The 111,483-nt window shown below is 65.8% G+C and carries 118 protein-coding genes and 1 tRNA gene (1 of these 119 only partly in view); 29 read left to right on the forward strand and 90 right to left on the reverse strand.

Annotation, left to right across the window (positions count from 1 at the left end):
- Nucleotides 1-50 precede the first annotated feature (50 nt).
- The 11 genes from N799_RS01420 to N799_RS15055 form a co-directional block, all read right to left on the reverse strand.
- Entirely contained in the window at nt 51-551 is a 501-nt protein-coding gene (locus N799_RS01420) for a hypothetical protein (protein WP_152597761.1), read from the reverse strand.
- 124 nt (nt 552-675) lie between these two features.
- Nucleotides 676-987 (reverse strand): hypothetical protein, encoded by a 312-nt coding sequence (locus N799_RS01425; protein WP_152597762.1) that lies wholly within the window; start codon nt 985-987, stop codon nt 676-678.
- 665 nt (nt 988-1,652) lie between these two features.
- Nucleotides 1,653-2,033 carry a hypothetical protein gene (locus N799_RS15040; protein WP_152597763.1) on the reverse strand — a complete coding sequence of 127 codons (381 nt, stop codon included), beginning with the start codon at nt 2,031-2,033 and terminating at the stop codon, nt 1,653-1,655.
- Nucleotides 2,030-2,371 carry a hypothetical protein gene (locus N799_RS01430; protein ID WP_036206863.1) on the reverse strand — a complete coding sequence of 114 codons (342 nt, stop codon included), beginning with the start codon at nt 2,369-2,371 and terminating at the stop codon, nt 2,030-2,032. Before N799_RS01430 ends, N799_RS15040 begins: the two co-directional genes overlap by 4 nt.
- Nucleotides 2,368-3,150, reverse strand: coding sequence for a hypothetical protein (locus N799_RS15045; protein ID WP_152597764.1), 783 nt, complete (start codon nt 3,148-3,150; stop codon nt 2,368-2,370). The genes N799_RS01430 and N799_RS15045 overlap by 4 nt, the downstream gene beginning before the upstream one ends.
- A 202-nt stretch (nt 3,151-3,352) precedes the next feature.
- Complete coding sequence (locus tag N799_RS01435; RefSeq protein ID WP_036206865.1) at nt 3,353-4,135, reverse strand: hypothetical protein; 783 nt, start codon at nt 4,133-4,135, stop codon at nt 3,353-3,355.
- A 193-nt stretch (nt 4,136-4,328) separates the two neighbouring features.
- Nucleotides 4,329-4,589, reverse strand: a complete 261-nt coding sequence (locus N799_RS01440; protein WP_036206867.1) for a hypothetical protein — start codon at nt 4,587-4,589, stop codon at nt 4,329-4,331.
- Nucleotides 4,586-4,813, reverse strand: a complete 228-nt coding sequence (locus tag N799_RS01445; protein WP_036206869.1) for a hypothetical protein — start codon at nt 4,811-4,813, stop codon at nt 4,586-4,588. Before N799_RS01445 ends, N799_RS01440 begins: the two co-directional genes overlap by 4 nt.
- Complete coding sequence (locus N799_RS15050; protein WP_152597765.1) at nt 4,810-5,040, reverse strand: hypothetical protein; 231 nt, start codon at nt 5,038-5,040, stop codon at nt 4,810-4,812. Before N799_RS15050 ends, N799_RS01445 begins: the two co-directional genes overlap by 4 nt.
- Nucleotides 5,034-5,357 (reverse strand): hypothetical protein, encoded by a 324-nt coding sequence (locus tag N799_RS01450; protein ID WP_036206872.1) that lies wholly within the window; start codon nt 5,355-5,357, stop codon nt 5,034-5,036. The genes N799_RS15050 and N799_RS01450 overlap by 7 nt, the downstream gene beginning before the upstream one ends.
- 1 nt (nt 5,358) lies before the next feature.
- Nucleotides 5,359-5,808, reverse strand: a complete 450-nt coding sequence (locus N799_RS15055) for a hypothetical protein (RefSeq protein ID WP_203225008.1) — start codon at nt 5,806-5,808, stop codon at nt 5,359-5,361.
- A 45-nt stretch (nt 5,809-5,853) separates the two neighbouring features.
- On the opposite strand from N799_RS15055, the gene N799_RS15060 reads away from it, so the two are divergent.
- Nucleotides 5,854-7,590, forward strand: coding sequence for a type 4 pilus major pilin (locus N799_RS15060; RefSeq protein WP_152597767.1), 1,737 nt, complete (start codon nt 5,854-5,856; stop codon nt 7,588-7,590).
- Between the two features lie 225 nt (nt 7,591-7,815).
- Here N799_RS15060 and N799_RS01455 read toward each other — a convergent pair whose 3' ends face one another.
- From N799_RS01455 to N799_RS15765, 3 genes are all read right to left on the reverse strand, one after another.
- Nucleotides 7,816-8,535, reverse strand: coding sequence for a hypothetical protein (locus tag N799_RS01455; RefSeq protein ID WP_152597768.1), 720 nt, complete (start codon nt 8,533-8,535; stop codon nt 7,816-7,818).
- Nucleotides 8,536-8,619: 84 nt separating this feature from the next.
- Nucleotides 8,620-9,594: an SOS response-associated peptidase family protein gene (locus N799_RS01460; protein ID WP_036206878.1), complete on the reverse strand. Its 975-nt coding sequence runs from the start codon at nt 9,592-9,594 to the stop codon at nt 8,620-8,622.
- 10 nt (nt 9,595-9,604) lie between these two features.
- On the reverse strand, nt 9,605-10,096 hold the full coding sequence (locus N799_RS15765) for a hypothetical protein (protein WP_203225009.1): 492 nt from the start codon (nt 10,094-10,096) through the stop codon (nt 9,605-9,607).
- 230 nt (nt 10,097-10,326) lie between these two features.
- Between N799_RS15765 and N799_RS01470 the strand changes: the two genes are divergently transcribed.
- Both N799_RS01470 and N799_RS01475 read left to right on the forward strand, forming a co-directional pair.
- Complete coding sequence (locus N799_RS01470; protein ID WP_036206880.1) at nt 10,327-10,776, forward strand: LexA family protein; 450 nt, start codon at nt 10,327-10,329, stop codon at nt 10,774-10,776.
- Nucleotides 10,777-10,779: 3 nt separating this feature from the next.
- Entirely contained in the window at nt 10,780-12,027 is a 1,248-nt protein-coding gene (locus N799_RS01475) for a Y-family DNA polymerase (protein ID WP_036206883.1), read from the forward strand.
- Here the strand turns inward: N799_RS01475 and N799_RS15895 are convergent, their stop codons facing one another.
- From N799_RS15895 to N799_RS14235, 34 genes are all read right to left on the reverse strand, one after another.
- Complete coding sequence (locus N799_RS15895) at nt 12,028-12,594, reverse strand: hypothetical protein (RefSeq protein WP_238978683.1); 567 nt, start codon at nt 12,592-12,594, stop codon at nt 12,028-12,030.
- Complete coding sequence (locus N799_RS15070) at nt 12,594-13,238, reverse strand: hypothetical protein (protein ID WP_152597769.1); 645 nt, start codon at nt 13,236-13,238, stop codon at nt 12,594-12,596. Before N799_RS15070 ends, N799_RS15895 begins: the two co-directional genes overlap by 1 nt.
- Before the next feature lie 55 nt (nt 13,239-13,293).
- Entirely contained in the window at nt 13,294-14,076 is a 783-nt protein-coding gene (locus tag N799_RS14540) for an ankyrin repeat domain-containing protein (RefSeq protein WP_081974623.1), read from the reverse strand.
- Nucleotides 14,073-15,209, reverse strand: coding sequence for a hypothetical protein (locus tag N799_RS14215; RefSeq protein ID WP_052100948.1), 1,137 nt, complete (start codon nt 15,207-15,209; stop codon nt 14,073-14,075). Before N799_RS14215 ends, N799_RS14540 begins: the two co-directional genes overlap by 4 nt.
- Before the next feature lie 43 nt (nt 15,210-15,252).
- The gene (locus tag N799_RS01495) at nt 15,253-15,507 is read right to left on the reverse strand and encodes a hypothetical protein (protein WP_152597770.1); all 255 of its coding nucleotides are present in this window, start codon (nt 15,505-15,507) and stop codon (nt 15,253-15,255) included.
- Nucleotides 15,508-15,542: 35 nt separating this feature from the next.
- Nucleotides 15,543-16,484 (reverse strand): BsuBI/PstI family type II restriction endonuclease, encoded by a 942-nt coding sequence (locus N799_RS01500; protein ID WP_036206890.1) that lies wholly within the window; start codon nt 16,482-16,484, stop codon nt 15,543-15,545.
- Nucleotides 16,465-17,940 carry an Eco57I restriction-modification methylase domain-containing protein gene (locus tag N799_RS01505; RefSeq protein WP_036206892.1) on the reverse strand — a complete coding sequence of 492 codons (1,476 nt, stop codon included), beginning with the start codon at nt 17,938-17,940 and terminating at the stop codon, nt 16,465-16,467. The genes N799_RS01500 and N799_RS01505 overlap by 20 nt, the downstream gene beginning before the upstream one ends.
- Nucleotides 17,941-17,947: 7 nt before the next feature.
- Entirely contained in the window at nt 17,948-18,280 is a 333-nt protein-coding gene (locus tag N799_RS15075; RefSeq protein WP_152597771.1) for a hypothetical protein, read from the reverse strand.
- Nucleotides 18,281-18,394: 114 nt separating this feature from the next.
- Nucleotides 18,395-18,940 carry a Csu type fimbrial protein gene (locus N799_RS15080; protein ID WP_152597772.1) on the reverse strand — a complete coding sequence of 182 codons (546 nt, stop codon included), beginning with the start codon at nt 18,938-18,940 and terminating at the stop codon, nt 18,395-18,397.
- Between the two features lie 91 nt (nt 18,941-19,031).
- Nucleotides 19,032-19,472: a spore coat protein U domain-containing protein gene (locus N799_RS14545; protein WP_081974624.1), complete on the reverse strand. Its 441-nt coding sequence runs from the start codon at nt 19,470-19,472 to the stop codon at nt 19,032-19,034.
- A complete protein-coding gene (locus N799_RS14550; RefSeq protein ID WP_081974625.1) occupies nt 19,472-21,748 on the reverse strand; it encodes a fimbria/pilus outer membrane usher protein in 2,277 nt (758 codons plus the stop codon). The genes N799_RS14545 and N799_RS14550 overlap by 1 nt, the downstream gene beginning before the upstream one ends.
- A complete protein-coding gene (locus tag N799_RS01515) occupies nt 21,745-22,395 on the reverse strand; it encodes a fimbrial biogenesis chaperone (RefSeq protein ID WP_036206896.1) in 651 nt (216 codons plus the stop codon). Before N799_RS01515 ends, N799_RS14550 begins: the two co-directional genes overlap by 4 nt.
- Before the next feature lie 135 nt (nt 22,396-22,530).
- Complete coding sequence (locus tag N799_RS01520) at nt 22,531-22,710, reverse strand: hypothetical protein (protein WP_036206898.1); 180 nt, start codon at nt 22,708-22,710, stop codon at nt 22,531-22,533.
- A 68-nt stretch (nt 22,711-22,778) separates the two neighbouring features.
- On the reverse strand, nt 22,779-22,994 hold the full coding sequence (locus N799_RS01525) for a hypothetical protein (RefSeq protein WP_036206902.1): 216 nt from the start codon (nt 22,992-22,994) through the stop codon (nt 22,779-22,781).
- A 481-nt stretch (nt 22,995-23,475) separates the two neighbouring features.
- Nucleotides 23,476-24,021 carry an H-NS family nucleoid-associated regulatory protein gene (locus tag N799_RS14555; RefSeq protein WP_081974626.1) on the reverse strand — a complete coding sequence of 182 codons (546 nt, stop codon included), beginning with the start codon at nt 24,019-24,021 and terminating at the stop codon, nt 23,476-23,478.
- A 59-nt stretch (nt 24,022-24,080) separates the two neighbouring features.
- Complete coding sequence (locus N799_RS01530; RefSeq protein WP_036206905.1) at nt 24,081-24,335, reverse strand: hypothetical protein; 255 nt, start codon at nt 24,333-24,335, stop codon at nt 24,081-24,083.
- 144 nt (nt 24,336-24,479) lie between these two features.
- Nucleotides 24,480-24,956 (reverse strand): JAB domain-containing protein, encoded by a 477-nt coding sequence (locus N799_RS01535; protein WP_052100949.1) that lies wholly within the window; start codon nt 24,954-24,956, stop codon nt 24,480-24,482.
- Nucleotides 24,957-25,429: 473 nt separating this feature from the next.
- Nucleotides 25,430-25,837 carry an ankyrin repeat domain-containing protein gene (locus tag N799_RS14560; RefSeq protein ID WP_081974627.1) on the reverse strand — a complete coding sequence of 136 codons (408 nt, stop codon included), beginning with the start codon at nt 25,835-25,837 and terminating at the stop codon, nt 25,430-25,432.
- Nucleotides 25,838-25,899: 62 nt separating this feature from the next.
- The gene (locus N799_RS14565) at nt 25,900-26,616 is read right to left on the reverse strand and encodes an ankyrin repeat domain-containing protein (protein WP_081974628.1); all 717 of its coding nucleotides are present in this window, start codon (nt 26,614-26,616) and stop codon (nt 25,900-25,902) included.
- Between the two features lie 59 nt (nt 26,617-26,675).
- Nucleotides 26,676-27,479 carry an ankyrin repeat domain-containing protein gene (locus tag N799_RS14570; RefSeq protein ID WP_081974629.1) on the reverse strand — a complete coding sequence of 268 codons (804 nt, stop codon included), beginning with the start codon at nt 27,477-27,479 and terminating at the stop codon, nt 26,676-26,678.
- Nucleotides 27,480-27,539: 60 nt separating this feature from the next.
- Nucleotides 27,540-28,247 (reverse strand): hypothetical protein, encoded by a 708-nt coding sequence (locus N799_RS15085; RefSeq protein WP_152597773.1) that lies wholly within the window; start codon nt 28,245-28,247, stop codon nt 27,540-27,542.
- 38 nt (nt 28,248-28,285) lie between these two features.
- The gene (locus tag N799_RS14220; protein WP_152597774.1) at nt 28,286-28,960 is read right to left on the reverse strand and encodes an ankyrin repeat domain-containing protein; all 675 of its coding nucleotides are present in this window, start codon (nt 28,958-28,960) and stop codon (nt 28,286-28,288) included.
- A 9-nt stretch (nt 28,961-28,969) separates the two neighbouring features.
- Nucleotides 28,970-29,416, reverse strand: a complete 447-nt coding sequence (locus tag N799_RS14575) for an ankyrin repeat domain-containing protein (RefSeq protein ID WP_160279945.1) — start codon at nt 29,414-29,416, stop codon at nt 28,970-28,972.
- A complete protein-coding gene (locus tag N799_RS14580; RefSeq protein ID WP_081974632.1) occupies nt 29,416-30,345 on the reverse strand; it encodes an ankyrin repeat domain-containing protein in 930 nt (309 codons plus the stop codon). Before N799_RS14580 ends, N799_RS14575 begins: the two co-directional genes overlap by 1 nt.
- A gap of 60 nt (nt 30,346-30,405) precedes the next feature.
- Nucleotides 30,406-31,161 (reverse strand): ankyrin repeat domain-containing protein, encoded by a 756-nt coding sequence (locus N799_RS14585; RefSeq protein WP_081974633.1) that lies wholly within the window; start codon nt 31,159-31,161, stop codon nt 30,406-30,408.
- On the reverse strand, nt 31,158-31,496 hold the full coding sequence (locus tag N799_RS15090; protein WP_152597775.1) for a hypothetical protein: 339 nt from the start codon (nt 31,494-31,496) through the stop codon (nt 31,158-31,160). Before N799_RS15090 ends, N799_RS14585 begins: the two co-directional genes overlap by 4 nt.
- On the reverse strand, nt 31,493-31,786 hold the full coding sequence (locus tag N799_RS01550; RefSeq protein ID WP_036206907.1) for a hypothetical protein: 294 nt from the start codon (nt 31,784-31,786) through the stop codon (nt 31,493-31,495). Before N799_RS01550 ends, N799_RS15090 begins: the two co-directional genes overlap by 4 nt.
- Nucleotides 31,787-31,881: 95 nt before the next feature.
- Nucleotides 31,882-32,559 (reverse strand): hypothetical protein, encoded by a 678-nt coding sequence (locus N799_RS01555; protein ID WP_036206909.1) that lies wholly within the window; start codon nt 32,557-32,559, stop codon nt 31,882-31,884.
- 42 nt (nt 32,560-32,601) lie between these two features.
- Nucleotides 32,602-33,660: an ArdC family protein gene (locus tag N799_RS14230; protein ID WP_081974635.1), complete on the reverse strand. Its 1,059-nt coding sequence runs from the start codon at nt 33,658-33,660 to the stop codon at nt 32,602-32,604.
- Entirely contained in the window at nt 33,657-33,884 is a 228-nt protein-coding gene (locus N799_RS01565; protein WP_036206911.1) for a hypothetical protein, read from the reverse strand. The genes N799_RS14230 and N799_RS01565 overlap by 4 nt, the downstream gene beginning before the upstream one ends.
- A gap of 57 nt (nt 33,885-33,941) precedes the next feature.
- The gene (locus N799_RS14590; RefSeq protein ID WP_081974636.1) at nt 33,942-34,586 is read right to left on the reverse strand and encodes an ankyrin repeat domain-containing protein; all 645 of its coding nucleotides are present in this window, start codon (nt 34,584-34,586) and stop codon (nt 33,942-33,944) included.
- Entirely contained in the window at nt 34,586-35,197 is a 612-nt protein-coding gene (locus N799_RS15095) for a hypothetical protein (protein WP_152597776.1), read from the reverse strand. Before N799_RS15095 ends, N799_RS14590 begins: the two co-directional genes overlap by 1 nt.
- 61 nt (nt 35,198-35,258) lie before the next feature.
- Nucleotides 35,259-35,591 (reverse strand): hypothetical protein, encoded by a 333-nt coding sequence (locus tag N799_RS01575; protein ID WP_036206915.1) that lies wholly within the window; start codon nt 35,589-35,591, stop codon nt 35,259-35,261.
- Entirely contained in the window at nt 35,591-36,403 is an 813-nt protein-coding gene (locus N799_RS14235; protein ID WP_081974637.1) for an ankyrin repeat domain-containing protein, read from the reverse strand. The genes N799_RS01575 and N799_RS14235 overlap by 1 nt, the downstream gene beginning before the upstream one ends.
- A gap of 285 nt (nt 36,404-36,688) precedes the next feature.
- Here N799_RS14235 and N799_RS01585 point away from each other — a divergent pair, with 285 nt between their 5' ends.
- Nucleotides 36,689-37,219, forward strand: a complete 531-nt coding sequence (locus N799_RS01585) for a type 4 pilus major pilin (protein WP_052100959.1) — start codon at nt 36,689-36,691, stop codon at nt 37,217-37,219.
- 122 nt (nt 37,220-37,341) lie between these two features.
- On the opposite strand, the gene N799_RS14240 is transcribed toward N799_RS01585, so the two are convergent.
- From N799_RS14240 to N799_RS01595, 5 genes are all read right to left on the reverse strand, one after another.
- The gene (locus N799_RS14240) at nt 37,342-37,968 is read right to left on the reverse strand and encodes an ankyrin repeat domain-containing protein (protein WP_052100960.1); all 627 of its coding nucleotides are present in this window, start codon (nt 37,966-37,968) and stop codon (nt 37,342-37,344) included.
- Nucleotides 37,965-38,939 (reverse strand): restriction endonuclease, encoded by a 975-nt coding sequence (locus tag N799_RS14595; RefSeq protein ID WP_081974638.1) that lies wholly within the window; start codon nt 38,937-38,939, stop codon nt 37,965-37,967. Before N799_RS14595 ends, N799_RS14240 begins: the two co-directional genes overlap by 4 nt.
- 14 nt (nt 38,940-38,953) lie before the next feature.
- Nucleotides 38,954-40,531, reverse strand: coding sequence for a DUF5906 domain-containing protein (locus tag N799_RS15100; protein ID WP_152597777.1), 1,578 nt, complete (start codon nt 40,529-40,531; stop codon nt 38,954-38,956).
- Nucleotides 40,532-40,576: 45 nt separating this feature from the next.
- Complete coding sequence (locus N799_RS15105; protein ID WP_152597778.1) at nt 40,577-40,759, reverse strand: ribbon-helix-helix protein, CopG family; 183 nt, start codon at nt 40,757-40,759, stop codon at nt 40,577-40,579.
- A 569-nt stretch (nt 40,760-41,328) separates the two neighbouring features.
- Nucleotides 41,329-42,684, reverse strand: a complete 1,356-nt coding sequence (locus N799_RS01595; protein ID WP_081974639.1) for a tyrosine-type recombinase/integrase — start codon at nt 42,682-42,684, stop codon at nt 41,329-41,331.
- 45 nt (nt 42,685-42,729) lie between these two features.
- Between N799_RS01595 and N799_RS01600 the strand changes: the two genes are divergently transcribed.
- The 6 genes from N799_RS01600 to N799_RS01625 all read left to right on the forward strand — a co-directional run bounded on the left by N799_RS01600 (nt 42,730) and on the right by N799_RS01625 (nt 47,871).
- A tRNA-Arg gene (locus tag N799_RS01600) sits at nt 42,730-42,806 on the forward strand.
- Between the two features lie 166 nt (nt 42,807-42,972).
- The gene (gene amaB, locus N799_RS01605; protein ID WP_036206917.1) at nt 42,973-44,505 is read left to right on the forward strand and encodes an L-piperidine-6-carboxylate dehydrogenase; all 1,533 of its coding nucleotides are present in this window, start codon (nt 42,973-42,975) and stop codon (nt 44,503-44,505) included.
- A 13-nt stretch (nt 44,506-44,518) separates the two neighbouring features.
- Nucleotides 44,519-44,857, forward strand: a complete 339-nt coding sequence (locus N799_RS01610; RefSeq protein ID WP_052100964.1) for a DUF4190 domain-containing protein — start codon at nt 44,519-44,521, stop codon at nt 44,855-44,857.
- A gap of 2 nt (nt 44,858-44,859) precedes the next feature.
- Complete coding sequence (locus N799_RS01615) at nt 44,860-45,918, forward strand: quinone-dependent dihydroorotate dehydrogenase (protein ID WP_036206919.1); 1,059 nt, start codon at nt 44,860-44,862, stop codon at nt 45,916-45,918.
- Complete coding sequence (murB, locus tag N799_RS01620; protein ID WP_036206921.1) at nt 45,915-46,952, forward strand: UDP-N-acetylmuramate dehydrogenase; 1,038 nt, start codon at nt 45,915-45,917, stop codon at nt 46,950-46,952. Before N799_RS01615 ends, murB begins: the two co-directional genes overlap by 4 nt.
- 49 nt (nt 46,953-47,001) lie before the next feature.
- The gene (locus N799_RS01625) at nt 47,002-47,871 is read left to right on the forward strand and encodes a DMT family transporter (RefSeq protein ID WP_052101050.1); all 870 of its coding nucleotides are present in this window, start codon (nt 47,002-47,004) and stop codon (nt 47,869-47,871) included.
- Between the two features lie 63 nt (nt 47,872-47,934).
- Here the strand turns inward: N799_RS01625 and N799_RS01630 are convergent, their stop codons facing one another.
- The 3 genes from N799_RS01630 to ispG all read right to left on the reverse strand — a co-directional run bounded on the left by N799_RS01630 (nt 47,935) and on the right by ispG (nt 52,486).
- On the reverse strand, nt 47,935-50,124 hold the full coding sequence (locus tag N799_RS01630) for a M4 family metallopeptidase (RefSeq protein ID WP_036206940.1): 2,190 nt from the start codon (nt 50,122-50,124) through the stop codon (nt 47,935-47,937).
- 387 nt (nt 50,125-50,511) lie between these two features.
- Complete coding sequence (locus tag N799_RS01635; RefSeq protein WP_081974640.1) at nt 50,512-51,240, reverse strand: phosphatase PAP2 family protein; 729 nt, start codon at nt 51,238-51,240, stop codon at nt 50,512-50,514.
- Complete coding sequence (gene ispG / locus N799_RS01640; protein ID WP_052100966.1) at nt 51,218-52,486, reverse strand: flavodoxin-dependent (E)-4-hydroxy-3-methylbut-2-enyl-diphosphate synthase; 1,269 nt, start codon at nt 52,484-52,486, stop codon at nt 51,218-51,220. Before ispG ends, N799_RS01635 begins: the two co-directional genes overlap by 23 nt.
- 77 nt (nt 52,487-52,563) lie before the next feature.
- On the opposite strand from ispG, the gene xseA reads away from it, so the two are divergent.
- From xseA to N799_RS01660, 4 genes are all read left to right on the forward strand, one after another.
- A complete protein-coding gene (xseA, locus tag N799_RS01645) occupies nt 52,564-53,904 on the forward strand; it encodes an exodeoxyribonuclease VII large subunit (protein ID WP_036206942.1) in 1,341 nt (446 codons plus the stop codon).
- A 66-nt stretch (nt 53,905-53,970) separates the two neighbouring features.
- Nucleotides 53,971-55,638, forward strand: coding sequence for an acetolactate synthase large subunit (locus N799_RS01650; RefSeq protein ID WP_036206945.1), 1,668 nt, complete (start codon nt 53,971-53,973; stop codon nt 55,636-55,638).
- Between the two features lie 30 nt (nt 55,639-55,668).
- On the forward strand, nt 55,669-57,105 hold the full coding sequence (locus tag N799_RS01655; RefSeq protein ID WP_036206947.1) for an aldehyde dehydrogenase family protein: 1,437 nt from the start codon (nt 55,669-55,671) through the stop codon (nt 57,103-57,105).
- Between the two features lie 60 nt (nt 57,106-57,165).
- Nucleotides 57,166-58,920, forward strand: coding sequence for a vWA domain-containing protein (locus N799_RS01660; RefSeq protein ID WP_081974641.1), 1,755 nt, complete (start codon nt 57,166-57,168; stop codon nt 58,918-58,920).
- A 3-nt stretch (nt 58,921-58,923) separates the two neighbouring features.
- Here the strand turns inward: N799_RS01660 and N799_RS01665 are convergent, their stop codons facing one another.
- On the reverse strand, nt 58,924-61,575 hold the full coding sequence (locus N799_RS01665) for a bifunctional diguanylate cyclase/phosphodiesterase (protein ID WP_081974642.1): 2,652 nt from the start codon (nt 61,573-61,575) through the stop codon (nt 58,924-58,926).
- A 208-nt stretch (nt 61,576-61,783) separates the two neighbouring features.
- On the opposite strand from N799_RS01665, the gene N799_RS01670 reads away from it, so the two are divergent.
- Genes N799_RS01670 through N799_RS01685 form a run of 4 tightly spaced genes read left to right on the forward strand, consistent with a single transcriptional unit; the run spans nt 61,784 to nt 65,696 of the window.
- Entirely contained in the window at nt 61,784-62,338 is a 555-nt protein-coding gene (locus N799_RS01670) for an RNA polymerase sigma factor (RefSeq protein ID WP_036206950.1), read from the forward strand.
- Entirely contained in the window at nt 62,335-63,249 is a 915-nt protein-coding gene (locus N799_RS01675) for a hypothetical protein (RefSeq protein ID WP_036206951.1), read from the forward strand. The genes N799_RS01670 and N799_RS01675 overlap by 4 nt, the downstream gene beginning before the upstream one ends.
- Nucleotides 63,246-63,833: an IMPACT family protein gene (locus N799_RS01680; protein WP_036206953.1), complete on the forward strand. Its 588-nt coding sequence runs from the start codon at nt 63,246-63,248 to the stop codon at nt 63,831-63,833. The genes N799_RS01675 and N799_RS01680 overlap by 4 nt, the downstream gene beginning before the upstream one ends.
- Nucleotides 63,834-63,884: 51 nt before the next feature.
- Nucleotides 63,885-65,696 carry an ABC transporter transmembrane domain-containing protein gene (locus N799_RS01685; protein ID WP_036207255.1) on the forward strand — a complete coding sequence of 604 codons (1,812 nt, stop codon included), beginning with the start codon at nt 63,885-63,887 and terminating at the stop codon, nt 65,694-65,696.
- A gap of 41 nt (nt 65,697-65,737) precedes the next feature.
- On the opposite strand, the gene N799_RS01690 is transcribed toward N799_RS01685, so the two are convergent.
- From N799_RS01690 to N799_RS14245, 9 genes are all read right to left on the reverse strand, one after another.
- Complete coding sequence (locus N799_RS01690) at nt 65,738-67,363, reverse strand: acyl-CoA dehydrogenase family protein (RefSeq protein WP_036206956.1); 1,626 nt, start codon at nt 67,361-67,363, stop codon at nt 65,738-65,740.
- Nucleotides 67,364-67,481: 118 nt separating this feature from the next.
- Complete coding sequence (locus N799_RS01695; protein WP_036206959.1) at nt 67,482-67,688, reverse strand: cold-shock protein; 207 nt, start codon at nt 67,686-67,688, stop codon at nt 67,482-67,484.
- A gap of 108 nt (nt 67,689-67,796) precedes the next feature.
- Nucleotides 67,797-68,564 (reverse strand): S-methyl-5'-thioinosine phosphorylase, encoded by a 768-nt coding sequence (locus tag N799_RS01700; protein ID WP_036206963.1) that lies wholly within the window; start codon nt 68,562-68,564, stop codon nt 67,797-67,799.
- Between the two features lie 2 nt (nt 68,565-68,566).
- Entirely contained in the window at nt 68,567-69,115 is a 549-nt protein-coding gene (locus N799_RS01705; RefSeq protein ID WP_036206966.1) for a hypoxanthine-guanine phosphoribosyltransferase, read from the reverse strand.
- Nucleotides 69,115-70,110: a beta-N-acetylhexosaminidase gene (gene nagZ, locus N799_RS01710; protein WP_036206970.1), complete on the reverse strand. Its 996-nt coding sequence runs from the start codon at nt 70,108-70,110 to the stop codon at nt 69,115-69,117. Before nagZ ends, N799_RS01705 begins: the two co-directional genes overlap by 1 nt.
- A 177-nt stretch (nt 70,111-70,287) precedes the next feature.
- Nucleotides 70,288-70,788: a CYTH domain-containing protein gene (locus N799_RS01715; protein WP_036206972.1), complete on the reverse strand. Its 501-nt coding sequence runs from the start codon at nt 70,786-70,788 to the stop codon at nt 70,288-70,290.
- 12 nt (nt 70,789-70,800) lie between these two features.
- A complete protein-coding gene (gene rlmD, locus N799_RS01720; RefSeq protein WP_036206976.1) occupies nt 70,801-72,150 on the reverse strand; it encodes a 23S rRNA (uracil(1939)-C(5))-methyltransferase RlmD in 1,350 nt (449 codons plus the stop codon).
- A gap of 78 nt (nt 72,151-72,228) precedes the next feature.
- On the reverse strand, nt 72,229-72,843 hold the full coding sequence (locus N799_RS01725; RefSeq protein WP_036206979.1) for a YdbL family probable chaperone protein: 615 nt from the start codon (nt 72,841-72,843) through the stop codon (nt 72,229-72,231).
- 41 nt (nt 72,844-72,884) lie between these two features.
- On the reverse strand, nt 72,885-74,903 hold the full coding sequence (locus tag N799_RS14245; RefSeq protein ID WP_052100970.1) for a hypothetical protein: 2,019 nt from the start codon (nt 74,901-74,903) through the stop codon (nt 72,885-72,887).
- 83 nt (nt 74,904-74,986) lie between these two features.
- Between N799_RS14245 and N799_RS01735 the strand changes: the two genes are divergently transcribed.
- Nucleotides 74,987-75,712: a response regulator gene (locus tag N799_RS01735; protein WP_036206981.1), complete on the forward strand. Its 726-nt coding sequence runs from the start codon at nt 74,987-74,989 to the stop codon at nt 75,710-75,712.
- Nucleotides 75,713-75,731: 19 nt separating this feature from the next.
- Here the strand turns inward: N799_RS01735 and recO are convergent, their stop codons facing one another.
- The 9 genes from recO to rpoE form a co-directional block, all read right to left on the reverse strand.
- Nucleotides 75,732-76,466 carry a DNA repair protein RecO gene (gene recO / locus N799_RS01740; protein WP_036206983.1) on the reverse strand — a complete coding sequence of 245 codons (735 nt, stop codon included), beginning with the start codon at nt 76,464-76,466 and terminating at the stop codon, nt 75,732-75,734.
- Nucleotides 76,467-76,481: 15 nt separating this feature from the next.
- A complete protein-coding gene (gene era, locus N799_RS01745; RefSeq protein ID WP_036206985.1) occupies nt 76,482-77,387 on the reverse strand; it encodes a GTPase Era in 906 nt (301 codons plus the stop codon).
- 21 nt (nt 77,388-77,408) lie between these two features.
- Nucleotides 77,409-78,062, reverse strand: a complete 654-nt coding sequence (rnc, locus tag N799_RS01750) for a ribonuclease III (protein ID WP_036206988.1) — start codon at nt 78,060-78,062, stop codon at nt 77,409-77,411.
- Between the two features lie 9 nt (nt 78,063-78,071).
- Entirely contained in the window at nt 78,072-78,446 is a 375-nt protein-coding gene (locus N799_RS01755; RefSeq protein ID WP_036206991.1) for a DUF4845 domain-containing protein, read from the reverse strand.
- Between the two features lie 52 nt (nt 78,447-78,498).
- Nucleotides 78,499-79,284, reverse strand: coding sequence for a signal peptidase I (gene lepB, locus N799_RS01760; protein WP_036206994.1), 786 nt, complete (start codon nt 79,282-79,284; stop codon nt 78,499-78,501).
- Nucleotides 79,285-79,293: 9 nt separating this feature from the next.
- Entirely contained in the window at nt 79,294-81,087 is a 1,794-nt protein-coding gene (gene lepA / locus N799_RS01765; protein ID WP_036206997.1) for a translation elongation factor 4, read from the reverse strand.
- Nucleotides 81,088-81,193: 106 nt separating this feature from the next.
- Nucleotides 81,194-82,693 (reverse strand): DegQ family serine endoprotease, encoded by a 1,500-nt coding sequence (locus N799_RS01770; RefSeq protein WP_036207000.1) that lies wholly within the window; start codon nt 82,691-82,693, stop codon nt 81,194-81,196.
- Between the two features lie 100 nt (nt 82,694-82,793).
- Nucleotides 82,794-83,735 carry a sigma-E factor negative regulatory protein gene (locus N799_RS14250; RefSeq protein ID WP_052100973.1) on the reverse strand — a complete coding sequence of 314 codons (942 nt, stop codon included), beginning with the start codon at nt 83,733-83,735 and terminating at the stop codon, nt 82,794-82,796.
- Nucleotides 83,735-84,370, reverse strand: coding sequence for an RNA polymerase sigma factor RpoE (gene rpoE / locus N799_RS01780; protein WP_036207261.1), 636 nt, complete (start codon nt 84,368-84,370; stop codon nt 83,735-83,737). The genes N799_RS14250 and rpoE overlap by 1 nt, the downstream gene beginning before the upstream one ends.
- A gap of 225 nt (nt 84,371-84,595) precedes the next feature.
- Here rpoE and N799_RS01785 point away from each other — a divergent pair, with 225 nt between their 5' ends.
- Nucleotides 84,596-86,665, forward strand: a complete 2,070-nt coding sequence (locus tag N799_RS01785) for a 3-hydroxyacyl-CoA dehydrogenase NAD-binding domain-containing protein (protein ID WP_036207003.1) — start codon at nt 84,596-84,598, stop codon at nt 86,663-86,665.
- A 9-nt stretch (nt 86,666-86,674) separates the two neighbouring features.
- Here the strand turns inward: N799_RS01785 and N799_RS01790 are convergent, their stop codons facing one another.
- The 13 genes from N799_RS01790 to N799_RS01850 all read right to left on the reverse strand — a co-directional run bounded on the left by N799_RS01790 (nt 86,675) and on the right by N799_RS01850 (nt 97,754).
- Entirely contained in the window at nt 86,675-87,028 is a 354-nt protein-coding gene (locus N799_RS01790; protein WP_036207007.1) for a PilZ domain-containing protein, read from the reverse strand.
- Nucleotides 87,025-88,017, reverse strand: coding sequence for a DNA polymerase III subunit delta' (locus N799_RS01795; protein ID WP_036207010.1), 993 nt, complete (start codon nt 88,015-88,017; stop codon nt 87,025-87,027). Before N799_RS01795 ends, N799_RS01790 begins: the two co-directional genes overlap by 4 nt.
- Nucleotides 88,014-88,667, reverse strand: coding sequence for a dTMP kinase (tmk, locus tag N799_RS01800; protein WP_036207013.1), 654 nt, complete (start codon nt 88,665-88,667; stop codon nt 88,014-88,016). Before tmk ends, N799_RS01795 begins: the two co-directional genes overlap by 4 nt.
- Nucleotides 88,664-89,716, reverse strand: a complete 1,053-nt coding sequence (mltG, locus tag N799_RS01805; protein ID WP_036207016.1) for an endolytic transglycosylase MltG — start codon at nt 89,714-89,716, stop codon at nt 88,664-88,666. Before mltG ends, tmk begins: the two co-directional genes overlap by 4 nt.
- Nucleotides 89,713-90,561, reverse strand: coding sequence for an aminodeoxychorismate lyase (gene pabC / locus N799_RS01810; RefSeq protein ID WP_052100978.1), 849 nt, complete (start codon nt 90,559-90,561; stop codon nt 89,713-89,715). The genes mltG and pabC overlap by 4 nt, the downstream gene beginning before the upstream one ends.
- Before the next feature lie 13 nt (nt 90,562-90,574).
- Nucleotides 90,575-91,945, reverse strand: coding sequence for an aminodeoxychorismate synthase component I (locus N799_RS01815; protein ID WP_036207018.1), 1,371 nt, complete (start codon nt 91,943-91,945; stop codon nt 90,575-90,577).
- Between the two features lie 90 nt (nt 91,946-92,035).
- A complete protein-coding gene (fabF, locus tag N799_RS01820) occupies nt 92,036-93,289 on the reverse strand; it encodes a beta-ketoacyl-ACP synthase II (RefSeq protein ID WP_036207020.1) in 1,254 nt (417 codons plus the stop codon).
- Nucleotides 93,290-93,490: 201 nt separating this feature from the next.
- Complete coding sequence (gene acpP / locus N799_RS01825; protein ID WP_036111977.1) at nt 93,491-93,730, reverse strand: acyl carrier protein; 240 nt, start codon at nt 93,728-93,730, stop codon at nt 93,491-93,493.
- 126 nt (nt 93,731-93,856) lie between these two features.
- Nucleotides 93,857-94,603, reverse strand: coding sequence for a 3-oxoacyl-ACP reductase FabG (gene fabG, locus N799_RS01830; protein WP_036207023.1), 747 nt, complete (start codon nt 94,601-94,603; stop codon nt 93,857-93,859).
- A gap of 107 nt (nt 94,604-94,710) precedes the next feature.
- Nucleotides 94,711-95,664: an ACP S-malonyltransferase gene (fabD, locus tag N799_RS01835; protein WP_036207025.1), complete on the reverse strand. Its 954-nt coding sequence runs from the start codon at nt 95,662-95,664 to the stop codon at nt 94,711-94,713.
- A gap of 163 nt (nt 95,665-95,827) precedes the next feature.
- Nucleotides 95,828-96,808 carry a beta-ketoacyl-ACP synthase III gene (locus tag N799_RS01840; protein WP_036207026.1) on the reverse strand — a complete coding sequence of 327 codons (981 nt, stop codon included), beginning with the start codon at nt 96,806-96,808 and terminating at the stop codon, nt 95,828-95,830.
- Nucleotides 96,809-96,971: 163 nt separating this feature from the next.
- Nucleotides 96,972-97,166 (reverse strand): 50S ribosomal protein L32, encoded by a 195-nt coding sequence (gene rpmF, locus N799_RS01845; protein ID WP_036207027.1) that lies wholly within the window; start codon nt 97,164-97,166, stop codon nt 96,972-96,974.
- Between the two features lie 51 nt (nt 97,167-97,217).
- Nucleotides 97,218-97,754: a YceD family protein gene (locus tag N799_RS01850; RefSeq protein WP_036207029.1), complete on the reverse strand. Its 537-nt coding sequence runs from the start codon at nt 97,752-97,754 to the stop codon at nt 97,218-97,220.
- Between the two features lie 192 nt (nt 97,755-97,946).
- Between N799_RS01850 and N799_RS01855 the strand changes: the two genes are divergently transcribed.
- Together N799_RS01855 and N799_RS01860 are read left to right on the forward strand one after the other, a co-directional pair.
- On the forward strand, nt 97,947-98,321 hold the full coding sequence (locus tag N799_RS01855) for a hypothetical protein (RefSeq protein WP_152597780.1): 375 nt from the start codon (nt 97,947-97,949) through the stop codon (nt 98,319-98,321).
- Nucleotides 98,321-98,896 (forward strand): Maf family protein, encoded by a 576-nt coding sequence (locus N799_RS01860; RefSeq protein ID WP_036207032.1) that lies wholly within the window; start codon nt 98,321-98,323, stop codon nt 98,894-98,896. Before N799_RS01855 ends, N799_RS01860 begins: the two co-directional genes overlap by 1 nt.
- A gap of 24 nt (nt 98,897-98,920) precedes the next feature.
- Here the strand turns inward: N799_RS01860 and N799_RS01865 are convergent, their stop codons facing one another.
- Nucleotides 98,921-100,837 carry a glycosyltransferase family 39 protein gene (locus N799_RS01865; protein ID WP_081974644.1) on the reverse strand — a complete coding sequence of 639 codons (1,917 nt, stop codon included), beginning with the start codon at nt 100,835-100,837 and terminating at the stop codon, nt 98,921-98,923.
- A 149-nt stretch (nt 100,838-100,986) separates the two neighbouring features.
- Here N799_RS01865 and N799_RS01870 point away from each other — a divergent pair, with 149 nt between their 5' ends.
- The 4 genes from N799_RS01870 to N799_RS01885 are packed head-to-tail and all read left to right on the forward strand — an operon-like array spanning nt 100,987 to nt 105,431.
- A complete protein-coding gene (locus N799_RS01870; protein ID WP_052100982.1) occupies nt 100,987-101,952 on the forward strand; it encodes an AAA family ATPase in 966 nt (321 codons plus the stop codon).
- A 15-nt stretch (nt 101,953-101,967) separates the two neighbouring features.
- Nucleotides 101,968-102,921, forward strand: a complete 954-nt coding sequence (locus N799_RS01875; RefSeq protein ID WP_052101062.1) for a DUF58 domain-containing protein — start codon at nt 101,968-101,970, stop codon at nt 102,919-102,921.
- Nucleotides 102,914-104,881 carry a transglutaminase TgpA family protein gene (locus tag N799_RS01880; protein WP_036207034.1) on the forward strand — a complete coding sequence of 656 codons (1,968 nt, stop codon included), beginning with the start codon at nt 102,914-102,916 and terminating at the stop codon, nt 104,879-104,881. Before N799_RS01875 ends, N799_RS01880 begins: the two co-directional genes overlap by 8 nt.
- A gap of 40 nt (nt 104,882-104,921) precedes the next feature.
- Entirely contained in the window at nt 104,922-105,431 is a 510-nt protein-coding gene (locus tag N799_RS01885; protein ID WP_036207036.1) for a Slp family lipoprotein, read from the forward strand.
- 62 nt (nt 105,432-105,493) lie between these two features.
- On the opposite strand, the gene leuS is transcribed toward N799_RS01885, so the two are convergent.
- A complete protein-coding gene (gene leuS / locus N799_RS01890) occupies nt 105,494-108,259 on the reverse strand; it encodes a leucine--tRNA ligase (protein ID WP_036207038.1) in 2,766 nt (921 codons plus the stop codon).
- Between the two features lie 188 nt (nt 108,260-108,447).
- Between leuS and N799_RS01895 the strand changes: the two genes are divergently transcribed.
- The 3 genes from N799_RS01895 to N799_RS01905 all read left to right on the forward strand — a co-directional run.
- Complete coding sequence (locus tag N799_RS01895; protein ID WP_036207040.1) at nt 108,448-109,362, forward strand: ATP-binding cassette domain-containing protein; 915 nt, start codon at nt 108,448-108,450, stop codon at nt 109,360-109,362.
- Nucleotides 109,359-110,123, forward strand: a complete 765-nt coding sequence (locus N799_RS01900) for an ABC transporter permease (RefSeq protein WP_036207042.1) — start codon at nt 109,359-109,361, stop codon at nt 110,121-110,123. The genes N799_RS01895 and N799_RS01900 overlap by 4 nt, the downstream gene beginning before the upstream one ends.
- 65 nt (nt 110,124-110,188) lie before the next feature.
- A protein-coding gene (locus N799_RS01905; protein ID WP_081974646.1) for a metal-dependent hydrolase family protein crosses the window boundary here: on the forward strand, nt 110,189-111,483 show its 5' portion. 22 nt of this gene lie beyond the right edge of the window; 1,295 of the gene's 1,317 nt are visible here — the first part of the coding sequence; its start codon is at nt 110,189-110,191; the stop codon falls past the right edge of the window.

Here is a 111,483-nt window from a genome sequence, read left to right on the forward strand (position 1 = left end):
CAAAAAGCACCTTTTGGTGCCTTTGCTTTTCCACCTGGGACAACGGCCCATCAATCGCTTTTATTATCGATCGCCTGCATGGCCACGTCATTCGCTCGTTCCCTAGCGACCGCCATTTTTTCATTATTGGCGAATGCGGCAAGATCAGTTCTGCGAACAAAGTCTTCCAAAGTGGCACGGTTTACCATGAGCGCTTCAACTTCGGGCGTGCCACAGTGCCGGATCAAGTAGTCGATAACCTCATCCTTCGCCTCACATTCCACCACTCGGCAAACCGCAAAACCTTTCACGGCCTTCAACTGCTTCTCCATCTTCTCCAAGCGCACTCGTAGCCGGATATTCTCAGTTTCCGCACGGCGCTCCTTGCGCTCGGCACGGGCGCGTTGCTGCTCTCCCATCATGTCAATGTGTTCACCGGTCTTATCGATCATGAATTGGGCGTTGTTGATGCGGTTTCGCCGATTGCGAAATTCGGCCTCCGTGTTCAAGCGATTGCCCTCATTTAGCGTGGACTGGCCGGAGCGGAAGATAGCGTTAAGAAAACCAGACATGTAGTCCTCCTTTCAGGTATGGGGTGATAACCCTCTATGGGGCGTCATTGGGAATCTATCCCCCATTCAACCTCTAAAGTCAACGTGCGCAAGGGGGTATGTCGAAACGTGCCCCATATATCCGTCAACGCCTCGCTTCTTCCCTGGCGTCTTCCAACTTCTGCGCAAAGCCATCCCCGAGCCCGCCTACCCACTTGTTATGTTTGGCTGCCTTCCACTTGCGGCGCAGCTTCACAAAGAGCTTGTAGCCCACGATGCCGGTGGCTATGAGGATGATGAAGGCCCAGAGCCTATGGAGCCCGTAGTGGTCGTGCACCACGGTTGCAAGGGCATCAAGACAGATGATGGCAAGTGAAGCCACCAGGGCCCACACACACATCGTGAGCAACGATGGCAGGACAAATACCGGGGGTTGGACCTTCTTGGGAGGAGCCATTACAGCCTCCTCGAAGTTGTCGGCGCCGCGGCCTGCGGAGTAGCCCTGGCTATGCGGCGAGCATCCCAATCTCGCTGAACTTGTTCGCGATGGCGCTCTTCATAGATTGTGGTCCAGATAACGTTAAACCTCTCGTGTTCAACTTCCCAAGAACTACTGCTGAAATGAAGCGGACCAACGCCACCCAATTCAATCTTATGGAAGTCTTCCATTTGGAAGTTGACGAACTGGCGCCTCCCTCTCCACATGTCATTCATAGGCGCACCCGTCTTGCCGGCGCCGTGGCCTGCGGAGTAGCCCTGGCAATGCGGCGAGCATCCCACCTGGTTCGCACTTCTTCCTCTTGTTGGTCTGTCCTCTTAGGAAAAGTTGGCAGAGAGACACCGACGAAATGGTGGGGCTCAAAAAGCATCGTTTCCGTCAGAGTCTCTTCCCAAGCACTAATCTCCTGGCCGAGTTTCTTGGGAGGAGCCATTACAGCCTCCTCGCAGTTGTCGGCGCCGCGGCCTGCGTTGTTGCCCTGGCAAGCTGTCTACCTGCCCATGCGGCCACGATGCTTTGCCTGGTCAGACCCAAGCGCTCTCTTCGGGCAAGCTTCTCCACCTGGCGCCGCACATCACGATCAGGATGATTCCTAGCGCGTTCGTAGAATTCCAAAGTGAACTTCATAGGCGCACCCTTCTTGCCGGCGCCGCGGCTCGTGGTGTCGCATCATGGAGCTTTACAATGCTTGCTTCGTAAACCGCCATTGCTTCACGACCGACAAGCACTTTCAAGCCACCTGCCATCCAATGCGGATCACCTCCAAATCCCGGCATCAACGCATCTTCATCAAGCATCAAATATCGGTTGCAGACACAAATGTATGAAGTGAGGACCTCGGAAACCAGAGTCTCCTCCCAAGCACAAATCTCGTGACCTAGTTTCGCAGCATCTTCTGGTGCCCGTTCCAAGTGCTGTCGGATCCCAGCCAAGGTAGGCGCTTCAAGGTCAATGCCAGTGAACCTAAGCAGTAGCGATCGAGTCTGTTCAATGGCGGTGCTCATAGCCCCACCTCCATCCGCACTTCCCCATCCTCCAAGAACAGGTTGCGCACCGTATCCATTTGCGAAGCAAGCGGCGCCACCTGGCTCATGGCCAGCCGAAACCCAGCCACCAGCTCGCCCAGGTCGTCTTGCTCGTCGTAGCCCAGGATCTGGTGCACGGCGGCTTGGGTCAGCACGCGCTCGCCAATCATGGGTTCCCACTGGAAGCCATCACATGAGCGGAAGGTGATCCGGGCCCAGTTGCGGAAGACGATCACGCGGTGGGCAGCGGGCTGGCCTTGTGCGTCCAGCTCGTAGCAGTGGGAGAAGACTGGGGTGGAGGAATAGGGGATGTTCATAGCCGCACCACCCTGGTTATCGCTGTGGCGGAAACCGTGTCGGCATCCAACATGGCAGTTGTTTGATCTGCCAAGGCTCCCTGGATCTTGTCTTTCTTTTCGCCGTCTGGAAGCTTCGCGATGAACTTTAAAACTTCGATCCTTGTTGGAACGTCCGCGATGCAAGCACCTTGTTCAATCAACCAGAGAAGATCATCTGAAATTTGCTCGACGTTGCTGTAAAAACTGCAATCCGCGCAGATTTTCCCGGCAAGCGTTAGCCCATCAATGTCCTTATCATTGAGTTCGCATCCAACATTGAGCAACGACTGCAAGTGCACCCTTCGAAGCCCATCATTCGTTTTGCAATTAAACGTAGCCGGGCTAAATTTGATTCCGTATCGACGAACCCTGGCGCCATTCGAGATGAGTTCTGCAACCGCAACTTCGGAGATGTTGTTCCAGCTGGAAAATAAGCCGTGTTCAGAAGCATCAGTGGAGTAATGATCCCAATACCCTGTCGCCTTAGCCTCTTGAATTGCCTGCTGAACAACCCGCTGGTCATGACTACGAAGCCTCATTACAAGACCAAGGCTTTCACGGGTTTCGCTAGAACGGCAATACGGAATATTCCGGAAGTATCTCCTCCATTCTCTTTCGTTCTCAATTAGCTGCTTTCTGTCAACAATCCGGAGTTTCTTAGCCACCATGAAGAACCAGCGCCACTGCCAGACCACGATTAGCGGCATCGCACAGAGCAACGGAAACCCAAGAGTTTCTAACAGCATTTTTAGTTCCATGTTTTTCCTCCTTTGACTTTGACATATACGTTTGCTATGCCTTTCATCCAGTCAAAGGCAAATCCCGATGTTGTCAAGGGTTTCGGACAAACCAAAAGCACCTTTCGGTGCCTTTGCTTTTCCACCTGGGCCATCGGCCCATTAATCGCCGTTCAATCACCCCGCGTCAGCTCCTTGTTCCTCCCCTCGCGCAGGTAGTCGGTCATGCTCGACTGTTCTTGAACTTTCGGCACGGGCGCCGCCCAGGTGGCAACTCCTTGTCGTCTTTCATTCGCTGGATGACCACACACACTTGGGTCATGGTGCAGCCGGTGCGCGCAACGACTTCCGTATTGCCAGCGCCTTGCAACACCAGGTCGCGGATCTCTCCAATCTTCTTTTCCGACAACCCGGCCTTGCGATGATCGAGCACCGACAAGTCCTGGGTGACAAGCGAAGGCTTCACGCGTAGAAACTCTGCAATCTGCTCAACGGACTTGGCGTCGGTGAAGTAGAGCTTCTTGACCTTCTTGCGTCGCTTGGCCCCTTCAATGGCACGCTGGTGAACAAGCGGGGATAGACCCAGGCGCGTCTTGTCGGCAAGGACCGTGGCATAGGTCAAGTCAAGCTCGCTTGCCACTTCCTTGGCGTTCAATCCCTTTTCAAGCAGCTGTCGAACACGCTCCCGCCGTGCCTTGATTTCCTTGGTGATGGGCAAGCCGATGACCCTGCGGTAGTGGCCCACCTGGCCCAGCTCCATGTCCATGCGCTTGCCAATTTCTTGGTTGGTCAGCCCCTCTCCGACCAAGCGCGCCAGCTCGTCCATGCGATGCTGGAAGATCTCTTGCGCCGTGGTGGGTTCAAGCCCGAAATGGACATAGAACTGGTGGATCCGCTGGCGGGACACACCTAGCCTCTTGGCCATGTCGGTTTGTCGCAGCCCAAGCGCATGCACGGCCAGGAATGCCTTTTGCTTCTTGGTCAGTTTCTTGCGCTTAACCCGCATGTGCCCTCCTTTTGATGTGATCATTCCCAGTGAAAGGCAAAAGTCATTTAGCGCAAGGGGCAAAGCTGTTTTGGCAGGGAATTTCAGGCATAAATAGGCCCCCTTTCGGGGGCTTCTTTTGGCAGTGCGGGTGCGATTGCCCAATTAGTTCATTACGGGCTTGCGTAAATTTCTGCCCCGATCATCTAGGCCTTCAAGCAAGCCCCAAAGCCTCAAACCAGAGCGCTCCCTGACCGCTTGCAATGTGCATGGCCGTGGCACCCGCGAAAACCGCCATGCCACATCCGACAAAGGTCATGACAGCGCCAAAGAGGAAGTAGCCCAGCCGCTGGCCCTTCAAGCCAAGTGTTTCCAGGTCGCTGACATGTTCGAACATCACCATCACGCCGGCCATCCAAACACCGACGCCGAACAACATGGCAACGATGCTGCCAAGGATCAAACCGAGGTTCATGACGCCCCCATGTAGATCATCGTGATCAACGGGACGGCACCCAGTAGCAAGACGACAGCTCCTGCGAGAATGGCTACCAAGCCCTGCATTCGCTGTAACCATGGCCCTTTCGGGTTTTCGTGTGCGGCCACAAGAAGAAAGAACCCAAACCAAAACAAAACCGCATTCACAACAATCCCGATCAACAACGCGACCAGGCTAGCGAAAACAGACAGGGCGGTCATTGCGCACCCACCATTGCCATGAGCACGGCAAAGCAAAAGGAAACGCCTATCGTTGAGATGGCTGTTCCAGTCAATGCCAAAAACGCGCCCCACGCTCGTATTTGAAGTTGCTTCCCCCAGGTCCGCTGTTCGAAGTCCTTAAAGAACACCAAACCCAGCCCCATCAAAATCACATAGCCGCCCAGGGCAACTACCACAATTCCACCCAGGGCAAAGAGGATCAACATGACGCCTCCACCAACCGCTCAACGCCATAGAACCTGCCATCGGCTGGCACACGCTTGATAAGCGACTGCGATCCGAAGATCCGCATGTTCTTCAATTTCACCCCGTAGAGCTTGGCTTCCTGCACCAGCTGGCCGAGCACCGATGTATCCAGGGGAGCCAGTTGGCCTCGCTCATCGGTGATGAGGAAGTAGCCAGCGTTGGTGTCAGTGGCGGCGAACAGATATCGGCCAGAATTCATACGCACAAGTCCAGGATCCACGGCTTGGTAGCGGCGGGATGGCGTGAGCTTGTCGATGAGCTGCTGGCGTTGGGTCATATCAGGAAGCCCGGTCCACGATGTTCTGCACGCCCGTGCCGACCTTGTTGATGTTCTCAACGGTGCGGTCGAAGAAGTGGGAGACGAACATCAAGCCTGCGATAGCCAGGGCGATGGTGAAACCAAGTCGAAATAGGGTCTTCATTTGTGGGCCTCCTTCTGCGTTGTTTGGTGAAAAGCTTTCTATACATTTAATGCTTTCATGCTTTTCATCGAGCGCAAGGGGCAATGAGAGATTTCTTACACTTTTTTCGCCCAGGGTATAAGCCATCCCCGATAACCCAAGGAAGCCGTTTTTGGATCTATCAATCACCAGGCGCTTTTTGCCTTTGAATGGCCATCGGCCCACCAACGCTTTTGCTTTAAGGATTAAAACGGGGCGCAATACCCTGTCATCCCTTGCGGGTAGGGAAATCTTGATTAGCGTGTAGGGATGCCTATTCGCTCGCATCCACTTGCAAGTTCCATTTCCCGGGGCCTTTACGGTGCTCGGGGTGTGGCGTTGCTGGAACTCATTGCCGTGGTGGGGGTCATTGCAGTTGCAACTGCTGCCATTGTTGGCACGGCCAAATACACCAACAATCAGCGGGTCATTGGCAACCAGGTGGAGAATGCGGGCGTCATCGTGGACAGAGTTGTAAAGGCCTCGATGGCCAGTGGCCACTTTGCAACGCTCAACCAGGCCAACGCCCTGCGCGATGGCCTATTCCCCCCTTCGATGCTCGATGAGGTAGGCAACCCGAGAGCCTGGAAGGGCGGCGTGGCGCTCACCGGGGTTCCCGTTGCAGGCGTTCCAAGCTTTGGTGCGGCCCTGACCTTCGACAAGGTTCCTGGCCATGCTTGCGTGAAGTTCGTATCGCAAGCGGCACCGGGGTTTTATTCGATCAAGGTCAACGACCAGTTGGTAAAAGACAAGTTCGAGGCTTTGGATATCCCCCTGCTGACCCGCTCTTGCGAGCCCGCAACCTCCCGGGTGCAATTCGTCTATGCCAAGAACGGTGGAACTGGCCTGCCGCCTCCTGGTGCCCCTATCCCTCCCCCGCCCATCCCCTGCACGCCCAAGGCATCCACCACCGAAACCGTGGTGGATACGGCCTGCCCTGCCGGCTGGCTTGGAACGAGGGTCTTTGAAACCCGCTACACCTGCTTTCCTGAAACGGGGCAGACCATTGCCCAAAAGCCCACCCTCATGTCCGATACCTGCCAGCCTGCGTGTGTGCTGCCCTTGCCCCACCAGCAAGTAGACCGGCAGCTGCGCACCGCCTACCGGTCTCCTGCCTGTTCCGCGGGCCAAGCCGGCGTGCTCACCCAGGCTCGTCGTGAGGAGCGCACCCGCTCGCGCACGGCCATGTGTGCACCAAGCCCCGGCTACTCCGCACCCGTGGGCAACTTCTCCTGGACGCCCTACACGGTGTGGTCGACGTGGACCGGCGCCGGGGCGTGGTCAGTCGTTTCCAGTTCTTGCGGCCAGGCGTGTGTGTTGCCCTCTCCATCCACCGAGACCAAGACAAAGCAGTGGGTCATCGAGCAAACGCTGACCTGCCCAGCTGGACAAGTGGGCGCCGGCATTCGCAAGCGTAAGACCTTCAAGCAGCCATTGGCGCGCAAGGCGTCGTGCCCCATGCCAGCAAGTTCGTTCACTTGGTCAGGGTGGAACGCTACGGGTCCGGTGGTGGAAAGCAATTGGGCAACGGTTTCAACCAACTGCGCGCCAGCGTGCATCGCCCCACCGATCCAGCGCACGCCCACCACTCGCGCAGCTCCCCAAGATGTGCGCGTTGAGCCCTGCGATCCAGGTTTTTCCGGGACGATTACCTACCGGCGCAATCAGCGCGAGAACGGGTTCACGGGCACCAGCTACCACTGCCCGCAGCCGTCAGGAAACTACACGGCGCAGGCCTACACCGAGTGGCTTGGCACGTTCTACCCCACATCTGCTTGGACCTTCACCAAGGCCTGCTCAACCGTGTGCGTGCCGCCTGCTGCCTCCACCGCGCCGGCCACTCGCAATATTCGGTCAGAGCGCGAACGCATCGAGTGCTTCGATGGTGCGCCTGGGCACATCATCCAAGAGCGCTTCTGGGTGGAATACGGCACCCGCAAGACCACCTGGTCGTGCCCTGCTGCAAACCGTGGCGCCGACCCCCACTACACCTACACCTGGTCCGGCACCTTCGGCTACTCAAAGTGGATGTATGTGGACTTCCAGTGCGACTTCGAAGGCCAGAAATAACAAAGGGCCCACTAGGAGCCCCTTGGTCGCCAGCAAGTTCATTGGGGGGTGTTAGCTCCCCGGACCCCCTTCACGGTGCCAGCCGTCTGCTACGGCCAGGCAGTCATCCGATCTGATTGCCATCCTTGGGTGTGGGTGGCCAGCGACGGGATCAACGATAGACAAAGCGTTGTGAGCTGCCAATCAGTCTGGGGCGCGTCGTCGGGTCAGGAAATCCCTACGCTGTTAGAGCCTGCGCGCCATTGCCTGGGCAGAAGCGTGGACAGTGCTGTCTGCAAGCACCTGCTCTTCAACCAGGCTCATGAACTCGGCGAACTCTTCCTGTTCAAAGTGTGCCGGGTCAACAGGCGCACCCTGCGTGTAGAGATACGCAGCCAGGTTGACCGCATCACCATCAAAGAACTCGTCAACGCGGTCTTCATGATGTTCGCTGAACTGGCCGCATCTCATTGCTTGCCACATCAACGGGAAGCCTTCGTTAAATGCCAACGCGCTGCCAGCCTCAACCAACAACTTCGCTTTCTCGACGCTAAACACTTCCTCATAGATAAGATGAGCCAATGCGCCACCTGCCGATGCCTGTCCGTTTTCCATCTTGTTTGGACACGCACCGGCATCCAAGGCCCGCTTCAAGTCTTCCGCGGTGCCGTCTTCGATGGCCTTGTAAAGCGCCCACTGCGGGTTGCGTGTGGGGTTGTGCATGATTTCAAGTCGGAATGCCTCATGCGCCGCATTTTGCTTCTCGACTTCTTCTATCATGGCGTCGAAGTCAATACCACTCAACTCACGGAGATCTCCTGACAGCGTTCCCATGCCATCCAATATCAGGGCGCCACCCATCCCCGCCTGACCTTTACCAAATGGGATATGGGTATGCGTTGATGGATGCGACGGCGAGCTTGGCGCCATTCCTGCCTGTCCGCGCGTCTGCTTCAAAATTTTCATCGCCTCTCCTGATTACCTACCAAACTCGGCATGTATTCAAGCTAAGGCGAATGTGGATATCGTCAAGCGTTCGGGCAGAACTTTCTACGCTGCCTGCTTGATGACTTCGTAATACGGATGCTGCTTGTCATCGAAGATGGCGAACAGGGCATCCAAGTTGTCAGGATCCGGGTTAAGCCAGGCGTCCATATGCTCGGGCTTGATGTTGATGATCGTGCGATCGTGACCTGCCGCGGCTACTTCTTCTTCTGGCTCGTCAGTGATGGCCGCAAAGGACCAAAGATCGGGCAGCTTCCCTTTTGGGTCGGTCCAGTGCGAATACAGGCATGCGACATACATGGTCTCGCCCGTGCGCGGCCGGAACTGGATCTCCTTGCTTCCACCCTTCCCGTCGTCGACGTTCTCGTAGAACGTTTCAGCGAGCATGAGGCAGTGGTTGTGGCCGAACTGGTTGCGCCAGAACTTCGTCAGGTTGTCGCGCCGGGCGTTGTATTTGCCTGATACCTGGCCCGTCTTCGTGCGATCGGTGGACGGGTCCATGCCACACGGGCGGCAGTGATAGCGCATGGGTCGCACCACCCGCTTGCCTTGCTCCATCATGAGCACCGGGGCATACCAGTCGGGGAAGATCCGGTTGTCCTTGGTCGGTTCAACGCTTGTGCGCTTGGCGTCGGCGATCCAGCGTTTGAGCTGCTTGATTTTGTTCCCTGCAATGCGCTGGTCGTTGAGCGCGGCCTTGGTTTCCTTGACGGCTAGTTTTCGTTCGGCGTCGGCCAGGCGCTTGACCTGCTTGAACAGCTCCTGCTCGCTCTCGGAAACCTTGCGGCCGTTCCACTCCGCTATGAGGTCGTGGATCTTTTGCTCCAAGTCGCTCTTGGGGTGCAGGAAGTTCAGATCCAGACCCTTGGGGATCTTGTGGCCATCGGTCATCTTGTTGCGGATGCGATAGGCCTCGTCGCGACCCAGGTAGAGTTCCCAAAACGACTTCATGTCGATTTCTGCACCGGTCTCCTGGATGAAATCCCGCAGCAAAGTCCACGCTTCTGCTGAATAGCACATGGTCAGCTCCCTACATCACTCGATTGGGTTTAGGTGAATTCCCATAGCGTTCCTTGACCCTTGCAAGCAACTCCGTCAAACGCTCGAAGGAAATCCCTCGCCCCTTGATTTCATCCAGATCCTTCTGGTTGGCAACTTTGTGTTTAACGGCCAGCTCGATGGCATGTTCCAAATCAGCCCATGGGACTTCGCCACCGCCTTCCAGCATGCTGATTGCTTTGGTCAACGCATGGTTCAACGCCGCGTGCATGGCGGCGGTGTCTTGCAGACTGGTCGTCACTCCTTCATCAACCGGGATCGCGGCGATGTAGCGCCCGTGCTTGGCCAGCATGCCGGCAATGCGCTGGTTCACTTCCTGGGTGTGCTCACCTGCCGCATCCTCGATCACATCGGCCTGGCCTGCGAAGGCGGGCCAGAAGTCGCCCGGATCCGGGTTGTCGGCGATCAAGCCGGGCAGCGCGGCTTCCAGGGCGTCGAGCTGAAAGGTCAGTTCAGGGGTCATGCTCATTCTCCGATGTTGCCATTGCACGGCTGCGGGTGCGACCTAACGGGCGCGTGGAACACCTTGCCAGGCAACACGAACAAGTGTTCCACGTTCCGGTGTTCCCGGTAGATCAAGGCCTTGCATCGTGTTCAGGGAAATACTAATGGCGAGACCCATGGGGCCGTCCTAGGCTAGCGTCCCAGTGGCTCGTCTCACTGGGTGATTCAACTCGTCTGGATGATGCCCGCATGATCGAACCTGACCCCCTGCCGCACCTGCTCTTGGGCCACGCCACGGCCAACCCTCGTCGCATTCCGCGGCCACTGCTCAACCATCGGGCTACCTGCGGGTTCCCTTCCCCCGCAGAAGACCACATGGGCCAGGATCTGGATCTTGGCGCCAAGCTCATACGCAATCCGCTGGCTACCTTCTTCGTCCAGGCGGAAGGCAACTCCATGGAAGGCCTGGGCATCTTTGCAGGCGATATCCTGGTGGTCGATCGATCGGTGGAAGCCAAGGATGGCGCGATCATCATGTGCCTGCTCGATGGCGGCTACACCATCAAGCGCCTGGTGCTACGCGGCAGGCGTGCAGAGTTGCATTCAGGGCACCCGGACCACCCACCCATCATCTTGTCCCAAGAAACCGAATTGCAGATCTGGGGCGTGGTGCTGTGGTCGATCACAAAGCACGGGTGAGACATGTTCGGGCTTGTTGACGCCAACTCGTTCTATTGCTCCGTGGAACAGGTGTTCGATCCTGCGCTGCGTGGAAAGGCGGTGGTTGTAGGAAGCAACAATGACGGATGTGCAATAGCCAGGAGCGATCAGGCGAAAAAGCTCGGCGTCAAGATGGGTCAGCCCTTGCACGAGATCCCGCCCCACATCAGGCGGCAGCTGCACATTCGCTCGGCTAACTTCGGCCTGTATGGCGATATCAGCGGACGCGTTGTCGGGATCCTTCGGGATCTGTTCCCCAAGGTTGAGGTCTACTCCATCGATGAGAGTTTCGTGGAGTTCCCGGTAGGCAATCGCATGGAAGTCGCCCACGAGGCTCGCTCCCGCATCGAGCGTTGGGTAGGCATCCCGAACTGCGTTGGCATCGGCCCCACGAAGACCCTGGCCAAGATGGCGAACAAGATCGCCAAGGCCGGCGCCGGGATCGTGGATCTGGCCGATGAAGGCGTTCGTGCTGCGCACCTGGCTCGCTTTCCTGTTGAGGATGTGTGGGGCGTGGGCAGGAAGTTTGCAGCCAGGCTTGGCGCCGAAGGCATCATCACCGCGGGCGACCTGGTGAAAGCGGACAGTGAAACGCTGCGTGCGCGCTATGGCGTGGTGCTTGCAAGGACCCAAGCGGAGTTGCAAGGCGTGGCCTGCTCGGACCTGCAGGAAGCCGAACCCGACCGCCAGCAGATCGTGTGTTCCCGGTCGTTTGGACGGGAAGTAGTGGAGCTTGAAGATGTGCAGCAAGCGGTGGCGACCTTCGCCATCAATGCGTGCGAGAAGCTTCGTAAGCGCTCACTGCAAGCGGGCGGCGTGTGGGTGTGGCTCAACACCAATCCCTTCAAGCCCGATGCCCCGCAATATCACCCGTCCAAGGCCATGTCGCTCATCAGTGCGAGTGCAGACACCCGGGAAGTGTTGCGCATGGCGCAAGCCTTGACCCGGGCGATGTATCGCAAGGGATACCGCTACAAGAAAGCCGGCGTTGGACTGCTTGACCTGACCGCAGGAGACAGCCACCAGGGCGACCTGTTTTCAGGTGTGGATCCGCGGTCGGCCAAGCTCATGGAAGTGCTGGATGCGGCCAATAGGAAGTTCGGGCGCAACGCCATGAGCTTCGCAAGCTCGGCTTGGCGGGAGAAGACCAAGCCGCAGTGGTCGATGAACCAGCAGCACTTGTCGCCTGCGTATACGCAGAAATGGAGCGAGTTGTTGCGGGTGCGGTAGTTAGATGGCCAACACCTGCCCAAGCCACACATCGGGCGGGGTGAAATGCCCCATGTCTGTATTGTAGATATCGTGCCCGCGCACCTGGTAGTTGTCATGCACCCAGTCGCCGTCCTGGTAGAACTGGGCATGCTGCAAGAACATGTCCCTGGATATCCCACCCAGGAACCACATCACCCGGCGCTGGAATTCATAGGTCAGGAAGAAGAACTGCTGCACGGGTTCGTGCGCGTGTTGCGCCGTGATCTGCATGGTGTAGTCCGGGCGCGGGGCGACCTTGCGCTTGACCGTCTTGATGCCGACCGACACATCCCGGCCCACGATGAAGTCAGCCTTGCCCGCAGCGTCGTCCTGGATCCACTGGTAGTCGCGGCAATCGCGATGGTGCAGGAAAGACTTGAACGCCATTTCGCCAAGCTCACCTACCCACCGGGCATCGGTGTCGCGCTCGGGATAGATGTTGCCGTAGAGCTTGTCGCGCTCGGCGCGCATGGCGCGGGCCTTGGCTTCCCACTGGGCGTCTACGGCAACGCTGATCCAGCCGTTGGGGTGGATGGTGCTACTCATTAGATGCGGCGTTGCTTGCTCGGGGCGGCGGCTTTGGGTGTTTTGCGGTCCAACTGCTTGGCTTGCGTGTTCGCGGCCTGCTCGCCCAGGAACGAACGATTTTTCTCATTGATCTTGGTTTTTGTCTTGACCTTCAACCCAAGCTTCACGAGCACGTCCACTACCGGTGACCAGGTCTTGGGCAACGGGTCGGGTCGAGCAAGCAACAACTCCAATGCATTCATACCCTGGAAGGCTGCAGACGCCTTCTTCTTGACGCGCTCCTTGGTCAGCAAGAACTGTGCGACCACTGGCGTCTGGCGGAGCATGGCGGCATGCAACGGCAGCCGCCCTTTGTCCTTCTCATCGTGCAGATGCGAAAGGTGTTTTGCAATTTTAAGCACCGTCTCATCACTAAGTTTTTCTGACCTTATGGCATCGATGAGCGTAGAGAAGCTTGGATCGGGATGGGCACGAAGCAACGTCATGACGACATTCTCCTTTCCCCACCAGATCGCTTCCTCCAAGGCATCACCAACACCGCTCCGGGGAACCGGCTTGGAAATCCGCGCCCCCTCTTTCAGTGCCGCCCGGACGCCTTTGGCATCGTCGTTGCTAGCGCATTCCCACAACCATTGATCCAGTGAATCGTAATGTCGAGCCATTGCTATTCCATCCTGCTGGTGTAGTGCCCCAATATCCGCGACCCACTGACCATGGTTAGAGGTGGCGCCGTCCGCGAACAGTAGACGGCAACGGCGTGGCTTCGTCCAAGCTTCGCGACTGTTGAATGCTCAACAGGTAGTCCCTGATGTCTTGATCGGTCGCAAACATGAGCGCGTTTTCTTCATTTGCGTTTTCGCAATTCACATCCGCGCCGGCCTCGATCAGCATTCTGCTAACTTTCATACCCCCTTTCCAAACCGCATACATCAACGCTGTATCGCCATTCTTCGCTGCGCAATTCACATCTGCCCCAGCCTCGATCAGCACCTTGCATAGATCGTCATTCCCATACTTCGCTGCCCCCATCAATGCCGTCTCATCACATACACCCTTTGCATTCACATCCGCCCCGGACTCGATCAGCAACTGACACACATCAACCCAATCATGTTTTACCGCTTCAATCAACGCTGTATCGTCATCCTTCTCAGCGCAATTCACATCCGCCCCAGCCTCGATCAGCAACTTGCATAGATCGGCATTCCCTCGCCTCGCCGCCAGCAACAATGCTGTCAAACCGTCTTCATCCTCAACATTCACATCCGCCCCGGCCTCGATCAGCAACTTGCATAGATCGGTATGCCCCCAGTGCGCCGCGACCATCAATGCCGTCCAATCAATAGCACCCCTAGCATTCACATCCGCCCCAGCCTCGATCAGCACCTTGCAATCATCGATCAGGCCCTCACGAGCTGCGGCCCACAGTGCATCGCTATTTGCCTTCATACATTTGTTCTGAGCACCCGTCGCCAGCTTCTTCTTACGAATAGTGGTCATGACCCCGCCTCCCAAATCTGCCCCTCAATGAACCCCTTTTCATCGAGCAAGCACTTGATCTTGAACTTCAACTCCAAGTTGAAGGCGTTCTTGGCCTTGAAAGACGACATGACGGTGGTGCGCCCGTTGGGGTGCTCGGAAATGGCGATATCCATGAAGCGAGAGAAATCAACAGTGGACGGATGGCTGGCCTGCTGCTTGGCGTAGGCCTCGCAAAGATCCGTGGCGCGAGCCTTGTCGATGTGCCCTGGTGCCCGGAAGGGTGTTGGATCGTCAGCGCGCTTGGCATCGAAATAGACATTGACCGATGTAGTCCCGCCTCCGCAGTTGACGAAATACACCGGCTTGCCCTGCGCCTTGCTCTCGGTCGCGGACTTGGCCACCGATGAGGGATAGATATCTTCCTTGCACCGCGGGTCTTCCTTGTGGATCCGGTTCACGGCCTTGATGATCGCCGCCTTGGCCTTGTTCGTATCCTTGTCCCACATGAAGTCGTCTTCGGTGAACGCGCGCACCTCACCAGGCTTCAAGGGAAGTGCCAGTGCCGTGCGCTCTACCCAGCCTTTCTGCTGCGTCAGCCACTCGGGGGATGTGATCTGCACGCGCGCCCACTCGCCGTCAATGCACTGGACCTGGACCTTGGTGGAGTTGTCGATGACCTGATACTGGGTTTCGCCCAGGATCTTGGTGGCTTTCTCGTTGACGATCTTCTCGCCGCCAGGGCCGCTTCGAAGGTCATGACTGTCTGCACCCAATACGCCCACGACTTCCCCACCCGCAGCCGCTCCGCTTTCGCACTGGAACTTCGGCGCAGCTGGCGCTTGGGCAACGGCAACCGCCGCAGGCGTGGCGGCACCAGGCTTGGCCGCGGTCGACGTCGATTGAGTGTCGTGGTTCATCCCCATCACCGTGCCGACGATGAAGCACACGAACCCAACGGCTACCTGGCGTAAACCGCCTTGGAAAGCGCTGGCCTTGCTTGCCAACCAAGCGCCTCCTGGCGGGGCGATGATGGCGCAGCCAATGAGCATGATGAGTGCGCCAAGGAATGCACCCGTGAACAAGGCGCCCAGCGAGGCCATGCCCAGCAAAACGGCGAAGATCCATCGCAGGATCTGATAGATGATGTTCATTCCCCTTTCCCCCTGTTGCATTCCGTTAGTTGTAGACCCTAGCTCACTTTTCGCGCTGCCTATCCACTCGCCACGGCACCGGCTTTGTCTTGTCGCGCTTGGCCCAGGCATCCGGCGTGACATACAGCCCCCTGGCCGGACGAATGATGCCTTGGGGCAAGTTGTTGCCGAACCGGTTCAATGCGCCCCGCAAGGTGTTGCGATTGATATCAGGCATGACCTTCAAGACCGCCAACTCAATGTCGATGAAGCGAGCGCCATCGGGGCGCTTCTTGACAAGTGCGGTGGCTATGTCCACCACGCGCTGCTGGATGGTAGGCGGCTGACCCATGCTTACTGATACGGCCCCAGGAACCGCACGCCGTTGAAGTGCATCATGTGGGTAGGCGCGTCAGCCACCCACACTTCCGTTTCCCAGGCAATGTCGGCCAGGTATTTGCGCATGGTCGCCCTGTCAGGGAATGCCGAGACATAGACCAACCCAGGCGTTGCATCGCGGAACAAGTGCGCCAGTTCGGCGTGGCGTTTGCCGTCCACCGGGCCATGACTTGAAGCGGCTTCCGCCAGGATCAGCCAGTCGCGGCCCCGGTCATAGAGCACCACATCGGGCAACTTGCCGTGCTTGTCTACCTCCACTCCAAGCGCTTTCAGGCCTTCAACGTCGAAGTGACCATTCTTCGCACCCGTGTCGCCGGCATAGATGAGTTCCGAGCCAGGCGCGAAGTGGCCACCGAACACCTCGATGATCTGCTTGATGAGTTCGCTGTGCTCGCCAGGAGAAAGCAGGAGTTCACCACCCCCGGGGATGACCACGGGCACCTGCTCCAATTCGCGTGCCATGGCGTATTTCGCGGCCAGGGATTGACGCTGCCCCATGTAGTCGGCCAGGGCTTCGGCCCACCGGGGCGTGCCATAGCTGCGAATGAGATCCAGGGCCTCGGGCACGATCTGGTAGACCGCTTTGGGCGAGTTCACCGGACGATCGGGCTTGTCGGGGTTGTAAAGCGCCAAGCCGCCATCTACGAACTGGTGCATGGAGAAGCGGCGGAAGGTTTCGCGGGAGTTGGGCGCGTAGGCCCGGTCGTAGTGGGTGCGAGCAAATTCCATGATGGGCGTGATGCCAATCAAGGGTGCTGCAGCATCCCGCCAGGGCGCTTGGGGTGGAAGGTCGAGCAACGCAAGCAAGCACAAGGCTGACCGGTCGTTGAGTTGTGCGCGGGGGAAATCCAGTGCGCGCAGGATTTCCGTGGCTTCATCAATTCGCTGTTGGCTCATCCAGCAACTTCCCCATGTGTGTGTCGATAACCTCTTGCGAAAGCGATGTTTGCAACCTCGCCCACGCCCCCATTTGCTCCAACCTCATCCTGGACGGGTAGCGGATGTTCTTCAAATCTGTTGCGTTGACCTGGGTGTGTCCTGAAAACCTTCGCAGGTGCTCATCCACCGCCGTTGAGTTCAGATACACGAACAACCCCCACGCCAAGTCCTCGGGCACCCCCTGCTTGCCTTGGTGATAGACATTCAGGTGGTTCTCAAAGCCAATCTTGTCCGGGTTCCCCAACGCTTCGGGGCGCACCATCGACGCCACCACCCGCCGACGCTCTTCCTTTGAAGAAAAGCGCCGGACCACGACATAGGTGCCACACGGCCACAAGTCGCGTTCGGTCTTCTCGTTGCGCTCGATGGCGTTGGGCTTCTTGCCCTCCACCGGCCACACCGTCTGGTGGCCTGCAAAGTGCTGGGCGTAGAGCAAGGGCACCGATGTTGGTGTGGCCTCTTGCCGCAGGTGTTCCCTGGCCCGGAAGTCCACCACGGGTCCCGTGGATACCTTCACTTCCAGCGCGGCCAAGGGCGTATCGATGGCAGCTGCAGCGTCGATGGCATCGACCTTGCCGGATGGAATGTGGAAGAACTGCTCCGGGTCGCCTGGCTTGACGATGGCCGTAAAGGGCACGTCTTCGGCCCGGGTGTCGATGAAGCGGTCATCGGTGGAGTGGCTGATACGAACCGAACCCTGCTCCCCGCCTCGCTCCAACAAGACGATGACGTTCTCTTGCAACACGGCGTCGTCTTTGAACGCCTGCGTGCGGCTGTCGAACAGGTGGATATGCCGGATGGCAGCACGATCGAGTAGGAAGCGGCGGAACGGCTTGTAGTAGGGGCCGTTGCAAAAGCTTCGGGGGATGATGGCCACAAGTTGGCCACCCTCGCCCATCAAGGCAAGCGCCAGGCCTACGAACGCCGAATAAAGGTTGACCGTTTCCAGCCCAGCCCTGCGAGCCTGGGCACGGGCATCGCTGTCTTGGTGGATCTTCTTGTAGGGCGGATTGAGGATGGCATGGGTGAAAAACGCCTTGCCATGCTCGATATCGTCAGCGGCCTGTGAGAGGAAATCTCCCGATTTCACTCTCACTTGCACGCCGAATTCGGCATAGCTCGCCAAGGTCGCTTCCAAATGCTCTCGCAAGCGACTGTCCAGCTCGTGAGCCTGGACAGTGATTGCACCCTCTCCAAGTTCTCCGGCACGCCAGCGGTCAAGTGTGGCGCAAGTCAGCGCACCCAAGCCCGCTCCGGCATCCAGCAGCCGGATATCGCCATTGGTGGGCTGGAACAGATCCGCCATAAAGCTTGCCACCGTGGCAGGCGTCATGAACTGCCCCATGGCCGACTTGTGCGCTCGGGGTGTGGCGCCGTGCACTTCTTGGCGCTGATGTTCGGCGTGGGTCAGCATCTGCGTATCACCATTTCTTGAGACTGGGGCCAGTATGCCCCTGTCCGGTCTCTTCCTCTGCGATCTGGCGCTTCCGCCGCTCGCGGACCTCGCGCTGGGCCAGCATGACGACATGAACCATTCGGGCCAATGTTAACGCCTGGACCTCATCGTCTGCCTCCCAAGCCGCCTCGAAGTCCATGATGTATTGGCTTTTTGCTGCCCGGTTGTCCAGGCGATGCCGGGTGGTCAGTGAGCTGGCTTCCTGCACCAGATCTGGATCGGTTGCCAAGACCCGGCAAAACAGCAAGTCAACATGCAGGTTGCCTTGTGGGTCCAAGCGAAAGCGTTTGGCATACATGTCCCCATTGTCTACACAAGCCCCGGAATGGGAAGCCTCAAACTTCCAAGGGAGGGGCTGGCATAGAAAAGGCCCCCATCTGGGGGCCTTCTGATGTTGCGTATTGCCGACCTGTTATGGGCCCGCCGGAGCGTCGGAGAAGGTCCACTGAACCGTAGAGCGATAAGTGTCGGCAACCGGGATGGCCAGCGTAGTGCTACCTCCATCCAAGCTGTTGACGGCGACGTTGTAGGTAATCGCCTGCACTTCACCGTTGGCTACACCGGAGTAGTGTTCGCCATTGGCGACACTGCCGAAGGGAACGCCGGAGAACTGTTCACCCTGGTAGATGAAAGCTGGGACGATTCCCGCCGTGTTATCACCGGTCAGGGCAATGTCGCCCCCGACAGCGGCGTTAGTGGCAATGGTGTAAGAGACACCGGTTGAGCAGACAGCGTTCATTACACCGGAGCTATTCATGCCGCCAGCAACGGAAATGAAGCCACTCCCATCATCAAACGCACCTGCACTCCCTTGAAGGGAACTATCAAGCACGCTGAAGGCGCAGGTGGGGTCCACGGTAAACACAACCTCTGTCTGGTCCAGGATTTCCGCGGCGGAGGCGGATCCGGCAACAGCCAGCATAACGAGAGCGGCCGAAGCCAAAAGTTTCATTTTCATCTGTCATTTTCTCCTATTTGAAGGGATGGGTGATTTATCTTGAGCTAAACACAAGCGGCTCTGATTATGTGTAATGGATAAACCTTTGTAGTCAAGGGGTAACACTAATTAAAATGACATTCAAAATTGCCGTGTAATTTCCACTCGCAGGCAATTTGTTAAGGTTTACCCCTACCTCCACGGGATGCGAAACCGACTGACCCGTTCCGGTGCCGGTGATTGCCTCGCCTTGGTTGAAGGCTCCCCACGCTTGCTGCGTGTCTGATTGCCGGAGTGAAAACGGGATCGGCTCGGGAGCGCCGGGAGCCATGAACTCCACGACGCCCCCTGGTGCAGCGTTTTGCACCTCCACCCGGTATTCCACACCTGCTGGACACTCGACCACCACCTGCCCATAGACGGTCTGGAACATCGTGTCGGGAGCTGGGCTTTGCAGCACGAGTTGAACGGGCGCGTCCAGTTGGCACTCGGTTGCGGTTTGGGCCAAGCAAAGACTTGGCAGCAAAAGTAGACAAAACAGCACTGCGCGCATTACGGGTTCTCCTTGCAATCCAGATCAACAATCGTTTCGTAGCCAGGCAGGGTGTCGGGCAAGGTGGCCACGCAGGCGCCGCCTGCGTGCTCTACCGTGAGCCGCTGGCCAGCGATAGGCTTCATCAGAACTGCAACTCCACCCTCGCCGACCACCGTTTCTTCGGTATCCGAGACAACCGCGGCTGGTGGCGCCAGATCCTGGCCGTCGATGGTCAGGTGGATTTCTTGCATGGTGCTGGACAGCACCGTGAACTCGACCTTGCCACCTGCTCGTCTGCCAACACTTGCCGGCTGGATCGTGGTTTCAAGACCTACGTCCAGCGAAAGATCCTGCCCATTGATCGAGACCTGGTGGTTCACCAACGCCTGAACATTGGGGATCACCGCAACGCCCTGGCTGTTGGTCTTGCTGACGAACCCACCACCTGCTGCTACTGGCACGCCCTTCTGACCCTCGACTTCAACCACCAGGAACGATCCTGGCGAAGGTCGCTGGAAGACCACGCCTCCCTCTCCTACCCACACCGATCCTTGGAAGCGACCGGTAATCTGGCTGTTGTCGTTAGCGTATTGCGCCGAAAGCGTCGCCACACCCTTGCTGGTGTCAACGGATCCTTGCGCCCATGCGCTTTCGCCTCGGCGGTCGTGCTCAACACCTGCTGACCATCTGACTTCTTTTCCAGCCACCACATTGCGACCCGTCAGGCGCAGCTCGCCTTGTATGTCAGGTGCTTTGCGGGCAGTGGCATTGAGACTGGTGCCCGAGGAAAAGGTATGGCGCCAGGTGGCAAACGCCCCTGCACCTTCTTGGTCCGGACTGTAAGAAATACCGAACCCGAACTCATTTTGCTGCTGCCGGTAACGCATGGATGCGTCCAGGCGCGAACGCGTGGTGCCGTCGTGGTATGTCATGGACGCCGCACCAATCCCCGCGCTCCACGGCCTGCCCTTGGGGTTGTAAGACAAGGCGATGGCGCTGGTGCTTTCAAGGCTCCGCCCATTGGAAAACATCGAGGGAAGCCGATCGTTGGCCAGGGTCCAGTAGTCGTCGGAGTAGCGCGAGTGGCCCGCATGCACGGACCAATCCCGTGCCTTGTAGTCGTAGCTCATGGCGACTGCATGCCCACTCCCTTCGCTTGACTGGCTTGCGGCGGTGTCGATCGACAATGCGCCAGCGGAGCCCAACACAACCCGATTGGACAGCGCCAGGTTGCGGCTTTCTTGGGTGGCCTGAACAGAGCCGCCCAGTGTCCAGTTGTCGGACATGCCGCGCTCAATCTTCGCGGCCACTGCAAGCTGTTGGTAGTCGTCGCCACCTTTGCGAACCTTGCCGACAGTCACTTCCCATTCGGCCATGCCCTTGGGCAGGTTGTTTGGTGCGAGATAGAAGGTGTCCTCCAACACCTGTTCGCGCCCAAAGTCGTCCCGAACCACGACTTGCACGCTGTTGGTGCCCGGCAGGACGGGATACTCATCAACCTGCCACGGGCCCGGCTTGATCGAGTGCTGGCTGGTCTTGTTGCCGTTGATGAAGATCTCGGCCGTGGAAGCGTTCTGGACCACGCCGCCAAGGGTGGGAACGGGCAGATAACTTTCATCACGGCGCAGCGCTCGATCAGACGCGATCCTGACGCCACCAAGGTTCACGGTGGAGCCAAGGTTGGTGCGAGGTGTGAATACATCGCCCAGCTGCACGGCAGTGCCAGATTTCAGGTGGTCGTAGTTGAGCGTTGTCAGGCCGCGGCGATAGGTCGTGCCGGTCGATGTGTGGTTGAGCTGGCCAAGCGAGACAAGCGTTGCAGGGCCTATGCCTACTCGCACCTCGTGGCCCAGGCTTGCGCTGTAGGTGCCATTCTCGTGCACGCGGCCCGCCAGGTCGTAGTTGATCAGAGCACCGATGGGCTGCGGGTTGACCTTGGTCAGCCGAATCCGCTTCCTTCCAAGTTGCTGATCGGGACGCGATGTTGCCGGCACATTCAAATTGACGGCTTGGGCCGCGGCATCGAACTCAGGGATCAAGCCCAGCGACTTGGCAGAGACAAGGCCTGTCTTGCCTGCAAGATCGAGTTCGACGTCGGTCAAGGTTTTCCAATCGGCTACATCGAGCCACACGTCTCCATCAGCAGATTGCTTGATGACGGCAGTGCCGATGACCTCCTTGCCATCCAAGCGGATCGCCAGGATGTTCTCTACGGCATCTTGTGGAGGTTCACCGGCTGCGGCTGGAAAGCAAATACCCAGCGCCACTGCCACTGCAATGGCGCGCCAGGTCATTTCGCATCCAAGATTACGTCCTTGCCGTTGACCTTGACGGAGACGGCCACCTTGGCTTTGCCGTCCACATCAAACCGCGCCTCCTCGCCAGGAAACACATAGCCGATCTGACCCGTCTTGTTGACCGTTCCTGCTACGAGATCCACCAATCGGGCCGAAGCGTTGCCGGTGTTCTTGACCACCAACACGCCACCGTCCCAACGGGCGGATAGCTGCGGTGCCAAGCCTTCTGGGCGCCAGATCCACGCGGTTTTGACATCGATCAGGTGGTGCACGCCGGGAAGCTGGATCACGGCTGGATCCGGCACTTCCTTCACGGTGATGACATACATCTGCTCGTCAGCACTTGTTGCCGCCGCATTCAACGCCCAGCGAACGGTCTGCACCTTCCCAGCTGGAACCTTGAAGATCGAAGGCGCGAAGCGAAGATCTGTAGTTTTGACGGATTTGCGCACGCCGCCTTCGAACAACTGGCGCTCAACGATGACCTGGAAGGTCTTCTCGGTTTTGTCGGTGTTGGCAACTGTCAACACGCCCGCCTTCTTGCTCGGTGCATATTCGGAATACATCGGGCGAACTTGCACCGCGTGCGCCGAGAACGATGCAACAGACAGTGCGAAAATCGTAATGATGATGCGTTTGAACATGGGTTTGGCCTCCTTGAATTCATGGGTAGTGCTACATACCCATGAAAAGGCAAAAGCGGATTTGCGCAAGGGGGCAACAGCGATTTAATTATGCAAACGGCCATCCTTGGCCCATTAACTGGTTAGCTACTGGCGCTACCAGAACCTACGGTCGATACGGTCCAGGTCGTAGTCCTCGCCGAAGGTCTTGGCCGCTTCTTCTGGCGACAGATCCCGATAGCGCGCCAGTTGCGCGTCATCCATGCCGGCGTCTCGGTGGTCGATGCCATAAAAGCGCTTCATGAAGGCATCGAAGTGATAGGTCCAGGCATCCATAGCGTTCTCCAAGGGTGTGTTCGCCCAAAAAACAAGGGGCCCCGAAGGGCCCCAGTGGGGGAAGGTGGTTAGTCCTCCTTGGCTTCCGGGGTGCGCAGGATCACCACGCCATCGACCGGGATGGCTTTGAGAACCAGGCGGAAGCCCTTGCCGTCAGCGTGCGGCCAGGCGGAACCGACCTTGGACCAGTGCGACTTCTGCTGGCCCTGCACCTCGTATTCCTCCACCAGGAAGGCGTCCAGGCGGGTGCTGTCGGTGGCGGGCTTGTTGGTGTTCTTGGCCATGATGTTTTCCTCTTCTCGATAGAGCGGATTGCTCGTGAACCGAGTAGGGGAAAGGCAGGGCTGGTGCACCCCGCAAAAGCGAACGAACGCAAGTGAGTTGAGCCGGAGCCCACGGGCTCCAAGGGGCCGCAATGAAGGCAAACAGGCGTGAAAGGGTCTAGTGGTGTCGCAACCTTACGGGCGACATGAACGGCCCTAGCCTGTTGATCAGCCGCAGTGGAGGAGACAAACCTATATCCGTTTAGGTGCAGGCTTGCTCCTTGAACCACTTGACCCAAGGTGCCACGAAAAAGCAAACACGCCGTAGAGAAGTGGATCCATGGCTAGGAACTCCCACCCGCTACCGAACTGCCTTGACGCAATGCATGACTTGCGGATGGATAGTGCAGGGTCAGCAATACTGGTCCAAAGAGAAAGCCCCGCACATGGCAGGGCTTCTTGGTTCTCTCTCCCGGTCGATGGCGCGGTTGTGCACCCAGGACTAGGAGGCCTTCTTCGCCACCTTCTTGCGGGCCTTCTTCGCCGGCCCCTTGGCTGCTCGCTTCACACCCTTGGTTGCTTTGGATGCCTTGCTTGCCTTTTTCGCTGCCTTCTTGGCAGCTTTGGCAGGCTTGGATGCACCACCAAAGGGATAAGCGGGATACTTCTCATCGGGATTGGCCTTGTGCCAGGCCTTACCTTCCGGTGTGGCCGACCATGCAATGAATGCCTTGTGGCCCTGGCCCCTACCCGTCCAAGTCTCGCCCGTGGGCAACTGATACTTGGGCTCGACTTTGAATTTTTTGCCGGCGTTTGTCTTGGTGGCAGTGCTCTTGGGCGCAACCGCACCCTTGGCTTGCAGCATGCCCATCAGCGAGTTGCGCTGCGCTTGCGTGAGAAAGCGCATGTAGGTGTCCAGGATCTCCTTGATCTGCTCAAAGGAGGCCCGCGCCTGCTGCCCTACTGTTTCGTTGAACTCGTTGCGCAGCCGCTCGGCCTTCTTTTCGGCATCAGCAAGCTGTCTCATGAAGTCATTCAAGATCGCCATTGAAACCCCTTATCCGGTGGATTTACATCCTTGTAAGGGGTTATTTGTTCAAAGGCAAGTCAAACGATGCGAACCGGGGCGTTCATGTTCTGGGTAAACATGTGCTTGCGGATCCGGCTAATGATTGATTGCTCCCCAATTTCAGACGCCATCTGTGCGAAGCGAGGATGCACATACACATGCTCATCCAGCGCCATGTCGAGATAGTCGATATCGGAGTTTTCAATGGCGTGCGCCAGCAAACCAGCCTCGTCCTGCGGCTCCTTTGAGGGCGGGGTGAACATGGCGAACGGTAGGATAGAAAGAATTGACATGTTGGCCTCCAATTGCGTTGGGATACCTTTAATGTCTCAAAGAAACGATTGAGCGCAACCCCCCCTGCTATGACAGCGTGGGTTGGTCCGAAGGCGCAACTGGGTGGGAAGCGCCGCCCTGTTCAAGGCTTGAAGGCTAGGTCATCAGACCCAGCCTTTGGCAGCCATGGAAGAGCACTCATCGCCCGTGATGATGAAATGATCCAGGATGCGGATATCCACCAGTGCCAAGGCTTGCTTCAAGCGGGCCGTTACCGCGCGGTCCGCCGCGGATGCTTCCGGGTTGCCCGAAGGGTGGCAGTGATAGAGCACCAGGGCTTGGGCATTGTGCTGCAAGGCGGCTTTGACCACCTCACGGGGATGGACTTCCGCTCCATCCACGGTGCCCCTGAACAAGTCTTCGATGGCCAGGATGTTGTGGCGGGTATCGAGGAACATGACCCCGAATACTTCATGCTCCAATCCACCGCAATGGGCCCGCAGGTAGCGGGTGGCTTCCGAAGGATCGGCGATGCGTCCCTTGCGTTCCAGGCGCTTCTTCAAGATGGCTTCCGCGGCGGCGATGATCTGGTCTTCCCGATCGGCGTTTGCATAACTGGTCCAAAGGTCGTTGGTGCTCATGTGGTTCTCCAAGGCGTTGTGCCTGTGGAGCGAAAAAGCGAAGGCCTTGGCGTGAGGTGCATCCCGGAGAAGCCGGGACCGAAGCGGAGCAAGAACAGGTTGAAGGGTCTAGCGGTGTCGCACACATTGCGGCACAAGCGGCCCGGAAGCCCTTGCAAAGCGTAGGAGGTTCACCCTTGCCCCAAGCCAGGGTCGTAGCAAGATCCACCCAATAGGCACTGCCCAGGAGAACCGGGCACCAACTGCTTCCTTGGACCCGATGCACGATCGGGAAGTAAGCCGGTGCAGTCTTGAAGTGGAACAAGTTTCGGTAGCGTTGAATGTCGCCAAAGGCACATTCCCGCGCGAAGCGCAACGCAGCCGGAACAAGTAGGGACTTTTCGCCCACCCTGCCCTTTGCATGCGGGTTCTGGTGGGTTGTGAAGTGGGCATCTGACTACCCGCCCTGGCCAGCTTGTTCAGTGGTTGACGGCTTAGCGGAGCCTCACGGGAAGGCGTTGCACTTCACTTGCCACTGCCCGCTCTTCACGAATTGCCGCCAGCAACCCTTGGATTTCTTCTGCGGCGGATTGATCAGGTAGCACGCCCCGGTAGGACCGGGCATCCACATCCGCACCTGCATCAATGAGCACCAAGGCCACTTCCATGTTCTGCGCGGTGTGTAGTGGCGTGAGGCCATTGGCATCCAGGGCGTCTACCTTGGCGCCATTGGCGAGCAAAGCCCTGGCCACTTCCGCGCTTCCAGCCCAGTGAAGCGCCGTGCGCTGCATGTTGTCCCGCTGGTCAACAAATTGCCCGTGGCGAACCAAGCCACGGATCGTATTAGGCCGGTCGTAGATTGCGGCCAGGTGCAAAGCAGAGTGTTGTTCTTGAACAAGCATGGCGCCCTCCTAAAAGCGTTGGATATATTCACTATCCAACGCAATTGGATGAGCGCAAGAGGCTACAAACGCCGTGAGCGCTGGATCTGCTGGGTTGATTGCTCACTACTTGCTGATAGCACTAGGGCATCGGCGTCGGCTTGCGAGGGAGACCACGCGGGTGTGGCAGCATGTAAGCATTGGTGATCACAGATCGATCGCATTCGATTCGCCAGATCTTCAAAACCAGCCTCCCGCGCCAATTGCTCTGCGGTAATGCCTTCGTTGTTCGCAATCGAAGGGTCCGCGTCTGCGTCTAACAATCGGTTGGCTAGGGCTCCATAGCACTTGAACAACGGGGTCTCACCTTCTTCATCCTGGATGTTCACATTGGCGCCAGCCTCCAAAAGCACCTCGACAATATCAGTGCTCATGTCCTTGCCCTTAACTGCGTAGTGCAGTGCCGTTAGGCCAAAGTCATCTTGCAAATCGCACGCGGAAGGGATTGCATCAACCAATGCCTTACATATGTCCGCGGAACCTCTGAAAACTGCATGATGAAGCGCAGAGCATCCATTATCGGTTTGTATGGTGGGGTCAGCGCCGTTGGCAACTAGCTTACTGACAACATTAGTTTGATTGTGTGCAGCGGCAACCACCAGGGCCGTTTCGTTAAACTCTCTGGTTCCGGCATCGATATCAAAACCGTCTTCAATGTAATCGTCAACGACCTGCGCCCAATTATTAGCGCATGCAAGGATGAAGTTGTTTAACCGTTCTTCGCTTGGATGTGTTCGCATTCCATCTCCCCTTGCAAGTCTTTTAACTAATGTCTTAAAACTTTCCCCGGCGCAAGGGGTTAGAGACGCCTGCTTCGCTGCTGGTGTTGGGCTTGCTGCTCGCCCGTAGCCTGGGGCATCAAGGCGTCAGCGTCGGCTTGTGAGGGAGACCAGGCGGCTTGAAGTTCTTTTGCCTGGGCGTTTGCCAGCACTTCAAGGCAGTTGGGTGCATATTCGCTTGCGATATCGAAAGCGTTCTGGTCGTTGCCGTCTTGCTTGTAGGGATCCACACCCGCTTCAAGCAATGCATTGATCATTTCGTGGTTCTCGAACTCAATAGCCGTGTGGAGTGGAAACGCACCGCCAAGAGTGTGTTCATCTAGCGCCAGGGCCACAGACAACAGGTTGTTCTCGATCGCTAGTCCCATTGCCGGTGAACCAAATGTAGCTGCACCCTCTTCAATGAACTTGATTGCGACCTCGGGCCTGCGATCATCGATTGCTGCTGAAACCGGGGTCCATGCGTCGCCATATGTCAGATGGGAAATAGCGGTGTCAATGTCAGCACCATGGTCCATCAGAACATCGATCTGGCCAGGCTCGGATACATTGAACAGTGCTCGGCACACTTCTTCGTAGGTGATCCCGCCTTCAAACTGCTCTTCCTCGTTGCGGATCGCTAGGAAGATCTCGGTATCTTCGGTGTCCCCGTTCTCTACAACATAGTTGAGGCTTTCACGCCCGGCATCACCCAGCACGAGCGCATGATCCAGATACTCCCGAACACCGGCCTCTTCGTGATCGACTTCGAACTCATCCCGCAGCTCTTGGTTGTTAAGCGCTTCATGAAGATCATCCAGCGTGAAATCAAAGAGCTTGGCCATAGTCCTCTCGGTTTGGGGGTCTACACCTATTGAATAGGCAAAGGGTGCGAGCGCAAGGGGTTAGAGACGCCTGCTGCGCTGTTGGTGTTGCTGCTGGACTTGCTGCTTGCCATTTTCCTGGGGCACAAGGGCATCGGCATCGGCTTGGGAAGGCGACCAGGATCCGACAACCCCAAGCGTTGCTTGATCAAGAGCTTTCGCCTGCGTGTTGCTCAAAGCTCGACCGGTCACTTCTGCTTCCAGCCAACCCATGAATTCCTCCTCGCTCCCGACACCGTATTGTGTCCAAATGCAGTCATCCCATATTCCAGTCTTATGAGTTTCAGGGCCTTCCAGCGTGCCGAAAGTGTCGCACTGGATAACCACACCCTGGTTGAGCCCCTGTTCAACAGCCTCGCGATCGGCATACAGGATGGCAACCTTCACCCGTTCTTCGTCCAGTGTTAGCGTTTCATCACGCTTGGGCTGATAGGTCAACACTTCCTCATAGAGCGAGACCGGGATTGTTCCAAGTGAGATGTTGCTCCCAGCAACGAAGTCAGCATAGACAACATGAGCCAGATCTTCGGTCAGGTTCTCGTAGTTATCATATGCACAGGCTCGTCTGGACATAGCACCTGATATGAAGTCATTCAGACGTTCAAGATCAGTATCTTTCCCATGAGCATTCGCACACTCTTCTAGACCTTCTTCAACCCATGAAGATAGCTCGTCAAAAGAAACTGCAACACAGCTAAATTCGTCTTCGTCCTCGAAATCATCTTGCATGGGTTTAACTCCTGAATTGAAGGGTATGCTGCTGATCGTTAAAGCCGCCTGCGCTGAACTTGTTGGGATTGCTGCGCCCCTGTTGCCTGGGGCACCAAGGCGTCAGCGTCGGCACTTGATGGAGACCAGGCAGCCGCAAGCTCATCGGCCTGCCGGTTGGCCACCACCAGGTGCATAGCCGCCACCAACTTGTCGTCGCTTGCCGCTTCGGCGTAGTCGATGCAGGTGGCGCCGTCCTGGTTGAACTGGCCTGGCACTGCCCCGTTGTCGATGCGAAGCAAGGGGTCGGCGCCAGCTTCAAGAAGCGCCAGGCCAACTTCTGTGAAACCGTTGCCAGCTGCAAGATGCAGTGGGGTCATGCCGCTTGTTTTGTTCTCTCTGGCGTCGATATCTGCGCCAACTCCGATGATGATGTTGACCATGTGAAGATGATCCGCCATGACAGCCATATGGAGCGGCGTAAATCCCTCATCGTTAAGCTCTTCTATGTCCCCGCCATTGGCCATCAGTTGCTCAAAATAGGAATAGTTTCCAAGTTGTGCAGCGCAGTGGAGCTGGAAAGGGTGCTCTTCAAGTGAAGCGAGCTGATCCTCTCGACTAGTAGCATCAACTTCCTCCCACTCGTTCATTTCCGCCCGCCAGTTCTCTTCGGTATCAATTGACCCTGTAAACGGGTTGATCAGATACCGTTGTTGCTCGATTGAACTAGACATGATCACTCCTTAAAGGCGCCTTGAACGCTGTTGGACGGGCGCCTGGTAATCGGCACTAGCTTCGGGGACTAAAGCATCGGCGTCGGCTTGTGATGGGGACCACCTGCCCGATGCTTTCACCGTCATAGCATCCAGCTCATTGGCCTGCTGGCGGGCACGAAATGCAGCAAAGACCCGTTTGCCATTCGCATTGGCATCTTCCTCTGCCGTAGACATGAGCTTGTCATTGATTGATTGATCCGCCCCGGCGTTCAAGAGCATGATCATAATTTCTTCGTTATCTGCCAACGCCGCCCAGTGAAGCGGAGTCATTTTGAGCATTTGATCAGGGCAGTTGATATCGGCGCCATCTGCCAATAGCTGTTCAACTACCTCTTCTTGATGAAGCATGACAGCATTGATTAGCGGAGTATTACCATCCTGGTCGAACTTGTTCAGCTCATTCTTGCTCGCCATTACAGCCTTCTCCCCTGCTGCCGCACTTGGTTGTGCTGCTCGCCGGTTGCCTGCGGCACCAAGGCATCGGTGTCGGCCTGGGAAGGCGACCATGCACCAGATGCTTCAATGGTTCTGGCGTTGAGCACGGCTGCTTCCATGGCGGCCTTGGTTTGCACCACTCCATTCTCTTCGGCCAGATCAAGAGGGGTCTTGCCCGCATTGTTGGTTGCCATTGGGTCAGCACCAGCATTGACCAGCACCTCGGCATTCGCATAGCGACCGTAGGCAGTCGTGCAGTGAAGTGGTGTGTTGCCAAAGTTGTCCGTCGCCATGGGGTCAGCACCGTTATCGATCAGCACTTGAAGCGTATCGTGCCGTCCATTCCTGGCCAGCCAGTGCATTGGCGTTAGGCCGTAGGTATTACGCGCTTCTACGTCGGCGCCAGCGTCAATCAAGGCCTGGGCGATCTCCGGGGTTTTAGCAAAGTGCAATGGCTTGTGCTGCTCCGTATCGTCCTGCGGAAGCTGAATACCGTTAGGGTTCTTGCCCAGTCCAATAAGTTTTTCAACCACCATCGGATGGCGCGCTCCATGCAAATCCCGATACTCGCGCGGAACGTGATCAATCAGATCGCAATCGATATGCGCCAAGCACTCGTTCGCCTTGGTGCTATACCAGTCCTCAGTTTCGCATGACTGGTAGTTCAAGCTGCGAAGTCTTTGATGGACCACCTCGGGATCCAGCTCGTGGTCCATGGGTGTGTAGGTGTAGGTGTCAGGCTGGGTTTGTTCGTCGTATCGATAGTTCACGCTGCGCACGTTCTCGTCGTGCAGGATCTGGCCCAACTCGTCGGGGTTCGATACTCCCATGCCTTCCAACAGTCCTTGCTTCACGCTCCAAGAAACAAGCACGTCGATTTCTTGCATATCGACAATGTGGGCAGACATGGGTTCTCCAAAATTGTTAGTAGTAATCAGTTAAACAGAAGCCCTGTTGAGCGCAAGGGGTTAAAGGCGCCTGGCTGAACCGCTCGCCAGCGCTACCGCAGCCGTGCTTCCATCCAGCTTCCGTTGGTGCTTCACGGCGCGCAGATAGGCCGCCACTTCGTCATGCCCCTGGGCTTTGGCGAGGGCATACGGCGTGGCCCACGCGTTGAGACTGGCGTCAATGTCTGCTCCCGCTTCGACCAGCACACGAACAACATCCAGCTCGCCCATCAAGGCCACCGATTGCAGAGGTGTTCCGGAGTGAGCGTTGGCGTCCACGAACGTCCCCGCCTCCAATAGCAGCAGCGCCATTTGTGGTGTGCTGGCCATGTGCAACGCGACTTGCCCGTGTGCATTGGCCAGGTTGGGATCCGCCCCGCTTTGCAGCAATTCCCGAACCATGGGAACGAAGCCGGCAGCGGCTGCAACCGCAAGCGGTGCCTGGGGAGAGGATCCGCCAATGAAGTTCGGGTCAGCACCGTTTGAAAGCAGGAATGAAACCATCTCTTCGCTCCCCGTCAGGCATGCCTGGTGCAGTGGATGCTGCTTTTCAGCATGAGTGGAGTTCACATCCGCACCGGCCTGAACCAAAACATGGGCAAGATCCACCCGGTTCCGTGCGGCCACGATCGACAAAGCGGTAATGCCTTGGCACTGACAGGTGGAATTGAGGTCTGCCCCTTTGCCGATGGCAGCAACTACGCCCACCAGGCTTCCTTGCCTGGCTGCAGTGCAAAGGTCATGAGTGGGGCCTGTGCAGTTTTTGCGGGTGCTCATGGGGCCAACCTCACCACGATTGGTTGACCGTTATCTGAAATTCGAATCATTTCGAAGTCCAAAATACGCAATGCAGCGTTCAAGCATTCTTGCTCTGACTTCCGCAATCCCTCTGCAATTACTTCTACAACGGTCCCCAGCGCTGCGGCATCTCCGATCTTCATGGCAATAGCCTTGGCAACGTCTTTGAGATAGACAAAGCAGTCCAAGTATTTATCAGGGCAATTGTGAAGTGCATCAATTGATCGTTCGACAGCGCATACGAAACACTGCTCACACGCCCCGCAAGGAAGCTGCGCACTGATGGTTGGCGAGACTTCACGATTAGTGCTCATGCGGCTTCTCCTGCCGCACTGCCCTTCCACTGGTCGCGAAGATCTACTTCCATCCAAGTGAGAGTGTTTACGAGATCGCCAAGGTCTACATTCACATAGCCCTCATCGCTCTCCACGGAATACAAACGATCGTCTGTGTTGTAGTAGCCATCGCTCTCCCACTCCAAATCCATCTCTTGCGTATCCATGTCCCGGGCCTTCTCAATAGCCTGGTCCATGCTGTCAGCCTCCACTTCAACGAATGCGCACTCTTGGAGGCTATGTTCGAATTTCAGGGTGTAGGTAGCCATCGCTTTGCTCCGTATCCAGCCACTGCGGCGGATTTCGATGCAAAGCTACGCGGCTTGATGGGGGTAGTTAGGGGGACCCCCTAACTTGGCCAGCCTTAGACGGGTGGCGTTGACCGGTTCAAAGCACATCGGTCAGCGATGGCAGCCAGACTTGCGGCCTGGATAGCCAGTCGATCGGCTTCCTGGGTGGACCACACGGCATAGGCCCGTGCCAGGTCTTCCTTGTCTTGATCGTCAGTCCATGGCTGGTCCAACGCATCCATGATGGTCATCCGTTGGATGACAACAGCACGAGGATCGCGGAAATACAGATCCACCAGGGCATCGTGGGAGAACACGGCGCCAATGATCCGGGTGCTTCGCCCCTCGTGCACGGTGATGAAGTCCACATCGCCTTGCACCACCTTGTCTGGCGCATCCCAGGGCAACTCTTTGTTGGGATCTACATGCCCTGCATCCACCAAGGCTTGAAGCCACTTGCGCAAGTTGGTGATGCTGGCCCTTGCGGCAGGTTTGCCTTCCCGACCGAATGACCCTTCCACCTTGAACGGCTGCTTGGGCGGGTCGATGGCTTTGAGCGCGCTGAACTGCACCGGGCGGATCTCCAAGAACACCATGGCGGTCATGGTGTCGATCCGGCGCGAGGGGTCGATGCTGGCGGCCTCATCCATCCTGGCCCGCAGCTGGGCATAGGTGAGCTTCTTGGGCGGTTCCTTGCCAAAGAACTCTTCAATGGCGCGCTTGGTCGCGGCTTGGCGGGTGGGCTTGGCCATGACCCATGGTCGCCCAACTGGTGGCTGGATGGAAACCCCTGCCTACCTGGCCAGCTCCATGCCCCGCTTGCGCTGCTTGGGCTCCCTGGCCGTCTCGGTGGCCTTGGGGGTCCTGGCCTTGGTCTTCTTCTTGGGCGACCACTTGCGGCCACGCTGGGGCCTTGGCTGGTCGTCTTGCACCGGCTCGTTGGACAGCTGCCGCTCAATGATCTTGATGGGCTCGCGCTGGTAGGCCTCAATGCCAAGATGCCGGCAAACGGCTTCGGCGCGGGTGGCGGCGCGAAACAGTTCCATTGGATCGTCTTCCAGCTTCTTGATCCAGGATTTCGCGTAGGCGGCATGCTGGCGGGGATCGTGGCCAATGCCCAAGCGATCGCCGATCAGAAGACTGGATAGCTCGGCCACCAACTCTTCGGCCGCATAGCTCTCGGTGCCAAATACGCCAGACAGATCCCGGTTCAAGCGGCTCTCATGCCCCGTCCAGTGGCCTAGTTCATGCAAGGCGGTGGCGTAGTAGCCATCAGGGGTCTTGAAGTTCTCGCGGGCTGGCAGATGGATTGTGTCAGCGCGAACACGGTAATAGGCCCGGTTGCCGCCGTCATGGAAGATCTTGGCGCCGCTTTCTTCCAACAAGCGTTCGCACTCTCCATGGCGGAACTCAGGCGCCGGCACCTCGCGTCGCTGCTCTGGCACGCCCTCGATGTGATCGCAATTCCACACCATGAACCACTTCAAGCAGGCCTTGCCGCGGGGGTCGTTGGGGTCCAGCACCTTGCCGTCTTCTGGCTTGTCGGGTCGCTTGAACCATGGGATCAGTAATCCGTTGCCCTTCGCACCTTCCTTGAAGCGCAAGCCTGCTTTTTGCTTCTGGGCATAAGTCATCCAGCCCGCACTTTTGTAGCCGCGTTGCTTGGCCGCACTCCACAAATAAAGCATGTTGCCTGCGGTGTATTGCCGCCCTGACAAGGCATTGAACGGCATCTCACCTAGGCCAAATGCATTGTTGCCAGCAACCCAAGGCTTCTCCCAGTAGAGAGGATCCTTGAACAGCTCGATCATGAACTTGGCGCCTTCTTCGGCGTTTTTGAACATCTGGCTCATGATGACTGCTCCATCCGCAACATGCCGCCGCGGTCCAGAAACTCGTCCAGGTAGTCAAACAGCTGGAAGCGGTCCAGCAAAAGCTGGCCTTGCTCTATGTCACCAATGTGAAGGGATACGATGAGATCGGTGCCGTGCTGCTCTACCAGATACTCGGCAGCTTCGTCGTCATCGTCGTGGGCGCGCTCATCGAACGCGATATCGGAATAGTCGGGGTCAGGCATGGGGGAACTCCGCGAGGGTTCCCCTTATCAAAAGGTCTAGCTGGTATTTAGCAAGGGTTACAGGCGGCGAGATGGAGTATTGATTGAGGTAGCGGTTGGTGTTGTCTCTTCAAGCGCCTTGGCTTCACGCCGAGATTTGTCCTGTTCAACGGCCATGCAAAGGTATTCATACATGTCATCTTGACAATCATGGATGCCAAAGTATTCAAGCACATCAAGCCCCGCTTCGTGGGATAGGTCAGCTCCTGCCTCCACCAGCATCGCGGCAATTTCAACGCTGCTCGCATTAAAGATTGGTGTTTGTTCACCGTAGTCCTCGGCGTTGACATTCGCACCGAAATGAAGAAGCCATTGCGCAATCTTGGCAGATGAGACGTCATGTAGCGGGGTTGACCCCGTGTTGTCCTGTGCATCTACATCCGCGCCAAATGCACAAAGAAGCCTGACAAGTTCAGGATCATCCTTACGCGCTGCACTATGCAATGGGGTATCCCCATCCCATGTCCTCGTATTTGGGTTCTGACCAGCGGACAAAAGGGCATAGGCAACGTGTGGCGATGTGACTAGATGTAGCGGAGCAAGTCCCTCCGTTTCTTCATCATCCACTACCAAGTCCAAGACGCCCTGATTGATGAGCTGTTTGACAGCTTCAAGATTGCTGGCCTTAACCGCGTCAAAAAGTGCGTTAACGCCAGCGTCCATCAAAGTCGCCTTGAATGCTTTTGGAACTGACCTTCTTTGTGCTCCTGGCTTGCTGTCGGCACAAGCGCATCAGCGTCGGCTTGGGATGGAGACCAAGCGCCAGCGGCCTTCACCGTGATCGATTCAAGCTGTTCATGCTCCCACTCTGATTCTGCTACTGCGGCAGCTCTCAATTGATCAGACAACTCCTTGGGGGAAAGGTCTATGGAGTTATCAGCGTGACCATCATAGTAGCCCTGCTGCCGATTCTCGTCGGCCTCACCACTTCGCAAGTCCACTTCTGCCTCCTTGCGTTGAGCATTGTTCCAGTCGTCCTCGCTGTCGAAGCCCTGTTCGGCCAGCACATCGAGGTTGTAGATGGCCCACTCATCCTGATTAAAATCCTTGGAAATTCGGGACAACTCGTCGCGCACCCTTTCAGGTGCACCAAGTGAATCGCAAACCCGTTCTGCTTCCCTCTTGTAATAAACCCGATCAGCGCCAGGATCTAATTCTTCCCAGCGATTGCCATCGAAGGAAAAGCAGTCTTTATCCGCATTCCAACTGACGCCACTTGTATGTTCGTTGCCATCAATCTCGCGATCAGTTGGCTCATTAGTTCGAACATTCATGCTATGTCTCCGTGAGTTGGTATTCATCTATTAAAAGGCCTAGCCCGGTGTGCGCAAGTGGTTACTGCCGCCTGATCTGCTTCTGAAACTGAACTTCCTGCTGACCCCTGCACTCTTCCGGAATTAGCGCTATGGCATCAGCATCGCTTGGGGACCAGGTGTTCCCGCCCGTGTGATAGGGGAACCGGCCCATGTCTGCATCATCCTGGCGATGCTCGGCTCGATTGGCATACGCCTGCTGCTCGGGCTCGCCATGCTGGGCCAGGTGCTCATCGAGCATGCGGATGACAGCTTGTTCGTCGCGCATGCGGGATGCCTGGTAGATGGCTTCCATGGGCTCGTCGCGCTCGGGCAGGCCCAAGCCGTCAAAGATGTTGTCGGGTGCTTGTTTCATTACAGTCTCCTGGCCAGGGCCTCTTGGCGGATTTGATGGGTGGCGTGGTGCAATTGATGCGCTTGTAAGGCGGCAATCGTCTTGGCGTTATCGCCGTCAACGGGGGCAAACCCGCAGTCATTGATTGCTAGTGGATTGGCCCCTGCCGCCAGCAACAGTTCGGCCGATGCCGTGTCATTGACCAGGTGCAGCACACTGTTGCCCTGGAAGTTCACTGTCTGTGGATTGGCGCCGTGGTCCAGGAGAACAGGAATGAGGGCGTGGGCTTGATACTCGCAAGCGGTCAGTAGCGCCGTGTTGCCCTCAAAGTCGCTGGCTTCGATGTTCGCGCCGTGATCTAGCAGGTAGGCCACCAGGTCTTCTCTTTGGAGCTTGACGGCATGGTGCAATGGCGTGCCGCGGCGGTGGAATGACTGGCTGATATCCATGCCCTGCTCTTCCACTAGAAGCGCCAACACATGCAGGTGGTAGGTGAAAGCGGGGCTCATGTCGCCGTGCAGCTGGAAGCCTTTGGCGAACATCGCGCGCAACAGTTCTACCTCGCCGTGCTCGACCATGGCTTTGAACACCTGGCGGGCGTGCATATCGGTTAGGCGTGAACCGCCATTGATGAGGGCATGGAAGACGGCGAAGTCTGGGGTCAGTGGACACTTCTGGTGTTCCAGCCACATGCGTTCAAGTGCAGGCACTTCCCTGTCTGCCAGTGCCGTGAATGTCTTGGTGTTGGGGTTAGCGCCCATATCCAGCGCCCGCTGCACATCCACCGGATCCCGGAAGTCGATTGCTTCTGCGAGAAGTGATTGCGCGTTCATGGATCTACCTTTGCAGATAGTTTCATGAGCGCAAGGGGCTGAAATAACGACACCCCCAGCATGGAGACTGGGGGTGTCGGTCCTGACAAGGACTGCGGGCCGACTTCCCCAACGCAATAAGGAGCGTGCCCGTTTGCCAAGGTAATCGGCAATGAAGGGACGTCAATAGGTATGTGAGATATATTTTCAAAAGGCTTGACGGATAGGTTTACGACTTTACCGTCAATCTAGCCCTGGTTCGAGGATCCCGTTCAGTGGCCTAACCCCCACTGACCGGAGTTTCCTATGCAACAGCAACACTCAAAACAGGCCGGCTTCTCGCTGGTCGAAATCCTGCTAGTCCTGGGCATCATTGCCATCCTGGCAATCGCTGCCTTCGTTATCTTCCCCCAAGTGCAAAACGCCAATCGCGCCAACACCGAGCAATCGAATTTGGTGGCCATGTCTGCCGGCATCAAGAACTTGTATGCCGCCACCCGTGATTACTCGTCGCTGACCACGGCTATTGCTAACAAAGCCGGCATCGTGCCCTCCACGATGAATGGCGGGGATTCGGCGGCTGCGACGATTACCTCGTCTTGGAGCCAGGCGGTTTCGATTGGCCCGGGTGCGGCAACAGCCGTCTCACCGACCTTCGCCATCACCTACACCGACATGCCTGCCAAGGTCTGCGCCAAGCTGGTGCCGGGCATGATCCAAAACTTCAAGTCCATCCATGTGCCAGCAACGTCTACGGCTGCCCTGTCTAACGATCCGGCCGCGGTCATCGCTGCGTGCGGAACGGCCGATGTGGATGTGAAGTTTGTGGGGGAGTGAGTTTGACTTGATGACAGGAGCCCCCTTGTGGGGCTCTTGTTGTTTGGAAAAGCGGTAATTGGGCCGTTGGCCCTGTTGGGAGCGGGTGTCGGCTGCTACGCCCTCATGGTGATAGTTGGGGCCTACATGCGCCTGGCGGGTGCTTGGTATTGCCGCGCTGGCGTGGGCGTTGCTTGGGCGAGCTGGTTGGCCTGGAACTGGGTGTGTGCCGCCATGACCCTCGCTTCAAAGTCAGGGTCATAGATGTGATCCAGGGGCGTTTCGCCATCGTTGTTGAGCAAGTAGAGGTTCGCTCCCGCCTCCACCAGGTCGATTGCAGCCTGCTCCTCCAAGGTCATCGTGGCCCAGTGAAGCGGGGACATGCCGAAGCGATCTTGGGCATTGATATCCGCGCCCATCAAGATCAGCGCCTGGCTGGTCTGCGCCTGGCCCATCATGACTGCGGAATGTAAAGCCGTGACACCGCAATCGTCCAGGGTATCGACATGCATGCCCTGCTCGATCAAGACACACATGTGTTCTAGGTGTCCACCTCGGGCGGCCATATGAAGCGGGCTCTCGATCCACTTGTCCAAGTGCCGCTGATACACCTCGTCCGCTTGCTGCCAGAAGCCTAGTGCCGCATCGCCTACCAGGTCATCCCGGATCTTGGGAATGAGGGCGGTGGCGGTGAGGTGGCCTTGGATGGCGTATAGATCCAGGATTTCGGCCTCGGTGTGGTCTGGGTAGTGGTCGGGGTGGGTGGTCATTCCTCCTCCCCTGTCTTGGCCTTAGGCCGGCTACGGGAAAGCGAAGGTTGGGAGCGAATGGCATAGCTCACCGACCGCACTCGACCACCCGCTGTGAAGCTGAATGTCTTGTGCTCTCTATTATCCCAAGCATCGCCATAGACCTCTTCCATAGCAGGTCGAAAAACTTTATTTGACCAATCGTTGAGCTTGATTTCAGTAAGATCCGGTCTACCTATATCCCGCGCCCAAACGCAGTAGTTATTGAAAACGCTTTCTCTTGTGCAAAATTGTGTTGCATTAACAGCCGGCATCCAACCAGCAGCATTGATATAACTCACACCATGATTTACATCCAAAGCATCTAGTTTATTTGCCACCATGGGTCTATTAGCTATTGAACTAGGCTCATCTGGCAAGACGGACAACTTTGACGCGAGCTGTTTCCCGTCAACAAGATCAACAGCTTTACCATGAACAAATTCAGTTGCCCTTGCTGTAAAACCCATCAAGCTCACGATTACTACACGATCCGCGTTGTGATGATGCATCAATCCATAAATCTCACGGACCTCTTTGACATTGACTTTCGACTGCCAGTGCTTGCATTGCACAAGCCAGGTGGTGTCGCCCTTACGAAGAAACACGTCAACGCCACCATCTGCTCCGGATTTCGTCAGTTCAGCGGTCCAACCCTGCCCTTGATATGCCTCGGCAACGGCTTGCTCAAACTCCCCCCAGGTCATCTTGCATAACAGTTCTGCCATCCTGGCGGGATCTCGTTTGGCCTGCAGTTGCATGATCAATCGCTTGAATTGGTCAATCGGCAAGCCTTCGAAGAATGCAAAGGCTTGCTCTTTGGAAATTGGAGCAAAAACACTGCCATCATCAACCTGCGTGAGACTGCCGATGGCAAGGTTCTCACCAATCAGTCGAAGCTGGCAGTCAAATTGAAGCTCGTAATCGCTTCGCTCGTTGATAATGTCATTCATTGTTACTCCTCTGGTTAGTCTTCAAACATGGCGCCGTAGTCCGCATCCTTGTGGACAGGGTGCGGATGGGTTGCAAGTAGCGCTCGGGGGTCGTCTTCGGCCAGCATGGGCGTCCAGTCCAGTTCATAGCCCCAAGCCTGCCCACCCTTGATGCGGCGATTTGAACGCTTACCCAGGTTCACTCCCGGGATTTGACCAAGGCTCCGGACGAGGATGGTGGCGCCGTTTTCACCAAGCGGGCGCTTGAAGTTTTCCTCTGACCACTTGGTGAAGCGAGCCAGGATCTCCGAAGTGGGCTTCCACTTGCCCGGCACGAACCGAACACTCTCCTCCATCACCCAGTCACGAACACTGTCAGAGTTGCGCCGAACGCTCTCGCGATATTCACGCGCAGCTCCTGGAAGCTCTTTCTCGGACATCATTCGTCCACGACGGATGACCCGAAGTGCACCTTCAATCAGCCAGTCCAAGAACATCCGACCTTCTGTTTCCATGATTTTTTCAGCGAACAGCGGATCTTGATCACCTTGGATCTTGTGTGCCCAGTGAACGATACCTAGCCGGCGCAACACGCCATCAGATTTGTCGCGGATATAAGGCTCGGGGTTCGACGTAATGATCCACTTGCCTGTGGATTTATATGACCCGATAGCCTTCTCCATCTTCCGATTGACATAGACGCCATCGCCAGAGACCAGGGGTTTAAATCGGCCCTCGTCCCATTTCTCGCCAATCTCAACCTCTTCGACACGTATCAGTTGCGCACCCACGATGGGCTCCAAGCCGAACTGATCTCCAAGGCTCTCCAAGCGAACGCCAGCAACAGAGGACAGCACCATTTCCACCATCCCAGCAAGGGTGGATTTGCCAGAACCTGCAACGCCCCACCACCATGCCGCCTGTGAATACACACCAGGAAGCAAGCAAACACCACATTGTTCCTGGACCATCAACCTCACTCCCTCGTCGGGCAACGCATGGCAGAGCCAGGCTCCAAACTTCGACTTAGGATTAAACGGAATGGGATTGTGAACTTTGCCGTGAGGCGTTCCGCATTGAATTTTTGTGGCGTAGGTCAGCCCAAGTAATGGATCAGGTGCAATAGATCGAATGCCATCTTTCGTGATTTCTAGATATGCGTCGCCACACGGCACGATGGCCATGTCTTGACGACTAGGATTTGGAAGCTTGTGAGCATCGCGCAGCCGCATGCTAAGCCACTGCCAAAGACCTTTGGCTTTGTGGGGCGTGGCCTTATCAGGCATGTTCGTGTCCAGCCACAAGGCGGCATGCGCATCACCGTCTTCGCCGCCAATGTGCTTCCAATGCAGCCCATTCCAATTGTAGATCATCACCCCACTGCTTCCGGCAACGGTGCTTCCTGCGGATGGGTTGCTAGCTGCCCACCCACCCTCCTTCATCATCGCGTCTGCATAGAGCTTGGCCGCAGAAATTGGTGGTGGTCCTTCGCTCTGCTGCTCCCCAGACGGGTTGCCGCGACGTTTGCGATGTGCCTTGTCGAATGGGGTTACATTCCCAGAAGACTTGACAGAACCGGCTTCTTCATTCAAAAGTGATGGTGCGTAGCCCATACGCTGTTCTCCTATCGAACCCCGCCCTGGCCGGCGGGGTTTGTTTTATGCGGTGATCTTTTTCAGCTTTTCGACGATGGCGTCTCGAACAAAATCGGATCTGTTAGTGTTTTGCTTCATCACCGCTTCGTCCAACTTTTCTGCGATTGGGACCCAGATGCGGATATTGAGAGGAACGGCTAACCTCCGCTGACGTTTCGCGGGAACTGGTGAGGTTTGTTTGGTCATGAACGGATCTCCTCTTGGATGTATTACGGCGGCGATACACCAGCAATAAGGCAAACTGACTAATCGTCAATCCCCTCCCCCAAAGTTTTTTCGATGCCGTTGTCCTGCTGCCACTTGCTGCCACTTGCTGCCAGGTCCAATTCTGGAAATCGAACAAGTGGTAGCAGCTGCAAATGTCTGATTTACTTGATTTATTTTTATGTCACTAGATCTACTGCTGCCACTGCTGCCACTTAATCTTCACTTTTAGGAAAAATCATTTCGAGGAATGTTTAACAGTGGCACTTGCTCTTTTGTCGTTCCCGGCAAGAAAGTCTCAACACTCGAATTTAGTGGCAGCAGTGGCAGCAGTGGCAGCAGCAAGTTTTTCTGGCTTCTTTGAATTTCGTTAAATCATTGATACATAAGGCTTACAGTCAATCGTTGGGTGCTACCACACTTGATAAATCGTTCCCTTTTAACCACTGGCAGCAGTGGCAGCAGTGGTAGCAGCACCTCATCTTTGGAAGTCGCCCACAAAAAAGCCCCCAGGCGGGGGCTTTGAGCAAAACGGCAGAACCGGCAACCGGCTACTTACCTGCGACTTGATTTCCCTTGTATTGGAACATCATCCCCATGACCGATGTGAAGTCGGCATCAGAAAGCGAGGCCAGCGTTCTGGCAAGACCCACCAAACCACCCTTGTCCTTTTGGCCTTGTTCGATGGCTTCAATCTTGCGCGCACTCTCCGCAGGGTTGGGATTGAAGTAGCGGTAGAACGTGTTCAAATCCGTGTGCCCGGAAATACGGGCAACTTCCGCGCCAGTAAGGAATTGGCCAAGTTCCGTGATGCGGGTGTGGCGCAGATCGTGAACCCGAACATCGGATAGCCCCACCCGATACCGGGCTCGCGTCCAGGCTTGGGTTATTGTGTCGGCCCGCAAGCGTTTGCCTTTATCACTAGTGAAGACTGGCCCATGAAGTTTCAACTTCATCAGTTCCTCGGGCTGGTAGATACGATCCGCACCCTTGGGCTGGGCTCTACGCAAGATGACGTCCCGAGCCTGGTTGTTCAAGGGAATGGTTCGATCCTTCTTTTTATCCTTATCGTTGCTCTTGGTGTCGCGCAGGAACGCAGTCATCTTCTTGAAGTCGATATCGCTCCAATCGAGCTTGACCACCTCCGCTCGCCGGGCCGCGGAATATCGCCCAAAGACGATGGCGTCCATCGTGCCCTCTTCCACGCGCCCAAGCTTGGAAACAATCAAATCCCACTCGTCCTCGTCAACCGTGCGCTGACGTCCGCCCTGGGGAGCTAGTCCTTTCACCTTTAGAAGAGGGTTAACGAAATCCACCTTCCATTCGTCCCGGGCACGGGTAAAGACCCCCCGGATGACGGTCAACACCCGCCGCACCGCGTCATTGCCCGCTGGATTGCCATTGCGGTCAAGCAGTCTGCTTTGAAGACTGTTCTTGTTCTGCGTTGATACGAAGTCGTCGTAGCGAAGTTCCTTGACCCATTTGTCCACCAGGTCGGGGAACCCATCCTGATTTTTTCCCTGGGTGCCCTTCCCCAGCAGCATGTTGATAGTGGACTTGGATGTTCTGGACTTGACCGCGATTAGCCCTTTGTCCAGCTCTTCCAGGTATTGCTGCAACATGTCCTTGAACTTCCAGTGGACAACCACCTGGCTCTTGGGCTTGCCGGTGTCGTTGATCGACTTCCACTCTTCAAGCGCCCACGCTTCGGCGTTGGTCTGCTGGACCTTGATGTGCAGGGGTGTCTTGGGCTTGGCGTTCAGATCGACGGGGAAGGGCTTGGTGGGAAGCCTGTTGCTCTTCCCCTCCTTCACCCACCGGATCTTGACCTCCCAACGAGGCTTGCCATCCTCTCGGAAGTAGACCCCAGAGATCGCGCTTGACGGCTTCGGTTTAGGTTTGGTCATGCACCCGGTATCCTTGTTGACTTCGCTACTGCTGTTCTAGTCGTCGGCCCCATAGCTCAACTGGACAGAGCGCACCCCTCCTAAGGGTGAGGTTGGGGGTTCGACTCCCTCTGGGGCCGCCATCTTTGAACAGCGACTTGTCCCTTGCTTGTCCCAGAAGTTGTCAAGGTAGCATAAGTAATTGAGTCCCTTGGCGTTTTTCGGCATGTCCTTTCCCCTCCTAAGGGGAAGGTCACACGTTCGAATCGTGTCGGGGTCGCCATCCACTCGTTTCGCAAGGAGTTCTTGATGACCCACCCCGTCCTCACCGCACTCGGCCTGAGCGGCACCGAATCCGGCACCTACCTCGGCAATGGCGAATGGGCCACGACCGCCGACGCCGGCATCCTCGAGCCGATCAACCCGACCGATGGCGAGGTGCTGGCGCGGGTCCAGGCCTCCTCGCAGGCCGACTACGAGAAGATCGTCGAGCGCGCCCAGGCCGCCTTCAAGGTCTGGCGCAACACCCCGGCGCCGCGCCGCGGCGAGGCCGTCCGCCTGTGCGCCGACGCGCTGCGCGAACACAAGGACGCGCTGGGTTCGCTGGTCGCGCTGGAAATGGGCAAGTCCAAGCCCGAGGGCGACGGTGAAGTCCAGGAGATGATCGACATCGGCGAGTTCGCCGTCGGCCTGTCGCGCCAGCTGTACGGCCTCACCATGCATTCCGAGCGCCCCGGCCACCGGATGTACGAGCAGTGGCACCCGTTGGGCATCGTCGGGATCATCTCGGCGTTCAACTTTCCGGTCGCGGTGTGGGCGTGGAACGCGCTGGTCGCGGCCGCCTGCGGCGACATCTGCATCTGGAAGCCCTCGCCGAAAACCCCGCTGTCGGCGATCGCCTCGGTCAGGATCTGCAACGAGGCGCTGAAGAAGGGCGGCTTCCCGGACATCTTCTTCCTGTTCAACGATGCCGGCACCGACCTCGCCCAGACCTTCGTCGACGACAAGCGCATCGCCCTGGTCAGCTTCACCGGTTCGACCAAGGTCGGCCGCCACGTCGGCGAGCGCGTCGCCAAGCGCATGGGCCGCTCGCTGCTGGAGCTCGGTGGCAACAACGCGATGATCGTCGACGCCACCGCCGACCTGAAGCTGGCGATCCCGGCCATTGTCTTTGGCGCGGTCGGCACCGCCGGCCAGCGCTGCACCACCACCCGCCGCGCCTTCATCCACGAGTCGATCTTCGACGACGTGCTGGCCAAGCTGGTCGCGGCCTACAAGCAGGTCGAGGGCAAGACCGGCGACCCGATGGACCCGGCCAACCTGATGGGCCCGCTCAACAGCCAGGACGGCGTCAAGGCCTACCTGGCCGCGATCGAGAAGGCCAAGGCGGCCGGCGGCAAGGTCGAGACCGGCGGCGCCGCGGTCGACCGCAAGGGCAACTTCGTGCTGCCGACGATCATCACCGGCCTGGCCAACGACTCGGAGGTCGTCCAGACCGAGACCTTCGCGCCGATCCTGTACGTGATGAAGTTCAGCAACCTCGACGATGCGATCGACATGCAGAACGACGTCCCGCAGGGCCTGTCGTCGGCGATCTTCACCCAGAACCTGAAGGCGGCCGAGCAGTTCCTGTCGGTGCGCGGTTCGGACTGCGGCATCGCCAACGTCAACATCGGCACCTCCGGCGCCGAGATCGGCGGCGCGTTCGGCGGCGAGAAGGAGACCGGCGGCGGCCGCGAGTCGGGTTCGGACGCGTGGCGCGCCTACATGCGCCGCCAGACCAACACCATCAACTACTCCGACGAACTGCCGCTGGCCCAGGGCATCAAGTTCGACCTGTAAGGAGCGCCGGGCGATGAGCGACCCCACCCCTCCGCCATTGCCCCCACCGCCGCCGGCCACGCCGGCGGCCGGCCGGACCACCAGCGTGCTGGCGATCGTCAGCCTGGTGTCCGGGTTGCTGGGGTGGACGCTGCTGCCGGTGGTCGGCAGCCTGGTCGCGATCCTCACCGGCCACTTCGCGCGCTCGGAGATCCGGCGCGCGCCGGAGTCGTTCGAGGGTGACGGGTTCGCCGTCGCCGGGCTGGTGCTTGGGTACGCGATGGTGGCGCTGGCGACCCTCGGGATGCTGGCGCTGGTGCTGTTCTTCGGCGGCCTCGCGGCGCTGGTCGCGATGGCCGCGGTGCTGGGCTGAGCATGTACGGACTGGCACGCCCCTGGCTGTTCCGGCTCGATGCCGAGCAGGCCCACGACACCACCCTGCGGATGCTCGACAAGGCCCATGCGAGCGGTCTCGGGCGGTTGCTCGCGCGGCGCCCCGAGCCGCTGCCGACGCGTGCGTTCGGGCTCGACTTCCCCAACCCGGTCGGCCTGGCCGCCGGCCTCGACAAGGACGGCGCCCACATCGACGCGCTGATGGCGCTGGGCTTCGGCTTCGTCGAGATCGGCACCGTCACCCCGCGGCCGCAGGCCGGCAACCCGAAGCCACGCATGTTCCGGCTGCCGGGGCACGAGGGCGTCATCAACCGGCTGGGCTTCAACAACGCCGGCGTCGACGCGCTGGTGCGCAATGTCGAGAAGGCGCAGCGGCGTGGCGCGCTGCTGGGCATCAACATCGGCAAGAACAAGGACACGCCCAACGAAATCGCCGAGGGCGACTACATGTACTGCCTGTCGCGGGTCTATCCGCTGGCGGACTACGTGACGGTCAACATCTCCTCGCCCAACACCGCCGGGCTGCGCGAGCTGCAGGAGGAGCAGCTGCTGCGGCGGCTGGTCGGCACCCTGCGCGAGGAGCAGGAGCGTCTGGGCGCCAAGCACGGCAAGCGCATCCCGATGCTGGTCAAGATCGCCCCCGACCTGTCCGAGGCCGACATCGAGGCCTGCGCGCGGGTGCTGACCGAACTGGAGGTCGACGGCGTGATCGCGACCAACACCACCGTGTCGCGGGCCGGGATCGAAGGCGCGCCGCATGCGGAAGAAACCGGCGGGCTGTCGGGCCGCCCGCTGATGGGCCAGTCCACCACGGTGCTGCGGATGATGCGCACCCGGCTGCCCGAGGCGATCCCGCTGGTCGGCGTCGGCGGCATCCTGTCCGGCGCCGACGCGGTGACCAAGATGGCCGCCGGCGCGACTCTGGTGCAGTGCTATTCGGGGCTGGTCTACCGCGGCCCCGCGCTGGTGCGCGAGTGCGTCGAGGCGATCCGCCGCCGCAAGTTCGCGCCCAGCCGCGGCCCGGTACCGCCGGTCGCATGAGCGGTCCGGTCCGGCTTTTCCGCAACGCGCCCCTGCTCGCACGCAACACTTTCGGCGTCGCCGCGCACGCGGCGGTGCTGGCCGAGGTCGACGACGCGGCGGCGCTGCCCGGGGTCCTGTCCGGTGCGGAGTTCGCCGGTCGCGCGCCGCTGGTGCTCGGCGGCGGCAGCAACCTGCTGTTCGTCGACGACCCGGCCCAGCCGCTGCTGGCGCTGACCGGCCGCGGCGTCCGGGTGCTGGACGACGGCGACACCGCCATCGTGCAAGCCGATGCCGGCGTGCAATGGCACGGCTTCGTACTCGACACCCTCGAGCGCGGCCTGTGCGGGCTCGAGAACCTCGCGTTGATTCCCGGCACGGTCGGCGCGGCGCCGATCCAGAACATCGGTGCCTACGGGGTCGAGGTGCGCGAGTTCGTTCACGCGGTTGAGGCGTTCGAGCCGGCCACCGGCCAGTGGCGGCGGTTCGACCGCGACGCCTGCGCATTCGCCTACCGCGACAGCCTGTTCAAGCACGAGCCCGACCGTTTCATCGTCACCGCGGTCGAGTTCGCCCTCCCCCGCCGACGCGCGCCCAGGCTCGGTTACGCCGGCCTCGGCGACGAACTCGCCGCCTCCGGCATCCACGACCCGACGCCACGGCAGGTCGCCGAGGCGGTGATCGCGATCCGGCGTCGCAAACTGCCCGACCCGGCCGTGCTCGGCAACGCCGGCAGTTTCTTCAAGAACCCGATCGTGCCTGCGGCGCAGGCGCAGGCCCTGCTCGACGCGCATCCGGTGCTGCCGTCGTTCCCGACCGGGGACACCGCACTGCGCAAGCTCTCGGCGGCGTGGCTGATCGATGCCTGCGGCTGGAAAGGCCATCGCGACGGCGACGCCGGCGTGGCGCCCTCGCACGCGCTGGTGCTGGTCAACCACGGCAACGCCAGCGGGCTGCAACTGTTCGACCTCGCCCGGCGCATCGCCGACTCGGTACAGGCGCGGTTCGGCGTCGCACTGGAACCCGAACCGCGCATGGTTGGCGCGCGCTGGTGAGTCCGTGACCGCCTCCCCGGGCTCGACCCCCGCCCGCGCCGCCGCGCTGATGCTGGGCAGCACGGTGTTCTTCGCCTTCATGGTGATCGCCATCCGGCTGGCCTCGGAGAGCCTGCACACCTTCCAGGTGGCGTTCTTCCGCTGCTTCTTCGGCATGCTCGCCACCGCGCCGCTGCTCATCCGGCACGGCCCGGGCCTGCTGCGCACCAAGCACCTGCCGCGTTACGTGGTGCGTTGCCTGGTCGGCACCGCGTCGATGCTCTGCGGCTTCTGGGCGATCGGCAACCTGCCGCTGGCGCAGGCGGTGTCGCTGTCGTACTCGACGCCGCTGTTCGTCACCATCGCCGCGGTGCTGTGGCTGGGCGAGCAGGTCCGCGCCCGGCGCTGGACCGCGGTGGTACTGGGTTTCATCGGCGTGCTGGTGATCGTGCGCCCGGGCACCGAGGGCTTCAGCGCCGGCACCCTGGTGGCGCTGTCGGCGGCGGTGCTCAGCGGGCTGGTGTCGATCCAGATCAAGCAGCTGTCGGCGCTGGAACCGGCCGACCGCATCGTGATGTGGACCACCATCCTGTGGGTGCCGATGTCGCTGGTCCCCGCGCTGACGGTGTGGGAGTGGCCGCAGGGCATCGCGTGGCTGTGGGTGATCGCCGCCGGCGCGCTGGGCACCGCCGGCCACATGCTGTGGACCCGCGCGCTCAAGCTCGGCGAGGTCTCCGCGCTGACGCCGATCAGCTTCATGCAGTTGCCGATCGTGGCGGTGCTGGCGTTCCTGCTGTTCGGCGAGGGCGTGGACCGATGGACGGTGCTGGGCGCCTCGATCATCTTCGGCGCCAACGCCTACATCGCACACCGCGAGGCGACGCTGTCCCGGCGCGCCGCCACCTCGGCACCATCCACCGGCGCCAAGCCGGGCGAGTAGCCGGCGAAAAAGGACCCCGGCGCGTGGCCGGGGTCCGTGTCGCACTTGCTGTTGCGGTTCAACTCAGAACTGCAGGCTCCACAGGTCGAGCTTGCCGCTGTCGTACCAGTAGGCATCGGTCACCCGCAGCTTCCAGGTGCCGTTGGCGCTTTCCGACGACGCGTCCACCGTGTAGACCTCGTCGATGTCGTTGGCACTGCCACCGGTGCGGTTGCGCAGCGTGTAGGTGCTGCCGTCCGGCGCGACGAGACGGATGGTCAGATCGCCCACGTAGGTGTGGTCGATGCTGACGCCGACCTTCAGGTCGCTGGGGGCGTTGCCGCTGACGCCGCTCACGGTGATCGCGCTTTCCACCGTGGCGCGGTCGCGGATCTGCACGTCGGTACCGTTCTCGAAATAGCCACCACCGCCACCGCCGCCGTCACCGTCGAAGCTGCCGGTCAGGCTGACGCCGGAGAACGCGCTGTAACCGCGGATCATCACGTGGTACGTGCCGGCCTGCGGATTGGCGAAACTGCACGATTCGGTGTTGCCGCTGCGGTACGGACGGCAGTCGTAGTTCGACGTGGTCGGCGCCTCGCCGAAGCGCACGTACAGGTCGGCATCACCACTGCCACCGGCCATGTTGAACACCAGGTTGCCGGCGCCGGCCGGGACTTCCAGAGTCCAGAACTGCTCGCTGCCCTGGGCGCCGGCGATACCGGTGGCCGGTACGCCGTTCTCCAGTTCGCCGCCTCCCGGGGGCGGTTCCTCGCCACCGCCGCCATCGCAGCTCACGCCGACCGCGTTGAACGCCGCGGTGACGTCGGCCTCGGAGAAGCCCAGCTCGACCGCACCGGCCTCGACGCCGCAGGCACCCTCGTCGAACGTGGAGTTCGGCTGCCAGTGGAACTGGTTGGCGTAGGCGAACACCTGGAACGCCGTCTTGGCGTCCCAGCCGCTGGTCTTGGCCAGGGTGCAGTAGGCCTTGTTGTACACGCCGCTGGAGTGGTGCACGTCGATGCCGCTGTAGTAGTCGTCGGCGTGGTCGATCGAGTTGCCGTCCTGGGTCGGGTTGCACATGTAGCGCAGCGAACCGTTGCCCTTGAAGATGTCGGCGCCGACCAGGTAATCGGCGCTGCCGCGGTCGAAGAACTCCGCCGCCTCGCCGGCCATGTCCGAGAACGCCTCGTTGATGCCACCGGACTGGTCGCGGTAGACCAGGCCCGAGTTCTGCTCGGTGAAGCCGTGGCTGACCTCGTGCGCGGACACGTCAAGCGACACCAGCGGGTAGAACGTGCTGGCGCCGTCGCCGAAGGTCATCGACGAGCCGTCCCAGAACGCGTTCTCGTAGTTGTTGCCGTAGTGCACGTTCATCTTCAGCCGGAAGCTCAGCGGCGGCACGCCGACGTAGGCGTTGTACATGTCGTAGACCACGCCACCGAAGTGGTGCGCGTCGTTGAGCGGCGAGTACGCGCCGTTGATCTGCTTGACCGTGTTGGTCGGGCAGTTGAACGAGTGGATCGGGCCACTGCTGCCGTGGTTGAAGTTGTGGGTCTCAACGTTGGCGTTGACCATCGAGCAGGTGCTGCCCGACTGCTGCACGTCCAGCGCCGGGTAGTCGGTGCCGTACTGGTACTGGCCGATCTTCTGGTTGCCGCCCGGGCCGTAGCCGTCGGCGAACGCGAGGCCGTCCCACTGGCTCAGCACCTCGCCGGAGTTGGCGTCGATGATCGCGGTGGGGCGCGACGGCTGCTGGCCGTCGACGAAGAACGAGGTCAGGTAGACCAGCCGCGCCGGCCCCTGCTCCGCGTAGACGAACAGGTCCGACTTGCGGTTGCTGACGTTGCCGCCGGCAGCCAGCGACGTGCGGGCGCGGTCAGCCAGGACGGCCTGGGCACGCTGTGCGCTCAGCCGCGGAGTAACCGACGGCAACTCGACCTGCACGTCCTGCAGCACCTGGCCCTGCATGCGCAGCGCGTTGCCCATGCCGTCCTGGACGACGGCAACGCTGTGGCCCCACACCGGCACGCCGCGGTAGGTCTGCTGCATGCGGACCGTGCGCCGGCCATTGCGGGTCGGCGCGGAGCTGCGCGCCGTCAGTGCCATGTCGGCGCCCATGCCGAGCTGGGCGGCGACGCGGTTCATCGGCGTGGCGCCGAGGCTCTGGCGCTGGACCTGCTGCGATTCGGCGGCGTTGGCGCCGGCCATCGCGGCCATGCCCATCGCTGCCACCAGCAGGTTCAAGCGGTACGAACGGAAATAACGTGACATCCCACATCCTCCTTTCCTTGAGAATTCCCGCCACGATCGCGGCGGAACGGATTCAGCATTTCCCCCTGTTCCGTGCCACCGTCCCGCCGGCCGAGGGGCCGGCGGCAACATTCCCGTTGTCCGACGGGTGCACGAACCGTCGCGACCGGTGGGCCGCGACCGGGGCACGCTAGGAATGGCCGGATGGCACGTCAATTTCCGTCGAGGCCCTCACGCGCGCTTAACGTCGGCGGCAGCCGCCGGCGCAAGAAACCTGAACACCAGCAAAACTCCGCAGCACGGGCCTCGCAGGAACGTCACAACGCCGCTGCAGGGCCGCCCATGAATGAAACACAGTTCCAGAAACAGTACTGCGTCGCAGCAAATATTTCCGCGGGATGACAGCGCTCAGCGATGCCAGGGCACGCTACGGAAGCGGAACACCGCGAAGTAGCTCGCCGCCGCCCACACGCTGGCGGCAGCCCAGCCCGCGAGGATGTCGGACGGGTAATGCACGCCCAGGTACACCCGCGAGAAGCCGACCAGCACCACGAACGGCGCCACCAGCAGCAGCACCGGCCAGCGCCAGCGCGTGCGCCAGGCCAGCAGCACCAACACCCACGCCAGCGTCGCCGAGCCCATCGCGTGCCCGCTGGGGAAGCTGTAGGTGACCTCCGGCGCGATCGACTCCCATAGCGACGGCCGCTCCCGCGCGAACAGCAGCTTGGTGCCCACGTTCAACAGCGCCGAGCCGGCCAGCGCGATCGCGGCGAAGGTCGCCTCCGGCAGGCGTCGCCACAACAGCAGCGCGACCACCAGCAGCACGTCGGCCGGCACCACGCCGTACAGGTAGCCGGCGTCGGTGACCGCCACCAGCCAGCGGTCCATGCCGGGGCCGGCCAGCGAGCGCGCCCACAGCAGCAATGGTTCGTCGAAGGCGAGCGGTTCGCTCTCGCGGATCTCGTCGGCCAGTTCGGCGAAGCCCCACATCGGCAGCAGCAGGCCGACGAACACCAGCAGCAGCCGGCCGCCGTGCCGTTGCCACACCTCGCGCAGCAGGCCGCGCTCCAGCCGCAGCGCCGCGGTCAGCGGCAGGCGGTGCAGGCCCTCGGGGTCAGGTCGCTCCGGCGGCACCATAGTGGCGGTCGACGTAGGCGTCGATCAGGCCGACGAACTCCTCGGCGATGTGCTCGCCGCGCAGGGTCACGGTCTTTTCGCCGTCCTCGAACACCGGCGCCGATGGCGCCTCGCCGGTGCCCGGCAGCGAAATACCGATGTTGGCGTGGCGCGACTCGCCGGGGCCGTTGACCACGCAACCCATCACCGCCAGCGTGAGGTTCTCCGCGCCGGGGTGGGTCAGCTTCCACTCCGGCATCCTGGCCCGCACGTGCTCCTGCACGGTCTTCGCCAGCTCCTGGAAGAACGTGCTGGTGGTGCGGCCGCAGCCCGGGCACGCGGTGACCAACGGCGTGAACGCGCGCAGGCCCATGGTCTGCAGCAGCTCCTGGGCGACGATGACCTCGTTGGTGCGCGGCTGGCCCGGCTCCGGGGTCAGCGAGATGCGGATGGTGTCGCCGATGCCTTCCTGCAGCAGCACGCCAAGCGCTGCCGACGAGGCGACGATGCCCTTGCTGCCGATGCCGGCCTCGGTCAGGCCGAGGTGCAGCGCATAGTCGCCGCGCGCGGCGAGTTCGCGGTAGACCGCAATCAGCTCCTGCACCCCCGAGACCTTGGCGCTCAGCACGATGCGCTCGGCCGGCAGGCCGATCTCCACCGCACGGTCGGCCGAATCCAGCGCCGAGCGGATCAGCGCCTCGCGCAGCACCCGGCCGGCGTCCCACGGCTCGGCGCGGTTGGCGTTCTCGTCCATCAGCTGCTTGGCCAGCGCCTGGTCGAGCGAGCCCCAGTTGGCGCCGATCCGGACCGGCTTGCCGTGCTTGATCGCCAGTTCGATCAGGGTCGCGAACTGGCTGTCCTTCCTGCGGCCGAAACCGACGTTGCCGGGGTTGATCCGGTACTTGGCCAGCGCCTCGGCGGCGGCCGGCTCGTCGCTCAGCAGCTGGTGGCCGTTGTAGTGGAAGTCGCCAATCAGCGGCACCTCGGCGCCCATCATCGCCAGCCGGTCGCGGATGCGCGGCACCGCGGCGGCGGCCTCGGCGGTATTGACGGTGATCCGCACCAGCTCCGACCCGGCGCGCCACAGCTCGGCGACCTGCCTGGCGGTCGAGGCGACGTCGGCGGTGTCGGTGTTGGTCATCGACTGCACCACCACCGGCGCGCTGCCGCCCACCTGCACGCCGCCGATGGTCACGGCGCGGGTGTGGCGCCGCGGTTGCGGGCCGAAAAGCGGGTGGGCGCAGGGGGGATTGGCGTCGGAATTCATGCCGCGCATTGTACTGCGGCCGCGTGACCCGCCCGGGACGCTGCGTTACGGTATCCGGCCGCCCCGCCGGCCCGGTCATGCCCCTCGACGACCCCAACCACGTGCTCACCCCGAGCCAGCTCAACACGCTGGCGCGCGACCTGCTGGAGGGCGCGTTCCCGCTGGTGTGGATCGAGGCGGAACTGGGCAACGTCGCGCGGCCGGCGTCGGGCCACCTGTATCTCACGCTGAAGGACGCCCGCGCGCAGGTCCGCGCGGCGATGTTCAAGCCCAGGAGCAGCTGGCTGAAGTTCGTCCCGCGCGAGGGCATGCGGGTGCTCGCCCGCGGCCGGCTGACCCTGTACGAGGCCCGCGGCGAGTACCAGATGGTGCTCGACCACATGGAGGAGGCCGGCGAAGGCGCGCTGCGGCGGGCATTCGAGGAGCTGAAGGCGAAGCTTCAGGCCGAGGGGCTGTTCGACGACGCCCGCAAGCGGCCGCTCCCGGCGTTCGCCGCGCGTATCGGCGTGATCACCTCCCCGACCGGCGCCGCCGTGCGCGACGTGCTGAGCGTGCTGGCGCGGCGTTTCCCGCTGGTCGAGGCCGACGTGCTGCCGGTGCAGGTGCAGGGAGCGACCGCGGCCGCGCAGATCTGCCGGATGCTGCAGCGCGCGGCCGACTCGGGCCGCTACGACGTGCTGGTGCTGGCCCGTGGCGGCGGCTCGCTGGAGGACCTGTGGGCGTTCAACGACGAGGCCCTCGCCCGCGCGGTCGCGGCCTCCCCGGTGCCGGTGGTGTCGGCGGTCGGCCACGAGACCGACTTCAGCCTCGCCGACTTCGCCGCCGACCTGCGCGCGCCGACGCCGTCGGTCGCGGCGGAACTGCTGGTGCCGTCCCGCGACGACCTCGACCGCCGCCTGCGCGGACTCGACAACCGCCTGCGGCAGTTGCAGGCGCAGCGGTTGCGCCAGGCCATCCAGCGCACCGACCGCGCCGCCCTGCGCCTCAATGCGCTGCGACCGCAGGCCCGCCTGGAACTGCTGTGCCGCCGCCAGGCCGAGGGCCTGCGCCGGCTCGCCGCGGCGTGGCAGAAGCGGTTGGATCACGAGCGCGCCCGCGTCCGCCATGCCGACGCGGTGCTGCGCGCGGCACATCCGCAGCGGCGCATCGCCCGCCTGCGCGAGCGGCTGGCCGCGCTGTCGCCGCGCCCGCAGGCCGCGATCGCCCGCCGGCTCGGCAACGAGGCGCTGCGGCTGCGCGGGCTGGCGCGTTCGCTGGAAGCGGTCAGCCCCTTGGCGACGGTCGCCCGTGGCTACGCGATCCTCCAGCACGACGACGGCCGCGTGGTGCGCAGCGTGCTCGATGCCGCGCCCGGCGACGCGCTCGACGCGCGCCTGGCCGACGGCACGCTGCGCATGAAGGTCGAGCCCCACCGGTAGCCTCGTCGCCTTGCGCTAACGCGGCCCCGTCCACAGTGCGCAATCCACTCGCACGATGGAGGCAGCATGGCGAAGGCGTCCGACCTGTTCGTGGCCGCACTGGAAGCCGAGGGTGTCGAAACCATCTTCGGGGTGCCCGGCGAGGAAAACCTCGACCTGCTGGAATCGCTGCGCACCTCTTCCATCCGGCTGGTGCTGACCCGCCACGAACAGGGGGCCGGCTTCATGGCCGCGACCTTCGGCCGGCTGACCGGCCAGGCCGGCGTCTGCCTGTCCACGCTCGGCCCGGGCGCGACCAACCTCGTCACCGCCGCGGCCTACGCCCAGCTCGGCGCGATGCCGATGCTGATGATCACCGGGCAGAAGCCGATCAGGTCCAGCAAGCAGGCGCATTTCCAGATCGTCGACGTGGTCGGCACGATGCAGCCGCTGACCAAGTACACGCGGCAGATCGTCTCCGCCGACAGCATCCCGGCACGGGTGCGCGAGGCGTTCCGGCGCGCGGAGATGGAGCGCCCCGGCGCGACCCATCTCGAACTGCCGCAGGACATCGCCGGCGACACCACCGACGCGCGCCTGCTGCCCCGGTCGTACTCGCGCCGGCCGGTCGCCGAGGAGAAGGCGATCGCGCGCGCCGCCGAGGTCATCGCGCAGGCGCGGCGGCCGCTGCTGATGCTCGGCGCCGGCGCCAACCGCAAGAGCACCTGCCGCTGCCTGCGTGCCTTCGTCGACAAGCTCGGAATCCCGTACTTCACCACCCAGATGGGCAAGGGCGTGCTCGACGAGGACGACCCGCTGTGGCTGGGCTGCGCGGCGCTGTCGGACCACGACTTCGTGCACCGCGCGATCGACGCCGCCGACTGCATCATCAACATCGGCCACGACGTGATCGAGAAGCCGCCGTTTTTCATGAAGCACGATTTCATGCGCGAGGGCGGGCGCACCGTCATACACGTCAACTACGAGGGTGCCGTGGTCGACGCGGTCTACTTCCCGCAGGTCGAGGTGGTCGGCGACATCGCCAACGCGGTCTGGCAGATCACCGAAGCGGTGGAGCCGCAGCCGCACTGGGACTTCGGCTTCTTCCTGCGCGTTCGCGACGCGCTGGCCGACGACATCCGCCGCCGCGCCGGCGATGACCGCTTCCCGCTGACCGTGCCCCGGCTGGTCGCCGACCTGCGCGGGGCGCTCGGCGAGCGCGACATCGTCTGCCTCGACAACGGCCTGTACAAGATCTGGTTCGCACGCAACTACCGCTGCCGCAAGCCCAACACCCTGCTGCTCGACAACGCGCTGGCGACGATGGGCGCCGGCCTGCCCTCGGCGATCGCCGCGCGCATGGCGCACCCCGACCGGCGCGTCGTGGCGGTATGCGGCGATGGTGGCTTCATGATGAACTCGCAGGAGCTGGAGACCGCGGTGCGGCTCGGCGTCGACATCACCGTGCTGGTGCTGCGCGACAACGCCTACGGCATGATCAAGTGGAAACAGGCGCACGAGGACTTCCCCGAGTTCGGCATGGACCTGGGCAACCCCGACTTCGTCCGGTATGCCGAAAGCTACGGCGCGCGCGGACACCGGCCCGGCAGTGCGGCGGAGTTCGCGCAGGTGCTGCGCACCGCGCTGGACGCGCCCGGCATCGACCTGGTCGAGGTGCCGGTGGACTACGGCGACGACGACCGCATCATCAACGAAGAGATCCCGCGGCTGAGCGCGGCGATCGACCAGCCATAAGCAACGCACCCTCACGGACGGGAGATACCCATGCCCAGCCTGAAAAAGACCTACCCCCACTACGTCGCCAACAGGCCGCTGACGCCCAACAGCGACCTGGAAGTGTTCGACAAATACACCGGCAAGCGCGCCACCCGGGTGCCGCTGGCCGACGCCGCGACCGTGCGCAAGGCGATCAGGGCCGCGTTCGACGCGCGCGAGGCGATGGCGAAGTTCCCGCCCTACGCTAGACGGATGGTGCTGGAACACTGCGTGGAGCGCTTCGAGAAGCGCCGCGAGGAGCTCGCCTTCGCCCTGTGCATCGAGGCCGGCAAGCCGATCGCGGATGCACGTGGAGAGGTATCGCGGCTGATCGACACCTTCCGCATCGCCGCCGGCGAAGCCACCCGCATCGACGGCGAGGTGCTGGAGCTGGAGATCGGCGAGCGCACCGCCGGCTACCGCGGCATGACCAGGCGCGTGCCGGTCGGCGTGTGCAGCTTCATCACGCCGTTCAACTTCCCGCTCAACCTGGTCGCGCACAAGGTCGCGCCGGCGATCGCGGCGGGCTGCCCGTTCGTGCTCAAGCCGGCGACCAAGACGCCGGTCGGCGCGCTGATCATCGGCGAGGTGCTGGCCGAGACCGACCTGCCCAAGGGCGCGTTCTCGGTGATCGCCTGCACCGACGAGGACGCCGCACCGCTGGTCGAGGACGAGCGCATCGCGCTGTTGAGCTTCACCGGCGGCCCGGTCGGCTGGAAGCTCAAGGCCAACGCCGGGCGCAAGAAGGTGGTGCTGGAGCTGGGCGGCAACGCCGCGTGCATCGTCGACGCCGACCCCGGCCGGCCGCTGGATTTCGTGGTCGACCGGCTGGTCTCGGGTGCCTACTACCAGTCGGGGCAGAGCTGCATCAGCGTGCAGCGCATCATCGTCCACCGCGACCGCTACGACGAGCTGCGCCGCAGGCTGCGCGCCGCGACCGGCAAGCTGAAGATGGGGGACCCGCGCGACGATGAAGTATTCGTCGGGCCGATGATCGACGAGGCCTCGGCGCAGCGCGTCGAGGACTGGATCGCCGCCGCGCGCAAGGGCGGCGCGAAGAAGCTCGCGGGCGGGCCACGCGAGGGCAACATGCTGCCGGCGTGGCTGCTGGAGAACGTGCCGCGCGACAGCGACCTGTACCGCAGGGAGGTGTTCGGCCCGGTCGCGTTCCTCGAACCGTTCGACGGCTTCGACCAGGCACTGGCGATGGCCAATGACAGCGACTTCGGCCTGCAGGCCGGCGTGTTCACCGCCAGCCTCGACCACGCGATGCGCGCCTGGGATCGGCTGGAGGTCGGCGGCGTGGTGGTCGGCGACATCCCGAGCTTCCGCGTCGACAACATGCCCTACGGCGGGGTGAAGGGGTCGGGTCTGGGCCGCGAGGGCGTGCGTTATGCGATCGCCGACATGACCGAGCCGCGGCTGCTGGTGATCCGCGGCGGGTGACGGCAACCCCGTTTTCCGGCCGTGTCCGTTTGCCTCCATGCACGGACCCCGGAGACCGACATGCGCCACACCGCCAGCCAGACCCGCAGCACCCACGCCATCCGCCGCCCCGCCACCCACACACTGGCCGCCGGCCTGCTCGCGGCGCTCGTCGCGGGCTGCAGCACCACCCACGAGTCTCCGGTCGCCGAGGAGGCCGGCCCCTTCGCGCAGGCCTACCGCGGCGCACCGTCGCCGGACGCCGCACGCCGTGCAGCGCCACCGGCCCCACCGGCGCCGGCACCGACCGCAGCACTGCGGATGGTCGCGCCGTCGGGCGCCATGCCGTTCCCGCCGCCCGCGGCACCCCCAGCCAACACCGAGAACTACGCCGACATCGACGACAACCCGGTCCACCGCACGTCCGCGCAGCCGGTCTCCACCTTCTCGGTCGACGTCGACACCGGCAGCTACAGCAACGTGCGCCGGATGCTGCTCGACGGCGTGCGCCCGCCGGCCGACGCGGTGCGCGCCGAGGAGTTCATCAACTACTTCGACTACGGCCACCCCGCGCCGGTGAGCCGGGACGCCCCCTTCCGCGTCAGCACCGAACTGGCGCCGGCGCCGTGGAATGCAAAGCGGCAGCTGCTGATGATCGGCATCAAGGGCTACGACATTCCGCGCGAGCAGCTGCCGCCAGCCAACCTCGTGCTGCTGGTCGACACCTCCGGCTCGATGCAGTCGGCCGACAAGCTGCCGCTGCTCAAACGCGCGTTCGGCATGCTGGTGCGCCAGCTGCGACCGCAGGACACGCTGTCGATCGTTGCCTACGCCGGGTCGGCCGGGCTGGTACTGCCGCCCACCGCCGGCGACCGCCAGGGCGAGATCCTCGCCGCGCTGTCGCGGCTGCAGGCCGGCGGCAGCACCAACGGCGGCGAGGGCATCGCGCTGGCCTACGACCTTGCTCGGCAGTCCTTCGTGGAGGGTGGCAGCAACCGCGTGCTGCTGGCGACCGACGGCGACTTCAACGTCGGCACGGTCGACCAGGGCGCGCTGGAGACGCTGGTCGCCGACCAGCGCGCCAGCGGCATCGCGCTGACCACGCTCGGCTTCGGCACCGGCAACTACAACGACGCGCTGGCCGAGCGGCTGGCCGACCTCGGCAACGGCAACCACGCCTACATCGACAGCGCCCTGGAGGCCCGGCGGGTGCTGGTCGAGGCGATGGGCTCGACCCTGGCGACGATCGCCAGCGATGTGAAGGTGCAGGTCGAGTTCAACCCCGCGGTGGTCGCCGAGTACCGCCTGGTCGGCTACGAGAACCGGTTGCTGCGCAACGAGGACTTCGCCAACGACAAGGTCGATGCCGGCGAGATCGGTGCCGGCCACGAGGTCACCGCGCTGTACGAGATCACCCCGGTCGGCTCCGGCGCGGCACGGCTGCCGGAACTGCGCTACGGCGACAAGGCCGCGCGCACCGAGGCAGGCACCCACGAAGTCGCCCACGTCCGGCTGCGCTACAAACAACCCGGCGCCACCGACAGCCGCCTGCTGGAAACGCCGGTGCTGCGCAGCCAGCTGCGCGAAGCGCCAAGCGACGGCCTGCGTTTCGCCGCCGCGGTCGCCGGCTTTGCCGACCTGTTGCGGGGTGGCAGCCGCACCGACGGCTGGGGCTGGGACGGCGTGCTGGCCAGCGCGCGCGATGCGCGGGGTGGCGCGGCGCCGGGGCTGCGCGCGGAGTTCGTCGAACTGGTGGAGCTCGCGCGGCCGCTGGTGGAGGTTGCCGCGCCGGCGAGCGGTAGGGACGAGGCCACCGCGGCTGCCGCCGGCGGCTGACCCTCAGCCGGCCGGGTCGTCCACGGCCGTCCCGCGCATCCGGCCCGCGGGACGGCCCAGCAGGTAGCCCTGCCCGTGCTCGCAGCCGAGGTCGGACAGCACCGCGAGCTGCTGTTCGGTCTCGATGCCCTCGCCGATGGTGTGGATGCCGAGCGTGCCGGCCAGCGCCTGGATCGCGCGGACCACGGCGACGCTCTCGTTCTCGGTGCCGCTGGACAGGCCGGCGACGAAGCTGCGGTCGATCTTCAGGCACTCGATCGGGAACCGGTGCAGGTACGACAGCGCCGAGTAGCCGGTGCCGAAGTCGTCCAGCTGCGCCAGCACGCCGTGGTTGCGCAGCGTGCGCAGCGTATGGAGCGCACGCGAGACGTCGTCCAGCAGCGCGACCTCGGTGATCTCGATGCGCAGCCGGCGCGGGTCGGCGCCGGCACTGTCGATCATGCGCATCAGCCGGTCGGCGAAGTCGACCGTGCGGAAGTGGCGCGGCGAGACGTTGACCGAGATGTAGCCCTCGCCGCCACGCGCCAGCTGCGCGATCACCTGGCCGTACATCAGCCAGTCGACCTCCTCGATCAGGCCGTTGTCCTCGCCCAGGCCGATGAAGTCGCCCGGCAGCAGCAGGCCGCGGGTCGGGTGGCGCCAGCGCAGCAGGGCCTCGTGGCCGATCACCGCGCGGTCTGCCAGGCGCACGATCGGCTGGTAGTGGGCGATGAAGTTGTCACCGTTGATGGCGCGGCGCAGGTCGGCCTCCAGGTCGAGGATCCGCATCGCCTGCTCGCGCATGTCCTCGTCGAACACCGCCCAGCGGTCGCGGCCGGCGGCCTTGGCGCGGTACATCGCGGCGTCGGCGTCGCGCAACAGCTCGGCGCCGCTGTCGTAGCGCGGGTGCCACAGTGCGATGCCGAGGCTGGCCGACGGGAACACCTCGCGCCCGGCGATCCAGCACGGCTGGCCGAGCGCCTGCAGCAGCCGCTGCGCCAGCCCCTCCGCGACGTGCACTCCGTCGATGCGCTCCAGCAGGATCGCGAACTCGTCGCCGCCCAGCCGCGCCACGGTATCGCCGGCACGCGCGGTCGCGACGATCCGCCGCCCGGCCTCCACCAGCAGCTCGTCGCCGGCGGAATGGCCGACGCTGTCGTTGATCAGCTTGAACCGGTCCAGGTCGAGGAACAGCACCGCGAACGTCGGCGGCCGTTCGCCGAGGTCGCGGTGGTTCCAGTCGCCACGGGCGCGGGTGATCGCCGCGGCCAGCCGGTCCAGCAACTGGTGGCGGTTGGGCAGCCCGGTCAGCGCGTCGTGCCGCGCCTGGTGGGTCAGCTGCTGCTCGGCGCGCACGCGTTCGCCGATCTGTTCCATCAGCTCGGCATTGGCCATCGCCAGTTCGCGGGTGCGTGCCTCCACGCGTTGCTCGAGCTCGGCATGCGCGGCGACCAGCCGGTCCTGGCCCTGCTTGCGCGCCAGGCCGATGCTGATGTGGTGGGCGACGAAGGTCAGCAGGTCCTGGTCGCGCGGGGTGAAGGTGATCGCCGCCGAGTAGCTCTGCACCGCGATCACGCCGACCACCGCGTCGTCGCGGTACAGCGGCACGCCGAGCCAGCACTGCGACAGCGAACCGTGGCTGCGCAGCTGGCCCTGCGCCTCCAGCTGCGCGATCAGGTGGCGGTCGGCCAGCAGCGCGGTGCCGGTGTGGATCACGTACTCGGTCATGCCGCCGCCGAGCCGGCGGCTGACGCGAGCGAAATCGCGCTCGTCGATCGAGTACGGGAATTCCAGCCGCTCGCCGTCGTCGGACAGCAGCGCGATGTAGAAGTTGCGCGCGTACAGCAGCTCGCCGACCACGTCGTGGACCTGCGCGTAGAAGCGCTCCAGCGTGTCGGAGGTGATCGACAGCTCGGCGATGCGGAACAGTGCGCGCTGCAGCCGCTCGGCCCGCTGCCGCTCGACGATCTCGGCCTGCAGGTCGCGGTTGCTCAGCTGCAGGGCGTGGGTGCGCTCGCGGACGCGGCGCTCGAGCTCCTCGCGGGCCTGGTGGCGGTCCAGCGCGGTCAGGATGTGCTGGGCGACGAAGACCAGCAGCGCCCGCTCCTCGTCGCCGTAGCTGTGGGGCCGGTCGTAGCTCTGCACCACGATCGCGCCGCAGACCTGGCCGTCGCGGCGCATCGGCACGCCCAGCCAGTCCTGGCTGTCGGGGCCGTGGGCCTCGTCATAACCGACCCCCAGCTGCGCGCGCACCTCGTCGGACGACCCGCGCACCGGCTCGCCGTGGTGCAGCAGCGCCCGGGTCAGGCTGGTGGACATCTCCGAGCCGAGGATCTCGCGCTCCGGATCGGCCTTGAAGGTGTCGATCCGGTCGGCGAAATAAAGGAAGCGCAGACTGTCGCGGGCCGCGTCGAACAGCACGATGTAGAAGTTCTCGGCGTACATCAGGCCGCCGACGACGCCGTGGATGCGGGCAAGCATGTCCGCCATTTCCAGGTCGGAACCGGCCAGGTCGGCAATCTCGTACAGCGCCTGCTGCAGGCGCTCGGACTTTTCCAGCGACTCGACCCGCGCCCGCGCGCGCCGCAGCTCGTCGGCCAGCGCGCCGCGGCCGGACGCATCGTCCGGCGGGCCCGCCCCGTCCGCGCTGGTGTCTTGTCCGCCGGTTTCCTGCACCGTCTACCGCCCCCTGTACCACTGCAGCATAGCCGCCAGCGGCAGGCCGTGCGCGGGCCGCGGCGTGATGCCCGCGCCACAACCCCGTTGCCCGTCCCCGGACGTTGGTCCGTACATGGAAGCCACCTTCGGCGCGATGCGTTCGCGACGCCCCGCACCATGCCGCAGCGGCTTTGCCGCGGCAACGGCAGGCCGTACCCTGCACGCCATGAACGAAGCGGCCGACCCGGGCGACGACGTGTTGATGCTGGCCTGGGCCAGCGGCGACGTCGCTTCGTTCGAACGGCTGTACGCCCGCCACCGGGGGCCATTGTACCGGTTCCTGCTGCGCCAGCTGCGCGAGCCACCGCTGGCCGACGAGCTGTTCCAGGACATCTGGCAGCGGGTGATCGCGGCGCGTGACGACTGGACACCCGACGCCCTGTTCAGGACGTGGCTGTTCCGCATCGCGCACAACCGGCTCGCCGACCACTGGCGCGCGGCGCGGCACAGGCCACCCGCGCCGGCCGATGGCGACGAACGGGCGGCGCGCCAGCCCGACCCGTCGACGCCGGAGCACGAGTTGTCGGATTTCGAGCAGCGCCGGCGCCTGCAACGCGCGATCGACCGGCTGCCGGACGACCAGCGCAGCGTGGTGCTGTTGCGGCTGGAACAGGAATTGAGCCTGGAGGAGATCGGAGCGGTGACCGGCGTCGGCCGCGAGACCGTGAAGTCGCGGCTGCGCTACGCGATGGACAAGCTGCGCGCGGAGTTGAACCCATGACCTCCCGACCGAACCACCCGCCGCCGACCGATCCACTGACCGCGGAGGAACGCGCCCTCGCCGAGCGCCTGGCCCGCAGCGCGCCCCCGCGCCTGCCGCCGGCATCGGTCGACACGGCGATCCTGCGCGCGGCGCACGCGGCCGCGCAGCCGCCCGCCACGCCGCGACGGCGACCGCGCTGGCCGGCGTTGGTCGGCATCGCCGCGACGCTGGTGCTGGCGATCGGGGTGGCGTGGCAGCTCCGGCCGGTTGGCGAGGCCCCGCAGGCGCAGGGCGAGCACGCGCCGGCGATGGTGCGGGCGCCTGCACCCACGGAGGAGGGGCGCGCGTTCGGAGTGATCGGACCTGGTGATGCCGCCACGGAAGCGGCGCCGCCATCCGACCCGCCCGTTGCGACCGAATCCGCACCGTACGAAGCCCCGGTTGCGCGGCGCGCACCCGTGCCCGCTCCGGAACCCGTTTCCCTGCCCGCTCCGCCCGCGCCTGCAGTCGCGGACGAGCCGGCCGTCGTCCTTGCTCCGCCACCGCCGCCTGCCCCCCCCGCGCCGCCGGCGGCCGCCTCGCCTCCTGCGTCGTCGGCGACCACTGCATCGACCGCCGCCGACCAGCGCCAGCAGGTTGCCCGCAAGGCCGCCGCGTACGAGCAGGCGGCCGCCATGCAGCGCCGCACGCCCCTCGCAGCGGTCCGGCCGGCACCGGCGGTAGCCACCATCACCGTCGCCGACCTGCCGCCCAGCAACGACCCCGGCCTGCCGCCGGACGTCTGGATCGAGCGCATCCGCCAGCGCCGCGACGCCGGCCGGATCGACGACGCCCGGGCCAGCCTCGCCCTGCTGCGCGACGCCCATCCCGACCTCGCCCTGCCCGACGACCTGCGCGCCCTCGCCGCCGACGCGCCGCCCGCGCCATGAGCCTGGACACGCTGCCGCGCGCAGTCCGCCACGAAATCGAGGTCAAGCACAGCCGCTTCCTCGCGATCGCGGGCCCAGCCGACACGCCCGGGACCGCGCTCGCCTTCCTCGCCGCCGTCGCCACGCCCGACGCCACCCACAACTGCTGGGCCTACCGGATCGGCGGGCTGTACCGATCCAGCGACGACGGTGAGCCGGCCGGCACCGCGGGGCGCCCGATCCTCGCCGCGATCGACGGCCAGGGCTTCGACCGCGTCGTGGTCGTGGTCACGCGCTGGTACGGCGGCATCAAGCTCGGCGCCGGCGGGCTGGTCCGCGCCTATGGCGGCTGCGCGGCGGAATGCCTGCGCACGGCCCCGCGCGAGGCGCTGGTCGAGACCCGCGACCTGCACCTGCACTACCCGTTCGAGCACACCGGCGCGGTCCATGCGGCGCTGGCCCAGCACGGCGCGGAGAAGCTCGACGAAGCCTTCGACGCCGACGGCGCGCGCCTGCACCTGCGGCTGCCGGCCGACCGCTGCGACGCGCTGCGCACCCACCTGCGCGACGCCACCCGCGACCAGGTGCGGCTCGACGACGCCTGACTTGACCTGGCGCGGGTGCGGCCGACCACGCCGATGGCGGACAATACGCGGATGAACGACGCCTCCACCGCGCCCGCCAGCGGCGACGACCGCTCCGCCCCGTCCCCCGATGACCGCCGTGCCAGAGCGCCGATCGGCAGCCTGCGCACGCTGTGGCCGTTCGTGCGCCGCCATCGCGGGCTGTTCATCGCCTGGCTGGTGGCGCTGGCCTGCTCCTCGACCGCGACCCTGACCCTGCCGCACGCGTTCCGGATCATGATCGACCAGGGCTTCGCGCAGGGTGGCGGCGGCGCGATCGACCGCGCCTTCATGCTGCTGTTCGTGGTCGCGGTGGCGCTGGCGCTGGCCACCGCGGCGCGCTTCTTCTTCGTCTCGCTGCTGGGCGAGCGCGTGGTCGCCGACCTGCGCCGGCAGCTGTACGCGCACCTGATCTCGCTCGATGCCGACTTCTTCGACCGCAACCGCAGCGGCGAGCTGGTCTCGCGCCTGACCGCCGACGCCGAGCTGCTGCGCGGCGTCATCGCCACCAGCATGTCGGTGGCGCTGCGCAGCACCGTGACCTTCGTCGGCGGGCTGGCGATGCTGTTCGTGACCGCGCCGGCACTGGCCGCCTACGCGCTGCTGGGCATCCCGCTGGCGGTCCTGCCGATCGTGATCGGCGGGCGGCGGCTGCAGAAGATCTCGCGCGCCAGCCAGGACCGCGTGGCCGATGCCAACGCACTGGCCAACGAGACCCTCGGCGCGGTCCGGACCGTGCAGTCGCACGCGCGCGAACCGTACGAGCTGGGCCGCTTCGTCGAGGCGCTGAAGGTCGCCGTCGCCACCGCGCGCCGGCGCATCCAGGCCCAGGCATGGGTCACCGCGATCGCGATCGTGCTGGTGTTCGGCGCGATCACGCTGGTGCTGTGGTCGGGCGCGCACGACGTCGCCGAGGGCCGCATGAGCGCCGGCACGCTGGCGCAGTTCGTGCTGTACGCGCTGATCGCCGGCGGCTCGGTCGGCGCGCTGGCCGAGGTCTGGAACGAATTGCAGCGTGCCGCCGGCGGCATGGGCCGGATCACCGAACTGCTGGTCGAACGGCCCGGCATCGTCGCCCCGGACCGGCCGCAGCCGCTGTCCCGGCCGGTGCGCGGCGAGCTGGCCTTCGAGGACGTGACCTTCCACTACCCGATGCGGCCCGACCTCCCGGCGCTGCAGGACTTCACACTGCACGTGCGGCCCGGCGAGACGGTTGCGCTGGTCGGCCCGTCGGGCGCGGGCAAGAGCACGGTGTTCTCGCTGTTGCTGCGCTTCCACGACCCCGAGACCGGCACCCTGCGGGTCGACGGCCACGACATCCGCACGCTGGACCCGGCCGAGCTGCGTGAATCGGTCGCGCTGGTGCCGCAGCAGGCCGCGATCTTCGCCGCCAGCGCGCGCGACAACATCCGTTACGGCCGGCTGGAGGCGACCGACCCCCAGGTCGATGACGCCGTGCGCGCGGCCCACGCCACCGACTTCATCGACGCGCTGCCGCAGGGCCTGGACACCGAGCTGGGTGAACGCGGCGCGCGCCTGTCAGGCGGCCAGCAGCAGCGCATCGCGATCGCCCGCGCCCTGCTCAAGGACGCGCCGGTCCTGCTGCTGGACGAGGCCACCAGTGCGCTCGACGCGCAGAGCGAACGCGCGGTCCAGCAGGCGCTGGAAACCCTGATGCAGGGCCGCACCACGCTGGTCATCGCGCACCGGCTGGCAACCGTACTCAAGGCCGACCGCATCGTCGTGATGGACCGCGGCCGGATCGTCGCCGAAGGCACCCACGAGCAGCTGCTGGCCGAGGACGGCCTCTACGCGGAGCTGGCGAAGCTGCAGTTCCTCGACTGACGGTCGCGGCATCCGCGGGCGCCTGAGCGCGACGGCCACAGCTACGCCGGCAACGCCCGCGCGATCAGCGCGTCGAACGGCAGGTCGACCGGCAGCGTGCCCATCGCCAGGCCGTGCCCGCCTTCGATCCGGCTGCGGTGGAAGGCGTCGGCGGCCGGGCTGCCGGCTTGCCGTAGCAGCCCCGCCTGCAGGGCAAGTACGAGGTCCTCGACAAAGGCCCGAGCGCCGGCCGGATCGACCGCCCCGCCCTGCAGCGGCCCGCGCAGGCGCGCGAGCGCCACGTGGTCGCCACCGAGCCCGCGCTCCAGCTCCCCCCAAAGCGCAGCGCCGGTGGCCGGCTCCTTCGCCAGCGCGCGCAGCACGTCGAGGCACTGGATGTTGCCGCTGCCCTCCCAGATCGAGTTCAGCGGCGCCTGCCGGTACAGCCGCGCCAGCAGCGACTCCTCCACGTAGCCATTGCCACCCAGGCATTCCTGCGCCTCGTTGACGAAGGCCGGTGCGCGCCGGCACAGCCAGTACTTGCCGATCGCGGTCGCGACCCGGGCGGACGCCGCCTCGGCCGGGTCGCGCGGCGCCGCATCGACCGCGCGCGCCACCCGCATCGCCAGCACCAGCGCGGCCTCGGCCTCGATGGCAAGGTCGGCCAGCACGTTGCGCATCAGCGGCTGGTCGACCAGCGCGCGGCCGAAGGCGTGGCGGTGGCGGCAGTGGTGCACGGCATGGGCCAGCGCCATCCGCATCTGCGCGGCCGCCCCGAGCATGCAGTCGAGCCGGGTCAGCATCACCATCTCGATGATGGTGGCGACGCCGCGTCCCTCCTCGCCGACCCGGTGCGCCAGCGCGCCGTCGAACTCGACCTCCGACGAGGCGTTGGACCAGTCGCCCAGCTTGTCCTTCAGCCGCATGACGCGGTACGCGTTGCGGCGGCCGTCGGGCAGCAGCCGCGGCAGCAGCAGGCAGGTCAACCCGCCGGGCGCCTGCGCCAGCACGAGGAAACCGTCGCTCATCGGCGCCGACATGAACCACTTGTGGCCAACGAGCCGGTACGCACCCCCGCCGTCCGCAGTGGCCGCGGTGGTGTTGGCCCGCACGTCGCTGCCGCCCTGCTTCTCGGTCATGCCCATGCCGAGGGTGACGCCGACCTTGTCGGTGACCGGCACTTCGCGCGGGTCGTAGTGCGGCACGGCGGCCTTGCGCGCCCACTCGGCCAGCGACGGCTCGCGCGCGAGCACCGGCACCGCGGCGTGGGTCATCGTCAACGGGCAGCTGGTGCCCGGTTCGACCTGGTGGTGCAGGTAGCTCAGTGCGGCGCGGGCGACGTGGGCGCCGGGGCGCGGTTGGTGCCAGGACAGGCCGGCGACGCCGTGGCCAATCGCCGCCTCCATCAACGCGTGGTAGGCGGGGTGGAACTCGACCCGGTCGATGCGGTGGCCGTGGCGGTCGTGCGTGCGCAACCGCGGGTGGTCGCGGTGGGCGTCGAACGACAGCGCGTACAGCGTGTCCCCGGCCAGCCGCGCGTAGCCGGCGACCTCCTCGCGGTAGCCGTCGCCGCCCTCTCGGGCGAGCGCCTCGCGCAGCACGGCGTCGTCGGCCCACAGGTCGCGCGGGGCGAACTCCGGCGGCTGGTTCTCGACCCGATGCGTCTGGCAGGAAGGCTGCGTGTCCATCGTCGCTCCGGCGCATGGCTGGGCTTCGAATCTAGCGCGCCACCGGCGGCGCGGCCATCCGCCCGCCCACGAAAAAGCCCCGCCGGAGCGGGGCTTTTTCTTCCATCCCGACGCCGGGTTACTCGGCGGCCGTGATGTTGGACGCCTGCGCGCCCTTCGGGCCCTGGGTCAGCTCGTAGCTGACGCGCTGGCCTTCCTGCAGGCTGCGGAAGCCCTTGGCGTTGATCGCCGAAAAATGCGCGAACACATCCGCGCTGCCGTCCTCGGGCGAGATGAAGCCGAAGCCCTTCGCGTCGTTGAACCACTTCACAGTGCCGTGTTGCATAACCTTGATGACCTCATGCTGGATTCGGGGCGCCCGTTGCGGGGGAACAACCCGGGCGCGGGCCGAGTATGCAAACTGAACGGCGGCTTGACAATCGCGTGGCGCCGGTCAATCCGCAGTTTCGCGCGACAGCAGTGCGGACAGCAGCCGTGGCAGCCCCGACGACGCCGCGGCGACGTTGTCGAGCACGTCCTGCAGGGTGATCACCTCGTCCGGGTCCGGCCCGGCGCCGGCGGCCCAGTTGGCGACGATGGCGAGGCAGGCATAGTCCAGCCCCATTTCGCGGGCGAGCCCGGCCTCGGGCATGCCGGTCATGCCGACGAGGTCGCAGCCGTCGCGGCGCATCCGCGCGATCTCGGCGCGGGTCTCAAGCCGCGGGCCCTGGGTCGCGCCGTAGCAGCCGCCGTCGACCAGCGCGACGCCGGCCCCGGCCGCCGCATCGACCACCGCCGACCGCAGGGCACGGGTGTAGGGCTCGCCGAAATCGACGTGCACGACCTCGCTGCCCGGCTCCTCGCAGATCGTCGAGATGCGGCCCCAGGTGTAGTCGATCAGCTGGTCCGGGCAGGCCAGCACGCGCGGACCGAAGCGCCCGGTGATGCCGCCGACGGTATTGAGCGCCAGCACCCGGCGCGCACCGAGCGCCTGCAGCGCGGCGAGGTTGGCGCGGTAGTTGATCTGGTGCGGCGGCAGCGAGTGGCCCTCCCCGTGGCGGGCGAGGAAGGCGACGCGGCGGCCGTCGAGCAGGCCCACCCGTACCGGACCGGACGGCGCCCCGTAGCGGGTGACCGGCTGGTGGGCCTCGGCGTCCTGCAGTTCGGCCAGCTGGTACAGGCCGGTGCCGCCGATGACGGCAAGGTCGATGGTCCCGTCCATGCTCACTCCTTCAGCGCGTAGATCGCCGGCAGGTTGCGGCCCTGCTCGTGGTAGTCCATGCCGTAGCCGAACACGTAGCGGTCCGGTACTTCGACACCGACGTAATCGGCGCAGACGCCTTCGACGCAGCGGTCATGCACCTTCACCGCCAGCGCGGCGATGCGCACGTCGGCGGCGCCCTGCTCGCGGCACCAGGCGACGATGCCGGCCATGGTGTGGCCCTCGTCGAGGATGTCGTCGACCAGCAGCACCCGCCGGCCCTGCAGCGGCGTCGCCGGACGGTGCTTCCAGACCAGCTCGCCGCCCGAGGTGGCGCCGCGGTAGCGGGTCGCGTGCAGGTAGTCGAACTCGAGGTCCAGCCCGCGCTCGCCCAGCGCGAACGCCAGTTGCGCGGCGAACGGCATGCCGCCGTGCATCACGGTCAGGTACAGCGGCACGCTGCCGGCGTAGTCGTCGCCGATGCGTTCGGCCATGCGCGCGATCGCCGCATCGAGCGTGGCGCGGTCATGGATGACTTCGGAATTGGCCAGCGCGGCCTGCAGGTCGCTCATCAGGCCAGTCCCTCCAGCCGGCCACGGGTGTCGCCGTAGCGGGCGTCGGCGAGCAGGCCGTCCCAGCCCATCGGGCCGCGGCCGATCAGGCCCAGCAGCGCGGCGGTGTTGAGGTCGCGCCCCTCGACCGCCTTCAGCGATTCCTCGACCAGCTCCGGATGGCAGACCAGCACCACATCGCAGCCGGCGTCCAGGTGCTGGTCGACGCGCTGCTTGATGCCGCCGGCCGAGAACGCCGCGGCCATGCCGATGTCGTCGCTGAACACCACGCCGCGGAAACCCATCTCCCGGCGCAGGATGTCCTCGATCCAGACCTTCGAGTAGCCGGCCGGCTCCGGCGCGACCCCGGGGTAGACGACATGCGCCATCATCACCGCGTCGGCCTTGGCGTCGATGCCGGCGGTAAACGGGACCAGGTCGAGCGCGCGGATCTCGTCCAGTGGGCGCGGGTCGACCGCGTCGTCGAAATGGGTGTCCTCCAGCACCGAGCCGTGGCCCGGGAAGTGCTTGAGCGTCGCAGCCATGCCCGCCGCGTGCATGCCGCGGACGTAGGCGCGGGTGAACTCGGCGACCACCTGCGGGTCCCCGGAGAACGCGCGGTTGCCGATCGCCCGGTTGCCGCGGCCGAGGTCGACCACCGGCGCGAAACTCAGGTCGACGCCGCTGGCGCGGACCTCGCTGGCCATCAGCCAGGCGTGCTGCTCGGCCGTTTCGAGGGCCGCGGCCGGATCGCTCCGGTACTGCGCGTCGAACACCTCCAGCGGCGGCAGCGCGCTGTAGCCCTCGCGGAAGCGCTGGACCCGGCCGCCCTCCTGGTCGACGCATACCAGCTGCGGACGCGGCGCGGCTTCGCGGATCGCCTGCGACAGCTCGGCGACCTGCGCCTTCGAGGCGAAGTTGCGGGTGAACAGGATCACGCCGGCGCAGGCATCGTGCTGCAGCCAGTCGCGCTCCTGCGCGGTGAGTTCGGTACCGGCGACGCCGATCACGAGCATGGGTGGACTCCGGTGGAGGCGCGGAAACAGGCCGGCATTGTCGCGCAGATGGTGCGCGGGTGGCGTGTGGGGGGCCGGGCCGGTTTCCGTAGGAGCGACGTGGGTCGCGACCCGCCGAACCCCTGAGGCGATGTACAGGTCGCGACTCACGTCGCTCCTACAAGGGACCAGCCGGGGTTACCGCTCGTCCATGCTCCAACGCGCATACGGCCGCGTCGCCAGCGCGAGGTTGTAGTAGCGCGGCTCGTCGGTGACCTCCGCGCCCAGCCACGCCGGCTTAGCGAACGCCTCGTCGGCACTGCCCAGTTCGATCTCGGCCACCACCAGCCCGGCGTTGTCGCCGAGGAACTCGTCGACTTCCCACAGGTGGCCCTCGTGGCGGACGTAGTGGCGCCGCTTGTCGACCAGCCCGCCGACGCACAGCGCCAGCAGCGCGCGCGCATCGTCGACCGGGACCGGGTAGTCGAACTCCTGCCGGGTGTGGCCAAGCTCACGCGACTTGAGGTTGAGGAAGGCGTCGTCGCCGGCAATGCGCACCCGCACCGAGGCCTTCATCGCGCCAGTGTCCATGGCGGCCAGATCGTTGAGGTAGCCCTGCGCCATCGGCACGACCTCGTGCGCGGCCGCGCGCCAGGCGTCGGAGGTGACCAGGAACTTGCGTTCGATTTCGAGTGCCATGGTTCGTTCGCCTCAGCGCGGCTCGAACACCGCGATCGACTCCACGTGCGCGGTGTGCGGGAACATGTCCATCACCCCGGCGGCCTTGAGCTTCCAGCCCTTCCCGTTGACCAGGTAGCCCGCATCGCGCGCCAGCGACGCCGGGTGGCAACTGACATACACGATGCGGCGGAACTGCTTCAGCGGGAGCTGGGTCAGCAAGAAATCGGCGCCCGAGCGCGGCGGGTCGAGCAGCAGCGTGTCGAAGCCCTCGCGCATCCATGGCTGGTCGCTCAGGTCCTTGCCGAGGTCGGCCGCATGGAACTGCGCGTTGGCGATGCCGTTGTGGGCGGCGTTCTCGCGCGCACGCGCCACCAGCCCGGCCTCGCCCTCCACGCCAACGACCTCGCGCACCGAGCGCGCCAGCGGCAGGGTGAAGTTGCCCAGGCCGCAGAACAGGTCGAGCACGCGGTCCTCGGGCCGGACGTCGAGCAGGTCCAGCGCCAGCCGGATCATGCGGCCGTTGAGGCCGGCGTTGACCTGGATGAAGTCGAGCGGGCGGAACAGGAACTCGATGTCCCACGGCGGCAGGGTGAACGCCAGCCGCGGCGCCTCCGGCCACAGCGGGTGCACGCTGTCGACGCCGCCGGGCTGCAGGAAGATCGCGAAGCCGTGCTCGCGGCCGAATGCGACCAGCGCGGCGCGATCGGCCTCCGACAGCGGCGCGAGGTGGCGGAAGGTCAGCGCGACGCCGCCGAAGTCCTCGGCCGGGTCACCGGCGATGAACTCGATCTGCGGGATCTCGCGTCGGGCCTCCAGCCCGTCGACCAGCCGGCCGAGCGCCTCGACCTTCCGCCCGATCTGCGGGATCACGGTGTGGCAGGCCGCGATGTCGGCGACGAAGCGCGGGTCGGTCTCGCGGAAGCCGACCAGGGTCTTGTCCTTCTTCTCCACCCGGCGAACCGAGAACCGCCCCTTGCGACGGTAGCCCCACGCCGCGTCGACCAGCGGCGGCAGCACCGCCTGCGGCTTCACGTGGCCGATCCGCTCGAGGTTTTCCAGCAGCACGCGCTGCTTGGCGTGGATCTGCTTCTCTTCGTCGTAGTGCTGCAGGGCGCAGCCGCCGCAGGTGCCGAAATGCTCGCAGCGCGGCTCCACGCGCTCCGGCGCGGCCTGCAGCACCTCGACCGTGCGCGCCTCGTCATAGCTGCGGTGGCGGCCGGTCTGCACCGCCATCACCCGCTCGCCGGGCAGCGCACCGGCGATGAAGACGGCCTTGCCGGCCTCGCCCGGGGCCTTCGACGGACGGCGGGCGACGCCGCGGCCGTCGTGGGTCAGGTCGGTGATTTCGGCTTCAAACGGGGTCTTGTCGATGCGGGCCACGTGTCGCGGGGTCTCGGCGGTACAGGGGAACCGCGCATTGTCGCAGACCGTGGCGCCGACCGTGGCCCGTGCGGCCGGCTACTTCTGCTTCCAGCTCCCGCCGCTCTGGTACCACCAGCCGCTGCGGGCGCTGGCGATCCATTGGCGGGCGAAGACCTCGCGGATCTGGCCCTCCCACTCCGGGTGGCCGTTGGCGACGGCGATCTCGCGGTAGACCGCCTTGCGGTCACGGTTATCGTCGGCCACCGCCTGCTGGATCTTCACCCGGTCCTTGAGCGGCAGCTTGGAGGCGTCGCGCACGACGATGGTGCCGTCGCCGGCAAAACCCAGCGCGCCGGCGTCGAAGCCCGCGCGCAGGGTCGAGTCGAACCGCGCCGACATCCGCGCCTGGATCGCCTGGATCGCCGGGGTCTTGATGTTGATGTCCGGCGACTGCGCGTGCGCGCTGCCGATGCCGACCAGCGCGTACAGGTCGACCCGCGACGCCAGCTCGCGCAGCGAGACCGGCTCCAGCATCGCGCTCGGGCCGCCGTTGCCGTCCTCCGGCGCCGGCGGCGGCGCCTCGTCGCCGATGACGTCCTCGACGAACCGGCGCGCGGCTTCCTTCGCCTCCGCCGCGGGGAAGTACACGTTGATCGTGACGCAGGCCGTGACCATCACGGCGGCGACCGGAACACCCATCCAACGGCGCATGGCGACTCTCCTCGTTGCGGAACCTGAAATTGTGCCCGGCGTCAGTCGACCACCGGCGCCACGTCGCCGGAGCCCACCGCCGCCAGCCGCTCGACCAGCGTCGGCCAGTCGACCCGGCGGTTGTAGCCGACCACGGTCAGCCGCGGCAGGCCGGAGCCGCGGACGATAATAAAACCCTCGCCCACTGAACCCAGTCCGTCCATCGTGCAGACCTCGTCGGCCAGTGTGCAGCCGATGCCGATGCGCGAATAGCCGAAGTCGTCGAAGAACCCGATCAGCTGCGCCTGCAGGCTGCCGACGAACGAGGCGTTGCCGACGCTGGTGAGATCCTGCACGGCACGCTGGCTGATGCGCTGGCGCACGCCCGGGTGGCGGTCGGTCCGCAACCGGGCGTTGAACGCCACCGGCTGCCAGTTGACCAGCCGCAGGTCGGCGATCCGGCCGTCGAGCTTGCCGCTGATACTGCCGAAATCGAACGCGCCGGTCAGTGCCAGCAGGTCGATGTCGTCGAACGCGATGTCGGCCGACAGCGTCGGCAGCACGCCGAACGGGCGCTCCATCGACAGCTGGCCGACCGAGACCTCGCCGCCGAACAGTTGCATGGACAGGCCGCCGTCGAACTCGACCCGGTCGTTGGCATAGCGCGCCTCGGGGATGGTGCCGCTGAGCTCGCCGGTGAACTCCGGCCAGCCGAGTGCGTCCGACAGCTGCGCCACGTCCAGGCCGTCGAGCGCGAGGCCGAAGCGCAGGTCGGTGGCCTGCCCGGCCGACGGCGGTCGCAGTTGCATGTGGTCGACCCGCAGCGTGCCGCCGAGCACCGGGACCTTGACCGGCGCCGACAGCGCCAGCGCCCCACCCGCGCTGCGGAACGACAGCCCGGCCGGACCCAGCGCCAGTCCGTACACCGCCCCGCCCTCCCAGCGCAGCGCGCTTTCGACCGGCACGCCGGCCGAGAACCGCACGTCGCCGTCGACCCCGCGAAAGGCGAAGCGGCCGCGCGCGTCATCGAAGTCCGCGTCGTGCAGTTGCAGCAGCGCCTGCTGCAGCTCGCCGTCGCGCAGCGCCACGTGGGCGTCGGCGGCGCCGGTCATCGCCATGTCGGACAGGCCGGCCAGCCCGAGCCAGCCGCCGAGGTAGGCGCCCGCGAGCGGCGCGAGGTCGGGGCTGCGCAGCTGCATGTCCAGCGCCCGCAGGGCCGCGTCGGCGCCGAACGCCGCGCTGCCTTTGGCTTCGAGGATGCCGCGGTCGTTCCAGGCGATGCGCGGCAGGCGCCATCCGTCGTCGTCGCCCACCGCCTCGACCCGGACCTCGACCGGGCGCTGCTGCAACGACACGTAGGTCGTCCCGAACAGCATCTCGCCACCCTGCAGCTGCCCGTCCACCGCCACCCGGGTCGGCGTGTCGAACAGCGCGTCGACGTCCAGCCGGGCGCCGATGCCTTCGCCGGCGATGCTGCCATCGGGCGTGTCGAAGCCGGCACCACGGACCGCGACCGGCCCGGTGATCCGCAGCGGCTGGTCGGCCGGCGCGACGATGGACAACGCCGCATCGGCGCGTCCGCCGGTGATGCGACCCTCGCTCCAGGCCTTCGCGAGCACGGCCTGGGTCCACGCCAGAGGGATGTCGACCAGGTTGATCCGGGTCAGGTCCGGCGTCACCGGATCACGCCGCAGGTCCACCCGGCTGTGCCCCTGCGACAGCGACCCCTCGATCGCCCCTGACGCGAACGAAACGGCCAGCTGCATGACCTCGCCGCGGCCACGCAGCGGCCCGGCGCACCGCCAGTCGTCGCCGTCGCGCCGCAGCGCGCACTGCCAGTCGAGCTGGCGGAAGTCGTAGCCCAGCGAGGGCGCCTGCATCCGATCCGCGCGGAGCCGCAATTCACCGTGCGCGGCACCCGCCGGCCAGTGCAGGTCGACCCGCACCCCGTCGAGCGTGGCGACCGCGCTGGTGACGCGCTCGATCCGCGCCGTCGCCGAGCGCGCCGCGGCCCCGCCCGGCCAGCACAGGCCGCCTAGCAGGGTGCAGGCGCACAACAGCGTTAAGATCGGACGGAACATCGCGGCAGCATACCCAGCGCGGGATCGCCCGCCGATGAAGCGCGTGCCGCCGCGCCAGCCACACGGGACCCCGGGGAATCGCCGTGAACGACACGTCCACACCTGCCGCCCTGCCACGGATCCTGCTGGTCGAGGACGACCCCACCAGCCGCGCCTTCCTCGCCGCCGCGGCCGCCGGCACACCGGCCCGGGTGGACGAGGCCGACGGCGTCGCGACCGCATTGGCGCTGAGTGGTACGACGCGCCACGACCTGTGGCTGGTCGACGCCAACCTGCCCGACGGCAGCGGCGCGGCGTTGCTCCAGCAACTGCGGGCGAGCCACGCCGGCGTGGCCGCGATCGCGCACACCGCCTGCACCGAGCCGGCCACCACCGACGCGTTGCGTGCGGCCGGGTTCGACGACGTGCTGGTAAAGCCGTTGCCGGCGACTGCCGTGCAGGCCGCGATCCGCGCACGGATCGGCAGTGTTGCGGCCGCTCCCACCACCCGTCCGGTCTGGGACGACGCCGCCGCGGCCGCGGCACTGAACGGCAACATGACCCACGTGCAGACCTTGCGCGCACTGTTCGCAGACGACCTGCCCAACACGCAGGCGCGCGTGCAGTCGGCGGCCTCGCGCGGCGACGTGGCCGGGATGCAGGCGGAACTGCACAAACTCCGTGCCAGCTGCGGTTTCGTCGGCGCGGGCCGACTGGGGGACGCCGTGGCGGCACTGCAGGACGCAACGGATGACCCCGGGCGGATCGCCGCGTTCGAGTCGGCGGCGGTCGAAACAGTTGCCACGTGGAAGTACCGGCCGGTCGAGTGACCCGTCCGCGGTGTCGCGGTCAGCCGGGCCCGCGCACTGCCGCCGGCAGCCCTGCCAGCATCTCCCACGACTTCAAACCGCGCGGCCCCAGGTGGTGGGCGAGCACGCCGCGCATCACCCGCCGCAGACCGGGTAGATCGTCCGTCGCCGGCATCCGGTCGGCCGCGAGGTCGAGCAGTGCGCGCCCGGTCGCGGCACCGCTGCGGTCAGCCTGCCCGCGGTCGCTGAGCAGCCGCCGCGGGCCGTGCTCGGGGTCGACCCGGTAGCGCGCCGCCGGGTCGACCGGCTCGCCGTCACCGTCGCAGCTCCAGTCGAAGCCGAAGCCCAGCGCGTCGAGCAGGTCGCGCTCGAACCGCCGCAGCGTCCAGCCCAGCGGCTCAGCTGCGCGCAGCCGCTCGCGGGTGATCGCGTAGGCACCGAACAGTTCCTGCTGCGGGTCGCCGCGCGGGGTCAGCCGCAGCGTCAGCTCGTTGAGGTAGAAGGCGCTGAGCATCGCGTCGCCGGCCAGTCGCGGCGCCACGTCGACCGCCTCGGCCGACCTCAACTGCGCCAGTTCACCGGTCTGCACCGCCTCCAGCCGGATCGACTGCAGCGGCTGCAACGCGGCGCGCAACGGATGCCGCTTCGCCCCCTGCACCCCGCGCGCGACCAGTCCGAGCCGGCCGTGGTTGAGGCTCAGCACCTCGACCAGCAGGCTGGTCTCGCGCCACGCGCGCGCGTGCAGGACGAAGGCGGGTTCGGCGGTGATGCGCACCGGCAGCGGCCGCGGTCAGTCGTGGTAGCCGAACGCCCGCAGCGCAGCCTCGTCGTCGGACCAGCCCTCGCGCACGCGCACCCAGGTCTCCAGGAACACCTTGGCGCCGAACAGCTGCTCCATCTGCTGACGCGCCTTGGCGCCGATCTCGCGCAGGCGTTCGCCGCCCTTGCCGATCACGATCGCCTTCTGGCCGTCGCGCTCGACCCAGATCACCGCGCCGATCCGCAGCAGCGCACCGTCGACCACGAAGCGCTCGATCTCGACCGTGGTCGCGTACGGCAACTCCTCGCCGAGCTGGCGCATCAACTGCTCGCGCACCAGTTCGCCGGCGAGGAAGCGCTGGCTCTTGTCGGTGATCTCGTCCTCGGCGTACAGCGGCGCCTGCTCCGGCAGCAGCGCCAGCACGTCATTCACCAGCGGCTCCAGCCCCTTGCGCTTGAGCGCGGACACCGGATGCACCGCGGCGAACTCGCGCCCCTCGCTGACCTGCGCGAGGTACGGCAGCAGCGCGGTCTTGTCCTTGAGCCTGTCGACCTGGTTGACCACCAGTACCACCGGCACCTTGGCCTGGCGCAACGCCTGGTAGGCGAACGTGTCGGCCTCGTCCCACTGGCCGGCGCGCACCACCAGCATCGCCGCGTCGACACCTTCCAGCGAGCCGCGGGCGGCGCGGTTCATCCAGCGGTGCATCGCGGTTGCGGTCGATTTGCCCTGGTCGCGGTGCAACCCGGGGGTGTCGACCAGCAGGATCTGGCCCTGCGGGAAGCTGGCGATGCCGAGCAGGCGATGGCGGGTGGTCTGCGGCCGCGGCGAGACGATGCTGACCTTGGCCCCGACCAGTGCGTTGGTCAGGGTCGACTTGCCGACGTTGGGGCGGCCGATGACGGCGACGTGGCCGGCGCGTTGGGGGGTATCCATGCGGGGGATTGTAAGCCCCGCTCAGGCCGCCCCGATCACTCCGAGCGCGGCTTCCGCGGCGGCCTGCTCGGCGGCGCGGCGCGAGCCGCCCTCTCCTTCGGTGACCAGCGCCGGTTGCGCCAGCGTGCAGCTGACCCGGAAGGTCTTGGCGTGGTCCTCCCCGGATTCGGCGACCAGCTGGTAGACCGGCAGCGGCTTCTGCCGGCCCTGCAGCCATTCCTGCAGACGCGTCTTGGCGTCCTTGCCGACCTTGTGCGGCGGGGGCAGCGCATCCATCGCGGCCTCGAACCACGGCATCACGACGGTACGGCAGACTTCGAAGCCGGCATCGAGGTAGATCGCCGCGACCACCGCTTCCAGCGCGTCGGCCAGGATCGAGTCGCGCCGGTGGCCGCCGGACTTCATCTCGCCGGGGCCGAGCGTCAGCAGGCCGCCAAGCTCGAGTTCGCGCGCGATCGGTGCCAATGCGGACTCGCGGACGAGCTCCGCCCGGGCGCGGGTCAGCGCGCCTTCGTCGGCCTTCGGCCAGCGGGTGTACAGCGCCTCGGCGACGAACAGGTTGACCAGCGCGTCGCCGAGGAATTCCAGCCGTTCGTTGTGCGGTGCGCCCGCGCTGCGGTGGGTCAGCGCCTGTGCCAGCAGCCCGGGCTGGACAAAGGAATGGGAGATCCGCACGGCCGGCCGTCAGTTCGCGCCGCGGCGCAGTTCCTGCTCGGTGTTGAACTTGCCGACCACGTCGAGGTTGGCGATCAGCGGCTTGCGGACCTCGTAGTTCACCGTCATCAGGTAGCCGGCGTCCTTGCGGGCGATCTTCACGTTGGCCGGCTTCACGTTCTCGGCGTAGCTGATGTACAGCCGGCGGAAGAACAGGTCCTGGATCTCGGCCGGGCTCTTGTTGACGATCTCCGGCTCCTTCGACAGCCCTTCAAGCGCCTGCCGGACCGCGTAGTACTCGGAATACATCGGGATCACCTTCATCCCGGTGTAGATGAACACGCCGGCGACGGCCAGCACGATGATGAACCCGATGAGGGTCATGCCACCTTGGTTACGCTTCATCCGCTTTCCCCTGGGACTCGATGCCGGCTGCGATGATGCCGCAAACCGGGTGTTATTGGATGCTCTCGCCGATCCGGGAGAAGTCGACCCCCCCGTCGATATGCATCCAGATCAGGAACGCCTTGCCGCGCAGGTTCCGCTCCGGCAGGAAGCCCCAGTATCGGCTGTCCTCGCTGTTGTCGCGGTTGTCGCCCATCACGAAATAGTGACCGGCCGGCACCACCCACTCGCCCTGGCCGGGGTCGACGAACGGCAGCGAGCTGCGCTCCAGCACCCGGTGCGGGCGGCCCGGCAACTGCTCGACCAGTTCCTCGGCGCCGGTCATCTCGATACCGCTGTCGACGCCCTGGTAGGTGCCGAGCGACTCGTAGGCCACCGGCTCGCCGTTGACGTGCACCTGGTTGTCGAAATAGGCGATGCGGTCACCCGGCAGGCCGATCACGCGCTTGATCCAGTCCTGGTCCGGATGGTGCGGCGGGCGGAACACCACCACGTCGCCGCGCTCGGGCTCGCCGATGTCGACGAACTTGGTGTTGGTGATGGGCAGCCGCAGCCCGTAGGCGAACTTGTTGACCAGGATGAAGTCGCCGGTCAGCAGGGTCGGCATCATCGAGTTGGACGGGATGCGGAACGGCTCGGCGACGAAGCTGCGCAGCACCAGCACCACCAGCAGCACCGGGAAGAACGCCTTGGAGTAGTCGACATACCAGGGCTCCTCGCCGTCCTCCAGCAGCCCGGCGCGGGCGCTGCGGCGCTTGGCCAGGACCAGTTTGTCGAGCAGCCAGACCAGGCCGGTGACCAGGGTCAGCACCACCAGGGCGATTTCAAACCAGCGCATGCGGCTTCCTTATTTGTTGTCGACCTGCAGGACCGCGAGGAACGCTTCCTGCGGGATTTCGACGCTGCCGACCTGCTTCATCCGCTTCTTGCCGGCCTTCTGCTTTTCGAGCAGCTTCTTCTTGCGCGAGATGTCGCCACCGTAACACTTGGCCAGCACGTTCTTGCGCATCGCCTTGACCGTGGAGCGGGCGATGATCTGCGAGCCGATCGCGGCCTGGATGGCGACGTCGAACATCTGCCGCGGGATCAGCTCGCGCATCCGCTCGGTCAGGTCGCGGCCGCGGCGGTCGGCGTGCGAGCGGTGGGTGATGATGCTGAGCGCGTCGACCTTGTCGCCGTTGATCAGCGTGTCCACCCGCACGAACGGACCGGCCTGGAAGCGCAGGAAGTGGTAGTCCAGCGAGGCGTAGCCCCGCGACACCGACTTGAGCCGGTCGAAGAAGTCCAGCACCACCTCGGCCATCGGCAGTTCGTAGCTGATCTGCACCTGCTGGCCCATGTAGGTGATGCCGATCTGGGTGCCGCGTTTCTCCTCGCACAGGGTGATCACGTTGCCGACGTAGTCCGGCGGCGTGAGGATGTTGGCGCGGATGATCGGCTCGCGGACCTCCTCGACCAGGTTGCTCTGCGGCAGCTTGGCCGGGTTGTCGAGCGAGACCACTTCGCCGTCGGTCTTCAGCACCTCGTAGACCACGGTCGGGGCGGTGGTGATGAGATTGAGGTCGTACTCGCGTTCCAGCCGCTCCTGCACGATCTCCATGTGCAGCATGCCGAGGAAGCCGCAGCGGAAGCCGAAGCCCATCGCCTCGGAGGACTCCGGCTCGAAGCGCAGCGCGGCGTCGTTGAGGCGCAGTTTCTCCAGCGCCTCGCGCAGGTCGGGGTAGTCCTCGGCGTCGACCGGGAACAGGCCGGCGAACACGCGCGGCTGCATCTCCTGGAAGCCCGGCAGCGGCTTGGGCGCCGGGTCGGCGGCCAGGGTGAGGGTGTCGCCGACCGGCGCGCCGTGCACGTCCTTGATGCTGGCGTTGATCCAGCCGACCTCGCCCGCGCCGAGCTTTGCCAGCTCCTTGCGCTTGGGGGTGAACACGCCGACGTTGTCGACCTGGTGGGTGCGGCCGGTCGACATGACCAGGATCTTGTCGCCGGGCTTGATCTCGCCCTGCATGACGCGCACCAGCGACACCACGCCGAGGTAGTTGTCGAACCACGAGTCGATGATCAGCGCCTGCAGCTTGTCGGTGTCACGCGGTTTGGGCGGCGGGATGCGGGTGACGATCGCCTCCAGCACGTCCTGCACGTTGAGACCGGTCTTGGCGCTGACCGCGACCGCGTCGGACGCATCGATGCCGATCACCGCCTCGATCTCGGCCTTGGCACGGTCGATGTCGGCGGTCGGCAGGTCGATCTTGTTGAGCACCGGTACCACTTCCAGCCCCTGCTCCACCGCGGTGTAGCAGTTGGCGACCGACTGCGCCTCGACGCCCTGGGCGGCGTCGACCACCAGCAGCGCGCCCTCGCAGGCCGCCAGCGAGCGGCTGACCTCGTAGCTGAAGTCGACGTGGCCCGGGGTGTCGATGAAGTTGAGGTAATAGGTCTGGCCGTCGCGCGCGGTGTACGGCAGCGACACGGACTGCGACTTGATGGTGATGCCGCGCTCGCGCTCGATCGGGTTGTTGTCGAGCACCTGCGCTTCCATCTCGCGCTCGGTCAGGCCGCCGCACAGGTGGATGATGCGGTCGGCCAGCGTCGACTTGCCGTGGTCGACGTGGGCGATGATGGAGAAATTGCGGATCTGCTGCATGCGGGGCGGCGGGCTCGGGCCGGGTCAAGTTAACGCGCGATTATCGCACAGCGGATGGCCGGCCCTGACGGCCCCGGGGCAATCCCGGAGCCGCCCCGCCACCGCCTCAGTCGGCCGGCGCGGTTACCGCCACGAACTGGCTGGAACCCTCGCGCGAGACCAGCAGCATCACCGTGTCGCCGGGCTTCACACCGGACAGCGCGCGGTTGAACGCCGCCGGGCTGGACACCGTGTCGCGCCCGACCTGCAGCACCACGTCACCGGGGCGCACGCCGCTCTCGCGGGTGATCTCCGGGTCGACCGCGGCCAGCAGCACGCCTTCCTGCCCCGCCACGCCGAGGCGCTGGCGGGTACCGGCATCGAGTTCGCGCGCGGTCATGCCCAGCGCGTTGGCGCCGGACGGTGCCTCGCTGGCACCGCGGCCATCGTCCGTCGCGGCCCGGGCGATGCCGCCGCGGGCGCTTTCGGCACCCACCACCAGGTCCAGCCGCCTGGTGTCGCCGTCGCGCAGCACTTCGACCGTCGCCTTGCTGCCCGGCGCCACCGCGCCGACGATCGGCGGCAGGTCGCTGGCGTCGTTGATGCGGGTGCCGTTGAAGGCGCGAATCACGTCCATGCGGCGGATCCCGGCCTTTTCGGCGGCACTGCCGGGCTGCACGTTGGAGACGATCGCGCCGCGACTGTCGGGCAGGCCCATCGCCTTCACCATCTCCGGACTGATCGCCTGGATGTTGACGCCGAGCATCCCGCGGCGCACCTCGCCGGTCTCCTTGATCTGCTCGACCGCGTTCATCGCCAGGTCGATCGGGATCGCGAAGCTGACGCCCATGTAGCCGCCGGAGTTGCTGAAGATCTGCGAGTTGATGCCGACCACCTCGCCCGAGGTGTTGAGCAGCGGGCCGCCGGAGTTGCCGCGGTTGATCGCCACGTCGGTCTGGATGAACGGCACGTACTGCTGGCCGGCGTACGGGTTGGAGCGGCCGACCGCGCTGACGATGCCGGCGGTGACCGAGTGGTCGAGCCCGAACGGCGAGCCGATCGCGACCACCCATTGCCCCGGCTGCAACCCGCTGGACTGGCCGGCACGCAGCCAGCGCAGGTCGTCGGCGTCGATCTTGAGCAGGGCGACGTCGTACTGCTCGTCGCTGCCGACCACCTCGGCCTTGAACTCGCGGCGGTCCGACAGGGTCACGGTGACCTCGTCGGCACCGTTGATGACGTGGTGGTTGGTCAGCACGTAGCCGTCGTCGGAAATGATGAAACCGCTGCCCAGCGACGTGCCGCCACCACGCGGGCCATCCGGCACGCCCGGCATCGGCATGCCGAACCGGCGCAGGAAGTCCTCGAACCCCGGCGGCATCTGCGAACGCGGGTCGCGCTCCGGCGGCGCGATCCGGGCGCTGATGTTGACCACCGCCGGCCCGACCCGCTCGACCAGCCGGGTGAAGTCCGGCAGGCCGGTCACGATCGGCGCGGCGGTCGGCGGGGTCACCGCCTGCGAGGACGCCGCGGCCGCGACGGTCGGCGATTGCTGGGCGGTGCAGGCAACGGGCATGGCCGCGGCAAGCACGCCGAGCAGGGCAATGGAGCGGATCGGTCGGTTCATGGAATCGGCCTCATGGATTGCGAGGGGAAGGTGGTGCCGGCGCCACGCCCGCACGCCGGATGCGGTGGCCGGCGTGCGCGCCCGCCGGCGGCCCGGGCGCTCAGCGACGCGGCCAGTTGCTGGCGTCGTCGGCGCTGGACATCCCGGCGTCGAGCTGTTCGGGTTCAAAGGGATAGAACGACGGCGACGGCGTGTCGCCGAAGCTGGCGGTGAAGGCGTCGCGCGGGTCGTCCCGCAGGGTCGCGCGCGGCCACGGGCGGGTGACGATCTCGCCCTGCGGCAGGAACGGCCAGAGGGTGTCGGCGTCGCTGCCGGCCGGCGCGGCCGCGGCGAGCGCGGCCTGCGGGTCGAGCGGCTGCGGGTCGAGGGCTTCGCGGATGGTCGCACTGGTGGCGGCCGCGGCCCGGGCGCGGCGCTCGGCGATGCGGCGCGGCGTTTCCACGACGGCGACCGCGGTCCCGGCCAGGGCAATGGCGGCGGAAGGCGATTGCGCGGGGGACTCCATCGGCGCCGGCATCGCATCGGCGGGCGCCTGGTCCGGGGCGGCGTCGGGCGCGGCGGCCACCAGTGATGGCATCGCCCCCGTGGAATCGTCCGCCGGAACAGTCGCTGGGGCAGCGGCCAGCGGCGTCGCCGGCAGCGCGTCCGGCCCCGGCGCGACTGTCGGCCGGCTCACGAACAGCGCTGCCAGCGCGACCGATGCGGCCAGCGCCGCACCGCCGGCCCAGCGGCGACGGCTGCGCGTGCCGACGCGGGCACCGGTCCCCACGCCAATCCCGCCGCCCGCGATCGCGGCGGCGCCGGCGACCGGCACCTCGTCCAGCGCCGCGGCCACGCGTTCGGCGAAGCCGGCCGGCGCCATCACCGTCGCCCGGCCCCGCAGCACGTCGCCGGCCAGCTGCCAGCGGCCACAAGCCTCGCGCCAGTCGCGGTCGTGATCCAGCCGCTTCAACGCGAACCGCGCGGCATCGCCGTGCAGTTCGCCGTCGAACAGCGCGCTCAGGGATTCGCGCTCGTTGTCGTGGTGGGAAGGATTCGACATCACTGGTTCCGCTCCCGGCTGTTGTGCTCGGCGTCCGCGTGATCACCGGGATCGAGCAGCGGGCGCAATTCGTTGTCGATCGCCTCGCGCGCCCGGAAGATCCGGGACCGCACCGTGCCGATCGGGCACCCCATCCGCTGGGCGATCTCCTCGTAACTCAGCCCTTCGGCCTCGCGCATGCTGATGGCGTCGCGCAGCTCCCCGGGCAGCCCTTCGACCACGCGCATCACCGTTTGTTCCACCTGCCGGCGCATGAGCTCGCGCTCGGGGGTGTCGGTGTCGCGCAGGCGGGTGGCGGTGTCGAACTGCTCGGCGTCGCCGACGTCGATGTCGTCGGTCGGCGGGCGGCGGTTCTGGGCGACGAGGTGGTTCTTGGCGGTGTTCACTGCGATCCGGTGCAACCATGTGTAGAACTGCGCGTCGCCGCGGAAGTTCGGCAGCGCCCGGTAGGCGCGCACGAAGGTGTCCTGGGCCACGTCCTGGCATTCGCTCCAGTCGGCGACGTAGCGCCCGATCAACCCGATGATGCGGTGCTGGTACTTGCGCACCAGTGCATCGAACGCGGTGCTGTCGCCTCGCTGCGCACGCCGGACCAGCGCCTGGTCCAACTCCTGGTCCAACCTGTTCTCGGCCATCTCGCGCGCCGGCGCTCCTGTCAGCTCGGCCATGGCCGAACAATGGGACAACCCTGTCGGGGAAAAGTTCACGAGAGCAAGGATTGGGGCGCCCGCCGGTGCCCGCAACCGCCGGGAGTCACCCGCCACCGCGCGCCTGCCCGACGCGACGCCCGTCATTTGACGCCCGCCGAACAACCTCGGGATGATAGCGGCTTGACCCATACCTGAACGGATGGTGCCGCAATGGCCTCCCCCGACACCGCGCTGCCGACCCTCGACGGTCTTCGACTGACCCACTGGCGCGCCGAGCTCCGCCCCGACGGCGTGATGGTGGTGGCGCTGGACCGCGCCGGCGAGTCGGTCAACGCGCTGTCGCAGGACGTGCTGATCGAACTGGATGGCGTGCTGGAGCGCCTGGCGATCGACCCGCCCAGGGGCGTGGTGTTCTGCTCGGCCAAGGACAGCGGCTTCATCGCCGGCGCCGATATCAAGGAGTTCCAGGGCCTCGACGCCACCGGCAACGTCGGCGGTGCGCTGCAGCGCGGGCAGCAGGTATTCCAGCGCCTGTCCGAACTGCCCTGCCCGACCGTCGCCGCGATCCACGGCTTCTGCATGGGCGGCGGCACCGAACTGGCGCTGGCCTGCGACTACCGCGTCGCCAGCAAGGACGGCTCGACCCGGATTGGCCTGCCCGAGGTGAAGCTCGGCATCTACCCGGGCTGGGGCGGCAGCGTGCGCCTGCCCAGGCTGATCGGTGCGCCCGCGGCGCTCGACATGATGCTGACCGGCCGCACGCTTTCGGCGTCGGCGGCGCGCGCCAACGGGCTGGTCGACAAGGTGGTCGAGAAGGCGGTGCTGGTCGACAGCGCCGCGTCGCTGGCGTTGAAGGGCCGGCAGCGGCCGTTCAAGCAGCGCTTCATGGGCTGGGCGACCAACACCTGGCCGGCGCGGCGGGTCATCGCGCCGATGACGCTCAAGCAGGTCGCGCGCAAGGCCCGCAAGGAGCACTACCCTGCGCCGTACGCGCTGATCGACACGTGGAAGAACACCGGCGGCGGCACCGCGCGCAAGCTCGCGGCCGAGCGCAGGTCGGTGGCGAAGCTGGCCTCGACCCCGACCGCGCGCAACCTGATCCGGGTGTTCTTCCTGCAGGAGCGGCTCAAGGGCGTGGCCGGCCGCGACCACGGCATCAACCGCGTGCACGTGGTCGGCGCCGGCGTGATGGGCGGGGACATCGCCGCGTGGTCCGCCTACAAGGGGTTCGAGGTCACCCTCAACGACCGCGAGCAGCGCTTCATCGACACCGCGATGAACCGCGCCGGCGAACTGTTCGCGAAGAAGGTGAAGGACGAAACCGGGCGCCCGGCGGTCGCGGCGCGGCTCAAGAGCGACCTCGCCGGCGACGGCGCCGCCAGCGCCGACCTGGTGATCGAGGCGATCATCGAGCGCGCCGACGCCAAGCGCGAGCTCTACGCCGCGGTCGAGCCGCGGATGAAGCCCGACGCGCTGCTGACCAGCAACACTTCGTCGATCCCGCTGACCGAGCTGCGCGAGGGCGTGCAGCGGCCGGCGCAGTTCGGCGGGCTGCACTACTTCAACCCGGTCGCGCTGATGCCGCTGGTGGAGATCGTCCGCCACGACGCGATGGGCGCCGACACCGAGGCACGGCTCGCGGCATTCTGCAAGGCGATCGGCAAGCTGCCGGTTCCAGTGGCGGGCACGCCGGGCTTCCTGGTCAACCGGGTGCTGTTCCCCTACATGCTGGAGGCGGTGACCGCGTATTCCGAGGGCATCCCCGGCAAGGCGATCGACCAGGCGGCGGTGAAGTTCGGCATGCCGATGGGGCCGATCGAACTGGTCGACACGGTCGGGCTGGACGTGGCGGCCGGCGTCGGCGCGGAGCTGTCGCCGTTCCTCGGCCTGCAGGTGCCGGCGGCGCTGGCCGGTGGCGCCGAGCCCGGCAAGCGCGGCAAGAAGGACGGCCAGGGCCTGTACAAGTGGGAGGAAGGCAAGCCGGTCAAGCCGGAGCTGCCGGAGCACTACAAGGCGCCGGACGACCTGCAGGACCGCCTGATCCTGCCGTTGCTCAACGAGGCGGTGGCCTGCCTGCACGACGGCGTGGTGGCCGATGCCGACCTGCTGGATGCCGGTGTGATCTTCGGCACCGGGTTCGCCCCGTTCCGCGGCGGCCCGATCCAGTACATCCGCGAGACCGGCGCCGACGCGCTGGTGGAGCGCCTGAGGCAGTTGCAGGCGCGCCACGGCGAGCGCTTTGCGCCGCGGCCGGGCTGGGACGCGCCGGCGCTGCGCTGAGCGCGTCGGTTACATCGTGTGGGTCGGGCGCTCGGCGTTGAGCAGGCCGGCCAGCAGCGCCTCGATCTTGCCCTTGACCGCCTCGCCCTCGGCGGTGTCGCCGAATTGCACGCCGATGCCGGCAGGGCGGTTGCCCTGCGCGCCGGCCGGCGTCACCCAGACCACCTTGCCCGCCACCGGCAGGCGCTCGCCGGACTCGGGCAGCGTCAGCAACAGGAACACCTCGTCGCCGAGGAAGTAGCGCTTGGGCGTCGGCACGAAGATGCCGCCGTGCTTGATGTACGGCATGTAGGCGTTGTACAGCGACGCCTTGTCCTTCACTGCCAGCGACAGGATGCCCTGGCGGGCGCCACCTGCATTCATGCGTCGATCCCCTGCCTCGTCGTTGCGTGTTTCGTTGCGTGCTTGCTTTCGCCGGCGCGCCAGGCCATCAGCAGTTCGACCACGACCAGGTCGGCGCGCACGGTGGTGCGCAGCAGGTCGCGTGCGCGGTTGGCGCGGTCGAACCACGCGGCCAGACTGCGCGCGCGCATGGGGTCGGTCAAGCGATTGGCCGCGGCCTCGACCGCCAGGTCGGCGGCGAAACGCAGGCGCAGGTCGGCGTGCTCGTCGGCGACCCAGCGTTGCGCGGTCGCGACCACCGCGAGCCGGCCGGCGGTGATGGCGTCGAGGTCCGCGCGCACTTCGCGGCGCAGCCCAAGCTCGCCGCCTTCGATCCAGCCGTGGGCCAGCCCCGGGTGGCCGCGGGCCGCATCCAGCGCATCGGTGGCGACGGCAGCGCCGTGGCCCTGCGCCTGCAGCCACGCCAGCGCCTGTTCGCGCGGTGGCAGCCGGAACTCGAACTTCTGGCAGCGGCTGCGGATGGTCGCCGGCAGGCGGCCGGGATAGGCGGTGACCAGCCAGAGGTAGCGGCCGGGCACGGGCTCCTCCAGCGTCTTGAGCAGCGCGTTGGCGGCCGACGGGTTGATCGCGTCCGCCGGGTCGATGATCGCGACCTGGGCGACGCCGTACTGCGGCGTCAGCGCGAGCTGTTCCGACAGCCGGCGGATCTGCTCGATCACGATCTCGGTGCGCAACTTCGTGCCGTCGCGGGTCGGGATGAACGACACCTTCTGGAAGTCGGGGTGCGAGCCGGCGTCCAGCAGCCGGCAGTCGCGGCACTGGCCGCAGGGCTCGCCGTCGCCGCGGCGGTCGGTGCACAGCACGCGGCGGGCAAGCCGTTCGGCCACGGCGATCTTGCCCAGCCGGGCCGGGCCCTGGAACATCAGGCCGTGGCCGAGTCGACCGGCATCAAGCGCGCCGGCCATCTGCTCGTAGACCGCCTGCTGCCACGGGGCGAACGCCGTGTTCACCGTGCGCCCCCGCGGTGCGCGTGCAGCAGCGCGACCGCCTCGGCCGCCACCGCATCGGCCGGCTGGCGCGCGTCGATCACGCGGATCCGGTCGGGCTCGGCGCGGGCGCGCTCCAGATAGGCCTCGCGCACGCGCTGGAAGAAGTCGTCGGCCTCGGACTCGATCCGGTCCACCCCGCCGCGGCCGCGTGCCCGCGCCAGGCCGATGTCGACCGGCACGTCCAGCAGCAGGGTCAGCCCGGGCCGGATGCCGACGACGTTGCGCTCGAGCTCGGCGATGAAACGCGGGTCGCCGCCACGCGCGGCACCCTGGTAGGCGAAACTGGCATCGGTGAAGCGGTCGCTGATCACCCACGCGCCGCGGGCGAGTGCGGGCTCGATGGTCCGGTGCACATGCTGGGCGCGCGCGGCGAACATCAGCAGCAGTTCGGTCCCCGGCGCCGGGACCTCGTGGCCGTTGGCGGCCGACGGAGTGTCCAGCAGCAACGCGCGGATCCGCTCGGCCAGCGGTGTGCCACCGGGTTCGCGGGTGCAGACCACCTCTTCGCCGGCGGCCTCGAGCGCGTCGCGCAGGGCGACCAGGACGGTCGACTTGCCCGCACCCTCGCCGCCCTCGAGCGTCACCAGCCGCGGCCGCACCTGCAGTGTCACTGCGCGTCCCGGGTGTTCTGGCGGTAGTTGCGCAGGTACTTGCGCACGTTGGCCTGGTGTTCGGCGAGGGTGTCGGCGAACAGGTGGCGGCCGCTGCCGTCGCCGATCGCGACGAAGTACAGAGCGCTGCCGTCCGCCGGGTTGGCGACCGCCTGCAGCGCGTCGACGCCGGGCATCGCGATCGGTGTCGGCGGCAGGCCGGCGCGGGTGTAGGTGTTGTACGGGGTGTCGGTGGTCAGGTGACTGCGGCGGATGTTGCCGTCGTAGTCCTCGCCGATGCCGTAGATCACGGTCGGGTCGGTCTGCAGGCGCATGCCGATCTTCAGCCGGCGCTCGAACAGGCCGGCGATCTGCGGCCGCTCGGCGGCGATGCCGGTCTCCTTCTCGACGATCGAGGCGAGGATCAGCATCTCGTACGGGGACTTGAGCTGGGTGTCCGGGTCGCGGTCTTCCCATGCGGCGGCAAGCGCGCGCGCGGAAGCGGCGTGGGCGCGGCGCAGCAGGTCGAGGTCGCTGTCGCCGCGGGTGTACAGGTAGGTCTCGGGCAGGAAGCGGCCCTCGGGGTGCTGGTCCGGGTGGCCGAGCGCCGCCATCAGGGCGTCGTTGTCGAGGTCGGCGGATTCGTGCTCCAGCGGGTCGGCCGCGGCCAGCGCGGCACGCAACTCGCGGATATTCCAGCCTTCGACGATGGTGAAGCGGTGCTGGATGGTGTCGCCCTCGCGCATCGCCACCAGCAGTTCGCGCGGGGTGGTGCCGGGGACCAGCGCGTACTCGCCGACGTGCAGGCTGGACGCCGCACCGAGCTGGCGGGCGAGCAGGCGCCACTCGGCCGCCTCGCCCTCGCGCACGCCGGCCTCGCGCAGCTTGCCGATCACGACCGGGAAGGAATCGCCGCGCTCGACCACGATGCTGTCGCCCTGCTCCAGCCCCGCCAGCGGCGCGTCGGCAAACGCCGTGTAGCGCTGCCACGCCCACCACGCGACCGCGCCGGCGGCGACCAGCAACAACACGAACAGCAGGCCGAAACGGCTCTTGCGGATACGGCTCACGGCATCTCCGGGGCAATCGGCGGGAACGCGGGATGGGCCCGGGCCAGGCGCTGCCGCCATTCCCGGACCTGCGGGTGGAGCGGCCAGCGGCGCTCGCCCAGTCGCGCGACCGGCAGGATACCGCGCACCGCATTGCTCAGTACGACGGCGTCCGCGGTTTCGACATCGGCCGGCGCCAGTCGACGCTGTTCGATGTCGAAATGATCGAGCAGCCAGCGGCGCGCGACGCCCGCCACGCCACAACGGTCGACCGGCGGGGTGCTCCAGCGCCCATCCGCCAGCACGAACAGGTTGGCGGCAGTCGCACCGACGACGTCGCCGTCGGTGCTGCACATGAGCCCGTCGTCGGCGGCCGGATCGACGGCGTCGGGAGCATCCCATTCGGCTCGGGCGAGGACCTGTTCGAGCCGGTTGCCATGCTTGATTCCGGCCAGCGCCGGCTGCAGCGCGAGGCGCGTCGTGCACCAGCGCAGGTGCAGGCCGGCGACCGGCGGCGCCGGCGGCAACGGATGGCGCGCGAGGATCCAGTTCGGCCGGGCATCTTTCGGCGGTGCGTAGCCCCGTCCGCCGACGCCGCGCGTGACCTGCAGGCGCAGCACCGCGTCGGCACCTTCGAGCAGTGCACAGGCCTGTTCGCGGACCCGTGCCTGCACCGGCAGCCGGATGCCGAGCCGCGCCGCGCCGAGTTGCAGGCGGTCCCAGTGCGCGTCCCACCACGGCACGTCGCCGCGGTGCGCGCGCATGGTCTCGAACAGGCTGTCACCGTAGGCCAGCCCGCGGTCGCCGGGCTCGATGCCGCGAAGTTCGCCCGCGTCGCCGAATACCCGCCAGTCCGATCCGCCCATGCGCCGCCGCCCGCTATTCGACGCCGAGCGCGCGCAGCATGCCGCGTGCCTTGGCGCGGGTCTCGTCGAGCTCGCGCTGCGGATCGGAGTCGGCGACGATGCCGGCGCCGGTGCGGAACCGCAGCGTGCTGCCGCCCGTAGCGTCGTCCTCTAGCTCGGCGCTGCGGATCAGGATGTTGAGATCGAGGTCGCCGTCGCGGTTGAGCCAGCCGAACGCACCGGTGTAGGCGCCGCGGCCGACGCCCTCCAGCTCGGCGATGACCTGCATGCAGCGCACCTTCGGACAGCCGGTGATGGTGCCACCGGGGAAGGTCGCACGGACCAGTTGGCCCGGCGTAACGCCGTCGCGCAACCGACCGCGCACGTTGCTGACGATGTGGTGGACGTGGGCGTAGCTCTCGACCGTCATCAACTCGTCGACCTCGACACTGCCGGGCACGCAGACGCGGCCGAGGTCGTTGCGCTCCAGGTCGATCAGCATCACGTGTTCGGCGCGCTCCTTGGGGTGGCCGACCAGCTCACCGATGCGGGCGCTGTCGTCGTCGCCCGGGGTGCGCGGGCGGGTGCCGGCGATCGGACGGGTCTCGACCAGGTCGCCGCGCACCGACACCAGCCGTTCGGGCGAGGCGCTGACGACCGCCCAGCCTTCACCGCCGCCGGAGAGCAGGCCGGCGAACGGCGCGGGGTTGTTCTCGCGCAACCGCTGGAACAGCGCGGCCGGCGGCAGCGGCTGGCGGAAATGCGCCTGCCACGCGCGGGAAAGATTGGCCTGGAACACGTCGCCGGCGACCAGGTAGTCCAGCACGCGGGCCACGCCGTCGGTGTAGCGCGCCGGCGGGTCCTCCTCGATCGCGGCGGGCGGTTGCCACGGCGGCAGCGGCGGCAGCCCCGCTTCGGCGGCGTCGCGTTGAATCGCGTCGAGCAACGTCGCATGTCCCGGCTCGGCGATCGCCGTGCACTCGCCGGTGGCGTGGTCGCGCAGCACCGCCGCCGGGCAACGGATCGCCAGCGCGACCGGCACGGAACCCGCGGCCGCCGGCAACTGCAGCACCCGCTCGACCTGTCCTGCGAGTTCGTACCCCAGCAGCAGCGCCCAGCCACCGCGGAACGGCCAGCGCGGTTCGTCGCGCGGCACCTGCAGCGCGCGCCACTCGCGGTCCAGCGCATCGAGGAAATCGCCGTCGACCACCTCGCCCGCGCCGTCACGGGTCAGGCCGTCGCGGCCCAACCGCAGCTCGCCGCCGTCGGCCACCAGCAGCAGGTCCCAGCGGCCCTGCGCGGTGCCGTGCGCGCTCGACTCCAGCAGCAGCCGATAGCGCGCCGGCGCGTGGCGTTGGAGGTCGAGCAGGTCGACCTGGGATGGGATCGGGCGCGTCAGCAACATGTCACGGTGCTTCCATCACGGGCGACGGCACGGCGCCACACGGGACGGCGCACTCCCGCCGGCGTGACGCGGGCGGGAGGCGCCGGCCTGTCAGAGGCGGCGGAACACCAGCGTGCCGTTGGTGCCGCCGAAGCCGAAGCCGTTGGACACCGCGACGTCGATCGTCTTCTCGCGCGCGGTGTTGGGCACGTAGTCGAGGTCGCAGCCATCGCCCGCCTCGTCGAGGTTGATCGTCGGCGGGATGATGCCGTGGTGCAGCGCCAGCACCGAGAAGATCGCCTCGGCGCCGCCGGCCGCGCCCAGCAGGTGGCCGGTCATCGACTTGGTCGAGCTGACCATCGTGCGGTAGGCGTGGTCGCCCAGCGCGCGCTTGATCGCCAGCGTCTCGGCGAGGTCGCCCAGCGGCGTGGAGGTGCCGTGCGCGTTGAGGTAGTCGACCTGGTCGGGGTTGATGCCGGCGTCGTTGAAGGCCATCGCCATGCAGCGCGCGGGGCCTTCGCCGTTCTCGCTCGGCGCGGTCATGTGGAAAGCGTCGGAGCTGGCGCCGAAGCCGGCCAGTTCGCAGTAGATGCGCGCGCCGCGGGCCTTCGCCCGCTCGTACTCCTCCAGCACGAGGATGCCGGCGCCGTCGCCGAGCACGAAGCCGTCGCGGTCCTTGTCCCACGGGCGGCTGGCGGCGGTCGGGTCGTCGTTGCGGGTCGACATCGCCTTCATTGCGCAGAAGCCGCCAACCGAGGTCGGCGAGGAACCGCGCTCGGCACCGCCGGCGATCATCACGTCGGCGTCGCCGTACTGGATCATGCGCATCGCCATGCCGATCGAATGGTTGGAGGTTGCGCAGGCCGACACGGCGGAGAAGTTCGGCCCCTTGATGCCGGTCAGCAGCGAGACCTGCCCGGGCAGCATGTTGATGATGGTGCTGGGCACGTAGAACGGCGAGATCTTGCGCGGGCCGCCCTCGGCGTATTTGACGGTCTGCTCCTCGATGCCGAGGATGCCGCCGATACCCGAGCCGATCAGCGCGCCGATGCGCTCGGCATTGGAGTCGTCGACCACCAGGCCGGCGTCCTCCATCGCCATCATCGAGGCGGCGACGCCGTAGTGGATGAAGGGGTCCATCTTGCGCGCGTCCTTGGCCGACACCCAGCGGGTGACGTCGAAGTCGCGCACCTCGCCGGCGATCCGCGTGGTGAAGCCGGTGGCGTCGAAATGCGTGAGCGGGCCGATGCCCGAGCGGCCGTTGACGATGCCGTCCCAGCTGCTGGCCAGGTCGTTGCCCAGCGGCGAGACGATGCCGAGGCCGGTCACCACCACGCGCCGGTTGAAGGCAGGACGATTGGTCATGGATGACTCCGCTTGCGGGCGCCTGCGGCCAGCGGCCGGCGGGGGCGCCTGGTTGTGTTCGATGGCGGCTTGCGTTCTATGCCGATCCGCCGGCGCCGGAAAGACGCAGGGCCGCACGATGCGGCCCCGGTCTGTGGCTCGGGGGCGACCGGCGACGCCGGGAAACCCCCGGTCGTCCGCGACGGCGCCCCGTCGGCAGGATTACGACTTGACGTGCGCCTTGACGTAGTCGATGGCCTGCTGGACCGAGGTGATCTTCTCCGCCTCTTCGTCCGGGATCTCGCACTCGAACTCTTCCTCGAGCGCCATCACCAGCTCGACCGTGTCGAGCGAGTCGGCGCCCAGGTCGTCGACGAAGGAGGCGTTGTTGGTGACTTCATCTTCCTTCACGCCCAGCTGCTCAACCACGATCTTCTTGACGCGCTCTTCGATGCTGCTCATTGCTGTTTACTCCTCCCGGACGGGATATTCGATGGAATAGTGTAGTGGAATCGGGCGACTTGCGAGTATCCGCAAAAGTCCTTTCGCCTCAGTAACCTGGGTCCTGCGCGGGGCCTTTCGGGGGCCTCACGCCATGTGCATGCCGCCGTTGACGTGGAGGGTCTCGCCGGTGATGTAGGCAGCCGACGGGCCGGCCAGGAACGCCACCGCGCGGGCGATGTCCGCCGGCTCGCCGAAACGGCCCAGCGCGATCTGGCCCAGCATCGCGTCCTTGGCGTCGCCGGGCAGCGAACGGGTCATGTCGGTGTCGATGAAGCCCGGCGCGACGACATTGACCGTCACCCCGCGCGAACCGATCTCCTTCGCCAGCGACTTGCTGAAGGCGATGATGCCGGCCTTGGCCGCGGCATAGTTGGCCTGTCCGGCATTACCGGTCACGCCGATCACCGAGGCGATGTTGACGATGCGGCCCTTGCGCGCCTTCATCATGTTGCGCATCACCGCCTTGGACGTGCGGTAGACGCTGGTCAGGTTGGTGTCGATGATCGCCTGCCAGTCCTCGTCCTTCATGCGCATCAGCAGGTTGTCGCGGGTGATGCCGGCGTTGTTGACGAGGATCGAGACCGCGCCGAATTCCTTGCCGATGCCGTCGATCAGCGCCTCGATCGAGGCGGGGTCGGCGACGTCGAGCACGCGGCCGTGACCGCCCTGCCCGGCCAGCCGCTCGCCGATCGCGGCGGCGCCGGACTCGGAGGTGGCGGTGCCGATGACGGTCGCGCCCTGGGCGGCGAGTTCGTCGGCGATCGCGGCGCCGATGCCGCGGCTGGCGCCGGTGACGAGGGCGATTTCGCCGCTGAGGGGCAAGTTGCTCATGTGGGTTTCCTTCCTGCGTTGCCAGGGGCGGCTTTGGCCGCGATCGGATGATTGGGTCGGGCGAACCGACTTCCAACCGCGACTGATGCCGTCCTACGGGTTCGTGGTTACTTCCAGTCGGCCAGCGCGGCGTCGAAGTCGGCCAAGGTGCCGATCGCACGCGCGTCGATCGACTTGTCGATGCGCTTGACCAGGCCGGCCAGCACCTTGCCCGGCCCGCATTCCGCGATCCGGCTGGCGCCACCGGCCACCAGCGCCTGCACGCAACCGGTCCACTGCACCGGCAGGTAGAGCTGCCGCACCAGCGCGTCGCGGATCGCGTCGGTGCCTTCGTGCACCCGGGCGTCGACGTTCTGCACCACCGGCAGCTCCGGCGCGGACCAGCGGATGTCGGCCATCGCGACGGCCAGCCTGTCGGCGGCTTCGCGCATCAGCGGGGTGTGCGACGGCACGCTGACGGCGAGCTTCACCGCCTTGCGCACGCCGCGCTCGGCCAGCGCGACCAGCGCCTTGTCGACCGCGGCGCAATGGCCGCCGATCACGATTTGCCCCGGCGAGTTGAAATTGGCCGGCACCACGACCTCGCGACCGGACGCCGCCTCGCAGACCTCGGCCACCAGCGCATCGTCCGCGCCCAGCACCGCCGCCATCGCGCCGGTACCGGCGGGTGCGGCGTCCTGCATCAGCTGGCCGCGCAGGCGCACCAGGCGCGCGGCGTCGGCCGGCGACAGCACGCCGGCGGCGACCAGCGCGCTGTATTCGCCGAGGCTGTGGCCGGCCAGTTGCGCCGGGCGAGTGCCACCGCGCTGTTGCCACGCGCGCCAGGTCGCGACCCCCGCGGCGAGCAGCGCCGGCTGGGTGAACTCGGTCTGGTTGAGGCGGTCCTCGGGACCCGACTGCGACAGCGTCCACAGGTCGGTGCCGGCGCCCTCGCTCGCCTCGGCGAACGTCTCGACGACCTGCGGGTGCGCCTGCGCCAGTTCGGCCAGCATGCCCAGCGACTGCGACCCCTGGCCGGGGAACACGAATGCGAGTTGGCGGTCGGTGCCCGGTCCGGTCATGCGGCGGCTCCAGCAAAAACAGCCCGTCATGATACGAGCGATTCGTCCCTGCCGTCTGTACCCGCCCGTACAGTGGCGACGGGCCCCATCCCGCCGGCGACCGGGCCTACAAAACGGAAACGCCCCCGGCGATGCGGGGGCGCTGGTCGTACCGGCGGCCGGCTCAGTAGCGCAGCAGCGCCGAGCCCCAGGTGAATCCGCCGCCGAAGGCCTCAAGCAGCACCAGCTGGCCACGCTGCACCTTGCCCGAGCGCACCGCCGCGTCCAGCGCCAGCGGCACCGAGCCCGACGACGTGTTGCCATGCTTGTCGACGGTGACGACCACGCGCTCCATCGGCATTTCCAGCCGCTTGGCGGTGGCCTCGATGATGCGCAGGTTGGCCTGGTGCGGGATCAGCCAGTCGATGTCGTGGCGACCGAGGCCGTTGGCTTCGAGCGCCTCCTCGACCACCGCGTCGAGCGCCTTGACCGCGTGCTTGAAGACCTCGTTGCCGGTCATCAGCACCTTGACCCCGGCGTTGTGCTCGCCCGGCTTGAAGCCCACCGAGACGCCGACCGGGTTCCACAGCAACTCCTTCTTGCCGCCGTCGGCGTGCATGTGGGTGCTGAGGATGCCGGTGTCGCCGTCGGCCTTGAGCACCACCGCGCCGGCACCGTCGCCGAACAGCACGCAGGTGCTGCGGTCGTTCCAGTCGAGCATGCGGGTAAGGGTTTCGGCGCCGACCACCAGTACCGTCTTCGCCGCGCCGGAACGGATGAACTTGTCGGCCACCGTCAGCGCGTAGATGAAGCCCGAGCAGGCCGCGTTGACGTCGAACGCCGGGCAGCCGTTGGCGCCGAGCCGGTGCTGCAACAAGCACGCGGTCGACGGGAAGATCAGGTCGGGGGTGGTGGTGCCGAGCACGATCAGGTCGAGCTCGGAGGCCGTGACGCCGGCGGCCTCCATCGCCCGGACCGCGGCGTGGTAGGCCAGGTCGCCGGTGGTCTCGCCCTCGGCGGCCACGTGGCGCTCGCGGATGCCGGTGCGCGCGGCGATCCATTCATCGCTGGTATCGACGATCTTCGACAGGTCGTCGTTGGTCAGCACTTTCTCCGGCAGGTAGCTGCCGGTACCCGCGATGCGGGAAAAAATACGCTCGGTCATTACCTCTCCCGCTGCGAACAGGGCGTTGCACGGACGCCAGCACGCTGGCGATGGAACTCGCCGCAGCCGGGGCACTCAGTGCGACGACCTTGCCGCGGCCACCGTCGATCCGACGGCAGCCGCGCACGCGGGAGCGCCCGCGTGGCGGCGGGCGCGTCGAAGCTTACTCTTCGTCGACGATCTTCGACTGGGTGTCGATCACCTTCTTGCCACGGTAGTAGCCGTCGGCGGTGACGTGGTGGCGCAGGTGGGTCTCGCCGGTGGTCGGGTCGGTCGCCAGCTGCTTGCTGGACAGCGAGTCGTGGGCGCGACGCATGCCACGCTTGGACGGGGAAACGCGGGACTTCTGGACAGCCATGGTGTTACTCCAGGGAAAACCGTGAAAACTTCGATTGCAGGACCTGCCGGATCAATCCTTCCGGCCGGGTTTGTTCTTCAATGTCGACAACGCCGCGAACGGGTTGGCGCGCTCAAGCTCCTCGGCGTCGGGCGCCCAGTCGCGCTCCATCGCCTCAGTGCCGGGCTTCACCGGCACTACCGGCACCGCCAGGATCAGCTCGTCCTCGACCAGCCCGACCGGCTGCAGCATGCCGTCGGCCGGCACCAGCAGCGCCTCGTAGCCCGGCGGCAACGCGGCTTCGTCGGCCTCGTCGCGGATCAGGCCCAGGCGCTGGTCGATCTCGACCGGGAGCACGAACCGGTCCAGGGTGCGCTGGCATTGCAGCGGCAACCCGGCGCGGGCCCGGAGCTCCACGTACGGCACCTGCAGCTCGTCGGTGCCGAAGTCGAGTGAAAACACCACCTCGCCCTCGGCGTCCACGAGGCTGTCGCGAAGGCGCGCCAGCGACGCCAGGGGCACCCGGCCCTCGACGCCACGTCGCGCCGCCACCATGCGCCAGGCATCCAGGACTTCGGGCACCGGCACTTTGGGCGCGTCAGCAGACATAAGCCGCGGAATGTTAAGGACGAGGCGCCCTACTGTCAAACCGCCCGACGCCTTGCCTCGCCTGTCCTGAACAGGGTTTGGCGCGGCTGCGGCGCGCCGGTGCGCGGCGGTTCCGGCGCAGCCGATTTGCCGCCTCGCGGCGCGGGGCGGCAGACTGGCGCGGTTCGTCGGGCTGCAGGGGGCCATCGTTGCGTGAACGCTGCTGAAATCATCACCTTGGTGCTACTGGCGATCGCGGCCGCCGCGCTGCTGGCGATCACCGCGCAGCGCCGCCGGACCGCCCGGCGCCAGCGCGCGACCCGCCGGTTGCTGGATTCGGCCGACGTGCTGGAGGCCCGCCTGCGTACCGCGCGTTCGGAAATCGAGGCGGTCGCCGGCGAGCACATCGACGACCCGGTGCAGGAGGCGATGCGCGAAATGCTGCGCCAGCGCCTGTGGCTGCGCGAACACGGCGAGTACGCCAGCGTGGCCGAGCTGGAGCAGGTCCGCCAGTCGATCGACCAGGCTCGCGCCCGGATCGAGACCCAGCTCGGACGGATCGAGCGCGCCCGGGCGCCGGTGGCCTGATGGCGGCGCGGCTGGTCCTCGCGTCCACCTCGCCCTACCGGCGCGAGCTGCTCGCCCGGCTCGGGATCGCCTTCGACACGGCGCGGCCGGAAGTCGACGAGACCCCGCTGCCCGGCGAATCCCCGACCGACCTCGCCTGCCGGCTGGCGGTCGCCAAGGCCGCGGCCGTCGCTGCCGGCGGCGATGCCTGGGTGATCGGCTCCGACCAGGTCGCCGAACTCGACGGCCGCGCGCTGGGCAAGCCCGGCAGCCGCGAGCGCGCGATCGGGCAGCTGCAGTCGATGTCGGGGCGCGCGGTGGAGTTCAGGACCGGCGTCTGCGTGGCCGGTGGCGACGGCGTGCCGCGGTTCTCCCTCGACACCACGGTGGTGCGCTTCCGCACCCTGGGCGACGACGAGATCGCCCGTTACGTCGACGCCGAGCAGCCGTTCGACTGCGCCGGCAGCTTCAAGTCCGAGGGGCTGGGCATCACCCTGTTCGAGGCGATCGAGACCCGCGACCCGACCGCGCTGGTCGGGCTGCCGCTGATCGAAACCGCCCGCCTGCTGCGTGCCGCGGGCTTCACCCTGCCCTGACCGGCGCAGCCGCGCCGCGGGGCGTTAGCGGATCTCCACCGGCTGCTCGGGCCAAGCTTCGACGCTGCCATCGGCGCCGTGCAGGCGCAGTCCGAGCCAGTGCGTGCCGGACGCGACATCACCGGCGTCGACACTCGCCTCGAAGCCCACCCGCGGGTGGTTGGGATCGGTGGAGATGCGCCAGTAGCCGGCCGTGCCGGGGCTGTCGAGGCCGTAGCGCGCGGTGGCGACGACCTCGCCATCCAGCGTGACCTCGACCCGCTCGATCCCCACCCCGTCCTTGAACGCCCAGCCGCGCACGTCAAAGCTGCGACCGACTTCCGCACCCGACACCGGCGCGTCGATCCACGCCATGCCCGGCGCGGTGCAGGCGCCACCGGTCGAGTGCGGCGGCAGCATGCGGAACAGCAGGAAGCGCTGGCGGCCGTGGTCGACGTTCACCGCCTGCGGCGCCGGCAGCGGGCCGGCCATCCCGCACAGGTGGTGGTAGCGGGCCAGCAGGTCCTTGTACGGCACGTCGCTCGGGCTGGTCACCAGCAGCACCGGCGCGTCGCCCCAGTCGTCGGCGCCACGGCTCCAGAGGTTCCACAACCGCAGTTGCGGGGCGCGGCCGTGCTTGCGATTGAGCGGGTGGTCGAGCACGGCGATGCGCGGCTCGCCGAGTGCGAAGCCCAGCTCGGCGCCGAGCTTGAAGCTGCCGGCGACGATGCGGGTGTCCTCGGGCATGTCCGCACGGGCCAGGCGGACCGCGTCGGCCAGTTCGCCCCAGCCGGCGAAGTTGGACGGGTACCACTTCTGCGCGGCGGTGCGGGCGCGCAGGTCGGGGATCGACACCGCGGTGTAGTAGCCCAGCATCGCCACCAGCCCGGCCGCCGCCAGCGCCCAGGTGGCGCGGCGCAGCCATGTCGGCCACGCGGCGAGCAGCGCCGGCAGCAGCGGCAGCAGCGCGAGGTAGCCCGGCAGCGGCCAGTGGAAGCTCACCCGCTCGGTGTCGGCGAAGAAGCCCAGCACGAAGAACCCCAGCACCACCAGCCCGCCCAGCAGGGCGAAGTAGCGCGACGAGGGATGCGCGCTGCGGTTGCCGCGCCAGCCCGCCAGCATCAGCGCGGCGAACAGCAGCGGCGTCACCAGCAGCGCCTGCACCGCGATGAACCACAGGCCTTCGATGTGGAACGCCCACGGGTGCCGGTCGACCAGTTGGAAGCGCAGGCCGGCCTCGGCGTTGTCGAAGTTCCACGCCACCAGCGGCGTCCACGCCGCGGCGCCGATCGCGATGGCGGTCCACACGCGGGCGTCGCGCAGGGTCTTGCGGCCGTCGCGCAGCAGCAGCAGCGCGACCAGCCCGACGCCGATCACCGCGATGAAGCGGTAATGGCTGAGCGCGCCGATCGACAGGCCCAGCGCGAGCTCCAGCGCCGCGGCGGCGGTGACGTGGCGCAGCAGCCGCGCGCCGGCATCGACGCACAGCAGGGTGGCCACCGCCATCGCCGCGTCGGGCAGCGCCAGCAGCCCGAGGGTGCCCGCCAGCGGCAGCAGCAGGGCGAAGCTGCCCGCCGTCCAGCCGTATTCGCGGCCGTACTCGCGCGCGGTGATGCGCACCACCAGCAGCGGCACCAGCGCCGCCAGCAGCAGGAACGGCAGCCGCAGCCCCAGCGCGGTATCGCCGCCGAGCGTTACGCCCAGCCGCGCCAGCCACGCGGTCAGCCCGGGCAGGTCCGAGTAGGCCGGCGCCAGGTGCTGGCCTTCGAGCCAGTAGAACGCCTCGTCGACGAACAGCGGCAGCCGCGCGGCGACCAGCAGCTTGAGCGCGAACACGCCGGCGAACAGCGACCAGAACACGGTCCGCGCACGGTGGCTGTCACGCTGGAGGTTGTCCCGGTCTGGCGGGTCGGCGGTGAACGTCCCGTGCGAAGGCTGCGACGGGGCATGGACTTGCGGCATCGACGAATGACCTCGGTAGACTCGGGCGGCAGGCCGCCACTTGAACGGTTTCCGCGCGGATGCCCGCGACGGCGGCGTCGTCACGGTTCGACCGGTGACGGCGACGGGGGTTCAGGGGATGGCGGCACAACGACTTCCGGAGAGCTCGAATGGCGACACCACCACCGGCACCCCGCGATTCGGCGAGCATCCTACCCGAGCACCTGCGCGGCGCCCTTGACCGCGCGCAGACACAGGTCAACGCGCTGGTGCTGGGCAAGCCCCACGAAGTGCGGCTGGCCTTCGTGGCGCTGCTGTCGGACGGCCACCTGCTGATCGAGGACCTGCCCGGGCTGGGCAAGACCACCCTCGCCCACGCGCTGGCGGCGACGCTGGGGCTGGAGTTCCAGCGCGTGCAGTTCACCTCCGACCTGCTGCCGGCCGACGTGGTCGGCGTGTCGGTGTTCGACCCGCAGGCGCGGCGCTTCGAGTTCCACCCCGGCCCGGTGTTCACCCAGGTGCTGCTGGCCGACGAGATCAACCGCGCGCCGCCGCGCACCCAGAGCGCGCTGCTGGAGGCGATGGCCGAGCACCAGGTGACGGTCGACGGCACCAGCCACGCGCTGCCGGCACCGTTCTTCGTGATCGCGACCCAGAACCCGGTCGACCTGTCGGGCACCTACCCGCTGCCGGACTCGCAGCTGGACCGCTTCCTGCTGCGGCTGGCGCTGGGCTACCCGTCGGGCGAAGCCGAGCGCGCCCTGCTGGCCGGCGAGGACCGCCGCGCGATGATCGCGCAGGTACGCCCGCTGCTGACGGTCGACGACGTGCTGGCCGCGCGCGAGGCGGTCAAGGCCGTGCACGCCAGCGAATCGCTGGTCGCCTACGTGCAGGCGCTGCTGGAACGCAGCCGCCGGCACCCGGGCGTGCGGGTCGGGCTGTCGCCGCGCGCGGGGCTGGCGCTGCTGCGGGCGGCGCGGGCCTACGCGCTGCTGCTCGGCCGCGGCCACGTGCGGCCGGACGACGTGCAGGCGCTGTTCTCGGCGGTGGCCGCGCACCGGCTGGTGGCCGAGGCCGACGCCGGCAGTGACGAGGCGCTGGCCAAGGCGATCCTCCACGCGGTGCCGGTGGACTGACCGGTGGCGGGCACGCTGCGCGCGCGCCTGCACGACTGGGCGCTGGTCTGGACCCGGCCGCGCGAACCCGAGGCGCTTCCGGCGCGGTTCGACCGCCGCCGCGTGTACGTGCTGCCGACCCGGTTCGGCCTGTTCTACACGGTGCTGCTGCTGGCGATGCTGCTGGGCGCGCTGAACTACAACAACAACCCGGCGTTGCTGCTCGGGTTGTTGCTGGCCGGGGCCGGGCTCGCGAGCCTGATCGCCGCGCAGCTGCAGCTGACCGGGCTGGCGGTGGTCGCACTCGACGCCGAGCCCGTGCCCGCCGGCACCGACCTGCCGCTGACGCTGCACGCACAGGCCGACGACCGCCGGCGCCGGCGTGGGCTCGCCGTCGCGCTGGAGACCACGCCGTCCCTCCGCGGCGTGCTGAACCTCGACCAGGGCCGTGGTGAAGCGCGGCTGGCCGTCGCGACGAGTGAGCGCGGCTGGCTCGACCTGCCCCGGCTGCGCGTGTCGACCACCCGTCCGCTCGGGCTGGCGACCGCCTGGGGCTACGTGTGGCCGCAGGCACCGGCGCTGGTCTATCCGCGGCCCGAAACCGACGGCCCGCCGCTGCCGACCGGCTCGGGCGACCGGGTCCAGACCCGTCTGCACCCCAGCGGCGAGGACGTCCACCACCTGCGCAACTACCGCCGCGGCGACTCGCGCCGGGCGATCGCGTGGAAATCCTCGGCCCGCCGCGACAGCCTGCTGGTGCGCGAATACGAGCAGCCGCTCGGCGCCGACATCGTGCTCGACTGGCACGGTCTGGAGCGCATGCCGTACGAGGCCAAGGTCTCGCGGCTGGCGCGCTGGGTCGACGAGGCCGAGCGCGACGGCCGTCGCTACCGGCTGCTGCTGCCGGGCCAGCCGCCGCTGGGTCCCGACCACGGCCCCGCGCATCGCCACGCCTGCCTGCGCGCGCTCGCGCTGCTGCCGCATGGCTGAACCCGCCGCCAACCCGCCACTGGACGCCGGCAGCCGCCGCTGGGTGCTTGCGGCGGCCGCGGCCTGCCTGCTGCCGTTGCTGCTGCAGTTGCCGCGCCAGCTCGCGATCGTCATCGCCACGGTCGCCATGCTGGTCGCGCTGGCCGCGTGGCGTCGGCCGCTGCACGGGCTGTTGCGTCTGGTGCTCGCGCTCGGACTGCTGGGCGCGGTGATGGCGATGTCGGGCTTCGGTTTCGGCCGCGACACCGGCTGCGCGGTGCTGGCGGCGATGCTCGCGGTCAAGCCGTCGGAAACCGCCACCCTGCGCGACGCCCGCAGCCTGCTCGGCTTCGCCCTGTTCGCGCCATTCGGCACCTTCCTGCTCGACCAGGGGCCGCTGGCGCTGGTGCTCGGCCTGGCCGGCGCGGTGCTGGCGCTGTGCGCGCTGCAGCGGCTGGCCGACCAGGAGTCGGGCGACGCCGTCGCGACCGGTCCGGCACGGCGGCTGTCCGGCGTCGGCCGGCTGCTGGCGATCGGGCTGCCGCTGGCGCTGGCGGCGTTCTGGCTGTTCCCGCGGCTGGGCTCGCCGCTGTGGGGCGTGCCGGAACGCTCGATGGCGCGCACCGGGCTGTCGGGCGAGATGAGCCCGGGCCAGTGGATCGACCTGATCGCCGACGACACCCCGGCGCTGCGCGTACGCTTCTTCGGCGCCACGCCGCCAACCTCGCAGATGTACTGGCGCGGGCCGGTGCTGTGGAATTTCGACGGCCGTACCTGGTCGCAGTCGCGCTGGCTCGGTGGCTTGCCGCCGGCCGAGGTGCAACACGGCGCCGTGCGCTGGGACTACGAAGTGGAGGTCGAGCCGACCGACCGCCGCCAGTTCGTGTCGCTGGAGCTGCCGCTGGAGGCGCCCGACGGTGCCCGCCTCAACCACGCCCACGAAATCCACGCCGCGCGGCCGCTCAACTCGCTGACGCGCTGGCGCATGCAGTCCTCGCCGCCGGTGGCCTACGAGCCCGAGCTGCGACCCGCCCTGCGCCGCATCGCGCTGGCCCTGCCGGACGGCTTCAACCCGCGCACCCAGGCGCTGGCCCGGCAGTGGCGCATCGACGCCGGCGGCGACGACACCGCGATCGTCCGCCGCGCGCTCGACTGGATCACCGCCGAGTTCGCCTACACCCTCACCACGCCCCTGCCCGGCCGCCACGCGGTCGACGAGTTCCTGTTCGACCAGCAGGCCGGCTTCTGCGAGCACTACAGCTCGGCGTTCGTGGTGCTGATGCGCGGCGCCGGCATCCCCGCGCGCGTGGTCACCGGCTACGTCGGCGGCTACCGCAACCCGCTGGGCGACTACTGGCTGGTGCGGCGTTCCGACGCCCACGCCTGGGCCGAGGTCTGGCTGGAGGGGCGCGGCTGGGTCCGGGTCGATCCCACCGCCGCGGTCGCGCCGGAGCGCATCTACGACACCCTCGACGACCGCCGCCCCGGCGCCGGACTGCTCGGCGAAGCGTTCGGCGGTGCCCTCGGCGGCAACCTGTTCGACTACACCGACTGGCTGCGCCGCGGCTGGAACGACTTCGTGCTCGGCTTCGACGCCGACCGCCAGGCGCGGATGCTGCGGCCGCTGGGGATCGACCGGCTGGATGGCGTGCGGCTGGGCCTGCTGTTCGCACTGGCCGCCCTGCTGGCGCTGCTGTGGATGGTCTGGCTGAGCCGCCGCGGCGAACGCCAGCCCGACCCGGTGCTGCGCGCCTGGCACGCACTCGGCCGCCGCTACCGCGCGATCGGGCTGGAGCGCGAACCGCACGAGCCGGCGCTGGACTGGGCCGACCGCGTCGCCCGCGTCCGCCCGCTCGCCGGCGACGAGTTGCGCCGGCTCAGCCAGCGTTTCAGCGATTGGCGCTACGCTGGCAAGCACCCGGCCGACGCGCGGGTCCGCCGCGCCCTGATCCGCGACCTGCGCCGCCATCGACCACAGTGACCGGCCCGCGGCCGCCGCTGCCCACCAACGGAGCACACCGATGAAAAGCCCGCCGTCACGTTCCACACCGCTGCGCCTGACGCTGTTCGCGCTGGCGACGGCGCTGCTCGCCGCCTGCGCCAGCCAGCCCAAGCCGCTGCAGGGCGAGTTCTCCCAGATCACTCCGCGCGAGGCTGCCGAAACCGATCGCACCGGCGCCGCCGTGCGCTGGGGCGGCCGCATCGTCGACGTCGAGCCACAGCCCAACCGCACCTGCTTCGAAATGATCTCGACCCGCCTCAACGTCCATGGCCGTCCGTACTGGGCGACCGACGACGTCGGCGGCCGCTTCATCGCCTGCCGCGACGGTTTCTACGACCCCGCGCTGTTCGAGAAGAACCGCGAGGTGACCTTCACCGGCCGCATCGACGGCTACGAGAACCGCCGCATTGGCGAGTACGACTACCGCTTCCCGCGGGTCGCCGCCGACGTGGTCTACCTGTGGCCGGTGCGCGAGCGGGTCGACGTCGTGACCCGCCCGGCGCCGTGGCCGTGGTGGGGCTGGTGGTGATCCAACGGATGCGAAAACGCCCGGGCAACCCGGGCGTTTTCTTTTGGGAAACCGGCGGCCGGTCAGCCGGCGACGATATTGACGATCTTGCCGGGCACGACGATCACCTTGCGCACCGTCAGCCCCTCGAGGAACTTCGCCACGTGCGGTTCGGCCAGCGCCAGTCGCTCGGCCTCGGCCTTGTCGACGTTGACCGGCACCTCGATGGTGCCACGCAGCTTGCCGTTGACCTGCACCGCCAGGGTCACCGCGTCGCGCGCCAGCGCGGCCGGGTCGGCGACCGGGAACGACACGTCCTCCAGCAGCGTTTCCGGGTGGCCCAGCGCCTGCCACAGCGCGTGGCTGACGTGCGGGGTGACCGGGTTGAGCAGCAGCACCATCGCTTCCAGCACCTCGTGCCGGACCGCACGGCCCTGGTCGCTCATGTCGTCGAACCTGGCGACGTGGTTCAGCAGTTCCATCAGCGAGGCGATCGCGGTGTTGAACGCGTGGCGGCGGCCGTAGTCGTCGCCGACCTTCTGGATGGTCTCGTGCAGCTGCCGGCGCAGGGTCTTCTGGGCGGCGTCGAGGGTGGCGACGTCGACCACCGGGTGGTCGGGCTGGCCGACGTGGGTGGCGACCTCGCGCCAGAACCGGCGCAGGAACCGCGCCATGCCGTCGACGCCGGACTCGTTCCACTCCAGTGACAGCTCCGGCGGCGCGGCGAACATCGAGAACAGCCGCACGGTGTCGGCGCCGTAGCGCTCGACCATCGTCCGCGGGTCGACGCCGTTGTTCTTCGACTTCGACATCTTCTCTGTGCCGCCGATCATCACCGGCTTGCCGTCGGCCTTCAGCGTCGCGCCGGTAATCCGGCCCTTCTCGTCACGCGCGATCTCGACATCGGCCGGGTTGATCCAGTCCTTCGAGCCGTCTGCGTTCTCGCGATAGAAGGTCTCGGCGATGACCATGCCCTGGGTCAACAGGTTGGTCGCCGGCTCGTCGCTGGTCACCAGCCCCTGGTCGCGCAGCAGCTTGTGGTAGAAGCGGAAGTACAGCAGGTGCAGGATCGCGTGCTCGATGCCGCCGATGTACTGGTCGACCGGCAGCCAGTGGTTGGCGCGCGCGTCGACCTGCTGGTCGGCACCCGGCGAGGTGTAGCGCGCGTAGTACCAGCTCGACTCCATGAAGGTGTCGAAGGTGTCGGTCTCGCGCTCGGCCGCGCCGCCGCAGCTCGGGCAGTTCGTCTTGCGCCACTCGGGGTCGGCCTTGATCGGCGAGCCGGTGCCCATGAACTCCACGTCCTCCGGCAGCACCACCGGCAGCTGGTCCTCCGGCACCGGCACCGCGCCGCAGCTGTCGCAATAGATCACCGGGATCGGGCAGCCCCAGTAGCGCTGGCGGCTCACGCCCCAGTCGCGCAGGCGGTAGTTGACCTTGCGGGCACCGCGGCCCTCACCTTCCAGCCGCCCCGCCAGCGCGTCGAACGCCTGCTGGAAATCGAGGCCGTCGAGCTCACCGGAGTTCACCAGCCAGCCACGCTCGGTGTACGCGCCGTCGTTTTCGATGCCCTGCACGAACTCCTGCACCACCTGCACCGCGGCGCCGGTGTCATAGGCATCGGTGGGGCGCGATTCGCCGAGGGCGGCGCCCATCGGGTCGGCGTGTTCGCCGAGGTCGCTGCGGATCTCGCGCAGCGCGTCGCGCACCGCGGCGGGGACGATCACGATCTTCACCGGCAGCCGGTAACGGGTGGCGAACTCCCAGTCGCGCTGGTCGTGGCCGGGCACCGCCATCACCGCGCCGGTGCCGTAGCCCATCAGCACGAAGTTGGCGACGTAGACCGGCACTTCCTCGCCGCTGACCGGGTGCACCGCGCGCAGGCCGGTATCCATGCCGCGCTTTTCCTGCGTCTCCAGCTCGGCCTCGGTGACGCCGCCCTTCCTGAGGTCGGCGATGAAGTCGGCCAGGTCCGGGTTGCCCGCGGCGGCCTGCAGCGCCAGCGGGTGCTCGGCGGCGATCGACACGAAGCTCACGCCCATCAGGGTGTCGGGGCGCGTGGTGTAGACGGCCAGCGGGTCGGTGGCGTTGCCGTCGGCGTCGCGCACGTCGAAGCGGATCTCCAGCCCTTCCGAGCGGCCGATCCAGTTGCGCTGCATGGTCTTGACCGCGTCCGGCCAGCCTTCGAGCGAGTCGAGGCAGTCCAGCAGTTCCTGCGCGTAGTCGGTGATCTTCAGGAACCACTGCGGGATCTCGCGCTTTTCCACCAGCGCGCCGGTGCGCCAGCCACGGCCGCCGATCACCTGCTCATTGGCCAGCACGGTCTGGTCGACCGGGTCCCAGTTGACCACCGAATTCTTGCGATAGGCCAGGCCCTGCTTCATCAGCCGCACGAACATGCGCTGCTCGTGCACGTAGTACGACGGCTGGCAGGTGGCGAACTCGCGCGACCAGTCGATCGCGTAGCCCATCGTCTGCAACTGCGCCTTCATGTGCGCGATGTTGGCGTAGGTCCACTTGGCCGGCGCCGTGCGGTGCTTGATCGCGGCGTTCTCGGCCGGCAGCCCGAACGCGTCCCAGCCCATCGGCTGCAGCACGTTGTGGCCGGTCATCCGCTTGTAGCGGCTGATCACGTCGCTGATCGTGTAGTTGCGCACGTGGCCCATGTGCAGCGCGCCGGACGGGTACGGCAGCATCGACAGGCAGTAGTACTTCGGCTTCGGCGACGACTCGTCGACCTCGAACGCCCGGGTGTCGTTCCAGAAGCGCTGCGCGGCGGCCTCCACGGCTTGCGGATCGAACGCCCGCGGATCGGTCTGGGTGGGGACGCTGGAGGCTTCGGTGGACACGGCGCGGGCACTTGGCGAGGGGACCGGCAAGCCTACCGCAGCGCCCAATGGCCCGCCACGCGCGGCCGGGCCGGACGGGCGCCCGCTCGCGGCCGTCCGCGCCATCGCTGGTTGGTCAACCTCCGGCACATGCCCGCACACCACCGCGGCATCACCGTTGGACCGGTGACACAGGGAGACCCAAGGGCATGACGCTGGCGATACAGACCACCCACCTGCGGCGCGGATTCCCCGGCGGACAGGGCGTTTTCGACCTCAACCTCGCGGTTCCGGCCGGGATCGTGTACGGCTTCCTCGGCCCCAACGGCGCCGGCAAGACCACCACGATCCGCCTGCTGCTCGGGCTGTTGCGCCCCGACGGAGGCGTGATCCGGCTCCACGGGCAAACGCTGGACCGCGGCAACCGGCGCGTACTCGAAGGCGTCGGCGCGCTGGTCGACTCGCCCTCCCTCTACCCGCACCTCAGCGGCCGCCAGAACCTGGAAGTCACCCGGCGGCTGCTGGGTTGTCCGCGCGCGCGGATCGACGAAGTGCTGGCCATCACCGGGATCGCGCGCGCGGCGGCGCGCCGGGTGCGCGAATACTCGCTGGGCATGCGCCAGCGGCTGGCAATTGCGCTGGCGCTGCTGGGCCGGCCACGCCTGCTTATCCTCGACGAACCCGCCAACGGCCTCGACCCGGCCGGCATCCTCGACATGCGCCGGCTGCTGCGCCGGCTGGCCGTCGAGCACGGCATCTGCGTGTTCGTCTCCAGCCACCAGCTCGGCGAGGTCGAACAGGTGGCCAGCCATGTCGGCGTGCTGCATGGCGGGCGGCTGCGGTTCCAGGGCTCGATCGCCGAGTTGCACGCCCGCTACAGCCCGGTCGTGCGCCTGCACTGCGACGACCCGGCACGCGCGGTCGCCGTGCTGCAGGCCGCCGGCGAGGACGTCAACCACGTCGAGCCCGGCGCGCTGGGCGTGCGGCTCCGCGCCCGGGCGGAGGCCGAGTTGAACCGGATGCTGGTGGAGGCCGGCATCGCCGTGTCGCACCTGGCCCTGCAGCGTCCGTCTCTGGAGTCGCTGTTCTTCGAGCTGACCCGCGAGGCGGAGGTGGCGACATGACCGCGCTGCTGCGGGCGCTGTCGGCCGAGGCGCTCAAGCTACGCGGCACGTTGGCTCTGTGGATGTGCCTGGTCGCACCAGCCGCCGTGGTCGCGCTGATCACGTTGAAAATCGCCTCGTTCGAGCCTGGCAATCGCCCCATGCCTGCCCCGGAGGACGCGTGGTTCACGTTCGCCCAGCAGACCCTGGTGTTCTGGGCGTTCCTGATGCTGCCGCTGTTCGTGACCCTGCAATCGGCGCTGCTGGCGGGGCTGGAACACGGCAACCGGCAATGGAAGCACCTGCTCGCGCTGCCGCTGCCGCGTGGCGCGCACTATCTCGCCAAGCAGTTCGCCCTCACTGCCACCGTCACCCTTGCGATGGCGTCGCTGCTGGTGTTGATCCCGCTTGGAGGCTGGCTGCTGGCGCTACTGCAACCCGGATCCGGCATCGCCGGGGCGCCGCCCTGGGCCTTCCTGGCGACCCGGATCGGCGCCTGCCTGGTCGCGGCATTGCTGATCATCGCCCTGCACCACTGGATTTCGATCCGCTGGCGCAGCTTCACCGTCGCGGTGAGCGTCGGCATGATCGCCAGCGTCGGCAGCATCCTGATCGGCCAATCGGAGCGTTTCGGCCATCTGTATCCCTGGTCGATTCCGGCGCAGGTTCTGGCGGGGCGCGGAGGCGAGCGGATCGAGATGGCGATGCTGATCGGTTTGATCGGCGGCCTCGTGGTGACCGGACTGGGTTTGTGGAGTTTCGTGCGCCGCGACGATATTTGATCGCCGGGCTTGTTGTTCAATCGAGGACACCGCTCCAGCTGCGGCCACTCTGCCGGGAATTGTCCATGTCGATCCGATCATCGAGCCAAGTCGCCCTCCTGTGCCTCGCGTTCGCGCCGGCGCTTGCAGGTGCCGCGACACCCACCGGGCTGCACTGTGGCCAGCTGTTCGACAGCCGCAGCGGCGAGGTGCTCGGCGCGCATACCGTGCTGGTGCGTGACGGCAAGGTCGCCGGCGTGACGGCCGGGCATGAAGCCGTCGCCGGCGCCGAGGTGGTCGACCTGGGCGGCCACACCTGCACCCCCGGGTGGACCGACCTGCACGTGCACCTGGGCGGCCAGTCCAGCGAGAACAGTTACTCGGAGGGCTTCCGGCTCGACGATGTCGACTACGCCTACCGCTCGGTCGGTTACGCCGAAAAGACCCTGATGGCCGGCTTCACCAGCGTGCGTGACCTCGGCGGCGAGGTCGCGCCGCACCTGCGTGACGCGATCAACCGCGGGCTGGTCGACGGGCCGCGGATCTGGGCCGCGGGCAAGTCGATCGCCACCACCGGCGGCCACGCCGACCCGACCAACGGCTACAACTCCACCCTGTCGCACCTGCTCGGCCCGCCCGGCCCGACCGAGGGCGTGATCAACTCGGTCGACGACGCCCGCCAGGCCGTGCGCCAGCGTTACAAGGAGGGCAGCGACGTCATCAAGATCACCGCCACCGGCGGCGTGCTGTCGTACGCGAAGTCCGGTGACGCGCCGCAGTTCACCGTCGACGAGGTCGCCGCGGTCGTGCAGACGGCGAAGGACTACGGCTACAGGGTCGCTGCCCACGCCCACGGCGAGGAAGGCATGCGCCGCGCGGTCGAGGCCGGCGTCACCAGCATCGAACACGGCACCTACATGAGCGACGAGGTGATGGCGCTGATGAAGCGCAAGGGCACCTGGTACATCCCGACCATCCATGCCGGCCGCTTCGTCGCCGACAAGGCGAAGATCGACGGCTACTTCCCCGAGGTGGTGCGGCCGAAGGCGGCGCGGATCGGCGCGCTGATCCAGCAGACCGCGGCACGCGCCTACGAGGCCGGCGTGCCGATGGCGTTCGGCACCGACATGGGCGTCGGCCCGCACGGCGACAACGCACGCGAGTTCCTCTACCTGGTGGAGGCCGGCATCCCGGCGGCGAAGGCGCTGCAGATGGCGACGATCGACGCGGCGAAAGTGCTCGGCGTCGACGACCAGGGCGTCATCGCGGCCGGCCAGCGCGCCGACATCGTCGCGGTGCCGGGCAACCCGGTCGAGGACATCGCGGCGGTGCTGGCCGTCGACTTCGTGATGAAGGACGGCGTGGTCTACCGCCGTCCCGG

The sequence above is a fragment of the Lysobacter arseniciresistens ZS79 genome, assembly GCF_000768335.1.
GTDB classification, from domain to species: Bacteria; Pseudomonadota; Gammaproteobacteria; order Xanthomonadales; family Xanthomonadaceae; genus Novilysobacter; species Novilysobacter arseniciresistens.

Bases quoted from the DNA above. Each gene is read 5' to 3' on its own strand.
- N799_RS01420 (WP_152597761.1), bottom strand. From the start codon at position 551: ATGTCTGGTTTTCTTAACGCTATCTTCCGCTCCGGCCAGTCCACGCTA.
- N799_RS01425 (WP_152597762.1), bottom strand. From the start codon at position 987: ATGGCTCCTCCCAAGAAGGTCCAACCCCCGGTATTTGTCCTGCCATCG.
- N799_RS15040 (WP_152597763.1), bottom strand. From the start codon at position 2,033: ATGAGCACCGCCATTGAACAGACTCGATCGCTACTGCTTAGGTTCACT.
- N799_RS01430 (WP_036206863.1), bottom strand. From the start codon at position 2,371: ATGAACATCCCCTATTCCTCCACCCCAGTCTTCTCCCACTGCTACGAG.
- N799_RS15045 (WP_152597764.1), bottom strand. From the start codon at position 3,150: ATGGAACTAAAAATGCTGTTAGAAACTCTTGGGTTTCCGTTGCTCTGT.
- N799_RS01435 (WP_036206865.1), bottom strand. From the start codon at position 4,135: ATGCGGGTTAAGCGCAAGAAACTGACCAAGAAGCAAAAGGCATTCCTG.
- N799_RS01440 (WP_036206867.1), bottom strand. From the start codon at position 4,589: ATGAACCTCGGTTTGATCCTTGGCAGCATCGTTGCCATGTTGTTCGGC.
- N799_RS01445 (WP_036206869.1), bottom strand. From the start codon at position 4,813: ATGACCGCCCTGTCTGTTTTCGCTAGCCTGGTCGCGTTGTTGATCGGG.
- N799_RS15050 (WP_152597765.1), bottom strand. From the start codon at position 5,040: ATGTTGATCCTCTTTGCCCTGGGTGGAATTGTGGTAGTTGCCCTGGGC.
- N799_RS01450 (WP_036206872.1), bottom strand. From the start codon at position 5,357: ATGACCCAACGCCAGCAGCTCATCGACAAGCTCACGCCATCCCGCCGC.
- N799_RS15055 (WP_203225008.1), bottom strand. From the start codon at position 5,808: ATGCGAGCGAATAGGCATCCCTACACGCTAATCAAGATTTCCCTACCC.
- N799_RS01455 (WP_152597768.1), bottom strand. From the start codon at position 8,535: ATGAAAATTTTGAAGCAGACGCGCGGACAGGCAGGAATGGCGCCAAGC.
- N799_RS01460 (WP_036206878.1), bottom strand. From the start codon at position 9,594: ATGTGCTATTCAGCAGAAGCGTGGACTTTGCTGCGGGATTTCATCCAG.
- N799_RS15765 (WP_203225009.1), bottom strand. From the start codon at position 10,096: ATGACCCCTGAACTGACCTTTCAGCTCGACGCCCTGGAAGCCGCGCTG.
- N799_RS01470 (WP_036206880.1), top strand. From the start codon at position 10,327: ATGATCGAACCTGACCCCCTGCCGCACCTGCTCTTGGGCCACGCCACG.
- N799_RS01475 (WP_036206883.1), top strand. From the start codon at position 10,780: ATGTTCGGGCTTGTTGACGCCAACTCGTTCTATTGCTCCGTGGAACAG.
- N799_RS15895 (WP_238978683.1), bottom strand. From the start codon at position 12,594: ATGAGTAGCACCATCCACCCCAACGGCTGGATCAGCGTTGCCGTAGAC.
- N799_RS15070 (WP_152597769.1), bottom strand. From the start codon at position 13,238: ATGGCTCGACATTACGATTCACTGGATCAATGGTTGTGGGAATGCGCT.
- N799_RS14540 (WP_081974623.1), bottom strand. From the start codon at position 14,076: ATGACCACTATTCGTAAGAAGAAGCTGGCGACGGGTGCTCAGAACAAA.
- N799_RS14215 (WP_052100948.1), bottom strand. From the start codon at position 15,209: ATGAACATCATCTATCAGATCCTGCGATGGATCTTCGCCGTTTTGCTG.
- N799_RS01500 (WP_036206890.1), bottom strand. From the start codon at position 16,484: ATGAGCCAACAGCGAATTGATGAAGCCACGGAAATCCTGCGCGCACTG.
- N799_RS01505 (WP_036206892.1), bottom strand. From the start codon at position 17,940: ATGCTGACCCACGCCGAACATCAGCGCCAAGAAGTGCACGGCGCCACA.
- N799_RS15075 (WP_152597771.1), bottom strand. From the start codon at position 18,280: ATGTATGCCAAACGCTTTCGCTTGGACCCACAAGGCAACCTGCATGTT.
- N799_RS15080 (WP_152597772.1), bottom strand. From the start codon at position 18,940: ATGAAAATGAAACTTTTGGCTTCGGCCGCTCTCGTTATGCTGGCTGTT.
- N799_RS14545 (WP_081974624.1), bottom strand. From the start codon at position 19,472: ATGCGCGCAGTGCTGTTTTGTCTACTTTTGCTGCCAAGTCTTTGCTTG.
- N799_RS14550 (WP_081974625.1), bottom strand. From the start codon at position 21,748: ATGACCTGGCGCGCCATTGCAGTGGCAGTGGCGCTGGGTATTTGCTTT.
- N799_RS01515 (WP_036206896.1), bottom strand. From the start codon at position 22,395: ATGTTCAAACGCATCATCATTACGATTTTCGCACTGTCTGTTGCATCG.
- N799_RS01520 (WP_036206898.1), bottom strand. From the start codon at position 22,710: ATGGATGCCTGGACCTATCACTTCGATGCCTTCATGAAGCGCTTTTAT.
- N799_RS01525 (WP_036206902.1), bottom strand. From the start codon at position 22,994: ATGGCCAAGAACACCAACAAGCCCGCCACCGACAGCACCCGCCTGGAC.
- N799_RS14555 (WP_081974626.1), bottom strand. From the start codon at position 24,021: ATGGCGATCTTGAATGACTTCATGAGACAGCTTGCTGATGCCGAAAAG.
- N799_RS01530 (WP_036206905.1), bottom strand. From the start codon at position 24,335: ATGTCAATTCTTTCTATCCTACCGTTCGCCATGTTCACCCCGCCCTCA.
- N799_RS01535 (WP_052100949.1), bottom strand. From the start codon at position 24,956: ATGAGCACCAACGACCTTTGGACCAGTTATGCAAACGCCGATCGGGAA.
- N799_RS14560 (WP_081974627.1), bottom strand. From the start codon at position 25,837: ATGCTTGTTCAAGAACAACACTCTGCTTTGCACCTGGCCGCAATCTAC.
- N799_RS14565 (WP_081974628.1), bottom strand. From the start codon at position 26,616: ATGCGAACACATCCAAGCGAAGAACGGTTAAACAACTTCATCCTTGCA.
- N799_RS14570 (WP_081974629.1), bottom strand. From the start codon at position 27,479: ATGGCCAAGCTCTTTGATTTCACGCTGGATGATCTTCATGAAGCGCTT.
- N799_RS15085 (WP_152597773.1), bottom strand. From the start codon at position 28,247: ATGCAAGATGATTTCGAGGACGAAGACGAATTTAGCTGTGTTGCAGTT.
- N799_RS14220 (WP_152597774.1), bottom strand. From the start codon at position 28,960: ATGTCTAGTTCAATCGAGCAACAACGGTATCTGATCAACCCGTTTACA.
- N799_RS14575 (WP_160279945.1), bottom strand. From the start codon at position 29,416: ATGGCGAGCAAGAATGAGCTGAACAAGTTCGACCAGGATGGTAATACT.
- N799_RS14580 (WP_081974632.1), bottom strand. From the start codon at position 30,345: ATGTCTGCCCACATTGTCGATATGCAAGAAATCGACGTGCTTGTTTCT.
- N799_RS14585 (WP_081974633.1), bottom strand. From the start codon at position 31,161: ATGAGCACCCGCAAAAACTGCACAGGCCCCACTCATGACCTTTGCACT.
- N799_RS15090 (WP_152597775.1), bottom strand. From the start codon at position 31,496: ATGAGCACTAATCGTGAAGTCTCGCCAACCATCAGTGCGCAGCTTCCT.
- N799_RS01550 (WP_036206907.1), bottom strand. From the start codon at position 31,786: ATGGCTACCTACACCCTGAAATTCGAACATAGCCTCCAAGAGTGCGCA.
- N799_RS01555 (WP_036206909.1), bottom strand. From the start codon at position 32,559: ATGGCCAAGCCCACCCGCCAAGCCGCGACCAAGCGCGCCATTGAAGAG.
- N799_RS14230 (WP_081974635.1), bottom strand. From the start codon at position 33,660: ATGAGCCAGATGTTCAAAAACGCCGAAGAAGGCGCCAAGTTCATGATC.
- N799_RS01565 (WP_036206911.1), bottom strand. From the start codon at position 33,884: ATGCCTGACCCCGACTATTCCGATATCGCGTTCGATGAGCGCGCCCAC.
- N799_RS14590 (WP_081974636.1), bottom strand. From the start codon at position 34,586: ATGGACGCTGGCGTTAACGCACTTTTTGACGCGGTTAAGGCCAGCAAT.
- N799_RS15095 (WP_152597776.1), bottom strand. From the start codon at position 35,197: ATGAATGTTCGAACTAATGAGCCAACTGATCGCGAGATTGATGGCAAC.
- N799_RS01575 (WP_036206915.1), bottom strand. From the start codon at position 35,591: ATGAAACAAGCACCCGACAACATCTTTGACGGCTTGGGCCTGCCCGAG.
- N799_RS14235 (WP_081974637.1), bottom strand. From the start codon at position 36,403: ATGAACGCGCAATCACTTCTCGCAGAAGCAATCGACTTCCGGGATCCG.
- N799_RS01585 (WP_052100959.1), top strand. From the start codon at position 36,689: ATGCAACAGCAACACTCAAAACAGGCCGGCTTCTCGCTGGTCGAAATC.
- N799_RS14240 (WP_052100960.1), bottom strand. From the start codon at position 37,968: ATGACCACCCACCCCGACCACTACCCAGACCACACCGAGGCCGAAATC.
- N799_RS14595 (WP_081974638.1), bottom strand. From the start codon at position 38,939: ATGAATGACATTATCAACGAGCGAAGCGATTACGAGCTTCAATTTGAC.
- N799_RS15100 (WP_152597777.1), bottom strand. From the start codon at position 40,531: ATGGGCTACGCACCATCACTTTTGAATGAAGAAGCCGGTTCTGTCAAG.
- N799_RS15105 (WP_152597778.1), bottom strand. From the start codon at position 40,759: ATGACCAAACAAACCTCACCAGTTCCCGCGAAACGTCAGCGGAGGTTA.
- N799_RS01595 (WP_081974639.1), bottom strand. From the start codon at position 42,684: ATGACCAAACCTAAACCGAAGCCGTCAAGCGCGATCTCTGGGGTCTAC.
- amaB (WP_036206917.1), top strand. From the start codon at position 42,973: ATGACCCACCCCGTCCTCACCGCACTCGGCCTGAGCGGCACCGAATCC.
- N799_RS01610 (WP_052100964.1), top strand. From the start codon at position 44,519: ATGAGCGACCCCACCCCTCCGCCATTGCCCCCACCGCCGCCGGCCACG.
- N799_RS01615 (WP_036206919.1), top strand. From the start codon at position 44,860: ATGTACGGACTGGCACGCCCCTGGCTGTTCCGGCTCGATGCCGAGCAG.
- murB (WP_036206921.1), top strand. From the start codon at position 45,915: ATGAGCGGTCCGGTCCGGCTTTTCCGCAACGCGCCCCTGCTCGCACGC.
- N799_RS01625 (WP_052101050.1), top strand. From the start codon at position 47,002: ATGCTGGGCAGCACGGTGTTCTTCGCCTTCATGGTGATCGCCATCCGG.
- N799_RS01630 (WP_036206940.1), bottom strand. From the start codon at position 50,124: ATGTCACGTTATTTCCGTTCGTACCGCTTGAACCTGCTGGTGGCAGCG.
- N799_RS01635 (WP_081974640.1), bottom strand. From the start codon at position 51,240: ATGGTGCCGCCGGAGCGACCTGACCCCGAGGGCCTGCACCGCCTGCCG.
- ispG (WP_052100966.1), bottom strand. From the start codon at position 52,486: ATGAATTCCGACGCCAATCCCCCCTGCGCCCACCCGCTTTTCGGCCCG.
- xseA (WP_036206942.1), top strand. From the start codon at position 52,564: ATGCCCCTCGACGACCCCAACCACGTGCTCACCCCGAGCCAGCTCAAC.
- N799_RS01650 (WP_036206945.1), top strand. From the start codon at position 53,971: ATGGCGAAGGCGTCCGACCTGTTCGTGGCCGCACTGGAAGCCGAGGGT.
- N799_RS01655 (WP_036206947.1), top strand. From the start codon at position 55,669: ATGCCCAGCCTGAAAAAGACCTACCCCCACTACGTCGCCAACAGGCCG.
- N799_RS01660 (WP_081974641.1), top strand. From the start codon at position 57,166: ATGCGCCACACCGCCAGCCAGACCCGCAGCACCCACGCCATCCGCCGC.
- N799_RS01670 (WP_036206950.1), top strand. From the start codon at position 61,784: ATGAACGAAGCGGCCGACCCGGGCGACGACGTGTTGATGCTGGCCTGG.
- N799_RS01675 (WP_036206951.1), top strand. From the start codon at position 62,335: ATGACCTCCCGACCGAACCACCCGCCGCCGACCGATCCACTGACCGCG.
- N799_RS01680 (WP_036206953.1), top strand. From the start codon at position 63,246: ATGAGCCTGGACACGCTGCCGCGCGCAGTCCGCCACGAAATCGAGGTC.
- N799_RS01685 (WP_036207255.1), top strand. From the start codon at position 63,885: ATGAACGACGCCTCCACCGCGCCCGCCAGCGGCGACGACCGCTCCGCC.
- N799_RS01690 (WP_036206956.1), bottom strand. From the start codon at position 67,363: ATGGACACGCAGCCTTCCTGCCAGACGCATCGGGTCGAGAACCAGCCG.
- N799_RS01695 (WP_036206959.1), bottom strand. From the start codon at position 67,688: ATGCAACACGGCACTGTGAAGTGGTTCAACGACGCGAAGGGCTTCGGC.
- N799_RS01700 (WP_036206963.1), bottom strand. From the start codon at position 68,564: ATGGACGGGACCATCGACCTTGCCGTCATCGGCGGCACCGGCCTGTAC.
- N799_RS01705 (WP_036206966.1), bottom strand. From the start codon at position 69,115: ATGAGCGACCTGCAGGCCGCGCTGGCCAATTCCGAAGTCATCCATGAC.
- nagZ (WP_036206970.1), bottom strand. From the start codon at position 70,110: ATGCTCGTGATCGGCGTCGCCGGTACCGAACTCACCGCGCAGGAGCGC.
- N799_RS01715 (WP_036206972.1), bottom strand. From the start codon at position 70,788: ATGGCACTCGAAATCGAACGCAAGTTCCTGGTCACCTCCGACGCCTGG.
- N799_RS01725 (WP_036206979.1), bottom strand. From the start codon at position 72,843: ATGCGCCGTTGGATGGGTGTTCCGGTCGCCGCCGTGATGGTCACGGCC.
- N799_RS14245 (WP_052100970.1), bottom strand. From the start codon at position 74,903: ATGTTCCGTCCGATCTTAACGCTGTTGTGCGCCTGCACCCTGCTAGGC.
- era (WP_036206985.1), bottom strand. From the start codon at position 77,387: ATGGATACCCCCCAACGCGCCGGCCACGTCGCCGTCATCGGCCGCCCC.
- N799_RS01755 (WP_036206991.1), bottom strand. From the start codon at position 78,446: ATGAAGCGTAACCAAGGTGGCATGACCCTCATCGGGTTCATCATCGTG.
- lepB (WP_036206994.1), bottom strand. From the start codon at position 79,284: ATGCGCTGGTTTGAAATCGCCCTGGTGGTGCTGACCCTGGTCACCGGC.
- lepA (WP_036206997.1), bottom strand. From the start codon at position 81,087: ATGCAGCAGATCCGCAATTTCTCCATCATCGCCCACGTCGACCACGGC.
- N799_RS01770 (WP_036207000.1), bottom strand. From the start codon at position 82,693: ATGAACCGACCGATCCGCTCCATTGCCCTGCTCGGCGTGCTTGCCGCG.
- N799_RS14250 (WP_052100973.1), bottom strand. From the start codon at position 83,735: ATGTCGAATCCTTCCCACCACGACAACGAGCGCGAATCCCTGAGCGCG.
- rpoE (WP_036207261.1), bottom strand. From the start codon at position 84,370: ATGGCCGAGAACAGGTTGGACCAGGAGTTGGACCAGGCGCTGGTCCGG.
- N799_RS01785 (WP_036207003.1), top strand. From the start codon at position 84,596: ATGGCCTCCCCCGACACCGCGCTGCCGACCCTCGACGGTCTTCGACTG.
- N799_RS01790 (WP_036207007.1), bottom strand. From the start codon at position 87,028: ATGAATGCAGGTGGCGCCCGCCAGGGCATCCTGTCGCTGGCAGTGAAG.
- pabC (WP_052100978.1), bottom strand. From the start codon at position 90,561: ATGGGCGGATCGGACTGGCGGGTATTCGGCGACGCGGGCGAACTTCGC.
- N799_RS01815 (WP_036207018.1), bottom strand. From the start codon at position 91,945: ATGTTGCTGACGCGCCCGATCCCATCCCAGGTCGACCTGCTCGACCTC.
- fabF (WP_036207020.1), bottom strand. From the start codon at position 93,289: ATGACCAATCGTCCTGCCTTCAACCGGCGCGTGGTGGTGACCGGCCTC.
- acpP (WP_036111977.1), bottom strand. From the start codon at position 93,730: ATGAGCAGCATCGAAGAGCGCGTCAAGAAGATCGTGGTTGAGCAGCTG.
- fabG (WP_036207023.1), bottom strand. From the start codon at position 94,603: ATGAGCAACTTGCCCCTCAGCGGCGAAATCGCCCTCGTCACCGGCGCC.
- fabD (WP_036207025.1), bottom strand. From the start codon at position 95,664: ATGACCGGACCGGGCACCGACCGCCAACTCGCATTCGTGTTCCCCGGC.
- N799_RS01840 (WP_036207026.1), bottom strand. From the start codon at position 96,808: ATGACCGAGCGTATTTTTTCCCGCATCGCGGGTACCGGCAGCTACCTG.
- rpmF (WP_036207027.1), bottom strand. From the start codon at position 97,166: ATGGCTGTCCAGAAGTCCCGCGTTTCCCCGTCCAAGCGTGGCATGCGT.
- N799_RS01850 (WP_036207029.1), bottom strand. From the start codon at position 97,754: ATGTCTGCTGACGCGCCCAAAGTGCCGGTGCCCGAAGTCCTGGATGCC.
- N799_RS01860 (WP_036207032.1), top strand. From the start codon at position 98,321: ATGGCGGCGCGGCTGGTCCTCGCGTCCACCTCGCCCTACCGGCGCGAG.
- N799_RS01865 (WP_081974644.1), bottom strand. From the start codon at position 100,837: ATGCCGCAAGTCCATGCCCCGTCGCAGCCTTCGCACGGGACGTTCACC.
- N799_RS01870 (WP_052100982.1), top strand. From the start codon at position 100,987: ATGGCGACACCACCACCGGCACCCCGCGATTCGGCGAGCATCCTACCC.
- N799_RS01880 (WP_036207034.1), top strand. From the start codon at position 102,914: ATGGCTGAACCCGCCGCCAACCCGCCACTGGACGCCGGCAGCCGCCGC.
- N799_RS01885 (WP_036207036.1), top strand. From the start codon at position 104,922: ATGAAAAGCCCGCCGTCACGTTCCACACCGCTGCGCCTGACGCTGTTC.
- N799_RS01895 (WP_036207040.1), top strand. From the start codon at position 108,448: ATGACGCTGGCGATACAGACCACCCACCTGCGGCGCGGATTCCCCGGC.
- N799_RS01900 (WP_036207042.1), top strand. From the start codon at position 109,359: ATGACCGCGCTGCTGCGGGCGCTGTCGGCCGAGGCGCTCAAGCTACGC.